The 110149-nt window shown below is 64.1% G+C and carries 116 protein-coding genes, 1 tRNA gene and 1 pseudogene (1 of these 118 cut by a window edge); 56 read left to right on the forward strand and 62 right to left on the reverse strand.

Annotation, left to right across the window (positions count from 1 at the left end; genetic code table 11):
• Positions 1–1019, reverse strand: the 5' portion of a protein-coding gene (gene ggt, locus FIU81_RS04460) for a gamma-glutamyltransferase (protein ID WP_413816234.1). 784 nt of this gene lie to the left of the window's left edge; 1019 of the gene's 1803 nt are visible here — the first part of the coding sequence; the start codon lies at positions 1017–1019; its stop codon lies off the left edge, out of view.
• 178 nt (positions 1020–1197) lie between these two features.
• On the opposite strand from ggt, the gene FIU81_RS04465 reads away from it, so the two are divergent.
• A complete protein-coding gene (locus FIU81_RS04465) occupies positions 1198–2433 on the forward strand; it encodes a glycerophosphodiester phosphodiesterase family protein (protein WP_124112302.1) in 1236 nt (411 codons plus the stop codon).
• Positions 2434–2469: 36 nt separating this feature from the next.
• Here the strand turns inward: FIU81_RS04465 and FIU81_RS16930 are convergent, their stop codons facing one another.
• Positions 2470–2628: an HAD hydrolase-like protein gene (locus FIU81_RS16930; RefSeq protein ID WP_254695994.1), complete on the reverse strand. Its 159-nt coding sequence runs from the start codon at positions 2626–2628 to the stop codon at positions 2470–2472.
• The gene (locus FIU81_RS16935; protein WP_254695995.1) at positions 2628–2816 is read right to left on the reverse strand and encodes a hypothetical protein; all 189 of its coding nucleotides are present in this window, start codon (positions 2814–2816) and stop codon (positions 2628–2630) included. Before FIU81_RS16935 ends, FIU81_RS16930 begins: the two co-directional genes overlap by 1 nt.
• A gap of 79 nt (positions 2817–2895) precedes the next feature.
• Here FIU81_RS16935 and FIU81_RS04475 point away from each other — a divergent pair.
• The 5 genes and pseudogenes from FIU81_RS04475 to FIU81_RS04490 form a co-directional block, all read left to right on the forward strand.
• Positions 2896–3000, forward strand: a pseudogene (locus tag FIU81_RS04475) (IS5/IS1182 family transposase); the annotation flags it as partial.
• The gene (locus FIU81_RS16850; RefSeq protein WP_216644299.1) at positions 2963–3319 is read left to right on the forward strand and encodes a hypothetical protein; all 357 of its coding nucleotides are present in this window, start codon (positions 2963–2965) and stop codon (positions 3317–3319) included. The pseudogene FIU81_RS04475 and the gene FIU81_RS16850, both read left to right, overlap by 38 nt.
• Before the next feature lie 87 nt (positions 3320–3406).
• Positions 3407–3811 (forward strand): DUF2852 domain-containing protein, encoded by a 405-nt coding sequence (locus FIU81_RS04480; protein ID WP_124112303.1) that lies wholly within the window; start codon positions 3407–3409, stop codon positions 3809–3811.
• A gap of 19 nt (positions 3812–3830) precedes the next feature.
• The gene (locus FIU81_RS04485; protein ID WP_320414791.1) at positions 3831–4346 is read left to right on the forward strand and encodes an RDD family protein; all 516 of its coding nucleotides are present in this window, start codon (positions 3831–3833) and stop codon (positions 4344–4346) included.
• 69 nt (positions 4347–4415) lie between these two features.
• Complete coding sequence (locus FIU81_RS04490; protein ID WP_124112304.1) at positions 4416–5249, forward strand: arginyltransferase; 834 nt, start codon at positions 4416–4418, stop codon at positions 5247–5249.
• On the opposite strand, the gene FIU81_RS04495 is transcribed toward FIU81_RS04490, so the two are convergent.
• From FIU81_RS04495 to FIU81_RS04505, 3 genes are read right to left on the reverse strand one after another with little or no spacing between them, the layout of a single operon-like run.
• A complete protein-coding gene (locus FIU81_RS04495; RefSeq protein WP_124112467.1) occupies positions 5250–6032 on the reverse strand; it encodes a substrate-binding domain-containing protein in 783 nt (260 codons plus the stop codon). It lies immediately after the preceding gene.
• Positions 6032–6715 (reverse strand): ATP-binding cassette domain-containing protein, encoded by a 684-nt coding sequence (locus FIU81_RS04500; RefSeq protein WP_124112305.1) that lies wholly within the window; start codon positions 6713–6715, stop codon positions 6032–6034. The genes FIU81_RS04495 and FIU81_RS04500 overlap by 1 nt, the downstream gene beginning before the upstream one ends.
• The gene (locus tag FIU81_RS04505; RefSeq protein WP_124112306.1) at positions 6702–7406 is read right to left on the reverse strand and encodes an ABC transporter permease; all 705 of its coding nucleotides are present in this window, start codon (positions 7404–7406) and stop codon (positions 6702–6704) included. The genes FIU81_RS04500 and FIU81_RS04505 overlap by 14 nt, the downstream gene beginning before the upstream one ends.
• Before the next feature lie 105 nt (positions 7407–7511).
• On the opposite strand from FIU81_RS04505, the gene FIU81_RS04510 reads away from it, so the two are divergent.
• Positions 7512–8711, forward strand: coding sequence for an NAD(P)/FAD-dependent oxidoreductase (locus FIU81_RS04510; RefSeq protein ID WP_124112307.1), 1200 nt, complete (start codon positions 7512–7514; stop codon positions 8709–8711).
• Here the strand turns inward: FIU81_RS04510 and FIU81_RS04515 are convergent.
• The 4 genes from FIU81_RS04515 to FIU81_RS04530 are packed head-to-tail and all read right to left on the reverse strand — an operon-like array spanning position 8708 to position 12856.
• Positions 8708–9637, reverse strand: a complete 930-nt coding sequence (locus FIU81_RS04515) for an NAD(P)H-binding protein (protein ID WP_124112308.1) — start codon at positions 9635–9637, stop codon at positions 8708–8710. The two genes, FIU81_RS04510 and FIU81_RS04515, sit on opposite strands and share 4 nt — an antisense overlap.
• The gene (gene rpe, locus FIU81_RS04520) at positions 9634–10320 is read right to left on the reverse strand and encodes a ribulose-phosphate 3-epimerase (protein WP_124112309.1); all 687 of its coding nucleotides are present in this window, start codon (positions 10318–10320) and stop codon (positions 9634–9636) included. Before rpe ends, FIU81_RS04515 begins: the two co-directional genes overlap by 4 nt.
• A 16-nt stretch (positions 10321–10336) precedes the next feature.
• Positions 10337–11329: an LLM class flavin-dependent oxidoreductase gene (locus FIU81_RS04525; RefSeq protein WP_124112310.1), complete on the reverse strand. Its 993-nt coding sequence runs from the start codon at positions 11327–11329 to the stop codon at positions 10337–10339.
• A gap of 60 nt (positions 11330–11389) precedes the next feature.
• Positions 11390–12856, reverse strand: a complete 1467-nt coding sequence (locus FIU81_RS04530) for a 2-isopropylmalate synthase (protein ID WP_254695996.1) — start codon at positions 12854–12856, stop codon at positions 11390–11392.
• 161 nt (positions 12857–13017) lie between these two features.
• Here FIU81_RS04530 and FIU81_RS04535 point away from each other — a divergent pair, with 161 nt between their 5' ends.
• A complete protein-coding gene (locus tag FIU81_RS04535) occupies positions 13018–14676 on the forward strand; it encodes an NAD+ synthase (protein ID WP_124112312.1) in 1659 nt (552 codons plus the stop codon).
• 55 nt (positions 14677–14731) lie between these two features.
• Here the strand turns inward: FIU81_RS04535 and FIU81_RS04540 are convergent, their stop codons facing one another.
• From FIU81_RS04540 to FIU81_RS04550, 3 genes are all read right to left on the reverse strand, one after another.
• Positions 14732–15931, reverse strand: coding sequence for a PAS domain-containing sensor histidine kinase (locus FIU81_RS04540; RefSeq protein WP_148085642.1), 1200 nt, complete (start codon positions 15929–15931; stop codon positions 14732–14734).
• 25 nt (positions 15932–15956) lie between these two features.
• A complete protein-coding gene (locus FIU81_RS04545; protein ID WP_124112314.1) occupies positions 15957–16700 on the reverse strand; it encodes a Bax inhibitor-1/YccA family protein in 744 nt (247 codons plus the stop codon).
• A gap of 112 nt (positions 16701–16812) precedes the next feature.
• Positions 16813–17016, reverse strand: a complete 204-nt coding sequence (locus tag FIU81_RS04550; protein ID WP_124112315.1) for a DUF1127 domain-containing protein — start codon at positions 17014–17016, stop codon at positions 16813–16815.
• Between the two features lie 89 nt (positions 17017–17105).
• Here FIU81_RS04550 and FIU81_RS04555 point away from each other — a divergent pair, with 89 nt between their 5' ends.
• Positions 17106–18017, forward strand: a complete 912-nt coding sequence (locus FIU81_RS04555; RefSeq protein ID WP_254695997.1) for a LysR family transcriptional regulator — start codon at positions 17106–17108, stop codon at positions 18015–18017.
• A 3-nt stretch (positions 18018–18020) separates the two neighbouring features.
• On the opposite strand, the gene FIU81_RS04560 is transcribed toward FIU81_RS04555, so the two are convergent.
• Together FIU81_RS04560 and FIU81_RS04565 are read right to left on the reverse strand one after the other, a co-directional pair.
• Positions 18021–18890, reverse strand: a complete 870-nt coding sequence (locus FIU81_RS04560; protein ID WP_124112317.1) for a homocysteine S-methyltransferase family protein — start codon at positions 18888–18890, stop codon at positions 18021–18023.
• The gene (locus tag FIU81_RS04565; RefSeq protein WP_124112318.1) at positions 18887–19849 is read right to left on the reverse strand and encodes an NADPH:quinone oxidoreductase family protein; all 963 of its coding nucleotides are present in this window, start codon (positions 19847–19849) and stop codon (positions 18887–18889) included. Before FIU81_RS04565 ends, FIU81_RS04560 begins: the two co-directional genes overlap by 4 nt.
• A gap of 183 nt (positions 19850–20032) precedes the next feature.
• Between FIU81_RS04565 and FIU81_RS04570 the strand changes: the two genes are divergently transcribed.
• The 3 genes from FIU81_RS04570 to FIU81_RS04580 are packed head-to-tail and all read left to right on the forward strand — an operon-like array spanning position 20033 to position 22581.
• On the forward strand, positions 20033–20404 hold the full coding sequence (locus FIU81_RS04570; protein ID WP_124112319.1) for a helix-turn-helix domain-containing protein: 372 nt from the start codon (positions 20033–20035) through the stop codon (positions 20402–20404).
• Between the two features lie 45 nt (positions 20405–20449).
• Complete coding sequence (locus FIU81_RS04575; RefSeq protein WP_124112320.1) at positions 20450–21247, forward strand: inositol monophosphatase family protein; 798 nt, start codon at positions 20450–20452, stop codon at positions 21245–21247.
• Complete coding sequence (locus tag FIU81_RS04580; protein WP_124112321.1) at positions 21244–22581, forward strand: 8-oxoguanine deaminase; 1338 nt, start codon at positions 21244–21246, stop codon at positions 22579–22581. The genes FIU81_RS04575 and FIU81_RS04580 overlap by 4 nt, the downstream gene beginning before the upstream one ends.
• On the opposite strand, the gene guaD is transcribed toward FIU81_RS04580, so the two are convergent.
• Complete coding sequence (gene guaD / locus FIU81_RS04585) at positions 22578–23876, reverse strand: guanine deaminase (protein ID WP_124112322.1); 1299 nt, start codon at positions 23874–23876, stop codon at positions 22578–22580. The two genes, FIU81_RS04580 and guaD, sit on opposite strands and share 4 nt — an antisense overlap.
• A 169-nt stretch (positions 23877–24045) precedes the next feature.
• On the opposite strand from guaD, the gene mgtE reads away from it, so the two are divergent.
• Both mgtE and FIU81_RS04595 read left to right on the forward strand, forming a co-directional pair.
• Positions 24046–25425 carry a magnesium transporter gene (gene mgtE / locus FIU81_RS04590; protein WP_124112323.1) on the forward strand — a complete coding sequence of 460 codons (1380 nt, stop codon included), beginning with the start codon at positions 24046–24048 and terminating at the stop codon, positions 25423–25425.
• Positions 25426–25477: 52 nt separating this feature from the next.
• Positions 25478–26029, forward strand: a complete 552-nt coding sequence (locus FIU81_RS04595; RefSeq protein ID WP_124112324.1) for a 5-formyltetrahydrofolate cyclo-ligase — start codon at positions 25478–25480, stop codon at positions 26027–26029.
• A gap of 6 nt (positions 26030–26035) precedes the next feature.
• Here FIU81_RS04595 and FIU81_RS04600 read toward each other — a convergent pair whose 3' ends face one another.
• On the reverse strand, positions 26036–26530 hold the full coding sequence (locus tag FIU81_RS04600) for a copper chaperone PCu(A)C (protein ID WP_124112325.1): 495 nt from the start codon (positions 26528–26530) through the stop codon (positions 26036–26038).
• A gap of 36 nt (positions 26531–26566) precedes the next feature.
• Complete coding sequence (locus tag FIU81_RS04605; RefSeq protein ID WP_124112326.1) at positions 26567–26899, reverse strand: hypothetical protein; 333 nt, start codon at positions 26897–26899, stop codon at positions 26567–26569.
• Between the two features lie 93 nt (positions 26900–26992).
• Between FIU81_RS04605 and FIU81_RS04610 the strand changes: the two genes are divergently transcribed.
• The 5 genes from FIU81_RS04610 to FIU81_RS04630 all read left to right on the forward strand — a co-directional run bounded on the left by FIU81_RS04610 (position 26993) and on the right by FIU81_RS04630 (position 31691).
• Complete coding sequence (locus FIU81_RS04610) at positions 26993–27799, forward strand: YmdB family metallophosphoesterase (RefSeq protein ID WP_124112327.1); 807 nt, start codon at positions 26993–26995, stop codon at positions 27797–27799.
• Positions 27796–28683, forward strand: coding sequence for a DMT family transporter (locus FIU81_RS04615; RefSeq protein WP_254695998.1), 888 nt, complete (start codon positions 27796–27798; stop codon positions 28681–28683). Before FIU81_RS04610 ends, FIU81_RS04615 begins: the two co-directional genes overlap by 4 nt.
• Before the next feature lie 71 nt (positions 28684–28754).
• A complete protein-coding gene (locus tag FIU81_RS04620; RefSeq protein WP_124112328.1) occupies positions 28755–30533 on the forward strand; it encodes an SLC13 family permease in 1779 nt (592 codons plus the stop codon).
• Positions 30533–30865 carry a hypothetical protein gene (locus FIU81_RS04625; protein ID WP_124112329.1) on the forward strand — a complete coding sequence of 111 codons (333 nt, stop codon included), beginning with the start codon at positions 30533–30535 and terminating at the stop codon, positions 30863–30865. Before FIU81_RS04620 ends, FIU81_RS04625 begins: the two co-directional genes overlap by 1 nt.
• 79 nt (positions 30866–30944) lie before the next feature.
• The gene (locus tag FIU81_RS04630) at positions 30945–31691 is read left to right on the forward strand and encodes a YebC/PmpR family DNA-binding transcriptional regulator (protein WP_124112330.1); all 747 of its coding nucleotides are present in this window, start codon (positions 30945–30947) and stop codon (positions 31689–31691) included.
• A 61-nt stretch (positions 31692–31752) separates the two neighbouring features.
• Here the strand turns inward: FIU81_RS04630 and FIU81_RS04635 are convergent, their stop codons facing one another.
• Positions 31753–32025: a DksA/TraR family C4-type zinc finger protein gene (locus FIU81_RS04635; RefSeq protein WP_124112331.1), complete on the reverse strand. Its 273-nt coding sequence runs from the start codon at positions 32023–32025 to the stop codon at positions 31753–31755.
• A gap of 134 nt (positions 32026–32159) precedes the next feature.
• Here FIU81_RS04635 and FIU81_RS04640 point away from each other — a divergent pair, with 134 nt between their 5' ends.
• Both FIU81_RS04640 and FIU81_RS04645 read left to right on the forward strand, forming a co-directional pair.
• Positions 32160–32756, forward strand: a complete 597-nt coding sequence (locus tag FIU81_RS04640; protein WP_124112332.1) for a LysE/ArgO family amino acid transporter — start codon at positions 32160–32162, stop codon at positions 32754–32756.
• On the forward strand, positions 32753–33637 hold the full coding sequence (locus FIU81_RS04645) for a DMT family transporter (RefSeq protein WP_124112333.1): 885 nt from the start codon (positions 32753–32755) through the stop codon (positions 33635–33637). The genes FIU81_RS04640 and FIU81_RS04645 overlap by 4 nt, the downstream gene beginning before the upstream one ends.
• A 1-nt stretch (position 33638) precedes the next feature.
• Here FIU81_RS04645 and FIU81_RS04650 read toward each other — a convergent pair whose 3' ends face one another.
• The 9 genes from FIU81_RS04650 to FIU81_RS04690 all read right to left on the reverse strand — a co-directional run bounded on the left by FIU81_RS04650 (position 33639) and on the right by FIU81_RS04690 (position 42823).
• On the reverse strand, positions 33639–34193 hold the full coding sequence (locus FIU81_RS04650) for a CvpA family protein (RefSeq protein WP_124112334.1): 555 nt from the start codon (positions 34191–34193) through the stop codon (positions 33639–33641).
• 12 nt (positions 34194–34205) lie between these two features.
• Positions 34206–35570 carry a DNA repair protein RadA gene (radA, locus tag FIU81_RS04655; RefSeq protein WP_124112335.1) on the reverse strand — a complete coding sequence of 455 codons (1365 nt, stop codon included), beginning with the start codon at positions 35568–35570 and terminating at the stop codon, positions 34206–34208.
• Positions 35571–35609: 39 nt separating this feature from the next.
• On the reverse strand, positions 35610–36374 hold the full coding sequence (locus FIU81_RS04660; RefSeq protein ID WP_254696000.1) for a DNA repair protein: 765 nt from the start codon (positions 36372–36374) through the stop codon (positions 35610–35612).
• A 138-nt stretch (positions 36375–36512) separates the two neighbouring features.
• A complete protein-coding gene (alr, locus tag FIU81_RS04665) occupies positions 36513–37559 on the reverse strand; it encodes an alanine racemase (RefSeq protein ID WP_124112336.1) in 1047 nt (348 codons plus the stop codon).
• A 41-nt stretch (positions 37560–37600) separates the two neighbouring features.
• On the reverse strand, positions 37601–39091 hold the full coding sequence (locus FIU81_RS04670; RefSeq protein WP_124112337.1) for a replicative DNA helicase: 1491 nt from the start codon (positions 39089–39091) through the stop codon (positions 37601–37603).
• A 177-nt stretch (positions 39092–39268) separates the two neighbouring features.
• The gene (locus FIU81_RS04675) at positions 39269–39958 is read right to left on the reverse strand and encodes an orotate phosphoribosyltransferase (RefSeq protein WP_124112338.1); all 690 of its coding nucleotides are present in this window, start codon (positions 39956–39958) and stop codon (positions 39269–39271) included.
• Complete coding sequence (gene glpX / locus FIU81_RS04680; protein ID WP_124112339.1) at positions 39955–40938, reverse strand: class II fructose-bisphosphatase; 984 nt, start codon at positions 40936–40938, stop codon at positions 39955–39957. The genes FIU81_RS04675 and glpX overlap by 4 nt, the downstream gene beginning before the upstream one ends.
• Positions 40939–41064: 126 nt before the next feature.
• Positions 41065–42357 (reverse strand): homoserine dehydrogenase, encoded by a 1293-nt coding sequence (locus tag FIU81_RS04685; protein WP_124112340.1) that lies wholly within the window; start codon positions 42355–42357, stop codon positions 41065–41067.
• A gap of 91 nt (positions 42358–42448) precedes the next feature.
• Positions 42449–42823, reverse strand: coding sequence for a hypothetical protein (locus tag FIU81_RS04690; RefSeq protein WP_124112341.1), 375 nt, complete (start codon positions 42821–42823; stop codon positions 42449–42451).
• Between the two features lie 119 nt (positions 42824–42942).
• On the opposite strand from FIU81_RS04690, the gene FIU81_RS04695 reads away from it, so the two are divergent.
• Positions 42943–43398 (forward strand): hypothetical protein, encoded by a 456-nt coding sequence (locus FIU81_RS04695; protein WP_124112342.1) that lies wholly within the window; start codon positions 42943–42945, stop codon positions 43396–43398.
• A 3-nt stretch (positions 43399–43401) separates the two neighbouring features.
• Here FIU81_RS04695 and FIU81_RS04700 read toward each other — a convergent pair whose 3' ends face one another.
• Genes FIU81_RS04700 through FIU81_RS04710 form a run of 3 tightly spaced genes read right to left on the reverse strand, consistent with a single transcriptional unit; the run spans position 43402 to position 46152 of the window.
• Positions 43402–43980 (reverse strand): TadE/TadG family type IV pilus assembly protein, encoded by a 579-nt coding sequence (locus tag FIU81_RS04700; RefSeq protein WP_124112343.1) that lies wholly within the window; start codon positions 43978–43980, stop codon positions 43402–43404.
• Position 43981: 1 nt separating this feature from the next.
• Entirely contained in the window at positions 43982–44506 is a 525-nt protein-coding gene (locus tag FIU81_RS04705; protein WP_124112344.1) for a TadE/TadG family type IV pilus assembly protein, read from the reverse strand.
• An 8-nt stretch (positions 44507–44514) separates the two neighbouring features.
• A complete protein-coding gene (locus tag FIU81_RS04710; protein ID WP_124112345.1) occupies positions 44515–46152 on the reverse strand; it encodes a pilus assembly protein TadG-related protein in 1638 nt (545 codons plus the stop codon).
• Between the two features lie 340 nt (positions 46153–46492).
• Between FIU81_RS04710 and FIU81_RS04715 the strand changes: the two genes are divergently transcribed.
• The 4 genes from FIU81_RS04715 (at position 46493) to FIU81_RS04730 (ending at position 51340) form a co-directional block, all read left to right on the forward strand.
• Positions 46493–46924, forward strand: coding sequence for a hypothetical protein (locus tag FIU81_RS04715; RefSeq protein ID WP_124112346.1), 432 nt, complete (start codon positions 46493–46495; stop codon positions 46922–46924).
• Between the two features lie 68 nt (positions 46925–46992).
• A complete protein-coding gene (dnaG, locus tag FIU81_RS04720; protein WP_124112347.1) occupies positions 46993–48945 on the forward strand; it encodes a DNA primase in 1953 nt (650 codons plus the stop codon).
• A gap of 134 nt (positions 48946–49079) precedes the next feature.
• Positions 49080–51077 (forward strand): RNA polymerase sigma factor RpoD, encoded by a 1998-nt coding sequence (gene rpoD, locus FIU81_RS04725; protein WP_124112348.1) that lies wholly within the window; start codon positions 49080–49082, stop codon positions 51075–51077.
• Entirely contained in the window at positions 51077–51340 is a 264-nt protein-coding gene (locus FIU81_RS04730) for an HlyU family transcriptional regulator (protein WP_124112349.1), read from the forward strand. Before rpoD ends, FIU81_RS04730 begins: the two co-directional genes overlap by 1 nt.
• Here the strand turns inward: FIU81_RS04730 and FIU81_RS04735 are convergent.
• Both FIU81_RS04735 and FIU81_RS04740 read right to left on the reverse strand, forming a co-directional pair.
• Positions 51306–51920 carry a DedA family protein gene (locus tag FIU81_RS04735; RefSeq protein ID WP_124112350.1) on the reverse strand — a complete coding sequence of 205 codons (615 nt, stop codon included), beginning with the start codon at positions 51918–51920 and terminating at the stop codon, positions 51306–51308. The two genes, FIU81_RS04730 and FIU81_RS04735, sit on opposite strands and share 35 nt — an antisense overlap.
• Positions 51921–51989: 69 nt before the next feature.
• The gene (locus FIU81_RS04740) at positions 51990–52175 is read right to left on the reverse strand and encodes a hypothetical protein (protein WP_124112351.1); all 186 of its coding nucleotides are present in this window, start codon (positions 52173–52175) and stop codon (positions 51990–51992) included.
• Positions 52176–52259: 84 nt separating this feature from the next.
• Between FIU81_RS04740 and FIU81_RS04745 the strand changes: the two genes are divergently transcribed.
• Both FIU81_RS04745 and FIU81_RS04750 read left to right on the forward strand, forming a co-directional pair.
• On the forward strand, positions 52260–52628 hold the full coding sequence (locus FIU81_RS04745) for a hypothetical protein (RefSeq protein ID WP_124112352.1): 369 nt from the start codon (positions 52260–52262) through the stop codon (positions 52626–52628).
• Positions 52625–53041 carry a secondary thiamine-phosphate synthase enzyme YjbQ gene (locus tag FIU81_RS04750; RefSeq protein WP_124112353.1) on the forward strand — a complete coding sequence of 139 codons (417 nt, stop codon included), beginning with the start codon at positions 52625–52627 and terminating at the stop codon, positions 53039–53041. The genes FIU81_RS04745 and FIU81_RS04750 overlap by 4 nt, the downstream gene beginning before the upstream one ends.
• Positions 53042–53078: 37 nt before the next feature.
• Here FIU81_RS04750 and FIU81_RS04755 read toward each other — a convergent pair whose 3' ends face one another.
• Both FIU81_RS04755 and FIU81_RS04760 read right to left on the reverse strand, forming a co-directional pair.
• Positions 53079–53297 carry a dodecin family protein gene (locus FIU81_RS04755; protein WP_124112354.1) on the reverse strand — a complete coding sequence of 73 codons (219 nt, stop codon included), beginning with the start codon at positions 53295–53297 and terminating at the stop codon, positions 53079–53081.
• Positions 53298–53360: 63 nt separating this feature from the next.
• Entirely contained in the window at positions 53361–54032 is a 672-nt protein-coding gene (locus FIU81_RS04760; RefSeq protein WP_124112355.1) for an SDR family oxidoreductase, read from the reverse strand.
• A gap of 148 nt (positions 54033–54180) precedes the next feature.
• Between FIU81_RS04760 and nrdR the strand changes: the two genes are divergently transcribed.
• Together nrdR and ribD are read left to right on the forward strand one after the other, a co-directional pair.
• Positions 54181–54648 (forward strand): transcriptional regulator NrdR, encoded by a 468-nt coding sequence (gene nrdR, locus FIU81_RS04765; RefSeq protein ID WP_124112356.1) that lies wholly within the window; start codon positions 54181–54183, stop codon positions 54646–54648.
• Between the two features lie 14 nt (positions 54649–54662).
• The gene (gene ribD / locus FIU81_RS04770; RefSeq protein ID WP_124112469.1) at positions 54663–55736 is read left to right on the forward strand and encodes a bifunctional diaminohydroxyphosphoribosylaminopyrimidine deaminase/5-amino-6-(5-phosphoribosylamino)uracil reductase RibD; all 1074 of its coding nucleotides are present in this window, start codon (positions 54663–54665) and stop codon (positions 55734–55736) included.
• Positions 55737–55804: 68 nt separating this feature from the next.
• Here ribD and FIU81_RS04775 read toward each other — a convergent pair whose 3' ends face one another.
• From FIU81_RS04775 to betC, 16 genes are all read right to left on the reverse strand, one after another.
• Positions 55805–57016, reverse strand: a complete 1212-nt coding sequence (locus FIU81_RS04775) for an acyl-CoA dehydrogenase (RefSeq protein WP_124112357.1) — start codon at positions 57014–57016, stop codon at positions 55805–55807.
• Between the two features lie 13 nt (positions 57017–57029).
• Entirely contained in the window at positions 57030–58529 is a 1500-nt protein-coding gene (locus FIU81_RS04780; RefSeq protein WP_124112358.1) for a class I adenylate-forming enzyme family protein, read from the reverse strand.
• Entirely contained in the window at positions 58526–59311 is a 786-nt protein-coding gene (locus FIU81_RS04785) for an oxepin-CoA hydrolase, alternative type (protein WP_124112359.1), read from the reverse strand. The genes FIU81_RS04780 and FIU81_RS04785 overlap by 4 nt, the downstream gene beginning before the upstream one ends.
• On the reverse strand, positions 59308–59715 hold the full coding sequence (locus FIU81_RS04790; protein ID WP_124112360.1) for a PaaI family thioesterase: 408 nt from the start codon (positions 59713–59715) through the stop codon (positions 59308–59310). The genes FIU81_RS04785 and FIU81_RS04790 overlap by 4 nt, the downstream gene beginning before the upstream one ends.
• Positions 59712–60836, reverse strand: a complete 1125-nt coding sequence (locus FIU81_RS04795) for an acyl-CoA dehydrogenase family protein (RefSeq protein ID WP_124112361.1) — start codon at positions 60834–60836, stop codon at positions 59712–59714. The genes FIU81_RS04790 and FIU81_RS04795 overlap by 4 nt, the downstream gene beginning before the upstream one ends.
• Before the next feature lie 3 nt (positions 60837–60839).
• Positions 60840–62036 (reverse strand): acyl-CoA dehydrogenase family protein, encoded by a 1197-nt coding sequence (locus tag FIU81_RS04800; protein ID WP_124112362.1) that lies wholly within the window; start codon positions 62034–62036, stop codon positions 60840–60842.
• 12 nt (positions 62037–62048) lie between these two features.
• Positions 62049–63227 (reverse strand): acetyl-CoA C-acyltransferase, encoded by a 1179-nt coding sequence (locus FIU81_RS04805; protein ID WP_124112363.1) that lies wholly within the window; start codon positions 63225–63227, stop codon positions 62049–62051.
• A complete protein-coding gene (locus tag FIU81_RS04810) occupies positions 63224–65293 on the reverse strand; it encodes a 3-hydroxyacyl-CoA dehydrogenase NAD-binding domain-containing protein (RefSeq protein ID WP_124112364.1) in 2070 nt (689 codons plus the stop codon). Before FIU81_RS04810 ends, FIU81_RS04805 begins: the two co-directional genes overlap by 4 nt.
• A 7-nt stretch (positions 65294–65300) precedes the next feature.
• The gene (locus tag FIU81_RS04815; RefSeq protein ID WP_124112365.1) at positions 65301–66104 is read right to left on the reverse strand and encodes an IclR family transcriptional regulator; all 804 of its coding nucleotides are present in this window, start codon (positions 66102–66104) and stop codon (positions 65301–65303) included.
• Positions 66104–67441 carry a TRAP transporter large permease gene (locus FIU81_RS04820; RefSeq protein ID WP_124112366.1) on the reverse strand — a complete coding sequence of 446 codons (1338 nt, stop codon included), beginning with the start codon at positions 67439–67441 and terminating at the stop codon, positions 66104–66106. Before FIU81_RS04820 ends, FIU81_RS04815 begins: the two co-directional genes overlap by 1 nt.
• Positions 67441–67953 (reverse strand): TRAP transporter small permease, encoded by a 513-nt coding sequence (locus FIU81_RS04825; protein WP_124112367.1) that lies wholly within the window; start codon positions 67951–67953, stop codon positions 67441–67443. Before FIU81_RS04825 ends, FIU81_RS04820 begins: the two co-directional genes overlap by 1 nt.
• Before the next feature lie 68 nt (positions 67954–68021).
• Positions 68022–69065, reverse strand: a complete 1044-nt coding sequence (locus tag FIU81_RS04830) for a C4-dicarboxylate TRAP transporter substrate-binding protein (protein ID WP_124112368.1) — start codon at positions 69063–69065, stop codon at positions 68022–68024.
• A 121-nt stretch (positions 69066–69186) separates the two neighbouring features.
• Complete coding sequence (gene betA / locus FIU81_RS04835; RefSeq protein WP_124112470.1) at positions 69187–70797, reverse strand: choline dehydrogenase; 1611 nt, start codon at positions 70795–70797, stop codon at positions 69187–69189.
• Positions 70798–70850: 53 nt separating this feature from the next.
• On the reverse strand, positions 70851–72302 hold the full coding sequence (gene betB, locus FIU81_RS04840; RefSeq protein WP_124112369.1) for a betaine-aldehyde dehydrogenase: 1452 nt from the start codon (positions 72300–72302) through the stop codon (positions 70851–70853).
• Between the two features lie 54 nt (positions 72303–72356).
• Positions 72357–73559 carry a BCCT family transporter gene (locus FIU81_RS04845; protein ID WP_216644278.1) on the reverse strand — a complete coding sequence of 401 codons (1203 nt, stop codon included), beginning with the start codon at positions 73557–73559 and terminating at the stop codon, positions 72357–72359.
• Positions 73560–73608: 49 nt separating this feature from the next.
• On the reverse strand, positions 73609–75117 hold the full coding sequence (betC, locus tag FIU81_RS04850) for a choline-sulfatase (RefSeq protein WP_124112370.1): 1509 nt from the start codon (positions 75115–75117) through the stop codon (positions 73609–73611).
• Between the two features lie 118 nt (positions 75118–75235).
• On the opposite strand from betC, the gene FIU81_RS04855 reads away from it, so the two are divergent.
• Together FIU81_RS04855 and FIU81_RS04860 are read left to right on the forward strand one after the other, a co-directional pair.
• The gene (locus FIU81_RS04855; RefSeq protein WP_124112371.1) at positions 75236–76651 is read left to right on the forward strand and encodes an FAD-binding oxidoreductase; all 1416 of its coding nucleotides are present in this window, start codon (positions 75236–75238) and stop codon (positions 76649–76651) included.
• A gap of 96 nt (positions 76652–76747) precedes the next feature.
• Complete coding sequence (locus FIU81_RS04860) at positions 76748–78130, forward strand: GntP family permease (RefSeq protein ID WP_124112372.1); 1383 nt, start codon at positions 76748–76750, stop codon at positions 78128–78130.
• 14 nt (positions 78131–78144) lie between these two features.
• On the opposite strand, the gene FIU81_RS04865 is transcribed toward FIU81_RS04860, so the two are convergent.
• Both FIU81_RS04865 and FIU81_RS04870 read right to left on the reverse strand, forming a co-directional pair.
• A complete protein-coding gene (locus FIU81_RS04865; protein ID WP_254696001.1) occupies positions 78145–79320 on the reverse strand; it encodes an acyl-CoA dehydrogenase family protein in 1176 nt (391 codons plus the stop codon).
• Entirely contained in the window at positions 79317–79781 is a 465-nt protein-coding gene (locus FIU81_RS04870; protein ID WP_124112373.1) for a MaoC family dehydratase, read from the reverse strand. The genes FIU81_RS04865 and FIU81_RS04870 overlap by 4 nt, the downstream gene beginning before the upstream one ends.
• A gap of 67 nt (positions 79782–79848) precedes the next feature.
• Here FIU81_RS04870 and FIU81_RS04875 point away from each other — a divergent pair, with 67 nt between their 5' ends.
• Positions 79849–80982 (forward strand): CaiB/BaiF CoA transferase family protein, encoded by a 1134-nt coding sequence (locus FIU81_RS04875; protein ID WP_124112374.1) that lies wholly within the window; start codon positions 79849–79851, stop codon positions 80980–80982.
• A gap of 68 nt (positions 80983–81050) precedes the next feature.
• On the opposite strand, the gene FIU81_RS04880 is transcribed toward FIU81_RS04875, so the two are convergent.
• Entirely contained in the window at positions 81051–81464 is a 414-nt protein-coding gene (locus tag FIU81_RS04880) for a Fur family transcriptional regulator (protein ID WP_124112375.1), read from the reverse strand.
• A 104-nt stretch (positions 81465–81568) separates the two neighbouring features.
• Here FIU81_RS04880 and FIU81_RS04885 point away from each other — a divergent pair, with 104 nt between their 5' ends.
• From FIU81_RS04885 to fdhF, 7 genes are all read left to right on the forward strand, one after another.
• Positions 81569–82444 carry a metal ABC transporter substrate-binding protein gene (locus tag FIU81_RS04885; RefSeq protein WP_124112376.1) on the forward strand — a complete coding sequence of 292 codons (876 nt, stop codon included), beginning with the start codon at positions 81569–81571 and terminating at the stop codon, positions 82442–82444.
• The gene (locus tag FIU81_RS04890) at positions 82441–83301 is read left to right on the forward strand and encodes a manganese/iron ABC transporter ATP-binding protein (RefSeq protein WP_124112377.1); all 861 of its coding nucleotides are present in this window, start codon (positions 82441–82443) and stop codon (positions 83299–83301) included. The genes FIU81_RS04885 and FIU81_RS04890 overlap by 4 nt, the downstream gene beginning before the upstream one ends.
• Before the next feature lie 55 nt (positions 83302–83356).
• Positions 83357–84202 (forward strand): metal ABC transporter permease, encoded by an 846-nt coding sequence (locus tag FIU81_RS04895; protein WP_124112378.1) that lies wholly within the window; start codon positions 83357–83359, stop codon positions 84200–84202.
• Complete coding sequence (locus tag FIU81_RS04900; protein ID WP_124112379.1) at positions 84199–85050, forward strand: metal ABC transporter permease; 852 nt, start codon at positions 84199–84201, stop codon at positions 85048–85050. Before FIU81_RS04895 ends, FIU81_RS04900 begins: the two co-directional genes overlap by 4 nt.
• 122 nt (positions 85051–85172) lie before the next feature.
• Entirely contained in the window at positions 85173–86066 is an 894-nt protein-coding gene (gene folD / locus FIU81_RS04905) for a bifunctional methylenetetrahydrofolate dehydrogenase/methenyltetrahydrofolate cyclohydrolase FolD (RefSeq protein WP_124112472.1), read from the forward strand.
• Positions 86067–86081: 15 nt separating this feature from the next.
• Positions 86082–87761: an NAD(P)H-dependent oxidoreductase subunit E gene (locus tag FIU81_RS04910; RefSeq protein WP_124112380.1), complete on the forward strand. Its 1680-nt coding sequence runs from the start codon at positions 86082–86084 to the stop codon at positions 87759–87761.
• Positions 87761–90544, forward strand: a complete 2784-nt coding sequence (gene fdhF, locus FIU81_RS04915) for a formate dehydrogenase subunit alpha (protein WP_124112381.1) — start codon at positions 87761–87763, stop codon at positions 90542–90544. Before FIU81_RS04910 ends, fdhF begins: the two co-directional genes overlap by 1 nt.
• A gap of 3 nt (positions 90545–90547) precedes the next feature.
• On the opposite strand, the gene FIU81_RS04920 is transcribed toward fdhF, so the two are convergent.
• The 4 genes from FIU81_RS04920 to FIU81_RS04935 are packed head-to-tail and all read right to left on the reverse strand — an operon-like array spanning position 90548 to position 93750.
• On the reverse strand, positions 90548–91261 hold the full coding sequence (locus FIU81_RS04920; RefSeq protein WP_124112382.1) for an LrgB family protein: 714 nt from the start codon (positions 91259–91261) through the stop codon (positions 90548–90550).
• Positions 91254–91607: a CidA/LrgA family protein gene (locus FIU81_RS04925; RefSeq protein ID WP_124112383.1), complete on the reverse strand. Its 354-nt coding sequence runs from the start codon at positions 91605–91607 to the stop codon at positions 91254–91256. The genes FIU81_RS04920 and FIU81_RS04925 overlap by 8 nt, the downstream gene beginning before the upstream one ends.
• A complete protein-coding gene (locus FIU81_RS04930) occupies positions 91604–92260 on the reverse strand; it encodes a class II aldolase/adducin family protein (protein ID WP_124112384.1) in 657 nt (218 codons plus the stop codon). The genes FIU81_RS04925 and FIU81_RS04930 overlap by 4 nt, the downstream gene beginning before the upstream one ends.
• Entirely contained in the window at positions 92257–93750 is a 1494-nt protein-coding gene (locus FIU81_RS04935) for a malonate--CoA ligase (protein ID WP_124112385.1), read from the reverse strand. The genes FIU81_RS04930 and FIU81_RS04935 overlap by 4 nt, the downstream gene beginning before the upstream one ends.
• Positions 93751–93876: 126 nt before the next feature.
• Between FIU81_RS04935 and FIU81_RS04940 the strand changes: the two genes are divergently transcribed.
• The 12 genes from FIU81_RS04940 (at position 93877) to FIU81_RS04990 (ending at position 103005) form a co-directional block, all read left to right on the forward strand.
• Positions 93877–94674 carry an urease accessory protein UreD gene (locus FIU81_RS04940; RefSeq protein ID WP_124112386.1) on the forward strand — a complete coding sequence of 266 codons (798 nt, stop codon included), beginning with the start codon at positions 93877–93879 and terminating at the stop codon, positions 94672–94674.
• 1 nt (position 94675) lies between these two features.
• Entirely contained in the window at positions 94676–94978 is a 303-nt protein-coding gene (locus FIU81_RS04945) for an urease subunit gamma (protein WP_124112387.1), read from the forward strand.
• A 9-nt stretch (positions 94979–94987) separates the two neighbouring features.
• Complete coding sequence (locus FIU81_RS16660) at positions 94988–95143, forward strand: hypothetical protein (RefSeq protein ID WP_172971400.1); 156 nt, start codon at positions 94988–94990, stop codon at positions 95141–95143.
• Positions 95140–95445 carry an urease subunit beta gene (locus FIU81_RS04950; RefSeq protein WP_124112388.1) on the forward strand — a complete coding sequence of 102 codons (306 nt, stop codon included), beginning with the start codon at positions 95140–95142 and terminating at the stop codon, positions 95443–95445. Before FIU81_RS16660 ends, FIU81_RS04950 begins: the two co-directional genes overlap by 4 nt.
• A 71-nt stretch (positions 95446–95516) precedes the next feature.
• Complete coding sequence (locus tag FIU81_RS04955) at positions 95517–95801, forward strand: antifreeze protein (RefSeq protein WP_254696002.1); 285 nt, start codon at positions 95517–95519, stop codon at positions 95799–95801.
• Positions 95802–95904: 103 nt separating this feature from the next.
• A complete protein-coding gene (gene ureC / locus FIU81_RS04960) occupies positions 95905–97608 on the forward strand; it encodes an urease subunit alpha (RefSeq protein ID WP_124112390.1) in 1704 nt (567 codons plus the stop codon).
• 111 nt (positions 97609–97719) lie between these two features.
• Positions 97720–97941, forward strand: a complete 222-nt coding sequence (locus FIU81_RS04965) for a DUF1127 domain-containing protein (RefSeq protein WP_124112391.1) — start codon at positions 97720–97722, stop codon at positions 97939–97941.
• Positions 97942–97957: 16 nt separating this feature from the next.
• Positions 97958–98431, forward strand: a complete 474-nt coding sequence (locus FIU81_RS04970) for an urease accessory protein UreE (RefSeq protein ID WP_124112392.1) — start codon at positions 97958–97960, stop codon at positions 98429–98431.
• Positions 98424–99047 carry an urease accessory protein UreF gene (locus FIU81_RS04975; RefSeq protein ID WP_124112393.1) on the forward strand — a complete coding sequence of 208 codons (624 nt, stop codon included), beginning with the start codon at positions 98424–98426 and terminating at the stop codon, positions 99045–99047. Before FIU81_RS04970 ends, FIU81_RS04975 begins: the two co-directional genes overlap by 8 nt.
• Entirely contained in the window at positions 99044–99652 is a 609-nt protein-coding gene (gene ureG / locus FIU81_RS04980; RefSeq protein WP_124112394.1) for an urease accessory protein UreG, read from the forward strand. Before FIU81_RS04975 ends, ureG begins: the two co-directional genes overlap by 4 nt.
• 49 nt (positions 99653–99701) lie before the next feature.
• Complete coding sequence (gene deoC, locus FIU81_RS04985; RefSeq protein ID WP_124112395.1) at positions 99702–100670, forward strand: deoxyribose-phosphate aldolase; 969 nt, start codon at positions 99702–99704, stop codon at positions 100668–100670.
• Positions 100671–100677: 7 nt separating this feature from the next.
• Positions 100678–103005, forward strand: a complete 2328-nt coding sequence (locus FIU81_RS04990; RefSeq protein WP_216644288.1) for an aldehyde dehydrogenase family protein — start codon at positions 100678–100680, stop codon at positions 103003–103005.
• 9 nt (positions 103006–103014) lie between these two features.
• Here FIU81_RS04990 and FIU81_RS04995 read toward each other — a convergent pair whose 3' ends face one another.
• Entirely contained in the window at positions 103015–103308 is a 294-nt protein-coding gene (locus FIU81_RS04995) for an ArsR/SmtB family transcription factor (protein ID WP_216644279.1), read from the reverse strand.
• Between the two features lie 72 nt (positions 103309–103380).
• Between FIU81_RS04995 and FIU81_RS05000 the strand changes: the two genes are divergently transcribed.
• The 4 genes from FIU81_RS05000 to FIU81_RS05015 all read left to right on the forward strand — a co-directional run bounded on the left by FIU81_RS05000 (position 103381) and on the right by FIU81_RS05015 (position 106939).
• The gene (locus FIU81_RS05000; protein WP_124112397.1) at positions 103381–103809 is read left to right on the forward strand and encodes a YeeE/YedE family protein; all 429 of its coding nucleotides are present in this window, start codon (positions 103381–103383) and stop codon (positions 103807–103809) included.
• 9 nt (positions 103810–103818) lie between these two features.
• Positions 103819–104250 carry a DUF6691 family protein gene (locus FIU81_RS05005; RefSeq protein ID WP_124112398.1) on the forward strand — a complete coding sequence of 144 codons (432 nt, stop codon included), beginning with the start codon at positions 103819–103821 and terminating at the stop codon, positions 104248–104250.
• Positions 104251–104357: 107 nt separating this feature from the next.
• Positions 104358–105977: an alpha-glucosidase gene (locus FIU81_RS05010; protein ID WP_124112399.1), complete on the forward strand. Its 1620-nt coding sequence runs from the start codon at positions 104358–104360 to the stop codon at positions 105975–105977.
• Positions 105974–106939: a D-2-hydroxyacid dehydrogenase family protein gene (locus tag FIU81_RS05015; RefSeq protein ID WP_254696003.1), complete on the forward strand. Its 966-nt coding sequence runs from the start codon at positions 105974–105976 to the stop codon at positions 106937–106939. The genes FIU81_RS05010 and FIU81_RS05015 overlap by 4 nt, the downstream gene beginning before the upstream one ends.
• Before the next feature lie 25 nt (positions 106940–106964).
• Here the strand turns inward: FIU81_RS05015 and FIU81_RS05020 are convergent.
• From FIU81_RS05020 to pyrC, 3 genes are all read right to left on the reverse strand, one after another.
• Positions 106965–107039, reverse strand: a tRNA-Glu gene (locus tag FIU81_RS05020).
• Positions 107040–107135: 96 nt separating this feature from the next.
• Positions 107136–108902: a single-stranded-DNA-specific exonuclease RecJ gene (gene recJ / locus FIU81_RS05025; RefSeq protein ID WP_124112400.1), complete on the reverse strand. Its 1767-nt coding sequence runs from the start codon at positions 108900–108902 to the stop codon at positions 107136–107138.
• A 142-nt stretch (positions 108903–109044) separates the two neighbouring features.
• On the reverse strand, positions 109045–110085 hold the full coding sequence (gene pyrC / locus FIU81_RS05030) for a dihydroorotase (RefSeq protein ID WP_124112401.1): 1041 nt from the start codon (positions 110083–110085) through the stop codon (positions 109045–109047).
• Positions 110086–110149: the final 64 nt, after the last annotated feature.

Raw genomic sequence — 110149 nt, forward strand, 5'->3', positions numbered from 1 at the left:
TCGGGACCAAGAGCGGCCAGATCATAGTGATCCAGCATCCCCAATATCTGCCCGACGGTCAGTGCGCCGGAGGAGGGCGGCCCCATCCCGCAAACCTCTGTGGCGCGGTAAGGAACGCATACGGGCGCGCGTTCGATGACACGGTAGATCGAAAGGTCAGTGGTGCTGAGGACACCCGGATTGCCTGATGCCGTTGTAACGGTCTCTACTATGTCGGTCGCGATGGGTCCGTTGTAGAACACTTCGGTGCCCTCTGCCGCGATCTGGCGCAGGGTGTCGGCGTAGGCGGCGTTCATGAGCGTGTCGCCTGCTTGCAGCGCCTTACCGCCGGGGAAGAAGTAGTCGGCGGTTGCGGGGAAAGTCTGCAGTCGATCCGCGTCTTCCGCGACAGAGCTGGCCATCCGATCCGACACGGTGAACCCGTTTTCTGCCAAGGCTATGGCATCGTCGAACAAACCAGACCACTCGGACTGCCCCCAGCGGGTGTGCGCCTCTTCCAGCAACTTCGGTGTGCCGGGCGTGCCGACAGACCGGCCGCCGACGACGGCATCGTAAAAGCCCAACGGCTCCCCGTCTTCGGTCTGGAACAGCGTCGGCGTTGCGGCCAGGGGTGCGGTCTCACGGCCATCCAGCGTCGTCAGCTCGCCCGATGCCGCGTCATACCAGACAAGAAACGCTCCGCCGCCCAGCCCCGACGATTGCGGCTCGACCAAGCCCAGAACTGTCTGGACGGCCACCATGGCATCGGCCGCCGTGCCGCCTGCGCGCAAAACCTTCGCCCCGGCCTCGACCGCCAGCGGATTGGCGGCAGCGACCATCCAGTCTTCGGCTTGGGTCGGTGTGCCGGCGGCCTTGGCATCCAGAGCCGCACGAGCGGCTTCCGACACGGTGCCGAAAGCAGAGGCGTCGCGGGTTGTTCGGGTTTCGACTTCTGGCGCGACGGCATCGGCGGCCTGCTGTGCGTTTGCCGACGCCAGAAGACCCGAGGAGATCACCGTCGACCATAGGAATGCGCGTATCACGTGGGAATCCCCTTTGCCTGCCATGCTCTGATGCTGACGGAAGAGCCGAAGAAAGCAATGCTTTTGCGCCTGATGCTGTCCGGTCGGCTTCGAAGCGACTGTTGTGAAACGATCATTTGGGAGGGTGCCGCAGGCGCGTTAGGCTTGCCGGGAAGACCATTCATGGAGTGACACGATGCGATATCCGATCATGCTGGCCTTGGCCGTAGGCGCCCCGCTGGCAGGACACGCCCAAGAGGCCGCCCCGACCGGTCCCGCCATAAGCTACGGCCAGCGGCCCGCCTACCTTGTGGACAAGCTTCCCGATGGAGAGCTGAAGACCACGCTAGAGGCTTGCCTTGACCAGACGCCCCGGCGCACCGACTTCTCCATCGGCCACCGCGGTGCGCCGCTGATGTTCCCCGAGCATACGGTGGAGGCCAATCGCGCCGCAGCTCAGCAAGGGGCGGGCATCTTGGAATGTGACGTGACCTTCACATCCGACAAGGAACTGGTCTGCCGCCACGCGCAGAACGATCTGCACACCACGACGAACATCGTGACGACGGATCTGGCCTCGACCTGTGTTACGCCGTTTACGCCCGCCGGAGATGGTGGCGATGCCACGGCAGAGTGCCGCACGTCCGAGATCACGCTGAAAGAGTTCCGGACGCTTGAGCCGAAGATGGACGCTGCCGACGCGTCCGCCACGACGGCGGAAGAATACCTTGGCGGCGTCGCGCCCTTCCGGACCACGCTCTATTCCGATGGCGCACAGCTGATGACCCACGCCGAATCCATCGCACTGTTCCAAGACCTTGGTGCCAAGTTCACGCCAGAGCTAAAGGCTGCATCGGTCGAGATGCCGTTCGATGGCTTCAGCCAGGAAGACTATGCTCAGAAGCTGGTGGACGAATACATCGCCGCAGGCGTGCCGCCAGAGGACGTTTGGCTGCAAAGCTTCAATCTGAGCGACGTTCAGTATTGGATCGACAGCACTGACTTCGGCGCGCAGGCGGTCTACCTTGATGACCGCTACGAAGCCGAGGACGACGACGAAGGCCTGATCGACCCGATGGATCCGGCGACCTTCAAGCCCACCATGGCCGAGCTGAAGGAGATGGGCGTAAATTACATCGCGCCGCCGATCTGGATGCTGCTGACAGTGAATGACGCGGGCGAGATGGTGCCCTCTCCATACGCGGAAGCCGCGACAGAAGCCGATCTGGAAATCATCGCATGGTCGCTGGAGCGCTCCGGTCCGCTGGCAGGTGGCGGCGGCTGGTACTTCCAATCGGTCAGCGATGTCGTCGACGGAGACGAGGGCTACCTGACCGTGCTCGATGCGTTGGCGCAGGATGTGGGCGTGACCGGTGTGTTCTCTGACTGGCCCGCGACCGTGACATTCTACGCCAATTGCATGGATTTGTGATGCTGCGGCCCGTGGCGGATGCGTTCGCCGCGGGCCTTATAACCGATCGACGATGAAGTCGGGCACGATTCCAGCCTGCTTGATGGCATCATCCACGTTCAGCCCCACCAGCGATCCGAACCCGGTAACCAGCGCCGTCGCGAAGCCCATGTGCCGCCCGCGGCGGATATCGGTGTGCAACGTGTCGCCCACCATCAGAACGTGAATGGATTTGGGATGTGGGGCAGACGGTCCAACGCCAGTCGATAGATATTTGCAAAGGGCGTGCCAGGAAACACAGGCGCGATCCCGGTGAGGTCGGCCAGTTGATGGGCGTAGTGGCCGGGTTCGCACGACAGTCCGTCCTCGAGCGGGTCGACAATACCTGGGTTGCCGACGATCACGGAGCGTATTTCGGTAGGCTCGGGACCCATTGAATGCCGACGTTGGTCATGGTTCAGGCTCCGCGAGGTGACCGCAAGCATGAGCAACCTGTTCTGGCTTACAGAGGCGCAAATGGCGCGTCTTCGTCCGTATTTCCCGAAGAGCCATGGCCGTCCCCGTGTCGATGAGCGCAAGTTCAGATCGACGCGCTCAGATCGTCAGCCAGACTTGCGGTCACGCCTTCCGAGACAGTAGTTTACCAATCCGCTATGATGCTTCGCCACACGTCACCAAAAAGCGATACGATAACAGAGGCATAAAGGACGGTCCGAATTATTCGGGATCACACCGGATTGGTAACATCGCAAAGGTACGTATCCGTGACCTGATCCTGCCTATGCTTTTGATATTAAGCCACTTTACCGGCTTCGGAGGCTTTGGGTCGATAATACTTCAGCTCAGGAAAAATTTCCCCGGCTACAAAAATTCTGCTGAAAATCAGATGGCTGCGCGATTTATGTGAAAGTCTTTCACATTGGATCTTGCGCGGTCCGCATCCGGCTCCCATCTTGATCATGTGAAACACATTAACATCACGAAGGAGATACCGATGACCAGCTATGCCGACGCCCCGATCGTCCAACGCAATCCGCTGCAGAAAGCCGAAGGCTGGCTGGATCAGCGCGGGCGCTTCGCCTGGATCGCCGCCATGGTGGCGGGCTTCATCTTCGTCTGGCCGGTCGGTCTGGCACTGCTGGGCTATATGGTCTGGCAGAACAAGTTCTCGCTGGGCCGCTCTGGCAGCTGCGGGATGCGGAAAAGCGCCATGCGCCAGACGCCGACCGGGAATGCCGCGTTCGATGCCTACCGCGCCGATACCCTCCGCCGGTTGGAAGAGGAGCAGGCCGCGTTCGAGGACTTCCTGAAGCGTCTGCGCGAGGCGCGCGACAAGGCCGAGTTCGACCAGTTCATGGAAGACCGCGACCGCAAGGACAACACGCCCGACGCTGCATAAGCGTCACATCGTCCGCAACATGACCACTACGGGGTCCGTCGCCTTCAAAACGGCGGGCCCATCGCTTATCTTCGAGGACATGATGACCCAGACCGCCCAAACCGCATTGCCAGACCCCTTTGCCCAAGCGGCATTCTACGAGGACACGACCACTAAGCGCGCTGTCGCATGGGTGATCGACGTCGTCATCATCACGGTGCTGTCGGTTCTCTTGACGCCGCTGACGCTGTTCACCTCGATCTTCTACTTCCCCGTGTTCTACATGGTCGTCGGGATCGCCTACCGGACTGCATCCATTGCGCGCCTGTCCGGCACGCCGGGAATGCGCGCCATGTCGGTCGAGCTGCGCGACGCGCAAGGTCAGCGGTTCGATTTCGGCCAAGCCTTGTTGCACACGCTGGGCTACACGACGCAGATCGTGATCTTCCCGCTGCAACTGATGTCCGGTGCGCTGATGATCGGCACCGCGCGGGGGCAGGGGCTGACGGACATGGTGCTGGGGTCTGCGGCAATCAATCGCGCGGCGCTCGACTAGCCTTATCCGGGGGGTTGCGCGCAGGAAAAGGCGCGTTACCGTCCATTAGCTGCTGCCCGCCGGAGACCCATGCGACATACACTGCCCATCGCGCCTCAATTTTATGTAACGGCCCCACAGCCGTGCCCTTATTTGGCCGATCGGGTCGAGCGGAAGCTGTTTACCGCTCTTCAGGGTGACGAGGCGGGCATGTTGAACGACAGCCTGTCGAAGCAGGGCTTCCGCCGCAGCCAGAACGTGCTCTATCGCCCGTCCTGCACGGAATGCGCGGCCTGCATCTCGGCGCGCATCCGCGTGGCCGACTTCACGCCATCGCGCACGCAGCGTCGTATCTTGAAGCGCAGTGCGCAGGTCACGCGCAGCGCCAACGCCCCGTGGGCGACCGAGGCGCAATACGCCCTGTTCCGCGATTACCTGGATTCGCGCCACGCCGATGGCGGCATGGCCGACATGGATATCTTCGAGTTCGCGGCGATGATCGAAGAGACCCCGGTGCGCAGTCGGGTCATCGAATACAACCGCCCCGACCCCGACACGGGGGAAGCCGACCTGGTCGCGGTTTGCCTGACCGACGTGCTCGAAGATGGACTGTCGATGGTCTATTCGTTCTACGATCCGGGCGTGCCGCAACTGTCCCTGGGCACCTACGCGATCCTCGACCACGTCGAAATCGCCCGCGCCGCCGGGCTGCCGTACGTCTACCTCGGCTACTGGGTGCCTGGGTCAGAGAAGATGGGCTACAAAGCCAAGTTCGACTCGGTCGAGATCTTCAAGGGCGGCCAGTGGCAAGACATCGGCGACCCGAAGGACCACGAGTCTGAAATGCACCCGCTGTCCACCGACCCCATCGCCGAGCAGGTCGCAAAGCTGGACCTGCCCGACGTGATGTCCCGCCACGACTAGCTATTCGGCGTTCGGCACGAAAAGCTGCTCGCCTTCTACCGTGAATGCCCCGATGGCCTGCTGCCCGGCGTCGGAAACCAGCCAGTCCGCGAAAACCTGAGCCTCTTCCACGTTGACCGATGGGCAGGCCTCTACGCTGACCGGGATCACCCCGTATTGGTTGAACAGTGCCGGATCTCCCTGCACCAGAACCCCGATGTCGCCCTTGTTGCCGAAGGTCACCCAAGTCGCCCGGTCGGTCAGCGCGTAGGCGCCCATGCCGACGCCGACATTCAGCGTCGCCCCCATGCCCGACCCGGTTTCGCGATACCACGCGCCCTCGGGTTCCATTCCGGCGGCGTCCCACAGCGACAGCTCGGCAGTATGCGTGCCGCTGTTATCTCCGCGTGAAACGAAGGGCGCTTCGGCCTCGGCGATGGCGGTCAGCGCAGCCGAAGCATCTTCTTCACCATTAATCCCGGCAGGATCGGCTTCGGGGCCGACGATAACGAAATCGTTGTACATCACGTCGCGCCGCTCGGTGCCGTAGCCCTCGGCCACGAAGGCCTCCTCCCGCGCTTTGGCGTGGACCAGCAGCACGTCACCGTCGCAATTCATCGCGTTCTTGATCGCCTGCCCAGTACCCACGGCCACGACATTCACGTCGATCCCGGTTTCGTCGGTGAAAATCGGGAGAAGGTGGTCGTATAGACCGGAATTGGCGGTCGACGTCGTGGACTGAACCAGCACATCGGCGTGGACAGGGGCGGCCAGCAGGGCCAGCGCGGACAGGGTGCGTAACATCATAAGGGTAGGTCTCCGGCAAGGAATGCAGCGGCGGGTGAACTTTCGGGCTGCGTGAAGAAATCTGCGGCGTGGCTGTGTTCGGTCAAGCGGCCCTGGTGCAAAAACAGGACATCATCCGCCAACCGCCTTGCCTGTCCGGTGTCGTGGGTGACGAAAATCACCTTGGTGCCAGCGCGCGCGGCCCCTTGCACCAACGTCTCGATCCCGGCGGTCGAAGACGGGTCCAAGCTGGCGGTCGGCTCATCCAAGAACAAGACCTGCGGATCGGTAGCCAGCGCGCGGGCAAAGGCCAGTCGTTGTTGTTCACCTCCCGACAGCGCGCGGGCGGGTTGGCGTGCCCTGTCCGACAAGCCGACACGGTCGAGAAGGGTGTCTCGCTTGCCGCGATCTCGCGTCACGAAATCAAGGTTCGCGGCCACCGAGCGGCGCAGCAGCACCGGATGCTGGAACACCATCGCCTGACGCGGTGGCGGGCCGGGCCATGTCACCGTCCCGGAGCTGGGCACCTGCAATCCGTGCAGGCACTTCAGAAACAACGACTTGCCCGCCCCATTCGGCCCCATGACGACCGTGATGCCGGGTGCGTCAATCGTCGCGTCGATCCCGTTCAGCAGCGACGTGCCGTCCCGCTCTAACCGCAAATCGCGCACGATCAGGGGCAGCACACTATCCACGGGCACGTGCCTCTCCCAACCGCAGCCCTTGCGCGGCGATGTTCACTGCCAGCGCCAGGACCAGAAGGATTAGGCCCAGCGCCAAGGCCAAGGCCAACTCCCCTCGCGATGTCTCCAAAGCGATGGCGGTCGTCATCACCCGCGTCAGGTGGTCGATATTGCCGCCGACGATCATCACCGCGCCGACCTCTGCCACCGCGCGCCCGAACCCGGCTAGAGCGACTGTCACCAAGGCAAATCGAGCGTCCCACAGGCAGGCGCGCAGCACGGCGCTGGGCGGAATGGCGAGGGAGCGGAACGTTTCGGCATATTCGGCGTGAAGGTCCGCGATGACCTGCCGCGCCAATGCCGCGACGATGGGCGTGATCAGGATCGTCTGCGCCACGATCATGGCCGTGGGCGAATAAAGCAGCCCGAGGAATCCCAATGGCCCGGCGCGCGACAGGCCCATGTAGACGATCAGCCCGACGACCACGGGCGGCAGGCCCATCAGCGCATTGACGACACCGGTCGCGGTGCCACGCCCCGGGAATCGCAGAATGGCCAATGCAGCGCCGGAAGGTAGGCCAAGAAGCAAGGCAGCCAGCGTGGCCGTCAGGCTGACGTAGATCGACAGGCCGACGATCTCCAGCAGATCCGCATCGCCGCTGAGGATCAGCGAAAGCGCGAGCGAAAAGGCCGTGCCGAAATCCTGCATTTTTGGGCCCGCCCGGCGTTGAAATCAAAGGTGCAACATGCACTTGAGGCCAGCGGGTGCAAGGGTGCGATTGCCAACCCAGCCACCGCAGGGCTAGCTGCGAGAATGACCGAAAGCTTCGACACCGTAATCATAGGCGGCGCTGCCGTAGGGGCCGCGACGGCCTATTTCCTGACCCGCGACACCGACGCCCGTGTCGCTGTGATCGAACGTGATCCCAGCTACGCGCGGGCCGCGACGACCCTTTCGGCGGGCTCACTGCGGTTGCAGTTCTCTACGGCGCTGAACGTGCGTCTTAGCGCCTTTGGACGGACGTTCCTGGAGGACTTCCCGCGTGCGATGGGCGTGGATGGGCTTGGCCCGGACGTCGGCTTCCGCGCGGGCGGCTACCTGTTCCTCGCCGCGACCGATGCACAGGCGCAGGTCTTGCACGCCAATCACGCCGTTCAGATCGGCGCGGGGGCCGAAACGGCGTTGTGGTCGCCCGATCAGGTCGCGACCGCGTTTCCTCATCTACGTACCGATGACCTGACGCTCGCATCCTACGGTGGCGCGGCAGAGGGGTGGTTCGACGGCGCGACCTTGCTGTCCGGCCTGCGCGTCAAGGCCCGCGCACAGGGCGCGACGTTCCTGCGGGACGAGGTTGTGGCGCTGGATCGGCAGGACGCGCGCGTCACGGGTGTTGCGCTCGCCTCTGGCCGCCGATTGTCCTGCGGCTCGGTCGTGAACGCCGCCGGATGCCGCGCGGCACAGATCGCGGCGATGGCGGGGATCACCCTTCCGGTAGAGCCGCGCAAGCGCACGGTCTTCGCGTTCGATTGCCGGATGTCGCCCGAAGGCAGCGCGACGGTCAATGAAGGGCGCCTGCCGCTGATGATCGACCCCTCCGGCGTCTACTGCCGCCCGGAAGGCACCGGTTTCATTGCGGGTGCGACGCCAACCCCCGATCCGGCGGCGGACCCCGACGATCTGGACCCGCGGCATGACGAGTTCGAGGATATCATCTGGCCGACGCTCGCCGGGCGATCCGAAGCCTTCCAGGCGATCCGCCTGCGATCCATGTGGGCGGGGCAATACGATTGGAACGTGCTGGACCGCAACGCGATCATCGGCGCGCATCCTGACGTGGACAATCTTTTTTTCGCCAACGGTTTTTCGGGCCACGGCTTGCAACATAGCCCGGCAGTCGGGCGGGGATTGTCCGAGTTGATCGGTACCGGTGGCTACCGCACTCTGGACCTATCAGAACTGGGATGGGGCAGGGTGTCGGAACAGCGCACGGTCGTCGAACAGGCGGTGATCTAGAACACCGCGTGATCGCCCCGGTCGTCCGCCGCTTCGCCTGACAGCCGCGCTGCGTAATGGTCGGCCAGTGTGTCGGTGCCGGTTTCCGGCGTAGCATCGGCGTCGTAGCGGCCCGTTTCCGGGTCTCTCACCAGCATGGAGCGCGTGGCGTAAAAGCGACCGATCCGCGCGAGTTCGGCCTTGGCGCGTAGGCGTGGCGACATGGTGCCCGCCATCGATAGCGCGCCGATGATGCCGCCCATCAGGCGCAAAGGCACATGCCGGACCGGCACTTCGCGTCCCAGCAAGCGCGACAGCATCGCCACTTGATCCAACGGCGTGATCGCGGGGCCGGGGCCGCCGATGGGCAAAATGCGGTTGGCACGGGCCGGATCGGTCAGGCAATCGGCAAGGTAGGCGGCCAGATCGCGGTCAGAGATCGGCTTGCAGGCCGTGAGTTGTCCGTCACCGAACACAAGGAACGGCTTGCCTGCCTGCACGCGGCCAATCTGGCCGGACAGGGATTTGAAAAAGGCGGTCGGGCGCACGATGGAATACCGGGCTCCGCTGGCGATCAGGTGCTTCTCGGTCGCCAACTTAGCGTGCTGGAAGGCCAGTGCGGGTTCCTGAACGCAAAGCGCGGAGAGGAGAACCACGTGATCCGCTTGCGCCGCGTCGATGGCTGCGACCGTCGCTGCGTGATCTATGGCCCACGCGTCGGCGGGCGCGCCGGTACGAGAGGCAAGGCAAGAGACCAGCGCCTGCGGGCGAATGGCGGCGATCGCTGCGGGCCACTCAGCCAGTGCCGCGTGGATGCACTCGCATCCTATCGGCGCGGTCGATCCCGGTCGGATCAGCGCCGTGACGCGATGCCCGCGCTCCAAAAGCGCCGCAGCGGTGGCGCGACCGATGGTGCCGGTCGCGCCGAGCAGCAGGACGTGACTCACGCCAGTGTCGCCGTGGCCCCGTCGGCGGCTTTGCGGATCGCGGCGATATTGCGCCCGTAGATATCCGGCGCGTCCACCGATCCGTCCTTGAACACCGCCGACCCGGCGACCAGCACATCGGCACCCGCCTTGGCGACCAGCGGCGCGGTGTCGGTCGTCACGCCGCCGTCGATCTCGATCAATATATCGCGGCCTGCGCACATGGCACGCAGTCGGGCGATCTTGGCGGTCATGTCGATGAAGCTTTGCCCGCCGAAACCAGGGTTCACCGTCATCACGCAGATCAGGTCCGTCAGGTCCAGCACATGCTCCACAGCTTCGGCTGGGGTGCCGGGGTTCAGAGCGACACCGGCTTTCATGCCCGCCGCGCGGATCGCCTGAAGCGTGCGGTGGATGTGGGGGCCGGCCTCGACATGGGCGGTCAGGATATCTGCGCCCGCGTCGGCGTAGGCGCCGATATAGGCGTCCACCGGAGAGATCATCAGGTGAACGTCCATCACCGTTTTCACGTGCGGGCGAAACGCCTTCACCGCCGGAGCGCCGAAGGTCAGGTTCGGAACGAAGTGTCCGTCCATCACGTCGATGTGGACCCAATCCGCCCCCTGATCCTCTATCGCGCGGATCTCAGCCCCGAAATTTGCGAAATCGGCAGACAGGATTGAGGGGGCGATCTTGATGGGCATGGGGTGGTCCGGTTGTTCAGGCGGCAAGCGCGGTCAGGGATTGCACGGCGTCAGCGGCGAGTTCGAAAGAGCGCAGGCGCGCGGTGTGGTCGTGGATGCCACCGGTCAGGATGATCTCATCCGGGTTGTGTGCCTCGATCAGCGCCGCGATCTGGTCGCGCACCTGATCGCGGGTGCCGCAGGCGGTGACGCGCAAGGCTTGGTCGATGGCGCGGGTCATCTGGGTGCCGAGCACGGCCTCGATGTCGTCCACCGGAGCAGGCAGCTTGCCGGGGTTGCCGGATCGCAGGTTGGCAAAAGCTTGCTGCATGGAGCTGCGCAGACGGCGTGCCTCTTGTTCGGTGTCGGCTGCAAAGACGTTGATCGCCAGCATCGCGTGGGGCGTTGCCTGCTGCTTCGACGGTTGGAAGCGGTCGCGGTAGACGGCGAAGGCATCTTCCAGCGCGTCGGGCGCGAAGTGGGAGGCGAAGGCGTAGGGCAGGCCCTGCTGCGCGGCGAATTGCGCACCGTAAAGGGAAGAGCCGAGGATCCACAGCGGCACCTCTGTCGCCTCGCCCGGTATCGCACGCAATGGCGCACCGGGGCGAGTGGGGCCAAGCAAGGCCTGAAGTTGTGCCACATCCGTGGGGAAGTCATCGCGACCGGGGCGATACATCGCACGCATGACGTTCATGTCGCCACCCGGCGCGCGGCCAAGGCCAAGATCAATGCGGTTCGGATACATCGTCGCCAGCGTGCCGAACTGTTCGGCGACGGCCAAAGGCATGTGGTTGCCCAACATGATTCCGCCAGCGCCAACGCGGATCGAGCGCGTCGCGCCCGCGATATGGCCGATCAGGATCGCCGTCGCGGCAGAGGCGATGCCTTCCATATTGTGATGCTCGGCCAGCCAATAGCGGTGATAGCCCCATTGCTCTGCATGGCGGGCCAGATCGACGCTGTTCGCGATGGCATCGGCGGCGGTGCGGCCCTCGGGGACGTTCGACAGATCGAGGATGGAATAACGCATGGCAAAGACTCCTTTCACCACCATATGGGAGCGTTCGGGGGCCATGTCATCCGGCAGGGATCAGTTCGCGTCGGTCGGTTCTTCGACGTTGGCGTCGGCATCAGCGCCGTTTGCCTCAGGCTCGGCCGTCTCCGTGATCTCTGGCTCGGTCAACGCACCAGAGGTCCAGACGCCGGCTTGCTCTTCACCGTCCGCATAGACGATGCGGCCCTGACCCTCGCGCTGTCCGTCCACGAAATTGCCCGTGTAGACATCGCCCGTCGCATAGGTCGCGACACCTTCGCCTTCGATCCGGCCATCGACCCACTCGCCCTCGTAGGTCGACCCATCCGCGTAGGTGATCGTGCCCTGACCGTTGCGCTGGTCGGCGGTGAATCCGCCCTCGTAGACCGCGCCATCGGGAAAGGTCGCCGTGCCCTGACCTTCGCGCGCACCATCAACGAAGTCGCCCTCGTAGGTGGTGCCGTCTGGCAGGGTCAGCGTGCCGGTGCCCTCACGTTCGCCATCGACGAACTGGCCTTCGTAGACGGCGCCGCCGGGATAGGTCGCCTGGCCACTGCCGTCGATCAGCCCTTCGGACCATTCGCCTTCGTAGATCGTGCCGTCGGGGTAGGTGATCGTTCCCTGACCTTCCGGCAAATCAGCGCGGAAGCTGCCTTCATAGACCGCACCGTCGGTGTAGGTGGCCGTGCCTTGACCTTCGATCCGCCCGGCGACCCATTCACCGGTGTAGGTGTAGCCGGAGGGGCGCGTGAAGGTGCCCGTGCCTTCGCGCAGATCGGCGGCGAACTGGCCTTCGTAGACATCGCCGTTCGCGTATTCGACGCGACCCGCACCTTGGCGTTGTCCGGATTCAAACGCGCCGGTGTAGACGTCGCCGTCGGGCAGGGTCAGCGTACCGCTGCCGGTAATCTCATCCCCGCTCCACTGGCCTTCGTAGACTAGGCCGTCGGGCGTTTCCAGCGTGCCGGTGCCGCTGCGCTGATCGTCGGCCATCTCGCCGGTGTAGACCGCGCCGTCGGGGTAGGTGATCGTGCCGGTGCCGTCCTTTTCGCCGCTGGACCACTCGCCGTCATAGACGTAGCCCGCGTCGGTCGTCAGCGTGCCGCGCCCGTGGCGGCGAGCGTTGCGGAAGCTGCCTTCATAGCGCGATCCGTTTTCATAGGTGGCGACGCCTTCGCCTTCGATCACACCCGCCAGCCAGTCGCCTTCATAGGTCGAACCGTCGGGGTAGGTGACGCCCCCGGTGCCGTGGGGTTTGCCGGACAGGAACTCACCCTCGTAGACCGAACCATCGGGGAAACGGGCGGTGCCGGTGCCGCGAATCTCGCCCATGACCCAGTCGCCGGTGTACTCGAAGCCGTTCGGCAGGCGGTAGGTGCCGGTGCCGTCCTGCTTGCCGTCGGTGAAGGTGCCCTCGTAGACGCCGCCGTCCTCATATTGATACGTCCGCACCTCACCGTCCTGCGCATGGGCGGCGGTGGCAAGCGTTACAGTCAGGGCGAGGCCGATGATCGGATGGCGCAAGGGACTCTCCACGTCGTTTTGGGTTGGTTTACGGCAAGTTCCGGGAAAGTAACGAGCGTCCGGGTCACCCGCAACGCTTTTCACCCGCCCCGTGCATCGACGCATGCCCTTCCCATCGCGGCCCGGTCTGATACGTCGCTACCTTATACGAAGGAGCCGCCATGACCGACCGTTTCCGCCTGACGCTTGCACAATTGAATCCCGTTGTCGGCGATATTGCCGGAAACGCCGCGCTGGCCCGCGATGCCTGGGAACAAGGGCGGGAGGCGGGCGCCGATCTTGTGGCGCTGCCAGAGATGTTCATCACCGGCTATCAGATCCAGGACCTTGTGATGAAGCCCGTTTTCGGGACGGCGGCGATGGACGCGGTCGAGGCGCTGGCCCGCGACTGCGCGGACGGCCCCGCCTTGGCGATCGGGGGGCCCTACGCCTACGGCGACATGCTGTATAACGCCTATTTCATCTGTCAGGGTGGGAAGATCACGGCGCGGGTTCTGAAGCATCACCTGCCGAACAAGGCGGTTTTCGACGAAAAGCGCATCTACGACCACGGCCCGATCACCGGCCCCTTCAGCGTGAACGGCGTGCGCATCGGGTCGCCCATCTGCGAGGACGCGTGGCACGAAGACGTGGCCGAGGCGCTGGCCGAAAGCGGGGCAGAGATCCTGCTGGTGCCGAACGGGTCACCCTACCACCGGCATAAGCACGATCTGCGCTTGGGCCATATGGTTGGGCGCGTGGTCGAGACGGGACTGCCGATGGCCTACCTGAACATGGTGGGCGGACAGGACGATCAGGTGTTCGACGGCGCGTCCTTTGTGCTGAACCCCGGCGGCGCTTTGGCGGTACAAATGCCGTTCTGCGACAGTGCGGTGACCCATGTGGACTTCGAGCGTGGCGACGATGGCTGGCGTGCCGTTCCTGGCGATAAGGCCGCCCTGCCGGATGAGTGGGAAAGCGACTACCGCGTCATGGTCGAATCCTTGCGCGACTATTGCGGCAAGGCGGGTTTCTCCAAGGTGTTGCTGGGGCTTTCGGGGGGGATCGACAGCGCCATCGTCGCGGTGATCGCCGCCGACGCACTGGGCCCCGACAACGTGCGCTGCGTGATGCTGCCGTCAGAGTTTACCTCGCAGGCGTCACTCGACGACGCGGCGGCGGTCGCGAAAGCGCTGGGCTGCCGGTTGAACGAAATCAGCATCGAAGGCCCCCGTCAGGCCATGCGCGACGCCTTGGCGCCGCTGTTCGATGGGCTGACAGAGGATGTGACCGAAGAGAACATCCAATCCCGTCTGCGCGGCGTGACGCTCATGGCGCTTTCCAACAAGTTCGGGGAAATGCTCCTGACCACCGGCAACAAGTCAGAGGTCGCGGTGGGCTACGCCACGATCTACGGCGACATGTCAGGCGGCTACAATCCGATCAAGGACATGTATAAAACCCGCGTGTTCGAAACCTGCCGCTGGCGCAACGCCAACCACCGCGACTGGATGATGGGGCCAACGGGCGAGGTGATCGCGCCCGGCATCATCGACAAGCCCCCCACCGCAGAGCTGCGCGCCGATCAGAAGGACGAGGATTCACTGCCGCCGTATTCCGTACTCGACGATATTCTGGAGCGGCTGATCGACCGCGAAGAAAGCGTGGCGGAAGTGGTCGACGCGGGCCATGATCGCGACGAGGTGAAGAAGATCGAGAAACTGATCTACATCAGCGAATACAAGCGGTTCCAGTCGGCCCCCGGTGCGCGCCTGACCCCGCGCGCGTTCTGGCTGGACCGGCGCTATCCCATCGTGAACCGCTGGCGCGACCCGACCTGACGGGCCGCGGTAAAAACAGCTATACACCTTGCCTCGTTCATTGGTGCGGCACGCGTCACGCGGTCTTGCTCATCCGCGTATCTGAAATAATCATTCCCGGCAGATGAATCCGCACAGTCGCGCCCGTCCCGAAGCGCGGTGCGATGGGGCAGAGCGAACCACCGCAACCGCGCAATAATCGGGCGACAGCCTGCATGCCATAACCACGCTTCCCGGTGATCGGCGTCACGCCGTCGATGCTGTGGGTAGGGTCGATACCATCTGGAAACCCCGGGCCGTCATCCGCCACAACGATGTTCAGATGATTGTCGTTCTCCGCTTCGATCGAAATCGCGATGCGACTGCGCGCATAGCGTGCCGCATTGTCCAAGAGGTTGCGCAAGGTGACTTGCAGGATCACGACATCGGTCATCACCGCCGTGTCCGGGTAGGTTATATCTAATCGCTTCATGGGATCGACGATTGCGGCGATCTCTCTGCATGTGCGAGACAGGTCCACCCGATCCAACCTGCGAACTGATGGTGCGGCGCTGCCGACGCGCGACATCAATGCTTCTACCGAGTCGAGCGCTTTGACCGCCACGATCTTGCAACTGCGCAGAATATCCGCGCGGCCGTCGCCCAGATCTTGAAAGCCCTCCAGTACGATTTCGATCAGGGAGACCACATTGGCCAACGGCGCGCGGGTGTCATGCGCCGTCAGGGCGGCGACGGTGCCGAGTTCGTCCAGACGTTCATGGCTGTCGGCCAGCCTACGGGTCAGCGATTCTCCGCGTGCTTCCAGATCCGTGATATTCACGGCAGAGCCGATCACCCGGTCATGGTCCGCCGGATCGCGGGTCAATGTGGTGCGCCACCACCCTTGCTTTCCAGCGATGGCCAAGAGTTCATCAACGACGATCGGCGCGGGGGAATTCAGCGCATCAGTGCAGTTGCGCCGCAAGCTGTCTGCAAGTCGGGCAGGGAATACCTCTGCTACGGGGCCCAGCATGGCGTTTGCCTGCTCGCCGACGATGTCGCGGTAGGATGCGTTCAGGTGGATCATATGGTCCGCCCCATTTACATCGCGCCGGATCACAAAGACCGGGTTTCCGACTGCGTCGAGGGCGCGGAAATCGCAGGCTGTCGCCAATTTCACTGTCATCGCTGCACTCCCGATGTCGTTGGGTGCAGTATGGCGAAGAATGCTTACCGTAGCGTTAGCGCCTGCACGTTGAATACGAAAAACCCGCCGGATTTCGCCGGCGGGTTGCATCGCATTCAACGTAGTTTCGGTCGGATTATTCGCGTTGACCCATGAAGGACAGCAGGAACATGAACAGGTTGATGAAGTCGAGATAGAGGTTCAGCGCCCCCATGATCGCCGACTTCGCCAGCCATTCCTGATCCATCGACTGCGCGTGCTGAATGTAGTCCGTCTTGATCTTCTGGGTGTCATAGGCTGTCAGACCCGCGAAGATCAGCACACCCAGAACCGATACCGCGAAGGCAATCGCTGGCGAGCCCAAGAAGATGTTGACGATGGACGCCACGATCAGACCGATCACACCCATGATCAGGAAGGTGCCCCAGCCCGAAATGTCCTTCTTCGTGGTGTATCCCCAAAGAGACAGGCCCGCGAAGGCGACAGCCGTCACCAAGAAGGTCTGCGCGATGGAGTAGCCGGTGAACACCAGGAAAATGGATGAGATCGACAGGCCCATCAGCACTGCGAAGACGTAGAAGAAGGTCTGTGCGCCGGCGGCAGAGATACGGTTGATGGCGGCGCCGAAGGCGAACACCATGATCAGCGGCGCGAACATCACCAACCATTTCAGCGGCGAGGCGTAGAGCGCCGTGCCGAGCTGGGTCAGATTACCCGAGTCGTCGACCGCAAGACCAGAGATCGCCCAAGCTGCGGCAAAGGTCATCAGCATGCCTACGGACATGATGCCGTAGACCTTGTTCATATGGGCGCGAAGCCCCTCATCGATCTGCGCGGTGCGCGTGCCCGCGCCCGCACGGATCGTCTGTTGTTCAGCCATTGAAGCCTCCAGATGTTGATCCGCGGGCTTCCGTCCCTGGAAACCCTCGGATGGTATATTGGCAGCTAATGGCCTCTGTTCAAGATGGCGAAACGCCTGAATTGGCGGCTTTTCACCGGCTCCAGTGATCGGGCGCATCCCAGACCGGGCGGGTGGCTTCGGTACGGGCCGCGGTGGCGTCGATACCTATGTCGCGCAGGGCAGTGGCGTCCAGCCCGGCAAGCTGCGCACGCTCCCGATATAGCTGCCAGTAGCGCAGCAGGCCGACGCGGTCGCGGCGGCGAGATTGGATATGGCTTTGGGCTAGGGTCGTCATCTGATTTCTCCGTCGTTCTGTGATGCAAACTTCGGATCGCATCAATTTCGATGATGGGTATTGCAAAGCGAATAGCATTTGTGAAACGAATGTTTCTGACGGTGATCATCACGGATTCTGATGCAATGAGAAATCTGGACCTGACGGCTCTGCGCTCTTTCGTGACCGTTGCCGAAGTCGGCGGCGTGACGCGCGCGGCGGGGCATCTGAACCTGACGCAATCGGCCGTTTCCATGCAGCTCAAGCGGCTGGAGGAGTCGCTGGGCGTGGCGCTTCTGGATCGCTCTGCGCGCACCGTTGCGCTGACCCCCACAGGCGATCAGCTGCTCAGTTACGCGCGCCGGATGCTGGTGCTGAACGACGAGGCCGTCGCCCGCATGACTGATGATGCGTTCGAGGGAGAGATCGTGTTGGGCGTGCCGCACGACATCCTGTATCCGGCGATTCCGCCGTTTCTTGCGGCCTTCGCACAGCGCTATCCGCGCCTGCGCGTGCGGCTTCTCTCCCTGCCCACGCGCACGCTGAAGGATATGTTCCGGCGCGGTGAATGTGATGCGATCCTGACCACCGAAGAGACGCTGGATGACGGGGCCGAGACCTTGCTGACGCTGCCGCTGGTCTGGGCGGGCGCGCAGAACGGCACGGCGCACCGCACCCGACCGCTTAGCTTCGCCTTCTGTCGCAACTGTATTTTCAGCCCTATCGCCAAATCGCGGCTGGATGGGGCAGGGATCGACTGGCATTCGGTCGTCGATTCGGCGTCCGACCGCGCGGCAGAGGTTGCGGTGATGGCCGACCTGGCTGTCTACGTGATTCTCGACCAGACGCTGCCGCGCGGGATCGCCAAGGTGCCGGACACCTGTGATCTGCCGGCCTTGCCGGACCAGAACATCAACCTTTACCGCTCATCTCGGCTGCAAAGTCAGGTGTCGGATGCGCTGGCCACGCTGCTGCGGGACAACTACGCGCGGTTGGCGCGCGTGCCGATGGCGGCAGAGTAGGGATCAGGCGAAGCGGCGGGAGAGTTCGGCGATGTGGTCCGGGCCAATTTCGCAGCAACCACCGATGATCGTGGCACCGGTGTCACGCCACGCCTGCGCGTGCTCGGCGTAGGCGACCGGGTCCAGATCGCGGCGGGCTTCTAGCAGATCGACGGTCGCGCCGACCCGATCGAATCCTTCGGCGATTCGTGTGAAGCCGTTGGCATAGGCGCCGCAGGGCACGCCCAAGGGGGCGAGCACTTTCAGACCGTCGCCAATCGCTTCGGGCCAGGAGCAGTTCAGCAAAACGGCTTGGGGCTTAAACTCTTGCAGCAAGGGAGCGATGTCCGCCAACGGCTCGCCAGAGCGGAGCCGGGTGCCGTCATCATCCATCAATGTCAGCGCGACCCAAACCGGCTTTCCCGTCACGCCCATGCCCATCAGCGCGCCGCGTGCTTCGTCGACCGAACCCATCGTCTCGGCCAAGTGCAGGTCCACATAGGGTGCGTGAAGGCGCGCAAGACGGGCGTAGGTCTCTGCGGCCTCATCAGGGGGCGGCGCCAGATCGGGGCGATACGAGAACCCGAGCGGGCCCAGACCACCGGCCACCAAGCCGGAACCGTGGGCATCGCGCGACGCGACCGCGACCTCGCAGGCGACACGCGCAAGGTCTTCCAGACGATCCTCCAGCCCCTGCGGTTCCAACCGCGACGGCAGGACGGAATAGGTGTCGGTCGTGGCGATGTCGGCACCGGCGGCGAAAAAATCATCGTGCACGGCGCGCACGATTTCCGGCGCATCCAGAAGCGCCTGCGTCGACCACAAGGGCGTCGCGCGGCCTGCGCGGCGCACCAGTTCCTGGCCCATGCCACCATCTAGGATCGTTATGCTCATTCCATCGTCACCACGACTTTGCCGGTCGATTTGCGGGATTTCAGAAAATCCATCGCATCGCCCGCCTGTTCCAGGGGGAAGGTTTTGCTGACATGCGGGGTCAGCCGTCCTTCAGAATACCATTGCAACAGCTCTGACAAGCTGTCCGACAGCACCTGCGGCGCAAAGGCGCGGTAGGCCCCCCAGTAGTAGCCGATCACGTCAATATTCTTCACCAGCAGGTGGTTCGCAGCGATCTTGGGCAGGTCGCCACTGGCGAAGCCGATGATCAGAACGCGCGCCTCCGGGTTGCAGGCGCGGATGGCGGCCACAGTCAAGTCGCCGCCGACCGGATCGTAGACAACATCCGCGCCGCCCAGCTCCTTTAAAGCTTCCCGCAGATCGGTGGTCTCGCTGTCGATCAGATGGTGCGCCCCGGCGTCTTTCGCGACCGCCAGCTTGTCGGCGCCGCGCGCGACGGCGACGACTTCCGCCCCTAGCGCAGCACCTATTTCCACCGCCGTCAGCCCGACACCGCCTGCGGCCCCCAGCACAACCAGTCGCTCGCCTTTCTGCAACCGTGCGCGCCGGGTCAGGCCCAGATGCGATGTGCCGTAGGCGACCATGAAGGCAGCGGCGTCGGTGAAGGGCATGGCATCGGGCAGCGGAACGGTTGTGTCCACTACGAAGGCCCCAAATTCTGCCAGCCCGCCATGACCTGCGTTGACGGCCACGCGGTCGCCCACTGCGCGAGTGGTCACGCCCTCGCCCAACGACACGACCTCGCCCGCCAACTCCATTCCAAGTGTTGCGGGCAGGGGGGGGATGTCTTGGTACGTCCCCTTTGCCACAAGTATATCTGCAAAGTTCAATCCGCACGCGTGGACGCGGACCAGTACCTCACCCGGGTTGGGATGGGGGTCTGGAACATCTTGCAAAGACGGGGCGATAGCGTGGTCTGTGACTTGAAAGGCGCGCAATTTCAGGTCTCCTTCAACGGTGTCCGACTCACAGGCTATGGCAACGACGCAAGAACCGAAACGCCCCATCGACTTCGGGATGGTCTGTCACGTTCTCTGGCTTACCTGTCCCGATAGGCAGGTTGTCGCATAACGTGTTTTGACAGACCAAAGCACAACTGAAGAGGTTGCGGGAGAACGAGAGTGAAACATCCGGTCGATGTGCATGTGGGCACGCGTATCCGTCAGCGCCGTTGGATGACTGGGATGACCCAGCAGCAACTGGCCGAGAAAGTTGGTATCAAGTTCCAGCAGATTCAGAAATACGAGACCGGGATGAACCGCGTCAGCGCCTCCCGTCTTTGGGACATCGGTGAAGCGTTGGATGTGGCGGTTGAGTTCTTTTTCGACGGCCTGCAGGCGGAGACAGAGTCCGAGGGTACCGTAAACGGTGTACCCGCTGACCTGATGGCCGATCGCGAAGCGATGGAGCTTGTGCGGTCTTACTACGCGATCCCCGAGTTGCAGCGGCGCCGCCTGTTCGAGCTGGCGCGCGTGCTGTCGTCCGCCGCGTAAGCACAGCCGCTTGACCGGGCCGGGCCGAGTGCCTAGCCCGGTTTCATGACGTTCCGCCAAGATACCGATTTGATCGCCAGCATTGCGGCCTGCGCGCACGCTTTGGCCGACGCCGCGCGCCCTGCGACGCTGGCGCATTTCCGCGCCGATGTCGATGTTGCCTCTAAGGAAGACGGGGGCTTCGATCCCGTCACCGAAGGCGACCGCGCCGCCGAACGGGCGATGCGCGCCGTGCTGGCCAAGCTTCGCCCGGATGATGGCATTCTGGGCGAGGAATTTGGCACGCTGGACGGCTCTACCGGTCTGACCTGGGTGCTCGATCCGATAGACGGCACGCGCGCCTACATTTCGGGCGCGCCCACATGGGGCGTTCTGGTGGCGGTGTCCGACGCCGACGGCCCGATTCTTGGCCTGATCGACCAACCCCACATAGGTGAGCGCTTTTTCGGTGGTCCGAACGGTGCACACGTGTCCGGACCGGGGGGTGAGCGGTCCATGCGCACCCGCGCCGCGCGGCCACTCTCCGATGCGACCCTGATGACCACTTTCCCCGAGGTCGGCACCGCAGAGGAAGGCGCGGCTTTCGCGCGCGTCGCCGCGCAGGCGAAGCTGACGCGCTACGGGCTGGATTGCTACGCATATGCCCTGCTGGCGCTGGGCCAGATCGACTTGGTGATAGAAGCGCAACTGCAACCCTACGATATCGGGGGGCCCATGGCGGTCGTGCAGGCGGCAGGCGGGATCGTCACCGACTGGACGGGCGGCCCCGCGCAGCACGGCGGGCGCGTGATCGCCGCGGCCAATGCGGACATCCACGCCGAGGCGCTGGCGTTGCTGGCATGAGTGACATCCTGATCCGGGGCGCCGATCTGGTGCTGACGATGGATGACGCCGAGACCGAACTGAAGAGGCACGACATTCGCCTGTCGGGCGGCGTGATCGCAGAGATCGGGACCGCGCTGGGCGCCGCGGGGGCAGAGGTGGTTCTGGCCGATGGCTGCTTGGTGACGCCCGGCCTCGTGAACACGCACCACCACCTTTACCAATCCATGACCCGCGCAGTCCCCGGCGCGCAGGACGCGCTACTGTTCGGGTGGCTACAGATGCTCTACCCGATCTGGGCGCGCATGGGGCCGGAACATATGCGGGTGTCGGCGCTGACCGGGCTGGCGGAACTGGCGCTGTCGGGCTGCACGCTGTCGTCCGATCACCTGTACCTGTTCCCAAACGGCGCGCGGCTAGAGGATACGATCCACGCGGCGGCAGAGGTCGGTTTGCGCTTCCACCCCACGCGCGGTGCCATGTCCATAGGGGAAAGCGACGGCGGGCTGCCGCCCGATGCGCTGGTGGAAGCCGAGGACGCGATCCTGAATGACTGCATCCGCGTCGTGGATGCGTTTCACGACGCGGCCCCCGGATCCATGTGCCGCGTCGGCATTGCACCCTGTTCTCCCTTCTCCGTCAGCCGTGAGCTGATGCGTGACGCGGCCCTTTTGGCCCGCGACAAGGGTGTCATGCTGCACACCCATCTGGCCGAGAACGACGAAGATGTGGCCTATTCGCTAGAGCGGTTCGGCTGCCGTCCGGGGCAATACGCACAGGATCTGGGTTGGACCGGCGAAGACGTCTGGCACGCGCATTGCGTCAAGCTGGACGGGTCAGAGATCGACCTGTTCGCGCGCACCCGCACCGGCGTGGCGCATTGTCCGTGCTCGAACTGTCGCCTTGGCTCGGGGATCGCACCAGTGCGGGCAATGCTGGACGCAGGCGTGCGCGTCGGGCTGGGCGTGGACGGTAGTGCGTCGAACGACAGCGGTGATCTGGTGTCCGAAGCACGGCAGGCGATGTTGTTGCAGCGTGTGGCCGGCGGGGCCGATGCCATGTCGGCCCGCGCGGCGCTGCGGTTGGCCACGCGTGGCGGGGCGGAAGTTCTGGGCCGCGACGACTGCGGGCAGGTGGCCGTTGGCAAGCGCGCCGATCTGGCGATCTGGGACATGCGCGGTGTCGAGGCGGCAGGATCCTGGGACGCGGGCGCACTGCTGCTGGCGGGCCCGCGAAAGGTGCGCGACCTCTTCGTCGAAGGCCGTCGGGTGGTGCGCGACGGGCAGATGGCGACGATTGATCTTGGCGCGGTGCTGGAACGCCAGCGCACCTTGGCGCTTGAGTTGGCGGGCTAATTGCCCTCAGGCGTGCGCGCAACCCGTTCGCCCGCGACCCAAACATCCGCGATGGCACGGTCATCGCCCATCATGATCGTTGGGAAAATCGCTTCCCATATGTTCTCCGCCCGCCCACTGCGCTGGGCGATGGCGGGGGTAGAGGACAGGTCGAGCGCGATGATGTCCGCGTCCGAACCGGGTGCGAGCGTGCCGGTCCTGTCCTGCATCCTCAGCGCGCGGGCAGAACCTTCGGTGGCGAGCCACAGCAGTTGCGCGGGGTGCAGGGCGGTGCCGGACAACTGGCCGATCTCGTAGGCGGCGGCCATGGTGCGCAGCATGGAAAAGGACGATCCACCGCCGGTGTCGGTTGCCAGCCCGGTGGTGATCCCGTCGGTAATCGTGCGCGCGGCGTCGAACAGGCCTGACCCAATGAAGGTGTTGGAGGTCGGGCAATGGACTACCGCCGATCCTGTTTCCCGCAGAAGGTCCCGCTCTCGCGGCTCCAGGTGGATCGCGTGGCCGAACAGGGCTCCGGGGCCGATCAGACCGTGCTGCTCGTAGGTCTGCAGGTAGTCACTGGCTTCGGGATGCAGGTCGCGGACCCATGCGATCTCATCTCTCTGTTCGGACAGATGCGTCTGCATCGCGCAGCTGGGATTGGCGGCCCAGAGCGCGCCAAGCGCTTCAAGCTGGTCCGGCGTCGAGGTCGGTGTGAATCGCGGCGTGATGGCGTAGCGCGCGCGGCCCGTGCCGTGCCACTTGGCCAGCAGGGCCGCGCTGTCGTCGTAGGCGGATTGTGGCGTATCGCGCAGACCATCGGGCGCGTTGCGGTCCATGCACGTCTTGCCCGCGACGGTGGCCATGTTGCGCGCGGCCGCGGCTTCGAACCATGCGTCGACGCTGGCGGGATGGATCGTGCAAAAGCTGGTCAGCGTGGTGGTGCCGTGCGCCAGCGCCAGGTCGAGCGTCAAATCGGCCTGCTTGCGCGCATAAGTCGGATCGCCGAAGCGCATCTCTTCAGGGAAGGTGTAGGTGTTCAGCCAGTCGATCAGGCGCTTGCCCCACGCCGCGATGATCCCGGTCTGGGGATAATGCATGTGAGCGTCGACGAAGCCGGGGATCAGAAGGCGATCGCCAAGGTCAATGTGCTCGGCATCGGTGCGGTCGACCGTGTCGACGGGGCCAGCCGCAGCGATGCGACCGTCCTCGATGCGTATCGCGCCATGCGTGTCGTGAACCACCGCCGCCTTGATGGGCGCGGTGAACGGGTCGGCGACGAAGCGCAGGAGGTGTCCGGTAAGAAGCTGGGCCATGACCGGGAGCTAACGCGAAAGCAGGACCTTTTGCGAGGGGCAGATTGCGAAGTCATACCAGTGCGGATCGCGATAGAAGCTTTACCTTGCGCGCTTGTCTTCGCTTTCCCCAAGCGCGCGCCCGGCCTACATCACGTGCCAAAGACGGACCCGACAGAAGGACAACGCAATGGCGGAGATTGAAGAAGCGGTCGAGCAGGAAGACGACGCCTACGCGCTGGATCGTGAGACGATCCGAGAGGTGCGGGATGCCGTCGACGCCGAGGACCGCGACCGCTTGATGGCCGCGATGGAGCCGATGCACCCGGCCGACATCGCCGACCTTCTGGAACAGTTGGACGAAAGCCCGCGCCACCGTTTGATCCACATGCTGGGTCACGATTTCGACGGGGCGGTGCTGTCCGAACTGGATGAGGGCCTGCGGGAAGACATCATCCGGACGCTATCGCCAGAGGTGTTGACGGGCGCGGTGCGCGGGCTTGAGTCGGACGATGTGGTCGACCTGCTGGAGGACCTTGAAGAACCGCAGCAGGAAGCCATCCTGGAGGCTCTCGAACGACCCGACCGGATCGCCATCGAGCGCGCCCTGTCGTTCCCGGACGGGTCCGCTGGCCGCTTGATGCAGCGAGAGGTGGTGACCGCGCCCGAGCATTGGACAGTGGGCGATGCCATCGACTTCATGCGCGCCTCGCTCGATCTGCCGGAGCAGTTCTATCACATTGTGCTGGTCGATCCGCGCTTTCGGCCTGTCGGGCAGGTGACGCTGGGCAAGGTCATGTCATCGGATCGCGTCACGCCGCTGAAAGAATTGCTAGAGCCGAGCTATCGTACCATTCCGGCCACGCAGGACGAGGAGGACGTCGCCTACGCGTTCAACCAGTATCACCTGATCTCTGCTCCTGTCGTCGATGAAGACGAGCGGTTGGTCGGCGTCATCACCATCGACGACGCGATGACGGTGCTGTCCGAAGAGAACGAGGAAGACTTGCTGCTCCTGGCCGGTGTCGGTGACGAAAGCATCGCGGACCGCACTCTGCAGATCGCCAAGGTGCGGTTTCCATGGCTTTTGGTGAACTTGGGAACCGCGATCCTGGCGTCACTGGTCATCGCGCAGTTCGAAGATGTGTTGGCCGCCGTCGTCGCTTTGGCGGTTCTGATGCCCATCGTGGCGTCCATGGGCGGCAACGCGGGCACACAGTCGATGACCGTGGCCGTGCGCGCCATCGCCACGCGCGATCTGACCGGATCGAACGGCTGGCGGGTCGTACGACGTGAGGTGATGGCGGGTTTTCTGAACGGGCTGGCCTTCGCGGTCATCATCGGGATCGTCAGTGTGATCTGGTTTGGCAGCCCGATGCTGGGCGTGGTGATCGCCGCGGCGATGGTCATCAACTTGATCGTGGCCGGGCTCGCCGGAGTTCTGGTGCCGATCTGCATGGACAAGGCAGGCGTGGACCCGGCGTTGGCGTCTGGGACGTTCGTGACAACGGTGACCGATGTGGTCGGGTTCTTCGCATTCCTTGGATTGGCCGGGCTGGTGCTGCTTTAGGCCGTGCGCGGTTGGTGAGGATGGATTTGGGTATTTGTGAAAGCAAAGACGGATGAGTCTGGCTGCGGATAAGGCACTGGCGCGAAAGGCGGCTTTGGCGCGGCGCAAGGTGGCGCACGCGGCGGCCGGGCCGGGTTGCGCGGATCGCTTGATCGAGGTGCTGCAAGGGCATCGGGGCCGCGCGGTTGCCGGGTATGCTCCGATCGGGACAGAGATCGACCCGACGCCAGCGATGGCGGCGCATGACGGGCCGGTCTGCCTGCCGGTGATCGACGGCGACGGCCTGCCGTTGCGATTTCGGAAATGGTCGCCCGGTTGCGCCATGCAAGCGGGCGCCTTCGGGGCGATGGTGCCCGCGTCGGGGGCATGGCTGGTGCCGGACGTGCTGATCGTGCCGCTGGTGGCGTTCGATCGGTCCGGCGGACGGCTGGGGTATGGCGGCGGGTTCTACGACCGGACGTTGGCGGAATTGCGCGCGGCTGGCCCCGTCACCGCCATCGGCTTTGCCTATGCTGCGCAAGAGGCTGACGCCTTGGTGCAGGAGGCAACGGATGCCCCGCTCGATCAGATCGTGACCGAGCGGGAGGTGATCGTTCCCGGCTAAGGGTGTTCAGTTGGTGGCGGGCATGTTGCCGTGATCCATGCCCTCGTGATCCATCGCCGTGCCATCGCGGGGTTCGACGTTGAAGGTCACGTCAACGTCTCCAGCGGTCTCGAAGACAAGCGTGGCGTTCAGCGTGTCGCCATCCTTCAGGGGCGTTCCGTCCAGTCCCATGAACATCACGTGGCGTCCGGCGGGCTGGAAGATGATGCTTTCGCCTGCGCCGATCTCGACGGCTTCCAGATGCATCATCTTGGCGATGTCGCCCTCCATGACGGTCTCATGGATCATGGTGGTCGGCACGCCTTCGGCCCGGGCCGCGATCAGCCGGTCCGGCGTGTCGCCTGCGTTGGTGACGGTCATGTAGCCCGCCGCGGTGCGGGCCATTCCGGCGCTTTCGGCGATGTAGGGGTGGTTAATGGTGATTTTGCCAACGCTGTAGTCGTGTGCGGAAAGGGCGGTCGCGCAGAGGGCCGCTGCGACGGTCGATAGGAGCAGTTTCATGGGATGGGTCCTGTTCTGTCTGATGGAAAGTTTGGATCAGGCAGACAGGGGTGGCGCGCGGGCCGGGTTCAGATCGACGGCGTCCGTGGCGAAGGGGGGCAGGGTCATCCATGCGCTGGTGAACGACGTCCCAATCTGTGTCGGCGGTGCGCTACGCACGCTGGCATCAAGCGTTGGCGCGATCAGGCAGTCGTGGTCGCTTGCGGCGACGGTCTCGACCGGCATGCCGTCGGCGTCGAGCGTGACGCGCACGCGTTCGGACCCGATGCACAGCACCACCGACTGAGCGCCCGCCAGCACAGCAAGCGCGCCGCCGAAAGCGGGCAGCAGCAGCGATACGGACATCACGAGGGCGAGTAGGCGGGTCATGGCGCGGGGGATACGACAGCGCGCGCGCCACGACCAGCGCGTTCGCGTCGCACCGGACTTGCCAGCGCGCGGTTCGGGATAGATACGACGCCTATGAACATTCTCTTTCTTGGCGATGTGATGGGCCGGTCCGGCCGGACCGCGATCACCGAACGGTTGGCCGCGCTGAAGGCAGAGCTGGCCGTCGATTTCTGTGTGGTGAACGGCGAGAACGCGACGAACGGCGCGGGGCTGTCGGCGGCCCACGCGCGGCTGTTGCTAGAAGCAGGGGCCGATGCGGTGACGCTGGGCGATCATGCCTTCGATCAGAAGGACATGTTGCAGTTTTGCGAGACAGAGCCGCGCATCGTGCGGCCGCTGAACTACTCCAAGGCCGCGCCGGGCCGTGGCGCGCGCGTGTTCGAGGTGCCGGGCGGACGGCGCATCCTTGTGGCGCAGGCGCTGGGGCAGGTCTTTATGAAGCGGCCCTTCGACGATCCGTTTTCCGCCATAGAGCCTGTGCTGAGGAACGCCACCTTGGGGGCCGCGGTGCAGGCGACGTTGGTGGATATCCACTGCGAAGCAACATCCGAGAAGATGGCCATGGGCCATTTCTGCGATGGTCGCGCGTCGGTCGTGGTGGGCACGCACACCCATGTGCCGACCGCCGACGCCACGATCCTGTCACGAGGGACGGCGTTCCAGACGGATGCAGGCATGTGCGGTGATTACGACAGCGTCATCGGCATGGACAAGGAAGAGCCCCTGCGCCGTTTCCTGACCGGGATGCCCAAGGGCCGGTTCGAGCCTGCGGGCGGCGAGGCGACGCTGTCGGGTCTGTTCGTGAAGACCGACGACGCGACGGGCAAAGCCGTTGAGGTGCAGATGATCCGGCGCGGCGGTCGGCTGCAAGTGGCGTGAGCCAGCTTCGACTGACCGCGCTTCTGATCTTGCTGGGATCGGGGTGGGGCCTGTCGCAGCCGCTGACCAAGATCGCCGTGTCGGGCGGTGCCGCGCCGATGGGTCTGGTGTTCTGGCAGCTTTTGATTGGCGGGCTTTTCCTGTCGCTTATCGTGATCCGGCGGGGTGTGCCGCACGTCACGCGCGCGCGGCTGCGCGTCTGGATCGTGATCGCTCTGATCGGGAACGTCCTGCCCAGCATCGCGACCTACTCTGCCGCGCGTGATCTGCCTGCTGGGCTGATGGCGATCCTTCTGTCCACTGTTCCGCTGTTCGGGTTCGTCTACGCCCTGATCCTGTCGTTGGAGCGGTTTCGCCTGCGGCGTGCCGTGGGTCTGCTGATCGGCTTATCGGGCGTTCTGCTGCTGATCGTGCCAGAGGCGAGCTTGCCCGACCGCGCCATGGTGGCCGTCATCCCTATCGCGTTGATCGGGTCGCTGTTCTACGGCGCGGAAAGCAACGTGATCGCGAAATGGGGTGTTGCAGGCATGGCACCGGTAGAGGTGTTGGCGGGTGCCACCCTGATCGGTGCTTTGATGTTGCTGCCGGTGACGGTGGCCACGGGGCAGATGGCGGTACCAATAAGCTGGGGCGCGCCAGAGACGGCGCTGGTGTTGTCTGCCATCGTCCACGCCTGCGTCTACACCGGGTTCGTTTGGCTGGTGGGGCAGGCGGGGCCGGTGTTCGCGGTGCAGATTTCCTACGTCGTGACGCTGACGGGGATCGGCTGGGCGATGCTACTGCTGGGCGAAAGCTACTCTGGCTGGATTTGGGGCGCGCTGGCGCTGATGTTGGGCGGTATGGCGCTTGTACAACCTCGGCCCGCTTTACCGCAAGCGGTGTAGAGTGCGGCCCCTTGCGCAGTCTCGCCGGGCATCGCTAGGGTCGCGCGACCTTATCGGCGGTGACCCTAGCGATGATCCAAGCTCAGCTTGACCCGACACTCATGGCGATCCTGGCCTTCGCCACCGTCATCGTCATGTTCGTGTTGTTCGCGCGCGAGGCTTACCCGACAGAGGTCGTGGCCATCGGCGGTGCGGCCTTCCTGTTCGCCACCGGCATCCTGCCATACGCCGCCGCGCTGGAGGTTCTGTCGAACCCCGCCCCCTGGACCATCGCCGCGATGTTCCTGATCATGGGCGGGCTGGTGCGCACCGGTGCGCTGCAATGGCTGACAGAGCTTGCCGACAGCCGCGCGGAACTGCGCCCCAAACGGACGCTGGTGCTGATGCTGGGGGCCGTGGCCGTGGGATCGGCCTTCATGAACAACACGCCGGTCGTCGTCGTGATGATCCCGGTCTTCGTGCAGCTGGCCAAGCGGCTAGGCGTTTCACCGTCCAAGGTGCTGATCCCGCTGAGCTATGCCGCGATTATGGGCGGCACGCTGACGCTGATAGGCACCTCGACGAACCTGCTGGTGGACGGCGTCGCCCGTGCGCGGGGGCTGGAGCCGTTTTCGATTTTCGAGATCATGCCGCTGGGGATTATCCAGATCACGGTCGGCGCGACTTATCTGGCCTTTGTCGGGCGTAAACTGCTGCCGGAACGCGACTCGCTGTCGTCGCTGATCTCGGAACGCCGAAAGATGAAGTATTTTACAGAGGTCGCGATTCCTGAAGGCTCTTCCCTCGTGGGCGATCCAGTGCAGGACGTGGACATCTTCAAGCGCGAAGGCGGGCGCGTGATCGACGTTCTGCGCGGCGATGCCTCGTTGCGGCGGGATATGGCCTCTGTCGTGCTTGAAGCGGGCGACCGTGTGGTGCTGCGCACCGAGATGGCCGAGTTGATGAGCCTGAAGGAAAACCCAGATCTGAAGTCCGTGGACCGCCTGTCCTCGGTCGAAACACAGACGGTCGAGGTTCTGATCACGCCCGGTTGCCGCATGGTCGGGCGCAGCCTGGGCGCGATGCGCCTGCGCCGTCGCTACGGTGTCTATCCGCTGGCCGTGCATCGCAGAAATCAGAACACGGGGCGGCAGCTGGATGAGGTCGTCGTGCGCGTGGGCGACACCCTGCTGTTGGAAGGCGCGATGGGCGATATACAGCGGCTTGCGACGGATATGGACCTTGTAGATATCGCGCAGCCGACTGCGCAGGGCTATCGCCGCTCCAAGGCCCCGGTGGCCATCGGGGCCTTGGCGGGCGTGGTGATCCTGTCGGCGCTGGGCGTCGCGCCGATCCTTGGGCTGGCAGTGGTGGCGACCGCGATCATCCTGCTGGCCCGATGCATCGACAGCGACGAGGCGTTTTCCTTCGTCGACGGCCCTTTGCTCGCGCTGATCTTCGCCATGTTGGCCGTTGGTGCGGGGCTAGAGGCTTCGGGGGCCATCGAATTGCTGGTGGGCTGGCTGTCGCCCGTGCTGGCGGATCTGCCGCCCTGGGCCGTTGTTATGGTGATCTACCTGATTGCCACGACGCTGACGGAAATGGTGTCGAACAACGCCGTGGGTGTGATCCTGACGCCCATCGCGATCCAGCTGGGCGTCAGTCTCGGCTACGATCCGCGCGCGCTGGTCGTGGCAGTGATGTTCGCGGCATCCTCTGCCTTCTCGACACCCATCGGCTACCAGACAAACATGCTGGTCTTTGGTCCCGGTGGCTACAAGTTCACCGACTTCATGCGCGTAGGTATTCCGATGAACCTTCTACTGGCAGTGTCCGCGTCCTTCGCGATCCCCCTGATTTGGCCGCTGTGATGTGGCGGCTGGCTTCCATCCTGTTGCTGGCCGCCTGCGCCACCGCGCCCGATGCGCCGCGCGTGTCCAGCGGATCGGTTAGCCCCCGTGCGGTCACGCTGTTCGCGGACAACGTGACGGCACGGATGTCGGATGGCGCGCTGTGTACCGCCGTGCGGGAAGGGCGGTCGGGACCGTGGAGCGCGACGCTTTCTGGCTGCCCGCACCGCTGGCCCGTCGCCGTGCTGCGCCCCAGCTCGCGCCCGCGCCTGCCACTTGTGCGCAGCGACGCCGACCCTTGGGTGACGCTTGGCGCGCCGACCGGGCCGCTGGGATTTGCACCGCCCCGCTGACACCGGCGCATACTGGGGTTGCGGCACCGGGGGCACGCGGCCTATATCCGGCGCGGTTCTTGAAAGATCGGAGACGCACATGGCCGGCCATTCCAAATGGGCGAACATCCAGCATCGCAAGGGGCGGCAGGACGCCGCGCGTTCGAAGCTGTTTTCCAAGCTGGCGAAGGAAATCACCGTCGCCGCCAAGATGGGCGACCCCGATCCCGACAAGAACCCCCGCCTGCGTCTGGCCGTGAAAGAGGCGAAGTCCCAATCCGTGCCGAAAGACGTGATCGACCGTGCGATCAAGAAGTCCCAAGGTGGCGACTCCGAGAACTACGAGGAAATCCGGTACGAAGGATACGGCCCTTCCGGCGTTGCGATCATCGTCGAGGCGATGACGGACAACCGCAACCGGACGGCATCTACCGTGCGCTCGACCTTCTCGAAGAACGGAGGCAATCTGGGAGAAACCGGCAGCGTGTCGTTCATGTTCGACCGCAAGGGGCAGGTCATCTACCCCGTGTCGGTCGGTGACGCCGACGACGTGATGATGGCCGCAATCGAAGCCGGGGCAGAGGACGTGGAAAGCTCCGATGACGGGCATGTCGTCTGGTGCGCGAACACCGATCTGAACGAAGTCTCTTCGAAGCTGGAGGAACAACTGGGCGAGTCTGAGACGACCAAGCTGGTCTGGCGTCCGCAGACGACGACCGAGCTGGATCTGGAAGGCATGCAGAAGCTGATGAAGCTGATGGACGCGCTGGACGACGATGACGACGTGCAGAACGTGACCGCCAACTTCGAGACCTCGGACGAGGTCATGGCGCAGCTGGACGGGTAGGGAACGAGGGGCGCTGCCCCTCGCGCTCCCCGAGGTATTTCAAGAACGATGAAGAGGCAGCCTATTTCAGCTGGCTGTCCTTCGACCCACGGCGATTGAAGCCACCGCGCGCTTGCTTCGTGCTGTCGCGCCCGGACTGACATTCGACGCATAGCTGTACACCCGGCAGGGCCTCGCGCCGACGCTCCGGGATCGGCTCGTCGCATTCGGCGCAAAACGCGGCGGACGGCAGGTCCGACACCCGCCGCGACGCCTTCAGCCGCGCCAGCTCGTCGCTGATCGAGGCTTCGATCTGTTCGCTTACTGCGCCATCGCGCGCCCATCCACCGGCCATGATACTCTCCTTGCTTGGATGAAAGATCGGGTCGGGTAGGGCTTCGGTCAAGGGCGTGATACGTCATGCAAGTTGATGATCGCGCCGAGAAAACAGCAGTTTCCAAGGCGATCCCCGGCGCTTAGCACTGGTGCATGACCTCGCTGATCTCTGGCTTCGCACTCGGCTTTTCCCTGATCCTCGCCATCGGTGCGCAAAATGCGTTCGTGCTGCGCCAAGGTCTGCGGCGATCCCACGTGTTCGCGGTCTCGCTGACCTGCGCGCTGTCCGACGCCATCCTGATCGCCGCAGGCGTCGCGGGCTTTGGTTGGCTGGTCGAAGCAGCGCCATGGATCGCGCCGGTGTTCACTTATGGCGGTGCGGCGTTCCTGCTGGTCTACGGCGCGATGGCACTGCGCTCGGCTTGGCGCGGCGGGCAAGCGTTGGAAGCCGCGGACGAACGCGCGGGCGGGATGCGCCGCGCGGTGCTGACCTGCCTCGCGCTGACGTGGCTGAACCCGCATGTCTATCTGGATACCGTCGTGCTGCTGGGATCGGTCTCCAGCCAAGCGGAAAGCGCGCTGCGCTTTGGCATTGGCGCGGTCACGGCGTCATTCGTCTTTTTCTTCGCGCTGGGCTACGGCGCGCGGCTGCTGTCGCCCGTTTTCGCGCAGCCCCGTGCGTGGCGGGTGCTGGACGTCGTCGTCGGCCTGACCATGTGGGCGCTGGCCTTGAAGCTGGTGCTGGGATGAGCGCGCCGTCGCGGCCCGTGGCCGGAGTGCTGTGGATGGTCCTGACGGGCCTGCTGTTCGTCGGTGTCACTGCGACCGTCAAGCATCTGGGCGACCGTGTGCCCGCGCCGCAGGCCGCCTTCCTGCGTTACGTATTGGGGCTGTTCTTCCTGCTGCCGCTTTGGCGCCAGATCGCTGGCGCGCCCTTCGATGCGCGCCACCTGCGGCTATATGCGGGGCGGGGCGTCCTGCACGCCATTGGGGTGTCCATGTGGTTCTACGCGATGACCCGCATCCCCATCGCAGAGGTGACGGCGCTGAATTACCTCTCGCCGATCTATATCACCATCGGTGCGGCGCTGTTCTTGGGAGAGCGGTTCAGCTGGCCGCGCATGGTTGCGATCCTAGCGGCATTGGTCGGTGTCGCGCTGATCCTGCGGCCCGGTTTTCGTGCGGTCGATCTTGGGCATTTGGCGATGCTGGGCACCGCGCTTTTGTTCGCGGGGTCCTACCTGATCGCCAAGGTCCTGTCGGACGAGGTGAAGCCGTCCATCGTCGTCGCGATGCTGTCGATCTGGACGACCGTGGGACTGGCCCCGATGGCGCTGGCGGTATGGGTCTGGCCTAGCTGGGATGAGTTGGGGTGGCTGTTCCTTGTCGCCAGTCTGGCGACGACCGGACATTTCACCATGACGCTGGCATTCCAGTCAGCACCGATCAGCGTGACGCAGCCGATCACCTTCCTGCAACTGGTCTGGGCAACATTGGTGGGCTGGTGGGTCTTCAGCGAAGGCATCGACGCCTTCGTCGTCGCAGGCGGCGCGATCATCGTGGGATCGGTCGTCGTCATCTCAATCCGGGAGGCGCGGCAGAAGCGCCGCACGCCACCCGTCGCGCTATGATTTAGGCTTCGCAGACGTTCACAAGGCTTTCGTAGCGGCGCACGATCCAACCGGGGGCGTCGTCGGGCAGCGACTCGTCGATGGTGGATTCGGATCGGGCGAAGATGTTGGCGGTGCGCGAGTTTTCCACCACGTCCATCGTTTCTGTTACGGCGACGCGGTCGTAGACCACGAAGGCGACCGCCACCAGAACGACACCGCGCGCGACACCGAAGAGGAACCCAAGCCCCCGATCAATCGGGCCAAGCGCCGACTCTTGTACGGCACCCGATAGGATCGGGGTAAAGATCGACACGACCACCAACATTACGGCGAAGACCGCTGCGAACGCAAAGATGATCGACAGCTCGCAGCTGTCGCCCAGATAACGGTCGAGCACGGGAATCTGCCGGACGAGCGGCTGGGCAGAGGCTGCAAGCGCGAAGGCGACGATGCCTGATACGATCCAGCCGGCGATGGCCATGCCTTCCCGCACGAACCCACGCGAATAGGCTAGGATCGCCGAGACCACGATGATGAAGCCGACGACACCGTCGATGATCGTGAAACCGTCCATGTATGGCTCTCCTTAGCCTGCGCCGAAAATGTCGCCTACCAGCGCTGCAAGATCGGGGAAGGGGCGCACGGCCATACCCTCGATCTTCAGCGACCGGGACTGCGTCGGCGCGATCGCGCTGGAGAAACCAAGTTTGGCGGCTTCTTTCAACCTGTTTTCCGCTTGGGCGGCGGGGCGCAGCGCACCCGACAGGCTTATTTCACCGAAGATGACCGTTTTCGGGGGCAATGCCACGTCTTCACGGGCCGAAAGCAGGGCAGCAGCGACGGCCAGATCGGCGGCGGGTTCACGCACGCGCAGGCCGCCCGCGACGTTCAGATAGACGTCGAGGCCCGAAAACGGGATCGCACAGCGTGATTCCAGCACCGCCAGGATCATCGCCAATCGCCCGCCATCCCACCCGACGGTGGAGCGTCGCGGCTGACTGTGGGGGGTGGGCGCGACCAGCGCCTGTATCTCACACAGCACGGGGCGAGACCCTTCGATGCCTGCGAAGACGGCCATGCCGGGTTGGGGCGTTTCATGCTCGCCCAGGAACAGGGCAGAGGGGTTGGACACTTCCGCCAGCCCACTGCCGGTCATCTCGAACACGCCGATCTCATCCGCGGGGCCGAAACGGTTCTTCACGGCGCGCAAGATGCGGTAGGGGTGGCCGCGCTCGCCTTCGAAATACAGGACCGTATCGACCATATGCTCGACCACGCGGGGACCGGCGATCTGGCCTTCCTTGGTGACGTGGCCGACCAGAACGACGGCGATGCCGTGGCGCTTGGCGAAGGTCGTCAGTTCATGTGCGGCAGCGCGGACCTGACTGACCGATCCTGGGGCGCTGTCGACATTGTCGGCCCACATCGTCTGGATCGAATCGATGATGGCCAGGTCGGGCTTTTCCTTTTCCAGCGTGGTCAGGATGTTGCGCAGGTTCGTTTCTGCCGCCAACCGCACGGGCGCGTCCGACAGGCCAAGACGACCCGCGCGCATCCGCACCTGTGCCGTCGCTTCCTCACCGCTGACGTAGATGCAGGACACGCCCGACCGCGCGAAGCTGGCGGCGGCCTGCAGAAGCAGCGTGGATTTGCCGATGCCCGGATCGCCGCCGACAAGGATCGCGGACGCAGGCACCAGACCGCCGCCCAGCACGCGGTCCAGCTCGGCGATGCCAGAGGTTTCGCGTGGCGGCGGTGTTTCCGAACCGGCCAGATCGTTCAGCACCATGCCTTTGCCGCGCTTGGTCCCAAGGGATTTGGCGGCGGGGCCAGAGGACAGGGGCACTTCTTCGACGATGGAGTTCCAAGCGCCGCACGCATCGCAACGGCCCGACCACTTGGAGTGTGCCGCGCCGCAGGATTGGCAGATGTAAGAGGGAGTTTTCGCCATGCCGCCTTTTGCCCCCGTAACGCGGGGGCGGCAAGCGGGTTACTCGGCGGCGGTGGCGTGGGGCAGGGCGATGACGTTTCCACCCTTCATCGGGCGCACGAAACCCAGCGTCGACAGCAGGTCGCCGTATTCGTCTTCCAACTGCGCCAGACGGCTTTCCATTGCGGCTTCTTCGATCTCGACGTCCTGTGTAAGGCGGCGCAACTCGCGGCTGACGGTTAACGCATGTTCGATCCGCTCTTCGAACAGGCCGATCTCCTCGACGCGGTGGGCCAGAAAACCACGGGCGCGGGCGACGTTCTCGTCCGAGTAAATTTGGGCGATATCGCGTGAGGCGTAGGACATTTCTGCCGCGGCCTCGAGCACTTCCGGCTCTAGCTCTGCCAGATCGGGGTGATAGCGCAGGTAGTTCATACGCTCTTTGACGGAGTCGTATTCGGACGACAGCTTGAACGTATCAGCACGGTCGGCCTGATGGCAGAAGTGATAAGCCTCTGCCACATCCGACATTGAGATTGCGAAATCTCGGTGGCTGCGTTCCAGTCGCAGAACGCGGAAGCCCGATGGCATCGCCGACAGGATGGTCAGAAGCAGCAACACAACTGCGAATTGGACGACCAGACCGGCCTGGGGATACACGACGTCGCCGAACTGCAAAGGCAGCGTCAGATAGGGAAGGTAGCCAAATGCCGCAGCAAGCGTTGCGCCAGCCACCGCCGCCGTGGCAGTGAACAGGATTGCGGTTGCAACCCACTGAAAATATGCCGAAATCGGCTGGTTCCGCTTTGCCGTTGTGCGATACATGGCGATTCCCCCAAGAACATCGTCGGCGATAAGCCGCTCATGGGTCAATTGCTTTACGTGCAGGATTGTTCCGGAAAGATATGCGCAACCGCCAGTTGACCATTAGTCAACTGATTTTCCACAAGAAACCATTTAGGATTATACGGCTGGCGAATCCTGTCGGTGATAGCGCACGCCAAGGCTGGTCAGGATCTCGTATCCGATGGTGCCTGCGGCCTCTGCCAGATCGTCGACGCTTTGCTCGGCGCAGAGAATATCCAGCGATTCTGGTATGCTATCAAGGTGGCTGACATCAGCCGTCAGCAGGTCCATGGACACGCGCCCGACCAATGGACAGGGCGTGCCATTCGCGAACAGCACCGCTTCGTTGCCCATCGCGCGGATCAAACCGTCGGCGTATCCCGCCGACAGGGTGGCGACGCGCGTCGGCTCGTCCGCCATCCAGGAACCGCCGTAGCCCACGATCTCTCCGCCCGCGACTTCGCGCGTCTGTATGATCGGCAATGACAGGCGCACGACGGGCGTTGCATCGGCAAACGGCTGCCCGCCGTAAAGACCGATGCCGGGGCGGGTCATGTCGAAATGGTAGTCTTCGCCCAAAAGGATACCGCCTGTCGCAGCGAGAGACCGCGGCGCGGCGATCCCGTCTGTCATCTTGCGGAATTGCCCTAGCTGGCGCGCGTTCATAGGATCGTCGGGCGCGTCGGCACAGGCGAGATGGCTCATCACAAGGATCGGTGCGCGTTCCAGCACGATCGCGCGGGCGGCGTCCCATTCCACAGGCTCCAGCCCCATGCGGTTCATGCCGGTGTCCAGCTGTACACCGAAGGGATGGTCGGGCAGCCGCTCGAAATGACGGGTCAGCTGCTCGATGGAGTTCAGCATCGGGATCAGGTGCAGATCGCGCAGGGCGGCGGTGTCCGTCTCCATGTGGCCGGAGAAGACGCAGATCTCAGCATCTGGCCCCAAGGCCGCGCGGATCGCCGCGCCCTCTTCGGCCACCGCGATGAAGAAACGGCGCGCGCCCGCGTGCCAAAGAGTTTTCGCAACCCGTTCAACGCCCAGTCCGTAGCCGTCGGCCTTCACCGTCGCCGCCGTCAGGCAGTCCGAACCGGACATGGCATCCAGCGCTCGCCAGTTGGCGGCCAGCGCGTTGAGATCAATATGAAGTGTTCCGGTTCCCATGGGGCTTCGTCCAACAGGCTTGAGGGCGCGTCAAGCCGCCATTACATCCGGTCGTCCGACCCCTGCTGCCACGGCTGCACAAGGTTGCCGAAGCGCGTGAACTGGCCTTCGAACGCCAGATCGACCGAGCCGATGGGGCCGTGGCGCTGCTTGCCGATGATGACCTCGGCCTTGCCATGCAGGCGAGACATCTCGTCCTGCCAGCTGGCCATCTTTTCGAGCTCGTGATCGCCCGGCTTTTCGCGTTCCTTATAGTATTCCTCGCGGAACACGAACATCACGACGTCCGCGTCCTGCTCGATCGAGCCGGACTCCCGCAGGTCGGACAGCTGTGGGCGCTTGTCTTCGCGGCTCTCGACCTGACGCGACAGCTGCGACAACGCGACGACAGGGATGTCCAACTCCTTGGCGATGGCCTTCAGACCCTGACTGATCTCGGAGATTTCGTTCACGCGGTTCTCGGATCGGCCTGTGCCCTTCACGAGCTGCAGGTAGTCCACGAACAGCGCGTCCAGCCCGTGTTGACGCTTCAGGCGGCGCGCGCGGGCGGCAAGTTGGCTGATCGGCAGGGCAGGCGTGTCGTCGATATACAGGGGGCAAGCTTCCAGCGACTTCGCAGCCTCGACGAAGCGGCGGAATTCGACCTCGTTCATATCACCGCGGCGAATCTGCTCAGATGGCACCTGCGCGGCTTCGGACAGAATACGCGCGGCCAGTTGTTCGGCGCTCATTTCCAGGGAATAGAAGCCCACGACGCCACCATCCACCGCACCCTCGGTCCCGTCGGGCCTGATGCCCTTCTTGTAGGCCTTCGCGATGTTGAAGGCGACGTTCGTGGCCAGTGAGGTCTTACCCATGGACGGCCGGCCGGCCAGGATCAGCAGGTCAGACTTGTGCAGGCCACCCAGCTTCTTGTCCAAATCGATCAGGCCCGTGGATACGCCAGACAGGTTCCCGTCGCGCTGGTAGGCGGCGTTGGCGACGTTCACCGCATCGGTGACAGCGCGCAGGAATGACTGAAAGCCCTGGTTCACCGCGCCTTGCTCGCCCAACTCATACAGGCGCTGCTCGGCATCCACGATCTGTTGACGCGGCTCGCTGTCGACCTCGACTTTACGGGCTTTGGCGGAAATCTCTTGGCCCAGGTCCATCAGCTTCCGCCGAATCGCCATATCGTAGATCATCTGGGCGTAATCACGCGCCGCATAGCTGCTGATCGCCGCCCCGGCGAGGCGCACAAGATAGGACGCGCCACCCAACTCCTGCAGGCCGGGATCGTCCTCTAAAAACGCCTTCAGCGTCACCGGAGAGGCCAGCGCTCCCTTGGCGATTCGCGCGACGGCGGCCTCATAGATGCGGCTGTGGACCGGATCGTAAAAGTGCGAGCCGTCGATGATCGGAGAAACGCGGTCGTAGATGTCGTTGTTGGTCAGAATCGCGCCCAGAAGCTGCTGTTCGGCCTCGACGTTATGGGGCTGTAGCTCGGCGGGCGTGTCGCCTGCGTCCGGTGTGATCGTGGTGATGCTGTTCATGGTCTGACCCCTGTCCGCTACTGTCCCCGTCGCGGTCGATAGCCCCATTTGGGGGGCGCAGGCAAATCCACCGCAATCGCGCGCCGCCTACCGCATGTCGCGATGGGGACGAACCAACCTACCATATTCGCGGGCTGGGGCACAAAACTTCTGCACATGCTCACAGGCGGTGGAGAACTATTTTTTCGCCTCTGGCATCCGTGCCGCCTGCCAACCGCGTGGGTCGTTCAGGAATACCTCGACACCGTCCATCGTGCTTGCGTCGAAGCTGCCCGACGCCTTCGCCTCGGCCAGGACGTCCCACCACGTGCTGAGCGCATGCAGCGTTACGCCGTGGTCTCCAAGGGTCTTCGTGATCTCGGGGAAGATACCGTAAGAGAACAGGACGGCAGTGTGTTCGCAGGTGGCCCCGGTTTCGCGAATCGCGTCCACGAAGGACAGTTTCGATCCGCCGTCGGTCGTCATGTCCTCGACCAGCAGGACGCGCTGGCCTTCGGTCATCACGCCTTCGATCCGGGCGTTGCGGCCGTAGCCTTTGGGCTTCTTGCGCACGTAGGTCATCGGCAGCGCCAGCCGTTCGGCCATCAGCGCGCCGAAGGGGATGCCCGCCGTTTCGCCGCCCGCGACATTGTCGAACGCTTCGAACCCGGCGTCGCGCATGACGGTGACGGCCAGGAAGTCCATCAGGGTCGAACGGATGCGCGGGTAAGAGATCAGCTTGCGGCAGTCGATATAGGTGGGCGAGGGCAGGCCGCTGGCCAGAGTGAACGGATCATCGGGGCGAAAATGCACCGCCTCGATTTCCAGCAGCATCCGCGCGGTCAGGCGCGCGATCTCGGCGCGGTCTGGGAAGCCGGTGGGGATCACGCGCGCGCTCCGGTGGGCGAGCGGTCGATGGGGTTGCGGTAGATCATGCGGCGGACAGAGCCCGTCTTAGAGCGCATAAGCACCGTTTCGGTCGTGAAGTAGCCGGGTTCGCGCTGGATCCCTTGCACGACAGAGCCATCGGTCACGCCGGTAGCGGCGAAGATCACATCATCGCTGACCAGGTCGTCGCGCGTATAGACGCGGTCGAAGTTCGTGACGCCCGCCTTCGTGGCGCGATCCCGCTCGTCATCGTTGCGGAACAGCAGCTTGGCGAACATCTGTCCGCCCATGCAGCGCAGCGCGGCGGCTGCCAACACGCCTTCTGGCGCGCCGCCCGATCCCATGTACATGTCAATTCCGGTGCGCGGTTCGGCGCAGTGGATGATGCCGGCAACGTCGCCGTCGGTGATCAGGCGCACGGCACAATCGGTGCTGCGCAGGGCTTCGATCATATCCTCGTGGCGCTCACGCTCCAGCACGCAGACCGTGATATCATGGGTGGAAACACCCTTCGCGGCGGCGAGCGCCGAGACCCGTTCGGACGGGCTCATGTCCATCGTCACGGTGCCGGGCTTGAAGCCGGGGCCGATGGCGAGCTTTTCCATATAGACGTCGGGCGCATGCAGCATCGAGCCGCGCTGCCCCATGGCGATCACGGTCAGTGCGTTGGGCATGTCCTTGGCTGTCAGCGTGGTGCCTTCCAGCGGGTCGAGCGCGATGTCGACCTCGGGGCCGTTCCCGGTGCCGACTTCTTCGCCGATATACAGCATCGGCGCTTCGTCGCGCTCGCCTTCGCCGATGACCACGGTGCCCGCGATGTCCAGCTTGTTCAGCTGTTCGCGCATGGCCGTGACGGCGGCCTGATCGGCGGCCTTCTCGTCACCACGGCCGATCCAGCGACCTGATGCGAGGGCGGCGGCCTCTGACACGCGCGCCAAGCCCAGTGAGAGCATCCGGTCGTTAAAATCCTGATCGGCCATCGCGTCGCTCTCCTGTTTTTCAGCGTTGCCAGTGGTCTAGCGCGGGGCGGAAGTGCGGGGCAAGACTGTTAGGGCCTAACAACGCTGCTCGGCGTGCCGCCGGGCGAAAGCTCTACTCCTTGGAGCCTAAGCGCCCAACTCTTCGATTCGCAGCGCCACGGGAGCGCCGATCAAAACGCCGGTGGCCTCCATCGCAGAGATCGCCGCGTCCAGATCGGGGCGACCGGCCTTGTGCGTGACCACGATCACCGGAGCGGTTGCGTCCTCGTGGTCGTATTGGCGCATCCGGTCGATGCTGATGCCCGCGTCGCCCAGACAGGCGGCGATCTTCGCCAGCGCACCAGGTTTATCCACCAGATCCATGCGCAGATAGTAGGGCGCGGGGCTGCCGGAATGGGCGCGCGTGACCTTCTTCAACGTGCTGGCGGGCTGGCCGAAGGTCGGCAGGCGGGTGCCGCGCGCGATGTCGATCACGTCGGCCATCACGGCACTGGCCGTGGGGCCTTCGCCCGCGCCCGCGCCGCGCATGACGATCTGGCCCACCGCATCGCCTTCCAGCACGACCATGTTCGTAGCACCATTCAACTGACCCAACGGCGAGCGGGCGGGCACCAGGCAAGGCGACATGCGCATTTCCAGGCCCCGTCCGGTCATCTGTGCGACGCCCAACAGCTTGATCTTGAAGCCCATGTCGTTGGCGTGGCGGATATCCTCGATCGAGACGCGCTCGATCCCCTCCAACTGCACACCGCCGAAGTCGACGCGCGTGCCGTAAGCGACCGAGGCAAGAAGACACAGCTTGTGGCCCGCGTCGATGCCACCCACGTCCAGCGTGGGATCGGCTTCCAGATAGCCAAGTGCGTGGGCCTCTGCGAAGACGGTATCGTAGGGCAGGCCCGCATCTTCCATGCGGGTCAGGATGTAGTTGCAGGTGCCGTTCATGACGCCCATCACGCGCTCGACCCGGTTGCCCGCAAGGCCTTCTGTCAGAGCCTTCACACAAGGGATGCCACCCGCGACGGCAGCCTCGAACCTTAGAGCGATCTGCGCGTCTTCTGCCGCTTCGGCCAGCGCCTGACCGTGGTGGGCCAGCAGCGCCTTGTTGGCCGTGACGACGTGTTTGCCGTTGGCGATCGCCGCCTCGACCAGATCCTTGGCGGGGCCTGCATCGCCACCGACAAGCTCGACGACCACATCCACGTCATCGCGGGCGGCCAAGGCGGTCGCATCGTCCTCCCAAGCGAAGCCCGACAGGTCCACGCCGCGATCCTTGGCCCGGTCCCGTGCGGAGACGGCGGTGACGATGATGGCGCGGCCCGCCCGTGCGGCCAGAAGGTCGGCGCGCTGTTGGACGATGCGCACGACGCCAGTGCCCACGGTCCCCAGACCGGCGATACCTAGACGCAAGGATTCGGACATGGGGCTGCTCCTGTACTTGGAAAAGCGCGTGCGGTGCGCCGGATCGCGACAGCCCTTAGCCCGTTTGCCGGGCGGGTTCAAAGGGGCTTGGTCAGCCTTCTGCGGCGCGGGTGCGCAACTGCTGCAAACGCAGGCGCAAGGCGTCGCGCTCGGCTTCTGTCAGGGCAGGGCCGCGCATGGCAGCGGCGCGGGCACGCAGGTTGTTCGCGCGGACGGCGGGCGAAACGCCGGGTTGCTGCCGTGCTGCAATCCCCGCCGCGCGGGTGCGCAGGCCCGCAGCCTCGGCGCTAAGCGCGGAGGCTGCGACCGTCACGCGGGCGGTGTCTCGCGGGACCTGCGAAAGGATGCGCTGCGTGGGGATCAGTTCCGGGTAGGCCGCGCGCGCCAGATCGGGGGCGTTGAGTGCAGCGATATCCGGTGTCGAACAGGCGGCCAGCAAAAGGGGTAGGGCAAGGATGGGGCGCATTTGTGGCTCCTGTCGCGGTCGTCCGCAGCTTAGCCGCCCAAGGGATCGGCGAGCAATGTCTTTCCTCTGTCGTGCCCGCGGGATAAGTCGCAGCAATGGACCACGCAGAAACACACGTCATGGCCCGGTTGACCGCCGCCACCCCCCGCCGGGTGATCGCGGTGGGCATCCTGTTCCTTCTGGCTGCGATGCTGGTGTGGATCGCAGGCACGACCCCGGCGGACCTGATATGGAAGTTCGTGCTCTTCGCAGTCGGACTGGTAACGGGTTGGGCCGCGTTGGCGATGTGGCAGGCGACCGGCGTGAACCTTCTGCTGACGAAAGATGGTATCGTGCAGTCGAATGGGCGCGTCGTCGTCGCGATGGATCAGATCGTGGACGTGGACCGGGGCGTTTTCGCGTGGAAGCCGTCGAACGGCTTTTCCGTGCGCCTTGCCTCACGCCACTCTGTCGCTTGGGCACCGGGCCTGTGGTGGCGTTACGGGCGCAGGCTTGGCGTTGGCGGCGTCACGGGTGCTGGCGCCGCGAAGGCCATGGCCGATATTCTGGCGATGCATCTGGCCGACCCGCGATAGGCGTCAGGTCGAAATGTCGGAATGCTCAATTTTCGTCCAGCGGGGGGCGACGGCCACATCATTGTCGAAGCGACGCGGTTCCAGCCCAAGGGTGAACGGCGGCTCGTAGTCCAGCCACGTTTCCACGAAGATGATCGAGTCGCCTTCCGCCAGAATCGGGATCTGGTCTTCGATCAGGTTGAAGTTCGCCTGCGAGATGATCGGCGGCGGCGCTTTGCCGGACGTGGTCCGCGCCACGTCGGACCACATGATCACATGCTCGGCGTTCGTTGCATCCCAATAGACAGATGTAACCCGTAGGTAGGTATCGTGATCCGAAGGCGCGAGGAATTCGTAAACTCGGCCAAGCCCATCGATAAACGCCGAGTCGATCGGTTTCTCGAGCCGCGAGATCTGGTCTGCCAAGGAGTAGGTGATCCGCAGGTTCATCGTCTGGGTCCGGTAGGCGTCGATCGAGGCCAACGAGATCATCATCCCCCACACCAGAAGAGGCAGGGCAAGGATGAATTCCACGGTGAAAGAGCCGGTCTCTTCGCGCCGAAACCGATGCAGCAGGCTGTGAAGGTGATTTGTCAGACGCATGTCAGGGCTCGTTCACAAAGAATGTCGAAGACACCATGGCGACGCCGCCGCCCGGTTGGCGATCCATGCCTGCACCGATGCCGACACCGGGCAGAAGCGGATCGTAGAGGATGCAGAAGCGCATCATCATCATCTGGTTCATAGAGCCGCGCTTGAAACTCTCGACATCCGGCACGTTTACGTTCTGGCTGCGGTCCACGCATTTCGTCTCTTGTGTCGGGGCCTGAAAGGTCGACACGTCAATCGGCTTCATTTCCAGCATCAGATCGCGCTTGCAGTAGGGGATGATGAGAGCCTCTTCACACACGGCATTCTTGATGTCGGTGAACGTCGGCGCGCCCATCTTGCCCAGTCTGATCTCGCGCGCCGTCACATCGATGGCGCGTTCGAACATGATGCGCTGCATCTGCATGAGACCGGCTTCCATGGTCGTGAAGAACGGCCAGGTGATCAGCGGGAACAGGATCACCACCTCTGCGATGGCGGCCCCGCCCTGACGACGCAGAAAGCTGCGAAAGAAGGACATGACGTTCATTATTGAATCAACTGCAGGCTGTTGAGAGAGGTCGCGATGGACGTGAAGGCGTAGTTCAGCTCATTTCCCGACACGCGATAGTGCAGGTTCTCATTCGATGCGCAGGACTTGAGAAGCGCGGCCTCTGCCTCGGAAATTTCGAACGCGATGGAGAAGATCAAAACGCCCTGTGCCTTGATGGCGTTGCACATCGCAGCGGTGTCCCTGTCCTTCTGGGTCTTTCCGATTTCGATGACAGGGCGGTGCATCCAGTCGTTGTAAACATCTGTCTTGTTGCGCCGGTCGTCCCGCGTCCCGGCCTGTTCGGCGCGGGCATACCAAGCGTGCCACTTCAAATTGACGCGGCCGAAAACATCCTGCCAGGTCAGGCGATCCGCATTGGCACCACCGTGAACGTTGTAGCCCCAGCTATCGTAGACCGGGTAGTAGCCGGGTTCGTTGTAGTTGTAGTCCCCGTCGACGTTGCCGCGCTCACGGTCGGCGACCGTGAAATAATAGCGACCGTTGCTGCGGAAGGCCCAAGTATCGCTGAGGCTGTCGCCTTCGTAACCCTCGGCAAACGTGTTGTGCACGGTGTTCTGGCCATCAGACATCACCACGATGACCTTCAGAGTATTGGTCCGATTGAAGTCGTAAGGGCGCTCGCTGAAGCTGGAGCCGACGTTCGGATGAGAGGCGAGCATCGACCGGGCCGACGGATCGAGCAGCCCCGCGCCGACCTTCAGGCCGAATTCGGTCGAGGTGTTGCCGGCGGCGAAAAGCGCGTCGATGCGGGCCTCCAAGGTGCCGATATCGTCTTCCATCAGCGTGACACGACGGCTGGACCAGGTCGGACAGTCCAAATAGGACTCCTCGATCGCCTGATCGTAGTCGTAGTTTACATTGCTGTGACGGTCGACGTGTGCGTGCTGGCGAATGTCGCCGATGCCCGTCAGGGAGGTCGTTTCGAACTGGTCGCCGCGGAACTCCAGACAGTTTGAATAGTCGTGCTTTTGCGACACCGACAGCTTGGACAGAATATGATCGTCCAAAGTGACCTGAGCGGCATAGGGCACGATGTTGATCGAGATCTTTCCGGTGACAGCATTTCCTTCACGGTCACGCAGCATGGCGTTCACGAATTTCTTGGCAGCGACTTTCAATTGCGTCAGCCGCGCGCCCTCCATCGAACCGGACACGTCCAGCACCAACGAGATTTCCACGTCTTGCACTTCCTCAAGCGCGATGCCGGAGGAACGCGCTTTCAGGGACTTCACGCCGGCCAGACGCATGAACCACGTCTTCATTTCCACTTCGGCGTTCACAAGAACGCTGCGGCGATTCACTTGGGACGGTGCCACTTTGACGGGCTTCAACGACTGGCGGATCCCCGCGGCGTCGAAGTAACTTTTCACGACCGTGTCGGCGTCAAGCGTCTGGTCAAGATCGGTCGCGGCAAGCGCGGCGGCGTCTGCCGTGTTCTGCATCCGCACTCGGGCGTAATCATGGCGCAGGATGTCCACGCCGATGCCGCCGACCAGGATGATCGCAAGGAAGAGGAACAGGGACATGATGATGAACGAACCATCCTCGGCATCTCGGAAGCCTGCGACGCGTGGTTGGGTCTTTCTGATCCTGCGACTGATGCTCAGTGTCATCGTCTTTCCCTTCTCAAGTCCATCGTGCGTCCCGGCCGACCCACGGCGTTTACCGTTGTGTCGGACCTTGGGCGCACTGCGTCTTTTGACCCGGTAGCTTGGCTGAATTGAGGCAAGACCGTGGTACGAACGGGATTTGATCTCGGCCCGTGACTAATGCGGGGTTACGGTGTGCATTGTTCCGGCTCGGGCCTCGGATTCCGGGCAGTTCCCGTGCTGCACACATCCACTAGGCCAGGCGCGAATCACCTTTATCGTGTGGAACGATGCCGCTCAGGGTAGCGTTTGCACCCCATCGCCGTTTGTATCATCCTGACGGCAACCAATCAGGAGACCACCCATGCCGCGTCGCCCCCTTCGCCTTGTCATCGCTACCGCACTCGTCCTTGGCTCTGCCGCCACGGCGCAGACCGTCGACCCGAATGCAGCCGCGCGCGCCGTCGCTCAGCCGCCGTCGCCCGCCGCCGTCGCGCAGGCCCTGGACGGGATGCGCGGTCAGCAATTCGCGCAGCTCCGCGACTCTGGTCTGACGGTGCGCGGAGCGCAGGCGCAAGGTGATCAACTGGTTCTGTCGCTGCGGGATTCCAAGCGCGCCTCTGAATACGGGCCTGCCGCGCGCGAAGGGTATGCCATCGTCGCCGACCGCAACATCCGCGCCCCGCTCTGCGCGGACCCGGTGCTAAGCGCCTTTGTCGCGCGCTACGGCATCACGACGGTCATCACCACACGTGACAACCAGCCCCTCGCGAACGTCGCGATCGACCGCTGCTAGGACGAACCGGCCCGTTCAAACGGACGATCAACTGGACTCTGGGCGGCACCGTTACGATATAGTGTGGCATGAGCCTGCCCCCCGGATTCCTGGACGAATTGCGCACGCGCGTCAGCCTGTCTCAGGTCGTCGGGCGCAAGGTGATGTGGGACATGCGCAAGTCCCAGCAGGGCAAGGGCGATATGTGGTCGCCTTGTCCGTTCCACCAGGAAAAGACGGCCAGCTTCCACGTCGATGACCGCAAGGGCTTCTACTATTGCTTCGGCTGCCACGCGAAGGGCGACGCGATCACCTTCGTGATCGAGACAGAGAACGTCCCCTTCATAGAGGCGGTGAAGATCCTGGCCGACGAGGCCGGGATGCAGATGCCCGAACGCGATCCACAGGCGCAGCAGAAAGCCGACCGGCGCACTCAGCTATCTGACGTGATGGAAGAGGCGGTGAAGTTCTACCGCCTGCAATTGCAAACGGGCGCAGGGGCAGAGGCACGGCGCTATCTGGACGGACGCGGACTGGACGCAGAGGCGCAGGCGCGGTGGGAGCTGGGCTTTGCGCCCGACGACTGGCGCCGCCTCGGTGCGCACCTGCGTGAGAAGGGCATCGCGCCCGATCTGATCGCAGCCGCCGGGTTGGAGAAGACGAGCAGCAAGGGCGGCGAACCCTATGACGTGTTCCGCAACCGCATCATGTTCCCGATCCGCGACGCGCGCGGACGCGCCATCGCCTTCGGTGGCCGCGCAATGGACCCGAACGACAACGCCAAATATCTGAACTCGCCGGAGACAGAGCTCTTCGATAAGGGCCGTCAGCTTTACAACATAGGCAACGCAAGGTCGGCGGCTGGCCGTGATGCACAGCTTATCGTGGCCGAAGGCTACATGGATGTGATCGCCTTGGCCGAAGCCGGGTTCGCCGCGACAGTTGCCCCATTGGGCACCGCGATCACCGAGGAACAGTTACGCCTGATGTGGCGCATCCACCCCGAACCCGTCATCGCGCTGGACGGCGACACCGCCGGTCAACGCGCCGCCTTGCGCGCCATGGATCTTGCCCTGCCGCTACTGGAAGCGGGCCAGTCGCTGCGCTTTTGCCTGATGCCCGAAGGGCAGGACCCCGACGATCTGCTTAAAGCCAAGGGGGCAGGGGCGATGCAGGCCCTGTTGGCGCAGGCACGCCCCATGGTCGATCTGCTGTGGCAACGAGAGACCGAGGGCAAAGCGCTCGATAGCCCCGAACGCCGCGCTGCGCTCGACAAGGCGCTGCGCGCGGCATTGGAGCGGATCAAGGACGGCTCTATCCGCAGCCATTACGCCGAAGCCATAAAGGAGCGGCGCTATCAGTTGTTCCATCCGCGCAAGCCATGGGTGCCGCGTGGCAAAGCGCGCCCGCTGGATGGTTCTCGCGCCAGCACGCGCGGCTCGGAGCTGGCCACCGGGGCCGCCGGAGCAGGGGTCCTGCATGAAACGGTGATGCTGGCGCTGCTGCTGCGCCACCCCCGCATGATAGAGGTGTTCGAGCCCGCACTGGCCCGCGCCGAATGCGAGGACCCACGCAATGCGGCCCTTCTGCGCGCCATGCTGACGACCGAGCCTGCCGATCCTGACGCGTGGTCCGAGCAATTGGAGTCACTCTGCGGGGCTGAGGCCCTTGAAAAGCTGCGCACGGCCCGCCACCTCGACGTGGTGCCCGCATTGCGTTCGGATGACCCGGACATGGCGCGGGACTGCCTTGCAGAGACCCTTTCCAAACTGGCTGCCCGTCGCGGGGCCGCGCGCGAAATCCAAGAGGCGCTGGATGATATCTCTGCTGTTCAGGACGAGGCACTGACATGGCGGCTGGCCCAGGCCGCCGCTGCCTTGGACCAGTCGGACAAGGCGCAGAACGAAGATAAAGGACGATTCGAGTTGGCACCGAACGGCGTCCAACTAGATCGTGACGAGAGAGATCACTTCAAGGCGCTGCTCGATAGTATGGGTTTCTCGGACGGGCAGGACGGAAAGGGTGGTGCAGGCTCTGGGTAACATCGTCGGAGTTTGCTAAACGAATCAGGCTAAACGATATGCGAATCAGTGATTCGGTCTATGATTCGCAAAACGGGGACGATGCGCGGGGCAAAAGTTCGCAGCGTCGCCGATCCGAAGAAGGGGAAAGCCGCATGGCTGCCAAGGATACGAACGAAGAGCGTAAGGACGATCAGGACGGCGAGGTCATGCTCGACATGAGCCAGACCGCCGTGAAGAAGATGATCGCGGACGCCCGTGAACGCGGATACATTACCTACGACCAGTTGAACGCGGTTCTCCCGCCCGAGCAGGTCAGCTCGGAGCAGATCGAGGACGTGATGTCGATGCTGTCCGAAATGGGCATCAACGTCATCGAAGACGACGAGGTCGAGGAAGAAGAGAAGAAGTCGACCGACGTCGCCACGCGCAACGACGCGCGTGATGTCGCTGTTTCCACTGCCGAATCCGAAAAGCTGGATCGTACCGACGATCCCGTCCGCATGTACCTGCGTGAGATGGGATCGGTCGAGTTGCTAAGCCGCGAGGGCGAGATCGCCATCGCCAAGCGGATCGAGGCCGGTCGCAACACGATGATCGCGGGCCTATGCGAAAGCCCGCTGACCTTCCAGGCGATCACGATCTGGCGCGACGAACTTCTGTCCGAAGACATCCTGCTGCGCGACGTCATCGATCTGGAAACCACCTTCGGCCGCTCGATGGGCGAAGAGGGCGAGGAGCCTGTGGTATCCGAACTCGGCTCGACCCCGCAGGGCGTTGCCCCACCGCAAAAGGCCCCCGCACCGAAAGAAGACGTCGACGCCGACGGCAATGCTCTGTCCGAAGGCGAAGATGAGGACGACGACGAGGACGAGCAGGCCAACCTGTCGCTTGCCGCGATGGAGGCCGCTCTGAAGCCGCGCGTGCTGGAAATGCTCGACGCCATTGCGGACGACTATGCGCAACTGGCCGAGATGCAGGATCTGCGCATGTCCGCCACGCTGAACGAGGACGGCTCGTTCACCAAGGGCGCGGAAGAGAAATACCAAAAGCTGCGGTCCGAGATCGTCGTGCTGGTGAAAGAACTTCACCTGCACAACAACCGTATCGAAGCGCTGATCGACCAGCTTTACGGCATCAATCGCAAGATCATGTCCATCGATTCCGCGATGGTGAAGCTGGCCGACCAGGCCCGCATCAACCGTCGTGAATTCGTCGAGGCCTATCGCGGCTACGAGCTCGATCCTGGCTGGATGGAGCGCATTGCCGAGAAGCCCGGTCGTGGCTGGCAGTCGCTGCTGGAACGTTCCACCGACAAGATAGAGGAACTGCGCGGAGAGATGGCGCAGGTCGGCCAGTACGTCGGCGTCGATATTTCTGAATTCCGCCGAATCGTGCAGCAGGTCCAGAAGGGCGAGAAAGAAGCCCGTCAGGCCAAGAAGGAAATGGTCGAAGCAAACCTGCGTCTCGTCATCTCCATCGCCAAGAAATACACGAACCGCGGTCTGCAATTCCTTGATCTCATTCAGGAAGGCAACATCGGTCTGATGAAGGCCGTCGATAAATTCGAATACCGCCGCGGCTACAAGTTCAGCACCTATGCGACGTGGTGGATCCGTCAGGCGATCACCCGCTCGATTGCCGACCAAGCCCGCACGATCCGCATCCCGGTCCACATGATCGAGACAATCAACAAGCTGGTCCGCACCGGTCGCCAGATGCTGCACGAAATCGGTCGTGAGCCGACGCCGGAAGAGATGGCCGACAAGCTGCAGATGCCGCTTGAGAAGGTTCGCAAGGTGATGAAGATCGCCAAGGAGCCGATCAGTCTTGAGACGCCCATCGGCGATGAGGAAGACAGCCAGCTTGGCGACTTCATCGAGGACAAGAATGCCGTCCTGCCGCTGGACTCGGCCATTCAGGAGAACCTGAAGGAAACGACGACACGGGTTCTGGCTTCTCTGACTCCGCGTGAGGAACGCGTGCTGCGCATGCGCTTCGGCATCGGCATGAACACCGACCACACGCTGGAGGAGGTCGGCCAGCAGTTCAGCGTGACCCGCGAGCGCATCCGTCAGATCGAGGCGAAAGCGTTGCGCAAGCTCAAGCATCCGTCGCGTTCCCGCAAGCTGCGCTCGTTCCTGGATCAGTAATGTCGATCTTCGGCAAACTCTTCGGCGGCAAAAGCAAAACGCCGCAGGACCTTCCGGGTGAGGAGCACAAGGGCTACACGATCCGCCCTGCGCCCGTCGCGGCAGAGGGCGGATACCGTATCGCCGCTGACATCGAGAAGGACGGTCGCACTCACCATATGGTGCGCGCCGACGTGGTGATGGGAGAGGGCGAGGCGCGCTCTGCCTCTGTCGCCAAGGCGCGTCAGGTCATCGATCAGCTGGGTGAGGATATCTTTCGCTAGATCCGACGTCCCGGTCGGCACGCGCGGTCCTGCGTTTGCGCCAAAGGGACCGGGTGATCAGCAGCGACAGAATCAGAGTGGCGCCCCCGGCGATAACCCACCCCATCGGCATGTAACCGAACACGGCATTCATCAGGTTGCCGATCTCGTGCCCGACTCCGATCAAGACCAAGGCCCAGCACGTGCAGGCCAGTGCCATCAGGCCTGCATAGGCTGGCGCTGATATCGCATTGGCGGCACCGATGCTGACCGGGATGACCGTTCGCGATCCGGGAATGAACCGGGACGCGAAGGCCAATACGTAGGGGCGGGCGAACACACGCCGCTGGATGCCTTGGGTCCGCCGGTCGGACAGGATGCGCCGCACGAACCGTGTGCGATTGCCCAGACGCCCGATGGTGTAGACCATCATGTCGGCGCAGAAACCGCCCAGCGCAGCAGCGGCGACAACGGGCCAGAACCGGAAGACACCCCGGTGTTCCAGCACACCGGCCCCCAATGCCACGGCGTCGCCTTCGATGAAGGTGCCGAGCGTCACGAACCAAAGCCCGTGTTCCTGCAAGAGCGCATCTATATTCATTGCGGTGGTCGCGTTCGGGTCGGGGGATCTCCCTGCGATCCCATGTTTCGCGGCGCCGGTCCAGACGCTCTAGGTGCGATTGGCCTGGTTCGGGTCGCTGGTGCTGCCTGGTCCTGTGTTCGGATCGTCGGGATCGCTATGATCTGGCTTCCGTTTAGGCGTCACCGGCTCTTTTTCAGGCAAGCCGGTGCGCGTCGCTTGATTGGGATCATCGGTGCTGCCCGGCCCACTCGTCGCATCATCGTTATCAGACATGGTTTCTCCTTTCGGCGTTTCGGCGCTACCTTCGACGAAATAGCCGCCGAACGGGCGGTGACGCCGGACAAAAGGACACATGCCATGCTCCGCTCCCTGTTGATCGTTGCTGCCTTTGCGGCGGCTTCCCCCGCCGCTGCCTTCCGGGCAGAGAACGGCCTGACCGTCGAGCCGGTGGACAATGCGACCTTCTACATCCCGTGGCGCGGCCAGTCCGGTGCCCGCCATTTCTGGTGCGCTGCCGGAGATTACGTGATCCGCGAACTCGGTCTGCCGACCAGCACCGACATCTACCGCTACGATGCGCCGGTCCGTCAGCAGGGCGAGGGTATCCGCTTCGGCTTCGACCCCAATCGCGCGACGGCCACAGGTTTGCTGCGCGTACAGGGCGGCAAGAGCCTGAACGCCGCCTACGCCCGCACGTTCTGCAACGAGCGGCTGTTCGACCGGTGACCAGCACCGTCTTGCATATCGCGACCAACGGTCCGGGCCTCTACGAGATTACGGATCAGGTCGCCGGGCAGCTATCGGGCGATGATGGCATTCTGACACTGTTCGTGCGGCACACGTCCTGTTCGTTGTTGATCCAAGAAAACGCCGATCCCGACGTTCAGCGCGATCTGATGGCGTGGATCGAGCGGCTGGTGCCGCGCGCCGATGAGCCGGACATGCGCTACCTGCGCCACCGTTCCGAAGGGCCGGATGACATGCCGGCCCACATCAAGGCCGCGCATCTGCCGGTATCACTGTCGATCCCTGTGGTGGGAGGTCGGATGCAGTTAGGCACGTGGCAGGGCATCTACCTGTGGGAACACCGCGACGCGCCCCATGATCGGACAGTCGCCGCGATGTTCATCCCGGCCTAGCGCCAGGCCCCGCACATGGGGCCGCGGGGCGTTCGGATCAGGCGAGGTTCGCGTCGTCGTCCAGAATGAAGGTCACCATCAGGTTCACCTGATACTGTGCGACCTTTCCGTTCTCGACGGTCACGCTCTGCTCTTTGACCCAAGCGCTTTTGACATTGCGCAGGGTCTTGGCGGACCGTTCGATGCCCTTTGCGACGGCATCGTCGAAGCTGGTCTCGGAGACGGCAGAGATTTCGGTAACGCGGGCGATGGTCATGGTTACGTCCTTGGGTTGGTGGCCACGGGGGTGTGACACCTTGTCCAACGGCCCCGAGCCGCTCTAGTTCTGCGGCATCAGGAAGATTTCGCGCACCGCCGCGCGTGGATCGGCTTGGATCGCGTGCATAACGGCGTCCGCCACATCCTCGGGCTGCAACTTGTCGGGCTTGCCTTCGTCGAAGAACGCGGTGTCCACCATCCCCGGCGCGATCACGGTGCAGCGTCCGCCCCATTCGCGCATCTCATCGGCCATATTGCCTGCGTAGCCGTGTACGAACCACTTTGTCGCGCCGTAGATCGACCCGCTGATATGCATGCGCCCCGCCGCCGATCCGGTCAGCACCAAGGTGCCCTTGGTCTTCTTCAGCTCCGGCAGAACGGTGCGCGCTGTCCAGAGCAGGCCGGTCACGTTCAGCGCGATCATGCCTTCGATGTCGGCCTCGTCGCCCTCCACCGTGCCCGCCTTCGACATACCGCGCCCTGCGTTGGCGAAGGCGGCATCTATCCCGCCGAACTGGCTGGCGGCTTGGGCCACCGCGTGCTCCAACTCGCCCAGATTGGTGGCGTCACCGGGCAGGGCCATCGCCTGTGACCCGATATCGGCCGCCAGTGCCTCCAGCTTGTCGGCAGAGCGCGCGAACAGCGCCACGTTCCAGCCCGCCTTGGCGGCGGCGCGCGCGGTCGCCGCTCCGATGCCGGAACTCGCGCCGGTGATGAAAAGCGTCTTTGGCATGGGTCATCTCCTGTGATTTCGCAGCCCAACGTGGTGCGGCTGCATCGGTTCACCCCGTATCTTGGGGCAGGGCTTTTCGTGCTACCCATCGCTGGGGCCGGTCGCTATGGTCAGAGCGTCATCCACCAGACTGACCGAGGACCGACCGATGCGCTGCCCGTTTTGCGGAAACGTGGACACCCAGGTGAAGGACTCGCGTCCCGCCGAAGATCACGTCGCGATCCGACGGCGGCGCCTGTGCCCGGCCTGCGGCGGTCGCTTCACCACCTATGAGCGTGTGCAACTGCGCGATCTGGTCGTCGTGAAGACCAACGGACGGCGCGAGGATTTCGACCGCGACAAGCTGGAACGCTCGGTCCGCATCTCAATGCAGAAGCGTCCGGTAGAGCCCGAGCGCGTCGATCAGATGGTCTCGGGCATCATCCGGCGGTTGGAATCGATGGGAGAGACCGACATTCAGTCGAAGGTCATCGGTGAGATCGTCATGGAAAGCCTCGCCCGGATCGACACGGTCGCCTTCGTGCGCTTTGCCAGTGTCTACAAGAACTTCCAGGCCGCCGACGATTTTGACAAGTTCGTCAGCGAGTTGCGCCCGACCGCCAAGCCCGAAGGGTGAGTGACGCGGGCCACATGGCCCACGCGCTGGCACTGGGACGGCGCGGCCAGGGCGCAACCTGGCCAAACCCTGCTGTTGGCTGCGTGATCACCCGCGATGGTCGCGTCGTTGGCCGGGGCTGGACCCAACCCGGAGGCCGCCCGCACGCTGAAGTCGTTGCCATTGCACAGGCTGGAAGCGCCGCAAGGGGGGCGACCGCCTACGTCAGCCTTGAACCCTGCGCCCACCACGGTCGAACGCCTCCTTGCGCCGAAGCGCTCATCGCCGCTGGTGTCGTCCGCGTGGTCACCGCGCTTGAAGACCCGGACCCCCGCGTCGCCGGTCGCGGTCACGCGATGTTGCGCGCGGCCGGGGTAGAAGTGGTCGAAGGCGTCGGCAGTGCAGAGGCGGGTCATGACCAAATTGGTTTCCTGACGCGGGTTACACGAAACCGGCCCATGGTGACGCTGAAACTGGCCACGTCGCTCGACGGACGCATCGCCACCGCCAGCGGCGAAAGCCAGTGGATCACCGGGCCGGACGCGCGTCGCGCGGTGCATGGCATGCGGCTGACCCATGACGCCGTGCTGGTCGGCGGCGGCACCGCGCGCGCCGACGATCCGCGCCTGACGGTGCGCGACTTCGGCCCGGTGCGCCAACCCATCCGCATCATCGCGGCCCGCAAGCTCGACTTGCCGATGGATGGTGCGCTGTGGGTCTCCGTTCCCGATGCTCCCTTGTGGCTGTTGCACGGGTCAGAGGCCGACCCAACCCGCATCGCGGCATGGACCGAACAAGGCGCACGCTGCATCCCGATCCCGGTCATCAAGGGCCACCTCGACCCTGCATCCATGCTTGCAACCCTCGGTGAAGAGGGCATGACGCGAATCTTCTGCGAAGGCGGCGGCAGCCTGGCCGGGTCACTCATGCACGCAGACCTCGTGGATCGGCTCGTCACATTTCAGGCTGGCGTGATGCTCGGGGCCGAAGGCCAACCCGCGATCGCCGCCCTTGGCATCGACGCACTGAACCAGGCGCAACGCTTCGAGCTACACGACACTCGACGGATCGGGGCGGACATCGTCTCACACTGGTCGCGCCGCCCCTGACTTCATCGTTCCCCAAATACCTCGGGGGAGCCGCGCAGCGGCGGGGGCAGCGCCCCACCAACCACAGCTTAAAAGAACGCCTGCAGCCCCGTTTGCGACCGGCCCAGGATCAGGGCGTGCACGTCGTGCGTGCCCTCATAGGTGTTCACCGTCTCCAGATTGATCATGTGGCGCATCACCGGATATTCCTCGGAAATCCCGTTGCCGCCGTGCATGTCACGCGAGACGCGAGCGATGTCCAAGGCCTTGCCGCAGTTGTTGCGCTTCATCAGGCTGATCAGCTCGGGCGCAGCGGTGCCGTCGTCGATCATGCGACCAAGGCGCAAAGACCCGTTCAGCCCCAGCGTAATCTCGGTCTGCATGTCCGCCAGCTTTTTCTGGAACAGCTGCGTTCCGGCCAGCGGCTTGTCGAACTGCTTACGCTCCAACCCGTAGGACCGCGCGGCGTGCCAGCAGGCTTCAGCCGCGCCCATCGCACCCCAGGAAATGCCGTAGCGCGCGCGGTTCAGGCAGCCGAACGGACCCTTCAGGCCCTGCACGTTCGGCAGCAGCGCGTCTTCACCGACGTGAACGTCCTTCATCACGATCTCGCCCGTGGTCGAAGCGCGCAAGGACAGCTTACCGCCGATCTTCGGCGCGCTTAGCCCGTCCATCCCCTTTTCCAGCACGAAGCCCCGAATCTTGTTGTCATGCGCTTCGGACTTCGCCCACACCACGAAAACATCGGCGAAGGGCGAGTTCGAAATCCACATCTTCGCGCCGTTGATCACGTAGCCATCGACAGTCTTCTTCGCGACGGTCTTCATGCCAGCGGGATCGGACCCGGCGTCGGGTTCGGTCAGGCCGAAGCAGCCGATCAACTCACCACTGGCAAGGCCGGGCAGATATTTCTGCTTCTGCTCTTCCGACCCATAGGCGTGGATCGGATACATCACGAGGCTCGACTGCACCGACATCATCGAGCGGTAGCCCGAATCCACGCGCTCGACCTCGCGCGCGACAAGTCCATACGTCACGTAGTTCGCGCCCAGCCCGCCGTATTCCTCTGGCACGGTCACGCCCAGCAGGCCCGCTTCGCCCATCATCGGGAACAGCTCTGGCGCTGCGGTCTCGTTGCTGTAGGCCTCACGGACGCGCGGTTGCAGAACGTCCTGCGCAAACTGGCGTGCGGCGTCGCGCAGCATACGCTCGTCTTCCGTCAGCTGGGTTTCCAGCAGCATCGGGTCGGCCCAGTCAAAGCTTCCAAGCTCGGGTCCGTGTCCCTGGGTGTCCTTGGGCATGTCAGTCTCCTTATCAGGCGGTTTTGGCGTCATGCGCCGCGATCTTGTCGGCGAAGGCCGTCAGTATCTTGTGCTTCAGTATCTTGCCCGTGGCGGCGGCGGGCAGGGCATCCACCACGAAGATGGCTGTCGGCCTTTTATATGCAGACAACGTGGCTGCCGTGAAATCGGTCAAATCGCGCGGATCGACGCCAGCTGCGGTGGGCACGACGAACGCCAGCACATCTTCGTTGCCGTTGCGCATCCGGCCCACGACGGCGGATTGTACGACGTTGGGATGATCGTTCAAGGCGGCCTCGACCTCTGGCGGGTAGACGTTGAAGCCGGATCGGATGATCAGTTCTTTCTTGCGCCCCACCACATGCAAGCGGCTTTGCGCGTCGATCTGGCCAAGATCGCCGGTGGACAGCCATCCGTCCGCGTCCAGCGTCTCTGCGGTCTGGTCCGGTGCGCGGTAGTAGCCCTTCATTACATGCGGGCCCCGTGTCTGGATTTCGCCCACACCGGCGGCGTCGGGCCCGTCGATACGGATTTCGACCCCCGGCAAGGGCGGCCCGACGCTGGTGTCCGGGTCGCCGATGGCGTTCTGCGTCGCGCAGACTCCGGCGGTGGATTCCGTCATGCCGTAGCCGTTCTGCAGGGGAAGGCCGTAGAACGCCTCTGCCTTGCGCTTCCATGCCGGATCGAGCGGGGCGGCACCGCTGGAAACGTAGCGCAGGGGCGCATCTTGCAGCGTGTCGATCCCCTGTTCGGCGGTGTGCGCCATCAGCACAGCGTGCATCTGCGGCACCGCCGGCAGGATCGTCGCGCCACCTTGCAAGGCGGCGAGCAGCTTTGCGGGCGAGAACCGCGCTTCCAGTTCCACTTCTGCGCCCGCGACCGCGCCGGCGGTCAGCATAGAGGCCATGCCGAACACATGCGTCAGCGGCAGCGCGCCATATAGACGTTCTGACGGGCCCATGGCGCGCAGGGTGGCAGAGGCGTCACCGGCGAAGTTCAGGTTGCCGTGCGTCAGCATGACGCCCTTCGGATCGCCCGTGGTGCCGGTGGTGTAGAGGATCAGCGCGACGTCGCTGGCCTCTTCGCGGCGGGCATTCGGATCCGTGGCCAGCATGACGGTGCCGAAGCCGGTGGTCAGCGTCTTGGCGCCCGCCGCTTCGCCATGTTTCCCCGCATCGGGTGACGCGTCGGTGGTGTAGATCGTGACGCGTGGGGATGCGTGTGCGGCGATGCGCTCCAGCTCCGGTCCGGACATCCGCGCGTTGACGGGCACGGTGATCGCACCGATGCGACTTGCGGCGAAGTGCACGGCTGCAATCGCGGCGCAATTCTCTGCGACCAGCATGATCCGGTCGCCGGGGCCTGCGCCGTTGCTTTCCAGGAGTTCGGCAGCCTCCAACGTCGCATCTTGGTAGGCGGCCCAATCCCACGTGATCCCGTTCGAATCCCGCAGGGCAGGGGCATCGGGACGCTCCTTCGCGTGGCGGTCGATATGGTCATGGATGGGGGTCATGCGCGCAGACCTCCGAACTTGGGGGTGCGTTTCTCCATGAAGGCAGAGATACCCTCTACCGCTTCCGGCCCGCCTTGCGCGCGGGCCATGGCATCACGCTCTGCGTCGAGTTGATCGTCGAGCGTTGCGTCGCGGGCGGATTGGGCCAGCCGTTTGATCCGCACCTGCGCCTCACGTGGGCCGTGGCCCAACGCGTGCGCCATCTTGCGGGACTCGGACACGGCGTCGCCCGGTGCGCACAGCTGGCTGACAGCGCCCAGCGCGAACAGGCGTTCGGCGGTGATGGGTGCTCCGGTCAGAAGCAGGGGCATAAGTGTGGCCACTGGCAGGGCGCGGGCGAGCGCGTGGGTCAGACCGCCGTCGGGCACAAGGCCCGCCTTCACGTAAGCCGCCGAAAACGTAGTTCCTTCGGCGGCGATCAGCACGTCGCAGGCGGCGGCCAGCGACCAACCAGCGCCCGCCGCGCCGCCTTCGACGGCGGCGATCACGGGGCAGGGGCAGTCGCGGATGGCGCGGATCACGTCGTGCAGGGCATCAATCTTCGCGGCCCGCTCGCGCTTGGGCAATTCGGCGCGGGTGGCCAGCGTATTCAGGTCGCCGCCCGCGCAGAAGAAGTCGCCTTCGCCCGCAAGGATCACCGCGCCGACGGTGCCGTCCGCATTGGCCGCGGCGCAGGCCTCTATCACCGCCGCGTAGTATTCGGGCGTCAGCGCGTTGCGCTTGGCGGCATTGCAGTTCCACACGATCACCGCATGGTCGCCGGTGTCGATCCGGGCGCTCATCGCTTCGACCTTGGTTTGAACACGCCCGTGCCGGTGGCGATGATCGTCCCGTCCGAACGCGTGATGCGACCGTCGATGAATTTCGTCTTGTAGCCACCGCCGGTCAGCCAACCCTCGGCGACCAACTCGTCGCCCGGCTCGGCAGAAGCCAGGAATTGCGTCGTCAGCGACAGCGTCACCATCGGATGAAGGCCGCTGTCATCGACCGACAGCGACCCCGTCGCCCCCATCGCATTGTCCAGCATCACCGCCGCCAAGCCGCCATGGAACGCGCCGTGGCGGTTGGTGTGCCGCTCGTCCAGTGTCAGGCGGCAACGCGCGCGCCCGTCGCCGCCCGACACGTCGAGCACGTAGCCCAACGTGCGCTGGGTGCCGGTCTCGTCGATGATCACGCCATCACTCATGCCGCCCCGCGCAGCCGGGAGAAACGGCCAAGGTGATACAGAGCGTCGCCCAAGCGATGCTCTGTCATCGTGGCGCGGCGGGCGAAGTGGCCAAGGTCGTATTCCATGGTCATGCCGATGCCGCCGTGCATCTGTATCGACTCTTCCACCACCATCTTCACCGTCTGCCCGACCAGCTGCTTGGTGGCCGAGACGTGGATTTCGCGGTCCTTGCGGTCGTCATCCAGATGGCCGGCAAGGTTGATGACGGCAGAGCGTGCCTGCTCGACCTCGACGATCATGTCAGCCATGCGGAACTGCAACGCCTGAAAACGGCCGATGGGCTGGCCGAACTGGTTGCGCTGGCCAAGATAATCCATTGTCAGCTTCTTCGCCGTTTCCATCAACCCCAGCGCTTCGGCACAGAGCGCGCAGGTGGCACGGGCGTTGGCGGTCTCGATGGCCTCAAACGCTTTGCCTTCTTCCCCCAGCAGGGCATCGGCGGGAAGCGTCACGTCCGTCATCTCGATCTCTGCGCCGCGTCCGCCACCGGCGAGCGGATAGTCTCGGAGGTCCAAGCCATCGGTGCCCTTCGGCACGAGGAACAAAGAGATACCGTCGGTATCCCCGACCTCGCCGCTGGTGCGCGCCGAAACGACCAGCAGGTCGGCTTCCGCACCATTCGTGACGACCGACTTGCGGCCCGAGAGTTTCCAGCCGTCGTCCGTCTTTTCAGCTTGGGTGGACACCCGCGCCAGATCGTAGCGCGATCCCGGCTCGCCGTGGGCAAAGGCGACCTGCGTGGTGCCCGCGATGATCGCCTCAATGGCCTCTTTCTGGCTGTCGGCACCAAGGGCGGCGATCAAACCGCCGGCCAGCACGACCTCCAGCAACGGTTCGGGCGCACCGGCGCGACCCATTTCTTCGAACGTCACCATCAGGTCGAAGCCCGCGCCGCCGAAGCCGCCGTCCTCTTCGCTGAACAGCGCGCCGATCACGCCCATTTCGGCCAGTTTTTCCCACGCATCCGTGGACCAGCCGTAGTCGCCGCGCGCCAAAGCCTTCAGGTCGGTCACATCGCCCAACAGGCGACGCAGACCGTCGGACAGCATGGTCCGTTCTTCGGTATGTTCAAAGTTCATGGCTCAGACCTCCAGCATCGTCTTGGCGATGATCTGCCGCTGCACTTCGTTCGATCCGCCGTAGATCGAGAGTTTGCGGTTGTTGAAATACTCCGCCGTCGACGGCATCGCGTAGTCGGGGCCGACCGTGTCGATGTTCGATCCCGGTTCCAGCGCTTCCGACACGAAGGGCATCGCGTAGGGGCCGCAGGCGGCGCGGGTCAGGTTGTTGATCTCTTGCCGGATCTGGGTGCCCTTGATCTTGAGCATCGATGATTCCACCCCCGGCGCCTGACCTTCCGCGGCGGCAGAGACTACGCGCAGGTTCGTCGTGGCCATGGCCATCAGCGCGATCTCCAGCTTGGCGATCTCTGCGGCGAAGAGCGCGTCCTCGATCAGCGGCTTGCCGTCTTGCATCTCCAGCCCCGCGATGCGGCGCAGGTTGGATAGCGCCTCTGACGCGAAACCGACGCCCGCGATATTGGTGCGCTCATGGGTCAGCAGGTATTTCGCGATGGTCCAGCCCTTGTTTTCCTCGCCCACAAGGTTCTCGACCGGCACCTTCACATCGGTGAACCAGACCTCGTTCACCTCGGCTTCGCCGTCGATCAAGACGATGGGTTTCACCTCGACGCCCGGATCGTTCATGTCGATGAGCAAAAAGCTGATGCCTTCCTGTCGCTTGCCCTCTTTCGAGGTGCGCACAAGGCAGAAGATGTGATCGGCGTACTGCGCCAAGGTCGTCCAAGTCTTCTGGCCGTTGACGATGTAGTGGTCGCCCTCGCGCTTGGCCTCGCACTTCAGTGACGCAAGGTCGGACCCGGCTCCCGGCTCGGAGTAGCCCTGGCACCACCAATCCTCGCCCGACAGGATGCGCGGCATCCAGTAGGCCTTCTGTTCGTCATTGCCGAAGGCCATGAGCACGGGCCCCAGCATCGCAACGCCGAAGGGCACGATGCGGGGGGCGTGGGCTTTGGTGGTTTCTTCCTCGAAGATATGGCGCTGCACGGCATCCCAGCCCGCGCCGCCGTGCTCCTTGGGCCAGTGCCCCGCGTGCCAATTCTTTTCCTGTAGGATCGCGTGCCACTGTTCGTGGTCTTCCTTGATCAGCCGCTTGCCCAGCCGCACTTTGTCGGCCAGCGTTTTGGGCAAGCGCTCGTCCAGAAACGTGCGCAGTTCGGTGCGGAATGCTTCGTGGTCGTCGGAATAGCTCAGGTCCATCTTCTCAACTCCCTAGTAGATTTCAAGCAGGCCGGCGGCACCCTGGCCGCCGCCGATACACATGGTGACGACGCCCAGCTTGGCGCCGCGACGACGGCCTTCGTGCAGGATATGGCCGGTCATCCGCGCGCCGGTCATGCCGAAGGGATGGCCCACGGCGATAGAGCCGCCGTCGACGTTCAGGATATCGTTGTCGATGCCCAGGGTGTCGCGGCAGTAGATCAGCTGCGAGGCGAAGGCCTCGTTCAGCTCCCACAGGTCGATGTCGGACACCTTTAGACCCGCGCGCTCCAGCAGGCGCGGCACTGCGTAGACAGGGCCGATACCCATCTCATCCGGTTCGCACCCGCCGACGGCAAAGCCCCGGAATGCGCCCAGCGGTTCAAGCCCGGCCTTCTCGGCTTCTTTGCGGGACATCATCACGAGTGCGGCGGCGCCATCCGACAGCTGGCTGGCGTTGCCGGCGGTGATGAACTTGCCCTCGCCCCGCACGGGTTGCAGCCCTTGCAGCGCCTCCAGCGTTGTGGAGGGACGGTTGCATTCGTCCATCTCCAGCGTGACTTCTTGGTGGGTGACCTCGCCGGTCTCCTTGTCCTTCACGGCCTTCGTCGTCTTGATCCCGGCCAGTTCGGCGTCGAAACGGCCTGCCTTCTGGCCCTCGGCGGTGCGCATCTGGGACTGGTAGCCCAGCTCGTCCTGCGCCTCCCGGCTGATGCCGTAACGCTCGGCCACAATGTCGGCGGTGTCGATCATCGGCAGATACAGGTCCGGCTTATGCTCCATGATCCAGTCGTTGGGGCTTTCGTCGGGGGGCGGCTGCACGGTCGAGATCGACTCGACGCCGCCCACCAGAACCGCCTTCGCGCCTTCCTGACCGATCATGTGCCCGCCCATCGCGATGGCCTGCAATCCGCTCGCGCAAAAGCGGTTCACGGTGGTGCCTGCGATGCTGACCGGCAGTCCGGCCCGGATTACGGCCTGCCGCGCGATGTTGCGCCCCGTCGAGCCTTGCGGATAGCCACAGCCCCAGATCGAGTCCTCTATCAGGGCAGGGTCGATGCCCGCGCGCTCGACCGCGTGGTGTGTCGCGTGGCCCGCCAGATCGACGCCATGCGTGGCGTTGAACGCCCCGCGATGGGCCTTGCCGATCGGCGTGCGGGCGACGGATACGATGACGGCGTCGTCACTCATTGGTTCAGCTCCTCGAATTTACCGTCGCGGTCGGCTAGCGTGTCCAGCATTGGCGCGACGCTCCAGAATGTGGGGTTGTCTTTGGCATAGCGGGTGATCCGGTCGCGGATCGTCGATAGGCCCACCTGATCGGCGTATTTCATCGGCCCGCCGCGATAGCGGGGAAAGCCGTAGCCGAAAAGTTTCACCGCATCCACGTCGAGCGGACGCTGGGCGATGCCTTCGTCCACGATGCGCGCCCCTTCGTTGATCATCGCGGCCATGTAACGCTCGACGATCTCGGTGTCGGTGAAGTCGCGCGCGGTAATGCCCGCCTTCTCACGAGCGGCGTCGATGTGGGCTTGCACGTCCGGGTTCTCGGCCATGTCGTCGCCGTAGACGTAGAAGCCCTTACCGGTCTTGCGGCCCTTGTCGCCATTCTCGACCAGCGCGTCGGCCCAGTCGGGGTTCACGATGCCGGGCAGGTCGCGGCCCTTGCGGTCACGGGTCATGCTTCCGATGTCGAGGCCCGCCAGATCGGCGACTTTGCTCGGTCCCATGGCAAAACCGAACCGTTCCAGCGCCGCGTCGATCTGGTAGGGAGAGGCCCCCTGCAAGATCATCTCATCCGCCGCCGAGCGGTAGTGAGACAGCATCCGGTTGCCGATGAATCCGTCGCAGACGCCAGAGCGTACGGCGGTCTTGCCCAACGTCTTCGCCAGCCTGAACGCGGTGGCGGTCACCTCTGGGGCAGTGCGTTCGGGCACCACGACCTCCAGCAGCTTCATCACATGTGCGGGCGAGAAGAAGTGCAGACCGATCACGTCTTGGGGTCGTTTGGTGGCCCCTGCAATCTTTGTCACGTCCAGATAACTTGTGTTCGTCGCCAGCACCGCGCCGTCTTTCATCACGCGGTCCAACTGGTCGAAGACCTGATGTTTGACGTCCATGGACTCGAACACCGCTTCGATCACGACGTCGGCCTCACTCAGCGCTTCGTAATCGGTGGTCGTCGTCAGGTCGGCGGCAGCGCGCTTGGCCTCGGTCATCTTGCCGCGCTTCACGGCCCCGTCGAGGTTCTTGGCGATGGTCGCGTCGGCCTTGGATGCGGCCTCTACGCTCGTTTCGACAAGTGTCACCGGCAGGCCCGCCAGCAAGGCGGCGGTCGCTATGCCCGACCCCATGGTGCCGCCGCCGATAACGCCGATGGCCTTTATGGGGCGCGGCTCGACGCCCTGCAGCTCGGGCAGGTTCGACACCTTCCGCTCTAGGAAAAACGCGTGGATCAGACCGTCACGCTGGGGTGTCTCCATCAGTTCCATGAACAGCCGCCGCTCTTCCTTGCGACCTTCGGCGAATGGCAACTGCGTGGCCGCGCGCACCGCCTTCGCGGCGTGGCGCTGGGCGACCTGACCGGGAAACTTCCGCTCCAGATCGGCGTCGCGCGCCTCCCAGTCCAGTTCGCTGCTGGGCACGTCCATGTCCGAGACAGGCCGCGCGGTCGCGCCCATTTCCAGAAGTTCGCCCGCGTAGGCGAGACCGGCGATCCTGGCATCGTCCCCTTCGACCATCCGGTCCACAAGACCGATAACCTGCGCGCGCGTCGCGTCCACCGGCTTGCCGCTGACGATCAGGTCCAGCGCGTCTTCCACTCCCGTCAGGCGCGGCGTGCGTTGCGTGCCGCCCGCGCCCGGCAGAATGCCAAGGCCCACTTCCGGCAGCCCGATCTTCGCGCCTTTCAGTGCAACGCGGTAGTGGCAGCCCAGAGCGACCTCTAGCCCGCCACCAAGCGCAGCACCGTGGATGGCGGCGACGACGGGCTTTTCCAGCGCTTCGATCCGGTCGATCACATCGGGCAGGATCGGGTCCTGCGGGGTCTTGCCGAACTCTGAGATATCCGCGCCGCCCAGAAACAGTCGCCCCGCGCCGACGATCACGGCGATCTGCGCGGCGTCATCCCCGGCAAAGCGGTTGGCGGCGTCCATCAGGCCCTGCCGCACGGCGTGTCCCAGCGCGTTCACCGGCGGGTTGTTCACCGTGATGACGGCGATCTGGCCTTCGGTCTCGTATCGAACGGGATTGGTCATCTTTACCTCAACGTCTGATCGGGGTGGGCGATTGGCCCAGCGTGGTTTCGAGTGTCGCGACAGCCGCGCGCAGGGCAGGGCCAACTTCGGCGACCATCCGGCTTTCGGGCAGGTCGGCAGGCAGCGCGCCGCAGGTGAAGACCACCGGCTCTGCCATGTCGCGGGGGTGGAATGGCGACGATACGGCATGGATATTAGCCGCGAAGTAGTCGGCAGGTGGGCAGATCGCGAAGCCGCGCTTGGTGAGTTGGGCGTAGCCATCGGCGCGGATACGGTCGGCGTGGGCTTTCGTCAGGTCGCGGTCGCGCCCCGCGTCGACCACCACGCCGGGCAGGGCGGCATCGTCGAGCGCGGCAAGGAAACAGGTGCCCGACGAGGATCCCCGGAACGGCACCCGCGCGCCGACGTCCAGCCAGATCGAGGACACGCCCGTGGGACGCCATACCTTCGTCAGCAACAGCCGGTCCCGGTCGCGGACTGCCAACAACGCCAGCGTCCGCGTCTCGTCCGCCAGCCGCTGCATGATCGGCCCGGCGACTTCCGTGAACCCGATGGACGCCGATGCCACGTTACCCAGCGCCAACAGCGCGGGGCCGGGGCGATAGCGGTCGCCGAAGCGCGCATGCGTCAGGTAGCCCAGGCTGTGCAGCGTATAGGTCAGACGCGACACGGTGCTTTTCGGCAGGCCCGTGCGCTCTGCGATCTCTGCGTTGCCAAGCCCATCATCGGACGGCCGGAACGCGCGCAGGACTGAAAGCCCCCGTGCAAGGGTCGTGGCGAAGCGCCGGTCATTTGGGCTCAGGTCGTTCATCACATCGAATACGGTATGAGAAGCGACAGCGCGGGCACCGCCATGATAATTATCAGCACGATCACGTCGATGGACAGGAAGCGGATCAGACCGGAAAAGATGCGGTCGATTGGCACGTCCTTGCCCACCACGGAACTGATGACGAAGACATTTAGCCCCACCGGCGGCGTGATCAGTCCGATCTCCAGCAGCTTGATGACCACGACGCCGAACCAGATCAGGTCCAGCCCGTAGCTTTCCACCAAGGGTACCATCAGCGGCAGGGTCAGCACCATGATCCCGATGGGGTCCAGAAACATGCCGAGCGCCAGGTAGATCAACGCGATGGCGGCCATCAGCACGATGACGTTCGGCTCTGCATTCGTGACCGCGTTCACGATATCTGGCGCCACGCCGGTCAGGGCGATGAAGGCCACGAAAATCTTGGCGGCGGCAGCGATGAAGAAGATCGAGGTCGTCTGGATCGCGGTCTCTCGCAGCGCGGCCCAGAAGGACGCCAGAGTCAGCTTGCCTTGTGCGAAACCGGTCAGTGTGACCAAAGCGACGGAAATCGCCGCGGCCTCTGTCGCGGTGAAGAAGCCACCGTAGATGCCGCCGACGATCACGACGAACAGCGCAGCGGCAGGCCAGGCGGCGACAGCGGCGTTCAGCTTGTCGCGGCGGGTGATCTCGCCGGTGTAGGCCGGAGCGTCGCCAGGCTTCTGACGGACCCAGATCCAAATCACTAGAATGAAACCCATCAGCGACAGGATGCCCGGCAGGATGCCCGCGAGGAACAGCGCCGAAATCGAGGTTTCGGTGAAGATGCCATAGATAATGAACAGCACCGATGGCGGGATCAGCGACCCCAATGTGCCGCCCGCGGCGACGGATGCGGTCGCCAGGCGTTTGTCGTAGCCCATCGACAGCATTTCGGGCGAGCAGATCCGACCCATGGTGGACGCGCAGGCGATGGACGAGCCGGAGATGGCCGAGAACCCGCCGCAGCCGACGACCGATGCCATGGCAACGCCACCGGGGATCTTCGCCAGCCACACACGGGCGGCGTGGTAGATCGCGGTTGTAATCTCTGCCCGGTAGGCGATGTGACCAAGCGCGACGAACAGCGGGATCATCGACAGGTCGTAGCTGTGGATTAGGTCGAAGGAATTGGAGAATACCAGCGAGGATGTCGGCCGATAGGCGCGCTCGGGCGCGAAGGCCCCGGTGCGGAAGGCGAAGACGACGAAGGCCCCCACGGTCGCCACGCCCGCCAAGGCGAAGGCGATGGGAACGCGGATCGCAAGCAGCCCGATGACGGACAGGAATGCGACAATGCCGATGATCGTGCCGTCCATCAGACTTCTTCCATCGCTTGATTTTCCGTTTCGATGTGTGCGCCGCTTGAAACCGTGCGGATGTCTTCAACGACCTGCACCGCGAGCCGCACCCAGCACAGCACGACGCCAATCAGGAACAGAACGCGGCCTGGCCATTTCGGCAGGTTCAACTGCCCGAAGAAAAAGCTGCCGCTTTCGATGGCGGTGACGGCCTCTTTCCAGCCCGCCCAGATCAGCGGGATCAAGGCCAGCAGGCCGATGATGCCGCCAAGGATCACGAGCAGGTCCTGCACGCGCATCGGGAAGTGTTGACTCAGCACCTCGACCACGATGTTGGCGCGCGCGGCGACGGTGGCGGCCAATGGCAGAAGGATTGCGGCGACCATGAGTTCGGCGACCATGACCACAGTGTCCGGGATTCCCGAGTTTACCGTGATCCGCAGCACGACGCTGACGGTAATCAGCAGGCCCAGTGCCACGATGGCCGCAGCGGCAAGGTCCAGTAGCAAACGTTCGATCCGACGCAGCATCGCGCGACTCCGGTCAGGTCAGGAAGGGGAAAAAAGGATCCGCGCGATGAGGCGCGGACCCGGATCGCTTAACGCTCCCAGGGGTAGCCCTGTTCGTCACGCTCGGCGGTGTATTGGTCGATCAGGCCGCGATACTCGGTCAGCAGCGCCTCACCGTCGAGGCCGATACCGTTGGCGGTCTCTTTCCACGCGTCGATGTAGGTCGCGCCGGTCTCGACCAGCTTCGCGCGCTCTTCTTCGGGCAGTTCGATGATTTCGATACCCTGCTCGCGCATCATCTCAACGGCGGCGTCATTGTCGGTGGACAGGATGCGGCCCAGCTCATCGGGAACGCTTTCACCGGCCTGCATCAGTACGTTCTGCTGCTCTTCGGAAAGGCTGTCGAACATGTCCTTGTTCATGAAGACGCCCAGCGCGCCGACCTGACCCCAGTTCATAAGAGTGTAGCTGTCGATCACCTCCTGCCACTGTAGCGCGGGAACCACGTAGCTGTAGCCTTGCGTGCAGTCGATCAGACCTGAGTCCAGGCCCTGATAGGCATCGTAGATCGACATGGACACGAGGTTGGCGCCGCTATCGGCGAAGGCCTTGCCGTAGGCGCCTACGCCACGCACCTTCTTGCCCGCGATATCCGCGACGGACGCGATGGACGTGCCCTTGCAACCGATATGCACGGCAGAGGTCGTGAACGTGCCAATGTAGACAAGGTTCTGATCCGCAAGGTTCTGCTGGATCGCTTCGTTGTTGCGCATCAGTTCGTCGGTGGCTTTCATGCCAACCCAAGGATCGGGGTTGTCGATGGGCAGGTCTGCGATGCCGTAGGCGGCCATCTCTTGCGGGAAATAGACGCCGATGATGGTGCCCGCGTCCGCGATGCCGTCGGCGATGCCGCTGCGGGCCGCTCCGGCCTTGAACAGCGCGCCGCCCCACTGGACGTCGAATGTCAGGTCGCCACCAGAGATCTCATCGACCTGATCGACGAAATACTGGATTGCCTCGGCGCGCGCGCCTCGGTTCGGGCCGGCCTCTCCGAAGAAAAGCGTGGTCTGTGCGAAAGCCGCGCCTGCGCCAAGCGTCAAGGACAGGGCTGCCGTGGTGAGCAGATGTTTCATGTCGTTCCTCCCAATCGGTTGCAATTCTGCTATGTGGAATTGCATTTCGATAAGTGGAACGTAACGGAGATGTGCGTGTTGGCAACCTCGTTCTTCGACTTGCACGTAAAACGTGATCGCCTCAGCGTTGTTCCGCTTGCCAATCCGAGTGCATCCACGGGGCGGAGTCGTCACGGGGCAGGGGGCGGCGGCCCAGGATATGGTCCGACAGCTTCTCGCCCACCATGATCGACGGTGCGTTCAGGTTGCCGTTTGTGATCTGCGGAAAGATCGAGCTGTCGCAGACGCGTAGCCCTTCCACACCGATCACGCGCCCTTCGGGATCGACGACGGCATCGGGATCATCCGCTGCGCCCATCCGGCAGGTACCGCAGGGGTGGTAGGCGCTTTCGGCATGTTCGGCGACGAAGGCGTCGATCTGCGCATCGCTCTGCATATCCGCGCCCGGCTGGATTTCGTGCCGCACGTAGTCGTCGAAGACCTTCGCGCCGAAGACCTCGCGCGTGTGGCGGATCGCGGCGCGGAACTCTGTCCAGTCGTCGGGGTGGCTCATGTAGTTGAAGCGGATATCGGGCGCGTCCGACGGATCACTCGATGACAGTCTCACCGTGCCGCGCGACTTGCTGCGCATGGGGCCGACGTGGGCCTGAAATCCGTGCCCCTCGGATGCGGCGCGCCCGTCGTAGCGCACGGCGATGGGCAGGAAATGCATCTGGATATCGGGATAATCGATACCGGGGGCAGACCGGATGAAGGCGCAGCTTTCGAACTGGTTGGACGCGCCGGGGCCGGTTCCGGTCAGCAACCAGCGCGCGCCCACGTAGGCTTTGCCCAGCAGATTCCAGTAGCGATACAGCGTGATGGGCTTGCTGGACGCCATCTGAACGTAGACTTCCAGATGGTCCTGCAGGTTCGCCCCAACGCCGGGACGGTCGGCGATCGGTTTGATTCCATGGGCAGTCAGATGATCCGCAGGCCCGATCCCCGACAGCATCAGCAGCTTGGGGGAATTGATCGAGGACGCCGCCAGCAGCACCTCCTTGCCCGCGCGAATCACCTCCGTCTTGCCTTTGCGTGAAACCTCGACCCCCACCGCGCGCCCGTCTTCCATCACCACACGCTGCGCGAGTGCGTTCACCAACGTGCAGTTGGCACGTTTCAATGCGGGCCGCAGGTAGGCGTTCGCGGCGGACCAGCGGCGGCCCTTCCAGATCGTCGCCTCCATCGGGCCGAAGCCCTCTTGCTGCGCGCCGTTGTAGTCGAGCGTTTCGGGGTAGCCCGCTTCCACGCCCGCGCGCACGAAGGTATCGACCAACGGGTTCTCACGCGTCGCCCGGCTGACGTGCAGTGGGCCGCCGTTACCCCGCCACGCGGGGTCGCCGCCGTGGCCGCCGGAGTGCCAGTTTTCCATCCGCTTGTAGTAGGGCAGCACGTCGGCAAAGCTCCAGCCGGTCGCCCCCATTTTTTCCCAGGTATCGAAATCGCGAGCGTGGCCGCGCACGTAGACCATCCCGTTGATAGAGGACGATCCCCCGATCACCTTGCCGCGCGGCACGGCCATGGTGCGGCCCTGCATGTGATGTTCCGGCTGGCTGGAAAAACCCCAGTCATAGCGCTTCATGTTCATCGGAAAGCTCAGCGCGCCGGGCATCTGGATGAACGGTCCCATGTCGGTGCCGCCATGCTCGATGACAGTCACGGACGCGCCCGCCTCTGACAGGCGGTAGGCCATCGCGCACCCGGCGGAGCCTGCGCCGACGATGACGTAATCGGATACCGGCGCGCTCAAAACGGAGCCTCCACGGTACCCGCGCCGACGTAGACGGATTTGACCTGGGACCAATGCGCGATGGCCTCTCGGCTGTTCTCGCGGCCAAGGCCGGACATCTTCACGCCGCCGAACGGCATCTCTACCGGCGTCAGGTTGTAGGTGTTGATCCAACAGGTGCCCGCCTGCAAAGTCCCGGCGATCCGGTGTCCGCGCGCCAGATCGCGGGTGAACACGCCCGCAGACAGGCCGAACGCGGTGTCGTTGGCGCGGGCGATGGCTTCCTCTTCCGTCTTGAAGGACAGGACGGACATGACGGGGCCAAAGATCTCTTCGCGGGCGATGGTCATGTCGTCGGTGACATCGGCAAAAACCGTCGGCTCGATGAACCAGCCGTCGCGGTCGGCGCGCTTGCCGCCGGTGACAAGCCGCGCGCCTTCGGCCTGCGCTGTCTCGATATAGTCCAGAACGATCTGCATCTGGCGTCCCGTGGTCATGGGGCCGAAGTTCGTCGCCTCATCCATCGGGTCGCCCATGACGACGCCGCCAAGGCGTTCGGTCAGGCGGTCAAGGAACGGCTCTTTCATGTCCGTCTGCACGAAGACCCGCGTGCCGTTCGAGCAGATCTGGCCAGAGGAATAGAAGTTGCCGTTGATCGCTCCGCCCACGGCAGCCTCCAGATCGGCGTCGTCGAAGATCAGGATAGGGGACTTGCCGCCCAGCTCCATCGTCACGTGCCGCATCCCTTCGGCGGCGCTGGCATAGACCTTGCGGCCCGTCGGCACCGAACCCGTCAGCGAGACCTTGGCGACGCGCGGGTCTTCGATCAGCGCTGCGCCGACCGATCCGCGCCCCTGTACCACGTTGAACAAGCCCGGCGGTGCGCCCGCTTCGGTCAGGATTTCCGCCAGTTTCAGCGCCGACAGGGGCGTCCTCTCGGACGGTTTGAACACCATCGCGTTGCCGCAGGCCAAGGCGGGCGCGGCCTTCCAGCAGGCGATCTGGATAGGGTAGTTCCAGGCACCGATACCGACGCAGACGCCCAAGGGCTCGCGGCGCGTGTAGAAGAAGTCGTCGCCCAGTTGCACGTGCTCGCCGCCGATGCTGGACGCGATGCCGCCGAAATACTCCAGCGCGTCCGCTCCACTGGCGGCATCCGCGACCAGCGTTTCCTGCAGGGGCTTGCCGGTGTCGTAGGTCTCCAGCTCCGACAGCTCACGGTTTTGCGCGCGCAAGATGTCGGCGGCCCGGCGCAGTACGCGTCCGCGCTCGACGCCCGGAAGGGCCGCCCATTCCATCTGCGTCCGCGCGGCCGCCGCGATGGCCGCGTCGATGATTGCCGGCGTGGCGTCGTGCAGCGTGGCGATGGGCGCGCCAGTGTAGGGATAGAGGCTGTCGAAGGCGGCACCTTCGCTATCGTCAGCATAGGCGCCGTCGATGTAGTGGCTGGCCGTCGGTTGGGTCTGCATTTGTATTGTCCCGAAAGATAATGCCCTGCCCGAACGCTCGGACAGGGTATCGGTTCACTCGGCGGGCATGGATTGACCGCGGGGCATGTCGTCGATTTCGGCCACCGTGCGGCGATGGCGGGCCAGAATATACAGCACCGCCGCAGCCATGATCCCCACGACGATCGCGCCGATCCAGTCGATCTTCAGCCAGCCTGAGCTGAACGCGTAGGTCAGCACCGACAGCATCCCGACGTTCAGCGCCAGATAGGGCAGAAGGCCCAGACGGTCGGTCGTGAGGTTCAGGTTGTCGGTGTACAGCCGGATCAGCGAGTCGAACGAGTTGACCACGAAGATCACGCCCACGGTGATCATCGCCCAGTTCATCAGCGGACCCAACGGGATCGATTCCACGTAGAAGTGGTACAGAACCGAGAACCAGATCGCGAGCGGGATGGACGGGATCACCAGCAGCGCCAGCAGGAAGTGCTGGGTCTTCAGGCCGCCCACGAAGCGCGACGTGAACTGGCCGATCATGATCGACCAAGCGAACCACCAGAACAGGAAGAAGGCGTGGTAGCCCGCGCCGTCCCCCATGGGCAGCACGAAGTGGTGGATGTTGGTGAAGTAGCCGCCGATCAGCGACAGATTGCCAAGGAAGCCACCGACTCCCGCGCCGCTGACCAGCCATGCCAGCAGGATCAAAGCGACGAACAGCCCCGACGACGCGACCGACAGCATCTTCACGAACTTGATGTTCGTCGAGCTGTAGGCCGCCGCGCAGATGATCAAGAAGGTGATCACGTAGAACAGCGGGATGATGCTTTCGCCGTCGCCGACCATGGGCATGTAGAACGGTAGGTATTGCAGGAACAAGGAGCCGGTGAAGGCGCAGGTCGCGATGATGACGATGTTGTTGACGGTTTTCACGACCGGGATCTCGAAGAAGCGCACGCGCGGCTCTATCACGCAGAAATAAAAGCCCGTCAGGAAGTAGAAGGCCCAGATCAGGAACCCCCACATCCCGAATTCGATCGCCAACGGGTTGGTGAAGGCGAAAGTCGGATAGGTTTCCGTATCGGCATACAGCGGGAAATCGAAGGCGACCGGGAACATGACAAGGCCCACGTCCAGCCCGGATGTGAACAGGATCGAAATGAACACCAGCAGCGACACCGGATCGGTCCCGGTCAGCCGCAGGTTCCACCATTTGATGGTGATGAAGATCACCAGCCCGAAGGCCATGATGATCCCGAAGGAAAGAATCGTCGTTAGCATCTGTATCGTCCTGAAGTAGGGCCGCCCGAAAGGGCGCTGGGATCACGGGTTATTCCCCACGGGGGAATCGCTGATTTTCTTCTAGCACGTTCAAATCCATATGATTGCGCATATACCGCTCCGAGGCACGCTGAAGAGGCTGGAAATCCCACGGGTAGTAGCCGCCCTTGCGTAGTGCTTCATAGACGACCCAGCGGCGTGCCTGACTTTCGCGCACGTCGGCGTCGAAACGATCAAGATCCCAAGTCGTATCGGCAAGATTGCGGAAATGGGTCAGAGCCTCGGCATGGGCGGGATCGGTCGCGAGGTTCGTCAACTCGTGCGGATCGGCGACCAGGTCGAACAGCTGTTCGGGGTCCAGCGCGCAGCGTGTGAACTTGTAGCGCCCCTGCCGCAGGCAGACGAGCGGCGCGTCAGAGGCTTCGGCCGCGTATTCGATCCGCACCGGAGCCTCGCGCGGTTCGCCTTTCGCCGTGGGCAGCAGGCTTTGCCCGTCGGTCCACGGCATGATCTCTTCCATCGACACGCCCGCCAGGTCGCACAGTGTCGGCGTCACGTCGATGGTGGACACCGGTGTCTCGATCCGCCTCGGCTCTAGCCCCGGTGCGCAAAGCATCATCGGCACCCGGGCGGAGCCTTCGAGGAAGCTCATCTTGAACCACAGGCCCCGCTCGCCCAGCATGTCGCCGTGATCCGACACGAACAGGATGATCGCTTCCTGCCGCGTGGCGTCCAACGTGTGCAACAGCTCTCCGATCTTGTCGTCGAGGTAGGAGAGGTTGGCGAAATAGGCCCGGCGTGAGCGTCGGATGTCTTCTTCCGTGATGTCGAAGGACCGCCAGTCGTTCGCGTCGAAGATGCGCTTTGAGTGGGCGTCGTGGTCCTCGTAATCCATCGCCGGGACGTCGGGCAGCAGGTGTTCGCAATCCTCGTAGAGGTCCCAGTATTTCTTGCGTGCGACATATGGATCGTGCGGATGCGTGAAGCTGACGGTCAGGCACCAGGGCCTGTCATCATGGCCGCGCGCGTAGTCGTAGAGCTTTCGGTTGGCGTGATAGGCGACCTCGTCGTCGTACTCCAACTGGTTGGTGATCTCTGCCACGCCGGCACCCGTGACAGAGCCCATATTGTGATACCACCAGTCGATCCGCTCGCCCGGCTTGCGGTAGTCGGGCGTCCAGCCGAAATCGGCGGGGTAGACGTCGGTGGTCAGCCGTTCCTCGAACCCGTGCAACTGATCCGGGCCGACGAAGTGCATCTTGCCCGACAGGCAGGTCTGGTAGCCCGCGCGGCGCAGGAAGTGGGCGTATGTGGGCAAACTGGACCGGAACTCTGCCGCGTTGTCGTAGACGCCGGTGCGAGAGGGCAGGGCGCCCGACATGAAGGCCGCGCGGGCGGGCGCGCACAGGGGCGAGCCGGTGTAACTGTTTGCGAAGCGCACGGACTTCGCGGCCAATCGCTTCAGGTTCGGCAGGTGCAGGAAATCGGCAGGACCGTCCGGGAACAGCGTGCCGTTCAGCTGGTCGACCATCAGGATCAGGATGTTGGGCTGCGTCATTGGGACCTCTGGGTTCTCTGCGTCGCTTCGGTGTGCCCTGTGATGTGTCGGTCGTCCAGCGCGCGCGGCCTCTGGCACCTCGCGGCGCGCTCTGGTTCTGTAGGCGGTGGAGGTGGCGATGACCCAGAACCTGAACCCGGCAAGCGGCGCGTTCGTGGACCGGCTGGCGGCGATGTTGCCGGACGGCACAGTCTCGGTGGCCGAAGACTTCCACCGCGGCGAGCTGCGCAAGCAGATCCGCGGCACGGCAGAGGCGGTGGCGGCCCCCGCAACGGTGTCAGAGGTGCAGACGATCATCCGCGCCTGTGCCGAGGCGCGTGTTCCCGTGATCCCCTTCGGTGGCTGGACCGGGCTTGTCGGCGGCCAGTTGTCGCCCGATGTGCCCGCGCTGGCCCTGTCGACCCACCGCCTGCGGGCCGTGCGCGGCGTTTGGCCGGAAGAGGGCGTGGCAACAGTGGAGGCAGGCGTGATCCTGTCGGAACTGCACGATCTGGCGCAGAACGCTGGTCTGATGTTCCCGCTGTCGCTGGGCGCGAAAGGCTCGGCGCGGATCGGCGGCCTGCTGTCCACCAATGCCGGCGGCACCGGTGTGCTGCGCTACGGCGCGATGCGCGATCTGACGCTGGGGATCGAAGCTGTGCTGCCCGATAGCAGCTTGATGAACACCGCGCATCGTCTACGGAAGTCGAACATGGGGTATGACCTGCGCAACCTGATGATCGGGGCAGAGGGCACGCTGGGCATCATCACAGCTGCCTCTCTGCGCCTGTTTCCGATTCCGCGCGTGGTCGCCGCTGCCGTTCTGGCGATCCGCGATCCCGAAGCGGCATTGACCCTGCTGGCACGATTGCGCGACCGGGTCGGCGATCAGGTCACGGGCTGCGAGTTGATGGACGGCACCGGTCTGCGTTGGCTGGCCGCCAGCCACCCCGCCGTGCGTCAACCCTTCGCCGCGCCGCCAGATTGGTCGGTGTTGGTCGAGGTCGGCGGCGCATCCGACGACCTGCACGCCACGCTGGAAGAGGTCGCGGCAGGGTCGATGGAGGACGGACTGGTGACCGATGGCGTATTCGCCCAGTCCGAAGCGCAGCGCGATGCGTTTTGGGAGATGCGCGAAAGCATTCCCGAAGCGAACCGCGCGGTCGGGGCCATTGCCTCGCACGATGTGTCTGTGCCGCTGTCTGAGCTGGCTCGGTTGATCGAACTCGGCCGCCCCGCGCTGCGCAAGATCGCGCCGGACCTGCGGTTCAACATTTTCGGCCACGTGGGCGACGGCAACCTGCACTACAACCTTTTCCCCGCCAAGGGGCGGGACCGATCTGAATACGCCGCGCTGAAGGACGACCTGAGCGCCCGCCTGCACGATCTGGTGACCGACATGGGCGGCGCGATCAGTGCGGAACATGGCATCGGACGGTTGCGCGCGGCAGAGTTCGCGCGGCTGGGCGACCCCGCCTCCATCGCCGCGATGCGGGCGGTAAAACGGGCGCTCGACCCATATGGCATCATGAACCCCGGCGCGATCTTGGGCTAGGCGATCCCAAGCGGCGATAGGTGTTGCCGCTCCCCGTTTTCGTCATAGGTCCATCACAACCGGGGGCTGTGTCATGCTCCGACATCGGAGTTTTCCATGGGTCTTATCGGCATCTTTCTGTCCCTCGGCCTGTTGATGTATCTGGCCTACCGCGGGATCAACGTGCTGATCCTCGCCCCTGTCATGGCGCTTCTGGCGACGCTTTTCGCCGGGTGGCTGCCGCTGCTGGCGACCTATACGCAGGTTTTCATGCCCGCGCTGGGCAACTACCTGTTGCAGTTCTTCCCGCTGTTTCTGCTGGGCGCGATCTTCGGCAAGTTGATGGCCGACTCCGGCTCTGCCCGCACTATTGCAGAATGGTTCACTGACAAGATGGGCGCCTCGCAATCCATCGCCGCCGTCGTCGCGGCCTGCGGGGTGCTGACATACGGCGGCGTGTCGCTCTTCGTCGTGGCCTTCGCGGTCTATCCCATCGCCAACGCGCTGTTTCAGAAATCCGACACGCCAAAACGGCTGCTGCCCGCTGCCCTTGCGCTGGGGTCGTTCACATTCACCATGACGGCCTTTCCCGGCACGCCTGCAATCCAGAATGCGATCCCGATGCCCTATTTCGGCACCACGCCCTTCGCCGCACCGATCTACGGCACGCTGGCTGGTCTGGGCATGCTGATCGGCGGAACATTCTGGCTGAACCGTCGTCGCGATGCGGCCAACGCCAAGGGCGAAGGCTATGGCGACCACCCCGCCACCGATGCCGATGCGAACGAGCCCGACGACGCCGCACCCGGTTTCCTGATTGCGATTCTGCCTGTGGTGGCCGTCATCGTGCTGAACGCCGCATTCACCTACCTGATCATTCCGGCGATGGAGACGGGCTATCTCGCCGACGATCAATACGGCAATGCCTCTATAGATGACGTCAAGGGCATCTGGGCGATCATTGCATCTCTCGTTATCGCGATCCTGCTGTGCACCGCCCTGAACTGGAGCCGGTTCAAGGATCTGCTGGAAAGCTACAACAAGGGCACGATGGGCTCGCTTCTGCCCGTCTTCAACACCGCGTCAGAGGTCGGATACGGCGCCGTCATTGCGTCATTGCCGGCCTTCGTCGTGGTCCGCGATGCGGTGCTTGGGCTGTCGTCGAACCCGTTGATCTCGTCAGCCGTGGCGACGAACGTGCTGGCGGGCATCACCGGATCGGCGTCGGGCGGCATGTCCATCGCGCTGGAAACGCTGGGCGACCGTTTTGCCGAACAGGCCCAGGCGGCGGGCATCGATCCCGAGATCATGCACCGTGTCGTTGCCCTGTCGTCCGGCGGCTTTGACGCACTGCCGCACAACGGCGCGGTCATCACATTGCTGGCGATTACGGGGCTGACCCACAAGACAAGCTATGGCGACATCTTCGTGGTCGCAGTGTTGATCCCGTTCTCGATCACCGTCGCGGTGGTGCTGTCGGCTTCTGTGCTGCTGGTCTAGGGCAGGGCGGGCGGTTACATCCGCTTGGCGACTTCCTCCAGCATAACCTCGGTGGCACCCCCGCCAATGGCCTGTACGCGCGCGTCGCGGCTCATGCGTTCGATGGTGCTTTCACGCATGAAGCCCATGCCGCCGTGGAACTGGACGCAATCGTACATCACCTCGTTCACCAACTCACCCGCCAGCGCCTTGATCATCGACACGTCGCGCACGACGTCCTCGCCCCCGGCCGCCCGCGCGGCGGTGGCGTAGACCATTTGACGGCACGCCTCGACCCGCGCGGCCAACATCGCCAGCCGCTGCCGGATGCCCTGCTTTTCCCACAGGCTCTCGCCGAAGGCCTTGCGTTCTTTCAGGTAGGCGACCGTTAGTTCCAAAGCTGCTTGAGCCTCTCCCATCGCCATCGCACCGATCACAAGCCGTTCGTTCTGGAAGTTCTTCATGATCTCGTAGAACCCGCGCCCTTCGGCCCCCAACACGTTGGCCGCCGGCACGCGCGCGTCCTGAAACGACAGCTCTGCCGTGTCCGACGAGCGCCAGCCGTGCTTGTCCAGCGCGCGGCTGACGGTGAAGCCGGGTGTGCCCTTTTCAACAAGGAACATCGTCACCGACTGCGAAGGCCGCGCGTCGGGATCGGTCTTCGCCGCGACGCAATAGACATCCGCGTGGACGCCATTGGTGATGTACAGCTTCGACCCGTTCAGCACCCAATCGTCACCATCGCGTCGGGCGCGGGTGGTCATGCCCTTCACGTCCGACCCCGCGCCGGGCTCTGTCACGGCGACCGCGCTGATCGCCTCGCCCGAGATGCAGCGCGGGATCCACTGTTCGATCTGCTCCGGTGTGCCTGCGTTGAAGATATGGACCGACGCCATGTCCGTATGCACCAGCGCCGTGATCGCGACGCCGGAAAAGGTGGACCGGCCGAGTTCTTCGGCCCAGACCACGGTCGCGCGTTCGTCCATGGCGGACCCGCCCAGGTTCTCGGGGTAGCGGATGCCGAAGAACCCCAGCTCTCCCATCTTGCGTAGCACGGCGCGGGGGACCATGCCATCCTGTTCCCACTGCAGGGCGTGGGGCTTAATTTCCGTCTCGACGAAGCGACGCACCTGGTCGCGCAGCATCCGGTGCGTTTCATCAAAGAACGTCGGGCTGTCGTTTGCGGCGGCGAAGCCAGAGGCCATGTTCATGTCGTCTCTCCCTGTGGGCGTTTCTTCATCAGGCCCGCGCGCTCGCAGGACCCGCACAGAACGTCGTCTTGGTTGAAGCACTCGTGGCGGAAGGTCACGATCCCCGCTTCCGGCCGCTTGGCGCTTTCGCGTTTTCGCAGGACGGTTGTGCGCACGTGGATCGTGTCGCCCTCGAACAGTGGATGGGGAAAGATCACGTCGGTCATGCCAAGGTTGGCGACAGTGGTGCGAAAGGTCGTGTCGTTGACGCTCATCCCGACCATCAGGCCAAGGGTGAACAAAGAGTTCACCAGCGGCCGTTTGAATTCCGTGTTTGCCGCGTAATGCGCGTCGATATGAAGGGGCTGCGTATTCATCGTCAGAAGCGAGAACCAGCGGTTGTCAGCCTCGGTGATCGTCCGTGTCCATTCATGATCGAAAACCTGACCGTCCTCGAAATCCTCGTAATACAGTCCCGGCATTGCTCGCCCTCCCTTTGGGCAGTGAACGGGGGTGCGCGCCCCGGCGCAAGGGGCTAGCGTCACACTTATGACCAACACACCGCGCCAAGGCCCCCTGACCGGCACTCGCATCGTAGAGATGACCGGCATCGGCCCCGTGCCCTACGCTACCATGCTGATGGCCGACATGGGTGCGCAGGTGATCCGCATCGACCGGCGCGGCGGCTATCCCGCACCGGACCCCGACCTGGACTTTGGCGCGCTGGACGCCGCCGCCATATTTTACCGTTCGCGTCCCGTGGTAGAGGTGAACTTGAAGACCGACGCGGGCCGTGCGTTGGTTCACCGCCTCATTGCCCAGTCCGACGCGCTGATCGAAGGCTACCGGCCGGGTGCAATGGAGCGCCTCGGCCTCGGCCCCCAAGACGCCTTGCGTCTGAAGCCCGCGCTCACTTACACGCGCGTCACCGGCTGGGGCCAGACCGGCCCGCGGGCGCAGACTGCGGGGCACGACCTCAACTACATTGCCCTGTCCGGTGCGCTGTCGCTCTTCGCCCGCGACGGCACACCGCCACAGGGCCTTCCGCCCCTGATCGGTGACATGGCCGGCGGCGCGCTCTTCGCCGTCATCGGCACCCTCGCGTCGATCCTCAATGCCCGCGCGACGGGGCAGGGGCAGGTGGTGGACGCCAACATGGTGGACGGCACCGCCTCTCTCTATACCCTGATCCAGGCGCTCGCCGCCGCCGGAATGCACCGTTGGCCTGGCGGCAACGTCTTGGACGGCGGTCGCTGGTATTATCGCACCTACGCTTGCGCCGAAGGCCACGTCGCGGTCGGTGCGATAGAGCCTGCTTTTCGCAAGATCCTGATTGATACGCTGGGCGTCTCCGACAATCCCCGCCTCGACACCGACCCTGAAGCCCTCCTGTCCGAGGTCTTCGCCACCAAACCCGCGACCCATTGGGATGCGCTTTTCCGCGAGACCGACGGCTGCGTCACCATGATCCGCACCCCGGATCAGGCCGCGAATTATACCGATAGCTTCACCACCATCGACGGCATCCCCCAGGCCAATCCCGCACCCTGGTTCGACGCCACACCCGGCGCGATCACCACGCCTCCGGCACAGGCGATCCACCCCAACACGGATGCCCTGTTGGACTGGGGCCTGACCCGCGACGAGATTTCCCGACACATAGCCGACGGCACGCTTACCTAACGCCGACCTTCCATTTCATTGTTCCGGAAGTACCTCGGGGGAGCCGCGCAGCGGCGGGGGCAGCGCCCCTAAACCCGCTTCCCCCGGATCACGGTGCGATGCTCGACAATGTCGTATCCATGCTCTGCCGCGATCTGCCGCCGCAGCGCAGCCAATGCGTCGCTCTGAATCTCGATCACCTCGCCTGTGTCCACATCCACCAAATGATCGTGCTGGATGCGCGGCGCCATTTCGAACCGCGCGGGCTCGCCCCCGAAGGATAGACGATGCACCAGCCCAGCCGCCTCCAGCGCCCCCAATGTTCTGTAGATCGTCGCGGTCGAAACGGTCTCGTCTGCACTGCGCACACGGGCCAGCAGGTCCTCTGCAACCGGGTGATCCTCTGCCTCTTCCAACGCAGCAAGAATCGCCAGCCGCTGCTGCGTCACGCGCAATCCGGCTTCGCGCAACAGGCGGGCAGGGCGGTCGGTGGGATCATCCATGTCTCTGCCTACCGCGCCCGCGTTTGCATGTAAATGAGAATGAGTTGCATTTCCATTGAACCGCGCCGCGCCGCATCCTATGTCCTGTGCAGAAGGAGACCCCGATGCACCGCCTGATCCTTGCCACCGTCCTGTCCACCCTCGCCACATCGGCTATCGCACAGGACAAGCTGAAGGTCGTGACCACCTTCACGGTCCTCGCAGATATGGCGCAGAACGTGGCGGGAGACGCGGCAGAGGTCGTGTCGATCACCAAGCCCGGTGCGGAGATCCACGGCTATTCCCCGACCCCGCGCGATATTGTCGGCGCGCAGGACGCTGATCTTATCCTGTGGAATGGTCTCAATCTGGAAATCTGGTTCGAACAGTTCCTGTCGAACTTGCGCGACGTGCCCTCCGCCACCCTGTCCGACGGGATCGACCCGATTCCGATCGCAGAGGGCAGCTATGAAGGGCAATCCAATCCGCATGCGTGGATGGGCCTCGATAACGCGCTGATCTACGTCGACAATATCGCCGCGGCGCTTTCCGACACCGATCCGGCGAATGCCGAGACATATTCGGCCAACGCCGCCGCCTACAAAGCGCAAATCGAAGACACCATCGCTCCCCTGCGTCAGCAAATCGCCGATCTACCGGGCGAGAACTGGCTGGTCACCTGCGAGGGCGCCTTCAGCTATCTTGCGCGCGACTTCGGACTGAACGAGCTATACCTCTGGCCCATGAACGCTGACCAGACGGGCACGCCCCAGCAGGTGCGCGCGGTCATCGACGGCGTGCGCGAGCATGACGTGCCGGCGGTCTTCTGTGAATCCACCGTGAACACATCCCCCGCCGAACAGGTCGCCCGAGAGACGGGCGCGACCTACGGCGGGGTGCTCTACGTCGACTCCCTGTCGCAGCCCGAAGGCCCGGTGCCCAGCTACCTCGACCTGCTGCGCGTCACATCGCAAACGATTGCGGACGGTCTCACGCAATGACCTCACCGGGGCTCGAGGTGCGCGATCTGACGGTGACCTACCGCAACGGTCACACCGCGCTGAACGACGCCAGCTTCGAGATCCCACGCGGCACGATCACCGCACTCGTAGGCGTCAATGGCGCGGGCAAGTCCACGCTGTTCAAGGCGATCATGGGCTTCGTCCCCGCGGCGCGCGGCGACATCCGGGTGCTGGGCCGCACCGTCCGGGAGGCGCTGAAATCCAACACCATCGCCTACGTCCCGCAGGCGGAAGAAGTCGATTGGACCTTTCCCGTCTTGGTCGAAGACGTGGTGATGATGGGGCGCTACGGGCACATGGGCTTCCTGCGCCGCGCCTCTGCCGCCGACCACGCCGCCGTCGATACCGCGCTGGATCGCGTGAACATGGCCGACTTCCGTTACCGCCAGATCGGAGAGCTGTCCGGCGGCCAACGCAAGCGCGTGTTCCTCGCACGCGCTCTGGCGCAGGACGGTCAGGTGATTCTGCTGGACGAGCCGTTCACCGGCGTCGACGTGCAGACCGAAGAGCAGATCACGACGCTCCTACGAGAGTTGCGAGACGAGGGGCGCGTGATGCTCGTCTCGACCCACAACCTCGGGTCCGTGCCCGAGTTCTGCGACCGCACCGTTCTGGTCAAAGGCACCGTCCTTGCTCACGGCCCGACGGAAACGACGTTCACGCGTGCCAACCTCGAACAGGCCTTCGGCGGCGTCCTGCGCCACTTCACCCTTGGCGGCCCGGACCTGCATGACGATCACCACGACGACGAGCGCGAGATCTCTATCTTCACGGATGACGAGCGCCCGCTCGTCCACTACGGCGACAAGGCCCACAAACTGGGCACGCGCGAATGACCCTTCTTTGTTTTCCCAAATACTCATCCGCACCCTCTAGCCGCAGACCATCCGCATGATCCTTCTGGAACCCTTCACCTACGGCTACATGACCGATGCCATGTGGGTGTCGGCCACGGTCGGCGGTCTCTGCGCCTTCCTGTCGTGCTTTTTGATGCTGAAAGGGTGGAGCCTGATCGGCGACGCCCTGTCCCACTCTGTCGTGCCCGGCGTGGCGGGCGCCTACATCCTGGGTCTTCCCTTCGCGCTGGGCGCCTTCCTTGCCGGGGGTCTGGCGGCGGGGGCGATGTTGGTGCTGTCGGATCGGTCCGGGCTGAAGGTCGATGTGGTGATCGGCATCATCTTCACATCGTTCTTCGGGCTGGGCTTGTTCATGGCATCGATCAGCCCCGTGTCGGTGGACCTGCAAGCCATCACCATGGGCAATATCCTTGCCATCACGCCCGAAGACACTCTGCAACTGGCGATCATCGGGGGCGTGTCGCTGACCGTGCTACTTCTGAAGTGGAAGGACCTGATGGTGACCTTCTTTGATGAAAACCACGCCCGTTCCATCGGCCTGCCGACACAAGCCCTGAAGGCGACGTTCTTCGTGTTGCTCTCCGCCGCCGTCGTCGCCGCGATGCAGACGGTGGGCGCGTTCCTTGTGATCGCCATGGTCGTCACACCCGGCGCCACCGCCTATCTGCTGGCTGACCGTTTCCCGCGACTTATCGCTGTGGCCGTGGCGATCGGGGCAGGGACCGGCTTTTTCGGGGCCTACGCCAGCTACTTTCTCGATGGGGCCACGGGCGGCGTGATCGTCACGCTGCAAACGGTGATCTTCCTGCTCACCTTCATCTTCGCACCAAAGCACGGGCGGTTGGCCGCGCGGGCCAAGGGACGGGCGGCGCTGCAATGATCGAGACCGTCCTGCTGCCGTTCCAGTTCCCCTTCATGCAGAACGCCTTTCTGATCGGCCTTCTGGTGGCGGTGCCCACGGCCCTGCTGTCCTGCTTTCTGGTTTTGAAGGGCTGGGCGCTGATGGGCGATGCGGTGAGCCACGCGGTTCTTCCGGGCATCGTTCTGGCCTGGATCACCGGCCTGCCGCTGATCCTTGGGGCCTTCGCCGCCGGAATGGGCTGCGCGGTGCTGACCGGCTACCTGTCCGACAATTCGCGCGTCAAGCAGGACACCGTCATGGGGATCGTCTTCTCGGGCATGTTCGCGGTGGGGATCATCCTCTACACCTCTATCGACACGAACCAGCACCTTGATCACATCCTCTTCGGCAACATGCTGGGCGTCGGCCCTGCTGACCTTGTGACTGCCGCCGGGATCGGCATCCCCGTCGCTGCGATCCTGCTGCTGAAGTGGCGCGATCTTCTGCTGTTCAGCTTCGATCCCGCGCAGGCACAGGCCAGCGGTTTGCGCACCGGTTGGCTGCACTATGGCCTGCTGTCGATCCTGTCGCTGACCATCGTGGCGACGCTGACCGCCACCGGTCTGATCCTGGCCATCGGTTTGCTGATCGCCCCCGGAGCCATCGCCTTCCTGCTGACCCGGCGTTTCGCGCAGATGCTGATCGTTGCCACCGCCGTCTGCATCATCGCCATGGCGCTTGGCACCTACGCCAGCTTCTGGATCGACAGCGCGCCCGCGCCGACGATCATTCTGGTGCTGACGGCGATCTTCTGCGTGGCTTTGGCGCGCCGCCTTATCAGTCAAAGCCGACGCACGACGGCGCAACCCGTGTCCGATCCGTCGTAAATCCGTTGCCGCCCCCCGGCAGGGCATGGCATGGCTGCGCACAAACGTGATGGCCCGCGCCTGGACAGCACTGGCGCATTCATCGACTTATACAGCCTAGGACTTTTGCCATGACCGATAGCATGACCAGCGCCAAGATCATCGACGGGAAGGCCTTTGCCGCGACCATCCGCGCGCGCGTGTCCGACCACGTCACCCGCCTGCGCGAAGAGCACGACCTGACCCCCGGTCTGGCCGTCGTTCTAGTCGGAGAGGACCCCGCCAGCCAAGTCTACGTGCGCATGAAGGGCAAGCAAACGCTTGAAGTCGGGATGGCCAGTTTCGAACATCGGCTGGACGCCAGCACATCGCAGGAAGACCTTCTGGCGCTGGTGCATCAACTGAACGCCGACCCGAAGGTTCACGGCATCCTCGTGCAGCTTCCACTGCCGGACCACGTGGATTCCAACACCGTCATCAACGCCATTGCGCCCGAAAAAGACGTGGACGGGTTCCATATCTCCAACGCGGGACTGCTCGCGACGGGGCAGAACGCGATGGTGCCCTGCACGCCGCTGGGCTCTCTGATGATGCTGCGCGATCAGCTTGGGTCGCTGTCTGGCTTGGATGCCGTCGTGGTGGGCCGCTCGAACATCGTCGGCAAGCCCATGGCGCAGCTGCTTCTGGGCGAAAGCTGTACAGTGACGATTGCCCATTCCCGAACGAAGAATCTGGCAGAGGTCGTACGCCGCGCCGACATCGTCGTGGCCGCGGTGGGCCGCCGCAAGATGATCCCCGGCGATTGGATCAAGCCGGGCGCCACCGTCATCGACGTGGGCATCAACCGCATTCCGAACGGCGACAAGACCCGCCTTGTCGGTGACGTCGATTTCGACAGCGCAGTTCAGGTCGCGGGGGCGATTACGCCCGTGCCCGGCGGTGTCGGCCCCATGACCATCGCCTGCCTGCTGGCCAACACCGTGACGGCCTGCTGCCGCATCCATGGCCTGCGCCCGCCCGAAGGTCTGACCGCCTGATACCGGAGACGAGACATGAACGAGATGCCCCCCTCTCTGACCGGCCCGCGCCGATCCGTCGCCAAGACAAAGGGCCGCCCGCTGAATGATAACGCGGTTGCCGAAGTGCAGGCCCTGATCGGCAGCGACCTGAAGCGCGACATGCTGATCGAGTATCTTCATGCGATTCAGGACTCGCACGGCCATATCTCCGCCGCGCATCTTCGGGCGCTCGCGCATCTGATGGGCATCGGGCAGGCAGAGGTCTATGAGGTCGCGTCATTCTACGACCATTTCGATCTGGTGAAAGAGGGGGAGACACCGCCCCCCGCGCTGACCATCCGCATCTGTGACGGCATCGCCTGCATGATGGCCGGTGCCGAGAAGCTGATCGAAGAGATGCGCGCAGGCACCGACCCTTCCGATATCCGCATCGAACGCGCGCCCTGCATGGGTGGCTGCGACGTGGCCCCCGCAGCGCGGGTGGGCGACCGCGAGGTCGGGCTGGCCGATGCGCAAAAACTGCAGATGCTGGTCGCGACCGGCGACACCAAGACCTTGATTCCAAATTATATCGATCTTCCGGCCTACCGCGAGAAAGATGGATATCTGCAAATCCAGCGTCTGCGCGATGGTGAGTTGACCATCGAACAGGTGATCGACGAGTTGCAGGACAGCTGCCTGAAAGGCCTTGGTGGCGCGGGCTTCGTGACAGGAAAGAAATGGGAGCTTGTCCGCAAGAACCCCGGTCCGCGCCTGATGACGATCAACGCCGACGAGGGCGAGCCCGGTACCTTCAAGGACCGCTACCACATGGAGCGGAACCCCCACGCGATGCTGGAAGGCGCGTTGATCGGGGCGCACTGCGTCGAAGCCGAACGCATCTACCTGTACATGCGCGCCGAATACCCCGCCGCGATCGAGATCATGCGCCGCGAGATCGCTGCCATCGAAGAGGCGGGCATCGTCCAGAAAGGCTTCATCGAAATGCGTCGCGGGGCAGGCGCCTACATCTGCGGCGAGGAATCCGCGATGGTCGAAAGCATCGAAGGCAAGCGCGGCCTGCCGCGTCTGCGCCCTCCGGTCATCGGGCAGGTCGGCCTGTTCGGGAGACCGACGCTGAACAACAATGTCGAAACGCTATATTGGGTGCCGCAAATCCTGGGCAAAGGGATCGAGTGGTTCCGCGACAAGGGCAAGCCGGACCACCCCGGCCAGCGGTCCTGGTCCGTTTCCGGCCGCGTCAAACGCCCCGGCATCGTGCAGGCCCCCGCCGGATCGACCGCGCACGAGCTGATCGAAGCTTGCGGTGGCATGGCCGAGGGGCACGAGTTCAAGGCCTATCTTCCCGGCGGCGCATCCGGCGGAATCCTGCCCGCATCGAAGGGCGATGTGCCGCTCGATTTCGGGGGTGAGCTAGCTGATCTTGGCGCTTTCGTCGGCAGCCACGCCGTCGTCATCTTCAGCCAAACCGACAACATGAAGGACGTCGCTCTGAATCTGATCGACTTTTTCACCCACGAATCCTGCGGTCAGTGCACTCCCTGTCGCGGCGGGACCGAAAAGCTGGCGCAATTGCTGCGCCGCGACAGCTTGGACGAAGATGCGATCGGCGATCTGGAAGACGTCATGCGCGACGCCTCGATCTGCGGTCTGGGGCAGGCGGCCCCGAATCCGGTGCGCCACCTGCTGACCTATTTCCGGGAGGATCTGTGATGAGTGATGACGTGAAGATCACCCTAGACGGCATTGAAATCGAAGCGAAATCGGACGAGACGATCTGGCAGGTCGCCAAGCGGGCGGGCACCACGATCCCGCACCTGTGCTGGCGCGACGAGCCGGGCTACCGCGCCGATGGCAACTGCCGCTCTTGCATGGTCGAGGTAGACGGAGAGGGCAAACTCGCCGCCTCCTGCCATCGGAAAGTGACAGACGGCATGGTGGTGAAGACCGCGTCCGAGCGCGCCACCAAGGCCCGCGCCATGGTGTTCGAGATGCTCGGCGCAGACATGGCCGACCCGGCCTCCAGCGCCGACGGCGATGCGCCGTTCTGGGAATGGTCGCGCACGATGGGGATCGCAGACCGTGTATCCGGGGACCGTTTGCCTTCAAAGTTCGGGACGCATGAGCAGCCGGAGCACGACGCGACGAACCCGGCCATCGCGGTGAACCTGTCAGCCTGCATCGCCTGCAACCTATGCGTTCGCGCCTGCCGCGAAGTGCAGGTGAACGACGTGATGGGCATGGCGGACCGCGGTCATCACACGATCCCGGTCTTCGACCAGCACGACCCCATGGGCCACTCCACCTGCGTGACCTGTGGCGAATGCGTCCAAGCCTGCCCCACGGGTGCGCTGATGGAAAAGACCCTGCTGGACGACGCCAACCGCACCCGCGCCGTGCCCGAACAGGCCATCGAGACCATCAACAGCGTCTGCCCCTACTGCGGTGTCGGTTGCCAGACAGAAGTTTCGGTCGCCGATGGTAAGATCGTGCGCGTCGACGGTGCCGATGGCCCCGCGAACGAGAACCGGCTCTGCGTGAAGGGTCGGTTCGGCTACGACTACGCAATGTCACCCAAGCGGCTGACCACACCGCTGATCCGCCGCGACGACGCGCCGAAGGTGGACGCGCCGGACTTCAGCGGCGACTGGCGAGAGGTGTTCCGAGAAGCCACGTGGGACGAGGCGATGGAGCGCGCCGCCACGGGCCTGACCACTGCGCGGGACACCCACGGCGGCGGGTCCATCGCGGGGTTCGGGTCGGCCAAGGGATCGAACGAGGAAGCGTACCTGTTCCAGAAACTGATCCGCGCTGGTTTCGGCACGAACAACGTCGATCACTGCACGCGACTGTGTCACGCGTCATCCGTCGCCGCCCTGTTGGAAGGCGTCGGATCGGGTGCTGTCAGCGCACCCTTCATGGATGCGCACAAGGCAAATTGCGTCATCATCATCGGCGCGCGGCCCACTGTGAACCACCCCGTCGCCGCCACCTATTTCAAGCGCGCCGCCAAACGCGGCACGAAGATCGTCGTCATCGACCCGCGCGGTCAGGATATGATGACCCACGCGGAACATTCCTTGCGCTTCACCCCCGGCACGGATGTGGCGCTTCTGAACGCCATGCTGCATGTGATTGTTGAAGAAAACCTTTACGATCAGCAGTATATTCAGGCCCATGTGTCCGAGTTCGACGCGCTGAAGGCCAAGGTGGCTGACTTTTCGCCTGAAGCGATGGCCGAGACCTGCGGGATCGATGCGAAGACCATCCGCGACGTAGCCCGGCTGTATGCAAGCTCGGAACGGTCGATGATCTTCTGGGGCATGGGCATCAGCCAGCATGTCCACGGCACCGACAACTCGCGCGGGCTAATCGCCTTGGCGCTGATCACCGGTCACATCGGGCGCGAGGGGACCGGCTTGCACCCGTTACGGGGACAGAATAACGTGCAGGGCGCCTCTGACGCTGGCCTGATCCCCGCCAGCTATCCCGATTACGCGCAGGTCGATAATCCTGACGCCCGCGCGAAGTTCGAAGATGCCTGGGGCCGATCGCTCGATCCCGAAAAGGGCCTGACGGTGGTAGAGGTCGTGGACGCCATCCACGATGGTGACGTGCGCGCGATGTATGTGATGGGTGAAAATCCCGCCATGTCGGACCCTGACCAGAACCACGCCCGTGCAGCCTTCGCCAAGCTCGATCACCTTGTGGTGCAGGACATTTTCCTGACCGAAACCGCTTGGTTCGCCGATGTCATCCTGCCCGCCAGCGCGCACGCCGAAAAGCGCGGAACCTTCACCAATACCAACCGTCAGGTTCAGATGGGCCGCCCCGCGATCCAGCTGCCGGGACAGGCGCGACAGGATCTGGAGATCATCATCGATCTTGGCCAGCGCTGCGGAATGAACTGGGCTTACGATGGTCCGGCAGAGGTCTATGCCGAGATGGCAGGTCTGATGCCCTCGCTCGATGGGATCAGCTGGGACATGATCGAGACGCAGAACAGCGTGACCTATCCGCTGAAGGGCGACAGCCAGGAATGGGTGATCTTCAAGGACGGTTTCCCGACCCAGGACGGCCGCGCCAAGCTGGTGCCTGTCGATCTGCTGCCGCCGGACGAGCGCCCGGATGCGGACTACCCGCTCGTTTTGACGACCGGCCGCCTGCTGGAGCATTGGCACACCGGCGCGATGACCCGGAACGCGGATGTTCTGGACGCGCTGGAGCCGGAAGGCATCGCCGCGATGAACAAGCGAACAATGGAAGCGATGGGGCTGACAGCGGGACAGGTGGTCACGGTGGAAACCCGTCGTGGCACGGTTTCGGCAGTTCTGCGCATGGACCGAGAGGTCGCGGACGACATGGTGTTCATGCCGTTCTGCTTCGTGGAGTCGGCGGCGAACATGCTGACGAACCCGCAACTGGATCCCTACGGCAAGATCCCCGAGTTCAAGTTCTGCGCGGCGCGCGTTTCGGTGCCGGTCGCGGCAGAGTAGGGGCTAGAACAACAGCGCGACGATCAGCGGGCACAGGATCGCGGTCGTCAGCGCGCCCAATCCCATGCCGATGCCAGCGAAGGTGCCCGCGGTCGAGTTGACGCGGAAGGCATGCGCCGTGCCGATCCCGTGCGCCGCCAGCCCGACCGCGAAGCCGCGCGCGCGCCAGTCGGTGAAACCCAAGGCGTTCAGCATCGGAGTCGCGATTACCGCGCCGGAAATACCGGTGAGGACCACCAGAACCGCCGTCAAAGATGGCAGCGCGCCGATCTGTTCGGCGACGCCCAGCGCCACGGGGGCCGTCGCGGATTTGGGTGCGACGGACAGAAGTGTCTCGCCTCTGACGCCCAAAGCCCAAGCGACCCCCAGTGCCGAAAGAATGGCCGTCGTGGTGCCAGCCAGGACCGCGAGCACCATCGGCAGCACCGCGCGGCGCAGCTTTTGCGCGTTCTCGAACAGGGGAAGGGCCAATGCTACGGTCGCGGGGCCAAGCATGAAGTGAACGAACTGCGCGCCCTCGAAATAGCGGGCGTAGGGAATATCAGTCGCGACCAGCACGGCACCGACTAAAATGACGGCGATCAGAACCGGGTTCGCCAACGGATGTTTCGCCCATCCTGCGATCCGATCCGCGATCAGATAGGCCACGAGCGTCAGAGTCAGCCACAGCAAAGGCTCTTGCGCGAGGTAGGACCAAAGCGATGCGGCGTCAGTCATCGTCGGCGCCCGTGAGTTTTGCGACGGCGCGGAACACGACGACCGCGACAAGGATCGACGCGGCAGTGCTGACGATTAGCGCGACCATCAAGGCGGGGCCTTGCCGACCGAACGTGTCCAGATGCGCGACGACGCCGACGCCTGCGGGCACGAACAGTAGCGACAGATGGGACAGTAGCGCGTGCGCCGTGTCCTCGACCATCGCGCGCAGGGGCGACCAGACCATCAGGGCGACGAACAGGAACGTCAGACCTAGAACCGGGCCCGGCAACGGCAGGCCAGTGCCCCGAGCCAAGCTTTCCCCGGCCAGTTGGAACACCAACAGAATGGCGATAGCGCGAATCATGGCAGGCGCTTCAATCCGTAGTCCTCGAATGCAGCGAGCGTTTCGTCGATCTCCGCGCGGCTTAGGATATGCGCTGCGTCACCGACCAACAGGTACGCCTTCGCCAAGGCCTCCAACTCCTCCATCCGCCATAGCGCGCGGGGCAGGCTCTCGCCCGTAACGACCGCGCCATGGTTCGCCATCAGGCAGCCTTGCCGGCCCTCCATCGCCGCGACGACCGCGTCCGAGAGCGCAGGCGTGCCAAACAAGGCATACTCCGCAACCCGCACATCATCCCCGCCGAAGGCCGCGATCATGTAGGTGCATGCCGGAATCGGCTTGCGGGTCATCGCCTGTGCGGTGGCATGCGTCGGGTGGGCATGAACGACCGCGTGAACGCCCGGTTTCGCGTGGTAGAGCGCACGGTGGAAATGCCACTCTGTCGATGGTTTATGCGGCCCCGAAGCGGTGCCGTCTTGTAGCTTGATCGTCGCGACCATTTCGGGGCGCATCTGGTCGTATGCGATCCCGGACGGCGTGATGAGCATCGTGTCGTCGACCCGAACCGAGACATTGCCCGAACTGCCGTGGTTCAAGCCCTTCATCGCCATCGAAAGACATGCGTCGATCACGGCCTGTCGAACGGCTGTCGTGTCCTTATATGGCGGCGTCATGCGAACACGTCAGCGTAGGTTGCCCGCAATGCGGCCTTCTGAACCTTCCCCATCGTGTTGCGCGGCAGTTCATCGATGACGATGTAGTGTTTCGGCCGCTTATAGTCCGCCAGCGACTCTGCCGCTGCTGCGCGCACAGCATCCAGATCCAACGCCTCCCGATAGGAAAGCACCGCCACGACGCCTTCCCCAAAGTCCGTATGCGGCACGCCGATCACAGCGCTTTCCACGACGCCCGGCAGCCTATCCAGAACGTCTTCGACCTCCTTCGGATAAACATTGTACCCGCCAGAGATGACCAAATCCTTACCGCGCCCGACGATCGTGACATATCCATCAGAGTCGATAGTCCCCAAGTCGCCGGTGATGAACCAGCCGTCCGGGCGCAGCTCTTCCGCGGTCTTCTCGGGCATCTGCCAATAGCCCTTGAAAACATGCGGTCCACGCACTTCGATGGTGCCGATCTTGCCCTTTTCGACGGGGGCATCTCCATCCATCACGCGCAGCTCTGTACCGGGCAGCGGATGGCCTACGGTGCCCGCCCGCCGCTCGCCTTCGTATGGGTTGGATGTGTTCATCCCGGTTTCCGTCATCCCGTATCGCTCAAGAATTCGGTGACCGGTGCGATCTTCGAACCGGACGTGCGTTTCCGCTAGAAGCGGCGCAGAGCCGGAGATGAAAAGGCGCATGTGCGCGGCGGTGTCTATTCCAAAGCGCTCGTCCGCCAGAAGGCGGGTGTAGAAGGTCGGCACGCCCATCATCGTCGTCGCGTCTGGAAGCGCGCCTAGAACAGCTTCCAGATCGAACTTCGGAAGGAAGATCAGGCTGTTGCCGGACAGAAGTGATGTGTTGATGGCAACGAACAGGCCATGGGCATGGAAGATGGGCAGCGCGTGCAACAGCACGTCGTCGGACGTGATCTGCCAAGTTTCGACTAGCGCCTGCGCGTTAGACAGCAGATTGCCGTGCGTCAGCATCGCGCCCTTGGACCGTCCCGTCGTGCCGGACGTGTATAGAAAGGCTGCCAAATCACCCGTTTCGCGCGGTCGTGGCGCCGGTATACCATTGGCAACGTGATCCGGCATTGCCTCTGTGAAGCTGCCTTTCCCAGCCGCGTCCAATGTCAAAAGCGGTGCGCCGAGTGCGTTGGTATCAGATGCGCGCGCGGGATCGACGATGACCATCGACGGCGCGGCGTCAGAGATGAAGTAGGCCATCTCCGGTGGGGTGTAGGCGGTGTTGAGGGGCACGAAGACAACGCCGCGCGCGATGCAGGCGGCGTAGATCGCCAAGGCGTCCAGCGATTTCTCGACCTGCAGGACCAGCCGGTCGCCCATCTTCAGCCCGTGCGAGTCCAGAACGGCGGCGGCGCGCGCAGAAAGTTGCAGGAAGTCCGCGTAGTTGAGTTTGCGTCCGTCGGGTTCGGACGCGAACGGCGCAGTGCTGCCGCGATGCGGCGCGAAAAGGGCGTCGAAGAGCGGGTTGGTCATCAAGGCGGCTCTGGTTTGCTGAATATTTGGGCGAAGTGCCCGGCGCATGCTGGATCAGCTTAGGCCAGTCTGTCCCGAAGCGTAAGACGCCTTGCCCTTGATGGTAGGCGATGGCTTGATGCCTCCATGCTGGACGCCCAACCTTCATCGTTGCAACCCCGCGCCTTTGGGTCCGTACGCGTTCACGTGGGCACGCGCGGTCTAGCTGGATTGCGTCAGTCTGGTGCGATGAAGCTGCTGTTCCCGCGTCGCGCCACGACCGAGGCTGTGATGGTCAACACCGCGGGCGGGATCACCGGGGGTGATCGCTTCGATATCGAGGCGCATGTCGATGCCGAGACCGCTCTGACGCTCACAACGCAGGCCTGTGAGCGAGCGTATGCGGCGCAGCCTGGCCCCGCTGGAGTATTATCGGTGCGGCTTCGCGTGGACGGAACGCTGAACTGGCTGCCGCAGGAAACGTTATTGTTCGATAAGTGCAATTTTGCGCGTGTTATGACAGTTGATCTGGCTCCGAATGCACGGTTTCTGCTAGGCGAGTCGATTTGCTTCGGACGGCTTGCGCGTGGCGAACGGCTGCTGGATGCCCGCTTTCGGGATCGGGTAGTGATCCGGCGCGCGGGGCATCTGATTTATCGGGACGGTGTCGATCTTTCTGGCAACGTGAATGCCATTCTCGACCGGCCTGCGGTGGCCAACGGGGCGCGGGCGATGGCGTCCGTGGTGCTGGCAGCACCGGGGGCGGGGGCAGTTGTCCAAAACCTGCGGGCTATGCTGCCCGATCGCGCTGGCGCCTCGACGCTTGGCCCCGATCTTCTGGTTCTGCGCCTTCTGGCCCCAGATGGGTTCGACTTGCGCAAGACGCTGATTCCGGTTCTGAAATATCTGGCGGGACAGGATCTTCCCGCTGTCTGGAGGCTCTGACATGCAACTGACACCCCGCGAAAAGGACAAGCTGCTGGTTGCACTGGCGGCCATCGTCGCGCGCAAACGGCTGGAGCGTGGCGTCAAGCTGAACCACCCCGAGGCCATCGCCCTCATAACCGATGCGGTCGTCGAAGGTGCGCGCGACGGACGTTCCGTCGCCGACATGATGGAAGCCGGCGCAGAGGTTGTGACCCGCGAGATGTGCATGGAGGGCCTGCCCGAAATGATCCACGACGTTCAAGTCGAAGCGACCTTTCCCGATGGTACCAAGCTGGTGACCGTCCATAATCCGATCCGATAGGAGACACCCATGCGCACCATGTTCTTCCTGCTGCTCGCCAGTCCCGCCGCCGCCCATACCGGCGCGCACCTACATCCGCACGATGGCGGCTCCTGGGTTGCCGCCGTCATCGCCCTGTGCGCGACCGGGGTGGCCGCGATGCTGGCTTTTGGGCGCAACCGATGATCCCCGGAGAGTTGATGCCAGCGGCGGGCGAGATCACGTTGAATGCCGACGCCGAGGCTGTGATTCTGATGGTGGCGAATACGGGCGACCGGCCGGTTCAAATTGGGAGCCACTATCACTTTGCCGAGGCCAATCCGGCGCTGGACTTCGACCGGGATGCTGCGCGGGGCAAGCGGCTGGATATCGCTGCCGGCACGGCCGTTCGGTTCGAGCCAGGCCAGCGGCGAGAGGTCTCGCTTATCCCCTTTGGCGGGGCGCGGCGGGTCGTCGGCTTTCGCGGCGATGTCATGGGCGCGCTTTAACGGAACATTCACCCCGTTCGTCTATTGTGCATCTGCAGCAAGTTGATGCTGCGCCTGCAAGGATGCCTGCGATGAACGGATACATGACGACCTCTTTCGCCTTTTGGCGCATGATGACAGAGGCGCAGACCGTGATCGCCTATCGGACATTCGGGATGATGGGCCTTTGGGCGGTTTCTCCGTCCGAAAACGATCGAATGGTTTCCGAAAAGATGCCTGCCTTCCTGGCGGCCTCTCAAGCGGCGACGATGGCAGCTATGACGGGAAAGTCGCCGGACAAGATCGCGGCGGCTTGGCTGCGCCCCATCGGCGGCAAGACGCGCGCCAATCAAAAGCGTCTATCGAAGATGCGCTAGGCTTTTGCCTCAAATTTGGGCGCCACCCCGCAGGAAAGGCCTCAAACTCTTGTGACCTGCGGCCCCGCGCTCTTTCATGGCGACGAAGCACCCGAGGATCGCCATGCCCGCCACCATCACACGCCGCGACTATGCCGAGATGTTCGGCCCCACCACCGGCGACCGCGTTCGTCTTGCCGACACCGATCTGGTGATAGAAGTCGAACGCGACTTCACCACCTACGGCGAAGAGGTGAAGTTCGGCGGCGGCAAGGTCATCCGCGATGGGATGGGGCAATCGCAAGCGACTCGAGCCGAGGGGGCGGTCGATACCGTCATCACCAACGCGCTGATCGTGGATCATTGGGGGATCGTGAAAGCTGACGTTGGCCTGCGCGATGGCCGGATCGCCAAGATCGGCAAGGCGGGCAACCCGGATACGCAGTCCGGCGTGGATATCATCGTCGGGCCGGGGACAGAAGTGATCGCCGCCGAGGGCCGCATCCTGACGGCGGGCGGTTTCGACAGCCACATTCACTGGATTTGCCCTCAGCAGATAGATGACGCGTTGCACTCCGGCGTGACCACGATGCTTGGCGGCGGCACGGGTCCGGCGCATGGGACGCTCGCCACGACCGCGACGCCGGGGCCGTGGCACATAGGGCGGATGCTGCTGGCGATGGATCAGGTGCCGATGAATGTTGCGCTATCCGGGAAGGGTAATGCGTCCATGCCCGGCCCGTTGCGCGAGCAGGTGAGTGCGGGAGCCGCCGCGTTGAAACTGCACGAAGACTGGGGCACGACGCCCGCCGCCATCGACTGCTGCCTGAGGGTCGCAGATGAAATGGACGTGCAGGTGATGATCCACACCGACACGCTGAACGAGAGCGGCTTTGTCGAGTCGACCATCGACGCCATCGGTGACCGCACGATCCATGCGTTTCACACCGAAGGCGCGGGCGGCGGCCATGCGCCGGACATCATCCGCATGTGCGGGCTGCCAAACGTGATCCCATCGTCAACCAACCCCACGCGGCCTTTCACGGTGAACACGCTGGAAGAGCATCTGGATATGCTGATGGTCTGCCATCATCTATCGAAGTCGATCCCGGAGGACATCGCCTTCGCCGAATCCCGCATTCGTCGTGAGACCATCGCCGCCGAAGATATCCTGCACGACATGGGCGCGTTCTCGATCATTGCCTCCGACTCCCAAGCCATGGGTCGGGTGGGTGAGGTTCTGATCCGCACGTGGCAAACTGCCGACAAGATGAAGAAGCAGCGCGGGCGGTTGGCCGAGGAAACAGGCGACAACGACAACCTGCGCGTTCGCCGCTACATCGCCAAATACACGATCAATCCCGCGATCGCGCATGGGATATCCAAACACATCGGGTCGATCGAGGAAGGCAAACGCGCCGATCTGTGCCTGTGGAACCCGGCGTTTTTCGGCGTGAAGCCTGAAATGGTGCTGCTGGGCGGCATGATCGCAGTTGCGCAGATGGGTGATCCGAATGCCTCTATCCCCACGCCGCAACCAGTCTATTCGCGGCCGATGTTCGGCGCGATGGGACAAGCGGTCGAACGCTCTGCCGTCACATTCGTGTCGGGTGCCGGGGTCGAAAACGCGCAGGCGCTGGGTCTGCGCAAAGAGATCGCCGCGGTGCAGAACACCCGTGGGATCGGCAAGCACGATATGGTTCTGAACGACGCGCTGCCGGTGGTCGAGGTGAACCCCGAAACCTACGAAGTCAGGGCGGATGGGGAACTTCTGACCTGCGAACCGGCGGAGGTTTTGCCGATGGCCCAGCGTTATTTCCTGTTTTGAGAGGGTTGCAGATTATGCAAGGCGGGGTTCCGGTGATGTCTGTAGTGCTGCGATGCAGCGAAGCTTACCTTCCGTGTCAAGGGAAGAGACCAGACACCCAAAGGACACGACATGGCTTCGATTTCAGACTTCTTTCACACCCCGCAACGCGGCTCTGGCGTGCGTCGCTTTTTCACCGGCTTGGGCAATGGCATGGCCGCCTACATGGAGCGCAATGCCCGAACCGATCAAATTCGATTCTACCAACAGATGAGCGACGCGGATCTTGCCGCCCGTGGCATGCAGCGCGAAGATATCGTGCGCCACGTCTATCGCGACCGTTTCTTCCTGTAACGCAGGGATGCCCGGCATGACCGGGCCGGTGCCGCGCGCGACGCGGATCGTTCAAGGGACCGGCGCAGACAGCGTAACGCTGGACTACGCCGGTCGCTTCTTGCGCCGCAAACGACTTGTGAGTGACGGCGGGCGGGCGTTCGTGGTGGACCTGCCGCACACGGTCTCGCTGGATGACGGTGACGCCTTTGCGCTCGAAAACGACACGCTAATCGCGGTGCGCTGCGCCGAAGAGGCGTTGCTTCGTATTTCGGGTGATCTGGCTCGCGCCGCGTGGCACATCGGCAATCGCCATGCGCCATGCCAGATGACCAGCGATCACCTGTTGATCCAACGCGATCCGATCATCGAAGATATGCTGACGCGGCTGGGCTTGACGGTCGCGCACGTCACCGCTCCGTTCCGACCAGAGCGCGGGGCCTACGGGCACGGTCGCACCCACGGTCACGACCATTCCCACGCTCACAGCCACGACCATACCCATGGATGATGTCCTGACACTGGCGCAGTGGCTGTCGCCCGCCTATCCGGTCGGCGCGTTCGCCTACGCGCACGGGTTGGAACAGGCGGTCGCGGATGGTTTTGTCTCCGACGCCGCGACTTTGGAAGCTTGGCTGCGCGACGTGCTCGAACACGGCGGTGGCTGGTCCGATGCCGTTCTGTTGGCCGCCGCGTGGCGCGGGGATGCGCAGGCCTACGAAGTCGCACGCGCATTCGCATCCGGCGAGGGCCGCTTGATCGAAACGCTGGAGCAGGGCACCGCCTTCGCCCGCGTCACCGGCGCGGTCTGGGGCACGGATGATGCGCAGCTACCGATGCCGGTCGCCCTAGGCCAAGCGGCGGCAGCACGGGCGATCCCGCTCGATCTGACGCTGGCGATGTATCTGCAATCCATGCTGACGAACCTGGTCTCAGCTGCCCAGCGCCTTGCGCCCGTCGGCCAAACAGAGGCGCAGGGCATCGTGCGGCGACTTACATCGGTGGCCCGCGACGTGGCCGAACGCGCTGAGGACAGCACGCTAGAGGATCTGTCCTCTGTCGCGTGGCTTTCCGATATCGCCGCGATGCGCCATGAGATGAAATCGGTAAAGGTCTTTCGCACATGAGCACCAATGGCCCCCTGCGCATAGGCATCGGCGGACCCGTCGGTGCGGGCAAGACGACGCTGACCGCCGGATTGGCCCGCCACTGGCATCCCGCGCGCTCGATTGCCGTCATCACCAACGATATCTACACACAGGAAGACGCCGAGGCGCTGATGCGGATGCAGGTGTTGCCGGGCGATCGCGTAGAGGGCGTGCAGACGGGTGGCTGCCCGCACACCGCGATCCGTGAAGATGCCTCGATCAACCTGGCCGCTGTGGACCGGATGAGCCGCGCGCATCCGGATTTGGAGGCCGTGCTGATCGAATCCGGCGGCGACAACCTGTCGGCTACCTTCAGTCCTGAACTGGCGGATGTGACCGTCTATGTGATCGACGTGGCCGCCGGAGAGGAAATCCCGCGCAAGGGTGGCCCGGCGATCACCCGGTCGGACATTCTGGTCATCAACAAGACCGACCTGGCGCCCCACGTCGGCGCCTCGCTAGAGGTCATGGCCCGCGACGCCGCCCGGATGCGCGGCGACCTGCCGGTGATCTTCGCGCAGCTCAAGCACCGTGAGGGTGTCGCACAGGTGGCCGCGCTGCTGGAGGAGCTGGGCGGCCTCTGACCTTGCGTCGCTGGTGGACAGTCGCGCCGGGATAACGCAGCATCGGCCCATGTCAGACGCATCTCATTTCCACGTCCGCAATGCCGGGACTGCCTTCGATCCCGCCATGTGGGAGGGCGTGTCGGTCAATCGATCCGCCGCCGAACGCCGCGCCGCTGATTTCGGCACGCGCCGCTCGGTAAAGAAGCTGCACCAGGCCGCTTGGCTGGTGAACGCGATCCGGTTGACCGACCTGACGACATTGGCGGGCGACGACACGGCGGCGCGGGTGCGAAGGCTGTGCGCCAAGGCGCGCCAACCGCTGTCGCCGCAGGTGATCGACGCGCTGGGCTTGGGCGATATGGATCTGCGCACAGGGGCCGTTTGCGTCTACCCCACGATGGTGCCGCACGCGGTGGCGGCGCTCGACGGCTCCGGTATCCCGGTCGCGTCGGTCGCGACGGGCTTCCCCGCAGGCCTTATGCCCTTGCATCTGCGACTGGCCGAAATCGAATGGGCCGTCGAGCAAGGTGCCACGGAAATCGACATCGTGATCACCCGCGAACACGCGCTGACCGGCAATTGGCAGGCCCTGTATGATGAGGTGAAGGCCATGCGCGCGGCCTGCGGTGACGCGCATCTGAAAGCGATCCTCGCGACCGGAGAGTTGGGGCGGCTAACGAATGTCTACGCCGCGTCGATGGTCGCGATGCAGGCAGGCGCGGACTTCATCAAGACCTCGACCGGCAAGGAATCGGTGAATGCAACACTTCCGGTGTCGCTGACCATGGTGCGGGCGCTGCGCGACTATGGTGCGGCCACCGGCGCGCGGGTCGGTTTCAAACCAGCGGGTGGGATCAGCACTGCGAAAGCCTGCATCCAGTGGCAGGTTCTGATGAAGGAAGAGCTTGGCCGCGACTGGCTGGAGCCGGATCTGTTCCGCTTTGGTGCCTCCTCGCTATTGGGTGACATCGAACGCCAGCTCGACCACCACCTGACCGGGCGCTACGCCGCCGCCCACCGCCATGCCACGTCGTGAGGGGCACATGCAGATTTCGGATATTCTAGCCACCATGGACTATGGAACCGCCCCCGAGGACAGCACGATCGCCGTGAACTGGCTGGCCGGTCATGCGGACGGGTTTGGCCATTTCATCGACGGTGCGTTCACCGCGCCGGATGCGCTGTTCGAGGTGTCGAACCCCGCAACGGGCAAGGTGATCGCGCAGGTCTCGCAGGGCACGCAGGCCGATGTGGACAAGGCCGTCGCTGCTGCGCGCAAGGCGCAGAAAGGCTGGGCCGCGCTGTCGGGGCACGAGCGCGCGCGTCACCTTTTTGCGCTGGCCCGCCACGTCCAGCAGCACGCGCGACTGCTGGCGGTGCTGGAAACGATGGACAACGGCAAACCCATCCGCGAAAGCCGCGACATCGACGTGCCGCTGGTCGCGCGGCATTTCTATCACCACGCGGGCTGGGCCGAACTGGCCGAGGATGAGTTGCCGGGCACCCAACCTTGGGGTGTCTGCGGGCAGGTCATCCCGTGGAATTTCCCGCTTTTGATGCTGGCCTGGAAGGTCGCGCCTGCCTTGGCAGCGGGGAACACGGTGGTGCTGAAGCCTGCCGAATACACCCCGCTGACCGCGCTGGCCTTCGCCGAAATCGCCGCCGAATGCGGGTTGCCGAAGGGCGTATTGAACATCGTCACCGGCGATGGCGACACCGGGGCCGCGCTGGTCGGGCATGAGAGCGTGGACAAGGTGGCCTTCACCGGCTCGACCGAGGTAGGAAAGACCATCCGTCGCCAGACCGCGGGGTCCGGCAAGGGGCTGACGCTGGAGCTGGGCGGCAAGTCGCCCTTCATGGTGTTCGAGGACGCCGATCTGGACGCCGCCGTCGAAGGCGTCGTCGATGCCATCTGGTTCAACCAGGGGCAGGTCTGCTGTGCAGGCGCGCGCGTGCTCGTGGCAGAGGCGGTGCATGACCGCTTCGTTGCGCTTTTGCAGGCGCGGATGGAAAAGCTGGTCGTCGGTGATCCACTGGACAAGAACACTGATATGGGCGCCATCGTGCATCCGTCGCAGCTGGATCGTATCCGCGCGTTGATGGCGCAGGGCGAGGCAGAGAATGTACGATATGTGCAAGGAACTGCGCCCGAGGGGTGCTTCTACCCCCCGACGATTGCCTTGGATGTGCAACCGGCGAGCGTTCTGTCCATAGAAGAGATCTTTGGCCCCGTCGTCACCATCACGCCGTTCCGCACACCCGACGATGGCGTCGCGCTGGCGAACAACACCCGCTACGGGCTGGCGGCCTCTGTCTGGTCCGAAAACGTGAACCTGACGATGGATTTGGCGTCCCAGATCAAGGCCGGGATCGTCTGGATCAACTGCACGAACGTGTTCGACGCGGGCGCGGGCTTCGGTGGCTACCGCGAAAGCGGGTTCGGTCGGGAAGGCGGGCGCGAGGGGATGATGGCCTATCGGCGCACGCCCGCGCGCAGCGGCAAAGCCAGCAACCTGCCGCAGATCGACGCGACACCGGGCGAGGCTTCGGGTGCCGCCATCGACCGCACCGCCAAGTTGTATATCGGTGGCAAACAGGCGCGGCCCGACAGCGGCTACGTGTATCAAGTGCCCGGCGGGCTGGCCGGTTTGGGCAACCGCAAGGACATCCGCAACGCGGTGGAAGCGGCCTCGAAAGCCAGCGGATGGGGCGGTGCTACGGGCCATAACCGCGCGCAGGTGCTGTATTATCTGGGTGAGAACCTGTCGGCCCGCTCGGATGAGTTCGCCGCGCGCCTTCAGAAATCCGGCACGTCCAAGAAGGCCGCCGAGGCAGAGGTTCAGACCGCCATCCGGCGCTGCTTCTGGTATGCCGCTCAGGCCGACAAGTTCGACGGCGCGGTCCACGCCACCAAGCCGGCCCATGTGACGCTGGCCATGCATGAGCCGCTTGGCGTCATGGGGCTGGTCTGCCCGACGGATGCGCCTTTGGCTGGCCTGATCTCGATGGTGTTGCCTGCCATTGCGATGGGCAATCGCGTTGTCGCGGTCGCGTCGCAGGTCGCACCCTTGGCCGCGACGGACTTCTATCAGGTGTTGGAAACCAGCGATGTGCCGGGCGGCGTGGTGAATATCGTGACAGGCCCGCGTGATGAATTGGCGAAGACGCTGGCGGGCCATGATGGGGTCGACGGCATGTGGTACGTCGGCGGCGCCAGCGCGATGGTAGAGTCTGAGAGCGCGGGCAACCTGAAACAGACGTGGATCGAGGGTGACGGCGCGCGTGACTGGGCCGGGCCGGAGGGGCAGGGACGTGACTTCCTGCACCGCGCAACGCAGGTGAAGAACATCTGGGCGCCCTACGGCGCTTAGCGGTCGCGGCTAGGCGCAGAACACGTCGTACAGCGCGCGCATCAGGGCCACGGTATCGGGGTCGTCGATGCGGTAGTGAATCGTCTGTCGCTCTCGTCTGGTTGCGACCATCCCGGCTGTGCGCAACTTGGCCAGATGCTGCGACAAAGCGGATTGCGATAGATCGAGTGCTGCGCACAAAGCACCGACCGATTGTTCGCCCTCGGCCAGTTTACACAGGATCATCAGCCGGTTGGGGTTCGCCAACAGCGCCAGCCGCTGCGCGACGTTATCGGCCTTGTCCGCGATCTCTGTGGCATCCATTGTATCCATCGCCCATTGCTAAATTAGAAATTACTAATATAGATACCGCACGCATCAGGCAAGGAGCGACCGATGGATCTTGGAACCGTAACACCCTTCACACCGTGGGCCTCGTTGTTCGGCGGCATCCTGATCGGACTGTCGGCGGTCATGGTCATGGCGCTGTTCGGCCGAATCGCGGGGATCGTTGGGATCACCGGTGGCGTGATGGGGCGGGCTGACGACAGCGACTGGCGCTGGGCCTTTTTGGCCGGTCTGATCGTGGCCCCCTTGGTCTACGCGCTGGTGGCCGGCTGGCCGCCGCAGACAGTGCCATCATCGCTGCCGGCAATGGGTATCGCGGGGCTCTTGGTGGGCGTGGGTACCGCGCTGGGATCGGGCTGCACCTCTGGCCACGGGGTCTGTGGATTGGCGCGCCTGTCAGGGCGGTCATTGGTGGCTGTCGTGACCTTCATGGCCTTCGCAGTCGCGACGGTCTTCGTTCTGCGGCATGTGGTCTAGGAGGTGAAGATGCGCACATTCATGGGATTTCTATCAGGACTGGTGTTCGGAGTCGGTTTGTTGATGTCCGGCATGGCCAACCCGGCCAAGGTTCTGAACTTCCTCGATGTCTTCGGCACGTGGGATCCAAGTCTTGCCTTCGTGATGGGCGGTGCCAGCGTGGTGGCGTTCATTGGCTACCGGCTGGTCTGGCAACGCGCCACGCCACTTCTGGATGTGCGTTTTGAACTGCCGACCCGCACCGACATCGACCCCGCGCTACTGACCGGATCGGCGATCTTCGGGATCGGCTGGGGGATCGGTGGCTTCTGCCCTGGACCGGCCTTCACTGCCATCGCCTTCAGTGCGCCCGGCACGTTCGTCTTCGTGGCGGCGATGCTGGCGGGCATTCTTGCAGGGCAGCGCGCGAAGACGGGGATGAGCAAAGCGCCGACGGCTTAAGGCTAAGGGGCTGACGCACGTATCTGCCCGAAGATTCCGCGCAACACGTCTTACAGGGGGTTTCCGCCGCGCCGCGCGCCGTTAGGTGGCAGCGAAAGGAGACCCCTATGACCGATCCATGGTGGAAACACGCCGTCGGCTATCAGATCTGGCCCCGCTCGTTTCAGGACAGCGTCGGGGATGGGATAGGCGATATTCCCGGCATCATCTCACGCCTCGATCATTTGGCGGACCTCGGCATCGGCTTCATCTGGCTGTCGCCGGTCTACGCCTCGCCCCAGCGGGACATGGGTTACGACATTGCGGACTACCGCGCCATCGCACCCGAATACGGCACGATGGACGATATGGACCGCCTGATCGCAGAGGCAGACGAGCGCGGCATCCGCATCGTCATGGATCTTGTCGTCAACCATACCTCGGACCAGCACCACTGGTTCCGCCGCGCGGTGAGCGATCCGAACAGCCCCGAACGCGACTACTATATCTGGCGGGACCAGCGGCCTTCCAACCTGCGCGCCTGCTTTGGCGGGCCTGCATGGGTCTGGAACGAGGCGGCTGGGCAACATTACCTTGGCTATTTCTCCGCCCATCAGCCCGACCTGAATTGGCAGAACCCGGCCCTTCGCGAAGAAATCTGGGACATGATGCGCTGGTGGTTCGACCGCGGCATCGGTGGATTTCGGATGGATGTGATCAGTCTGATCGGCAAGGACGTGGACGCCGAAGTGTTCGAGGAAGGCCCCGACCTGCACCCCTTCCTGCAGGAAATGCACCGCGAGGTTCTGGCGGGCCGCGATGTGGTCTCCATCGGCGAAAGCTGGTCCGTCAGCCCCGAGACTGCGCCATTGTATTGCGGCAAGGGCAGAGACGAGCTGTCGATGGTCTTTCAATTCAACCACATCAAGGCAGGCTGGGACGACATTCACGGCAAATGGAAACCCAAGCCCCGTGACGTGGCCAGTTTGGTGTCAGAACTGTTCACTTGGCAGAAGGCACTGGCCGACGACGGCTGGAACTCGCTCTTCCTGTCGAACCACGATTTGCCGCGACAGGTCTCCAAATACGGCGACGGCGGTGCGTATCGCGCGCGTTCAGCCAAGGCGCTGGCTACTGTGGTTCATCTGATGAAGGGCACGCCGTTCGTTTACCAGGGCGAAGAGATCGGCATGACCAACGTGCGATTCGACCGGCTGGAGCAGTTCCGCGATCTGGAAACGCTGGGGCACTGGGACGAAGAGCGCACGCGCGGTGTCGATTGGGCCGCCTTCCTGAGCGGCGCGAATGAGAACGGCCGTGATAACGCCCGCACGCCGGTGCAGTGGTCCGACGCGCCGGGGGCGGGTTTCACCGACGGGACGCCGTGGATCGAGATCAACCCCAATGCGCGCGATGTGAACGTCGCCGACGATAGCGCCGACCCAGACGGCGTGATGGCCACTTACCGCAGCTTGATCGCACTGCGTCGTGACATGGCAGTGGTGCGGGAGGGTAGGTTCGATGGCATCACGCCCGGCAAAGATGGCGTGGTTGCCTACACCCGAACCCTTGGAGATCAGCGCCTGTCGGTTCTTGCGAATCTGTCGGGAGAGAGTGTCGGATACGATGTGCCCAGTGATCTGGCCGTGAACGGTCGCTGCGTGTTGCACAATGCTGGCGCGCGACGCACGCTGACGGATCACTTCACGTTGCTGCCGTGGGAGGCGGTGGCGATCATCGAGGAATGACACCAATGAAGGTCGCGGTTCTGGACGACTGGTCGGGCACGGCCCGGCAGATGGCGGATTGGTCAAATGCGGGGGATGTCACCTTTTTCGGTGAGCCGATCCCAGCGGTCGCATTGCCTCAAAAGCTGGCGCCGTTCGATGCTATCTGCCTGATGCGCGAACGCACAGCCGTGACCGCCGACTTGATCGCGGCGCTTCCGAACCTGAAGCTGATCGTCACCACAGGGCCACGAAACGCGTCCATCGACATCAAAGCCGCACAGGCCCGCGGGATCACCGTCTGCGGAACGCAATCGCGCAAGACGACGACGTCGGAGCTGACCCTCGGGATGATCCTGACGCAATGCAGGGGTTTGGTGGCAGAATCGGCCCGCATCGAAGCGGGCGGTTTCCAAGGGCCACCGGGCCGCGATCTGGCGGACCTTCGCGTGGGCCTCGTCGGTCTGGGGAATGTCGGACAGCAGGTCGCCACACTGGCCAAGGCGTTCGGCTCGACCGTCAGCGCATGGTCTCCAAACCTGACGCAAGATCGCGCGGCGGCCGCTGGGGTCGGATACGCACAGGCGCTGACCGAACTGGCGGCGCAATCGGACGTCCTGTCCATCCACATGGTAATGGCAGAGGCGACTCGCGATCTGATCGGCCGCGCCGCGCTGGCCGCGCTTCCGAGGGGCGCAATCGTGGTGAACACCTCTCGCGCGGGTCTACTTGACCGCGCCGCACTGTTCGACTGGCTGGCGGACGATCCGACCGCCCAAGCGGCAATCGACGTGTTCGAGGCCGAACCCCTGGCGCCGGACGACCCGTGGCGCAAGGCGCGCACGCGTTTCGGCACGCGTCTCCTGCTGACGCCACACTTGGGCTACGCGACCGAAGCCACTTGGCGTCTGTTCTACACGCAGACGGTCGAAGCTATCGGAGCCTACCGCGCAGGCAGCCCAATTCGGGTCATCGAGGGCTAAAAGTGTTTGGAGACACGCGTAGAAGTGGCAGCCCGTAGGGGAATCGAACCCCTCTTTCCAGGTTGAAAACCTGGCGTCCTAACCGATAGACGAACGGGCCACGTTTGGCGTGGGGTGTGATTAGGCAAAGCGGCGCGGGGGCGCAAGGGGATTTTCGACCGTTTTCGCAGGGAAAATTATGACGCTGAGTAAGGGCCTATCCTGAGGCTCTTGCCGCATCCTCCAGCCTGAGCTGCACACGCGCTCGGCCCTGCCAGTGATTGATCTCCAGCCGCCCGGCAAAGTGAAAGCGCGCGCCGCCGTGGCCTTCGAGCGCATCGCCCAGATCGGTGTCGAACGCGCCAAAGGCGATGGCATCCAGTCGCGGGCCCATCCCATCGGTGAAGGCGATCTTCAGGTGGCTTTCACCGACGCGCCGCGCGCTGGCGATGCGGCAATTGGCGAAAGCGAATCGCGGGGCAGGGGCGCCTTGCCCAAAGGGGCCGGCGCGGTCGATCTCTTCGATCAGCTCGGTCGTGGCGGCGCCGGGCATAAGAAGGCCGGTGATGTTCAGCGCGCGGGCCTCTCCAGCGGCGGCGCCCTGTCGCGCGAGCAGCTCGGATAAGCGCGCCATCGCGTCTTCGATCCGGTCTTCGGCCACCGTCAGACCGGCCGCCATGCGGTGCCCCCCACCCTTGATCAGCAGACCTTCGCCAGCAAGCCGTTGGATTGCCGCACCCAGATCGACGCCGTGTATCGAGCGGGCCGAGCCCTTGCCGATGCCGTCCTCGATTCCGATCACGATAGCCGGGCGGCGTGTCGCCTCTTTCAGTCGCGCGGCAACGATGCCGACGACTCCGGGATGCCAGCCGTCGCCCGCGGCCCAGACCAGCGGACCTTCGGTGTCGCGGGTCTGGGCCTGCAGTAAAGCGGCGTCGCGGACCTGGCCTTCGACTTCGCGCCGGTCGGTGTTGAATTCGTCCAGGCGCTCTGCCAGCGATCGCGCTTCATGCGGATCTGTTGTGGACAGCAGGCGCGCGCCCAGATCGGCGCGGCCCACGCGTCCGCCCGCATTGATCCGGGGGCCAAGGACGTAGCCCAGATGATAGGCGGCGGGTGGCACATCCAGCCGTGCGACATCGGCCAAAGCGGCCAGGCCGGGACGGGCGCGCGTGCGCATCACCTCCAGCCCGCGCCGCACAAAGGCGCGGTTCACGCCGATCAAGGGGGCAACATCGGCGACCGTCGCCAGCGCCACCAGATCGAGCGGGCCCATCAGGTCCGGCCCGCGCTGCCCACGCTCGCGCAGGCGGCGGTTGACCTCGACAAGCAGCAGGAAGACCACGGCGGCAGCGCATAGATGCGCAAGCGCGCCGTCCTCGTCCTGCCTATTTGGGTTCACGACGGCGACGGCATGCGGCAGCGTTTCACCACCCAAGTGATGGTCCAGCACGATGACGTCCGCACCCTGCGCGGCTGCGATAGGCCCATGCGAGAGCGTGCCGCAATCGACCGTGACGATCAGGTCGTGATCGCGGGCAAGGCCGGCCATGGCGGCGTCGTTCGGGCCGTAGCCTTCGTCGATCCGGTCGGGAATATACAGCGTCACGGCGTGGCCCATGTCGCGCAACCAGTTGATCAATAAAGCGGAAGAGCATGCGCCATCCACATCGTAATCCCCGAAAACCGCGATGCGCTGGCCCGCGTCCATCGCTGCGATCAGGCGCACGGCGGCGGGGGCCATGTCCCGCAGGGACAGTGGATCGGGCAGCAGGTCCTTGATGGCGGGGGCAAGGTAGGCGTCGGCGTCCTCTGGCAAGACATTTGCGCGCGATAGCACGCGGGCGACCGGATCGGCCAAGCCGGTTTGCTGAGCGATGGCTTCGGACAGGCGGTCGTCTTCGACACTGGGTCCAAGCCAGTTCCGCCCCGTCAGCGAGTGCGTGACATCCAAGAATGCGCGGGGGGCGTCGTCACGGGGCATGGCTATATATCGTTTGTTCGGGGCATGAGGCCACCATATCGCGGGGGTGCCGTGCTGCAATGGGGGCTGCGCACAAAGCTGGGGATAGCGCGGGAATTCGCCCGGCGCGCCATGGGTATTTCAGAAAAGCAAAGAGAGGCGGTCAGTCTTCGATCACGCGCCAGTGCAGGGGCATACCGGGGTCGAAGACTGTGACCGGACCGTCATCCGTATCGATCTTGGCCGGGTAGGAGACGGGTTCACCTTTTCTTAGGGTGATCGTGTCATCGTTGGCCGGCAGGCGGTAGAAAGCGGGGCCATTCAGTGATGTGAAGTTCTCAAGACGGTCCAGCGCGCCATGCTGTTCAAAGACTTCTGTCAGGATCGACAGGGTGTTCGGCGCGGTGAAGCAGCCCGCGCAGCCGCAGGGTTGCAGCTTGGCGGTATCGGTGTGGGGCGCGCTATCGGTGCCAAGGAAAAAGGCCGTGTCCGTGCCGGTGGCGGCGGCGACCAGCGCGCGGCGGTGGGTCTCGCGTTTGGCAACGGGCAGGCAATAGTAATGGGGACGAATGCCGCCCGCGAGGATGTGGTTGCGATTGATGACAAGGTGATGCGTGGTGATCGTCGCGGCAAGATCGGGCCCGCCTGCGCGCACGTAGTCCACGGCGTCCGACGTGGTGACATGCTCCATCACGACGCGCAGGCCGGGGATGTCGCGGCGGATCGGGTCCAGCACGCGGTCGATGAACACGGCCTCTCGGTCGAAGATGTCGATATCGGGGTCGGTCACTTCACCGTGGACCAAAAGCGGCAAACCGATCTGGGCCATGTTCTCCAGCACGCGCTTCACCTTGGTGAAGTCTTTCACGCCGCTGGCCGAGTTGGTCGTCGCCCCGGCGGGATAGAGTTTGACGGCGGTGATCAGCCCGATCTCGGCTGCGGCGCGCAGGTCGCCAACCTGCGTTTCCTCGGTCAGATAGAGCGTCATCAGCGGCTGAAACTTCGATCCGCGCGGCTTCGCGGACAGGATGCGGTCGCGGTAGTCGGCGGCATCTGCGCCGGTGACGACGGGCGGCACCAAGTTCGGCATGATGATCGCGCGGGCGAAGTGGCGCGTGGTTTCGGGCAGGACGGCGCGCATCATGGCGCCGTCGCGCAGGTGCAGGTGCCAATCGTCGGGGCGGCGTATCGTCAGTGTGTCCATAGGGTCACGTCCTAAGCCTGTTCCCGCGCAGGGTCGAGAGCGGATGACCCCGAACTTGCCGCGA

It is taken from the genome of Palleronia sp. THAF1 (assembly GCF_009363795.1).
In the GTDB taxonomy this organism is placed as follows: domain Bacteria; phylum Pseudomonadota; class Alphaproteobacteria; order Rhodobacterales; family Rhodobacteraceae; genus Palleronia.

What these genes read in the sequence shown, in the direction of transcription:
- FIU81_RS04465 (WP_124112302.1), top strand. Translation starts at nt 1,198, where the DNA reads ATGCGATATCCGATCATGCTGGCCTTGGCCGTAGGCGCCCCGCTGGCA.
- FIU81_RS16930 (WP_254695994.1), bottom strand. Translation starts at nt 2,628, where the DNA reads ATGGTGGGCGACACGTTGCACACCGATATCCGCCGCGGGCGGCACATG.
- FIU81_RS16850 (WP_216644299.1), top strand. Translation starts at nt 2,963, where the DNA reads ATGGCCGTCCCCGTGTCGATGAGCGCAAGTTCAGATCGACGCGCTCAG.
- FIU81_RS04480 (WP_124112303.1), top strand. Translation starts at nt 3,407, where the DNA reads ATGACCAGCTATGCCGACGCCCCGATCGTCCAACGCAATCCGCTGCAG.
- FIU81_RS04485 (WP_320414791.1), top strand. Translation starts at nt 3,831, where the DNA reads ATGACCACTACGGGGTCCGTCGCCTTCAAAACGGCGGGCCCATCGCTT.
- FIU81_RS04490 (WP_124112304.1), top strand. Translation starts at nt 4,416, where the DNA reads ATGCGACATACACTGCCCATCGCGCCTCAATTTTATGTAACGGCCCCA.
- FIU81_RS04495 (WP_124112467.1), bottom strand. Translation starts at nt 6,032, where the DNA reads ATGTTACGCACCCTGTCCGCGCTGGCCCTGCTGGCCGCCCCTGTCCAC.
- FIU81_RS04505 (WP_124112306.1), bottom strand. Translation starts at nt 7,406, where the DNA reads ATGCAGGATTTCGGCACGGCCTTTTCGCTCGCGCTTTCGCTGATCCTC.
- FIU81_RS04510 (WP_124112307.1), top strand. Translation starts at nt 7,512, where the DNA reads ATGACCGAAAGCTTCGACACCGTAATCATAGGCGGCGCTGCCGTAGGG.
- rpe (WP_124112309.1), bottom strand. Translation starts at nt 10,320, where the DNA reads ATGCCCATCAAGATCGCCCCCTCAATCCTGTCTGCCGATTTCGCAAAT.
- FIU81_RS04525 (WP_124112310.1), bottom strand. Translation starts at nt 11,329, where the DNA reads ATGCGTTATTCCATCCTCGATCTGTCGAACGTCCCCGAGGGCCGCACC.
- FIU81_RS04535 (WP_124112312.1), top strand. Translation starts at nt 13,018, where the DNA reads ATGACCGACCGTTTCCGCCTGACGCTTGCACAATTGAATCCCGTTGTC.
- FIU81_RS04540 (WP_148085642.1), bottom strand. Translation starts at nt 15,931, where the DNA reads ATGCAACCCGCCGGCGAAATCCGGCGGGTTTTTCGTATTCAACGTGCA.
- FIU81_RS04545 (WP_124112314.1), bottom strand. Translation starts at nt 16,700, where the DNA reads ATGGCTGAACAACAGACGATCCGTGCGGGCGCGGGCACGCGCACCGCG.
- FIU81_RS04550 (WP_124112315.1), bottom strand. Translation starts at nt 17,016, where the DNA reads ATGACGACCCTAGCCCAAAGCCATATCCAATCTCGCCGCCGCGACCGC.
- FIU81_RS04555 (WP_254695997.1), top strand. Translation starts at nt 17,106, where the DNA reads ATGTTTCTGACGGTGATCATCACGGATTCTGATGCAATGAGAAATCTG.
- FIU81_RS04560 (WP_124112317.1), bottom strand. Translation starts at nt 18,890, where the DNA reads ATGAGCATAACGATCCTAGATGGTGGCATGGGCCAGGAACTGGTGCGC.
- FIU81_RS04575 (WP_124112320.1), top strand. Translation starts at nt 20,450, where the DNA reads ATGACGTTCCGCCAAGATACCGATTTGATCGCCAGCATTGCGGCCTGC.
- FIU81_RS04580 (WP_124112321.1), top strand. Translation starts at nt 21,244, where the DNA reads ATGAGTGACATCCTGATCCGGGGCGCCGATCTGGTGCTGACGATGGAT.
- guaD (WP_124112322.1), bottom strand. Translation starts at nt 23,876, where the DNA reads ATGGCCCAGCTTCTTACCGGACACCTCCTGCGCTTCGTCGCCGACCCG.
- mgtE (WP_124112323.1), top strand. Translation starts at nt 24,046, where the DNA reads ATGGCGGAGATTGAAGAAGCGGTCGAGCAGGAAGACGACGCCTACGCG.
- FIU81_RS04595 (WP_124112324.1), top strand. Translation starts at nt 25,478, where the DNA reads ATGAGTCTGGCTGCGGATAAGGCACTGGCGCGAAAGGCGGCTTTGGCG.
- FIU81_RS04600 (WP_124112325.1), bottom strand. Translation starts at nt 26,530, where the DNA reads ATGAAACTGCTCCTATCGACCGTCGCAGCGGCCCTCTGCGCGACCGCC.
- FIU81_RS04605 (WP_124112326.1), bottom strand. Translation starts at nt 26,899, where the DNA reads ATGACCCGCCTACTCGCCCTCGTGATGTCCGTATCGCTGCTGCTGCCC.
- FIU81_RS04610 (WP_124112327.1), top strand. Translation starts at nt 26,993, where the DNA reads ATGAACATTCTCTTTCTTGGCGATGTGATGGGCCGGTCCGGCCGGACC.
- FIU81_RS04620 (WP_124112328.1), top strand. Translation starts at nt 28,755, where the DNA reads ATGATCCAAGCTCAGCTTGACCCGACACTCATGGCGATCCTGGCCTTC.
- FIU81_RS04625 (WP_124112329.1), top strand. Translation starts at nt 30,533, where the DNA reads ATGTGGCGGCTGGCTTCCATCCTGTTGCTGGCCGCCTGCGCCACCGCG.
- FIU81_RS04630 (WP_124112330.1), top strand. Translation starts at nt 30,945, where the DNA reads ATGGCCGGCCATTCCAAATGGGCGAACATCCAGCATCGCAAGGGGCGG.
- FIU81_RS04635 (WP_124112331.1), bottom strand. Translation starts at nt 32,025, where the DNA reads ATGGCCGGTGGATGGGCGCGCGATGGCGCAGTAAGCGAACAGATCGAA.
- FIU81_RS04640 (WP_124112332.1), top strand. Translation starts at nt 32,160, where the DNA reads ATGACCTCGCTGATCTCTGGCTTCGCACTCGGCTTTTCCCTGATCCTC.
- FIU81_RS04645 (WP_124112333.1), top strand. Translation starts at nt 32,753, where the DNA reads ATGAGCGCGCCGTCGCGGCCCGTGGCCGGAGTGCTGTGGATGGTCCTG.
- FIU81_RS04650 (WP_124112334.1), bottom strand. Translation starts at nt 34,193, where the DNA reads ATGGACGGTTTCACGATCATCGACGGTGTCGTCGGCTTCATCATCGTG.
- radA (WP_124112335.1), bottom strand. Translation starts at nt 35,570, where the DNA reads ATGGCGAAAACTCCCTCTTACATCTGCCAATCCTGCGGCGCGGCACAC.
- FIU81_RS04660 (WP_254696000.1), bottom strand. Translation starts at nt 36,374, where the DNA reads ATGTATCGCACAACGGCAAAGCGGAACCAGCCGATTTCGGCATATTTT.
- alr (WP_124112336.1), bottom strand. Translation starts at nt 37,559, where the DNA reads ATGGGAACCGGAACACTTCATATTGATCTCAACGCGCTGGCCGCCAAC.
- FIU81_RS04670 (WP_124112337.1), bottom strand. Translation starts at nt 39,091, where the DNA reads ATGAACAGCATCACCACGATCACACCGGACGCAGGCGACACGCCCGCC.
- glpX (WP_124112339.1), bottom strand. Translation starts at nt 40,938, where the DNA reads ATGGCCGATCAGGATTTTAACGACCGGATGCTCTCACTGGGCTTGGCG.
- FIU81_RS04685 (WP_124112340.1), bottom strand. Translation starts at nt 42,357, where the DNA reads ATGTCCGAATCCTTGCGTCTAGGTATCGCCGGTCTGGGGACCGTGGGC.
- FIU81_RS04690 (WP_124112341.1), bottom strand. Translation starts at nt 42,823, where the DNA reads ATGCGCCCCATCCTTGCCCTACCCCTTTTGCTGGCCGCCTGTTCGACA.
- FIU81_RS04695 (WP_124112342.1), top strand. Translation starts at nt 42,943, where the DNA reads ATGGCCCGGTTGACCGCCGCCACCCCCCGCCGGGTGATCGCGGTGGGC.
- FIU81_RS04700 (WP_124112343.1), bottom strand. Translation starts at nt 43,980, where the DNA reads ATGCGTCTGACAAATCACCTTCACAGCCTGCTGCATCGGTTTCGGCGC.
- FIU81_RS04705 (WP_124112344.1), bottom strand. Translation starts at nt 44,506, where the DNA reads ATGTCCTTCTTTCGCAGCTTTCTGCGTCGTCAGGGCGGGGCCGCCATC.
- FIU81_RS04710 (WP_124112345.1), bottom strand. Translation starts at nt 46,152, where the DNA reads ATGACACTGAGCATCAGTCGCAGGATCAGAAAGACCCAACCACGCGTC.
- FIU81_RS04715 (WP_124112346.1), top strand. Translation starts at nt 46,493, where the DNA reads ATGCCGCGTCGCCCCCTTCGCCTTGTCATCGCTACCGCACTCGTCCTT.
- dnaG (WP_124112347.1), top strand. Translation starts at nt 46,993, where the DNA reads ATGAGCCTGCCCCCCGGATTCCTGGACGAATTGCGCACGCGCGTCAGC.
- rpoD (WP_124112348.1), top strand. Translation starts at nt 49,080, where the DNA reads ATGGCTGCCAAGGATACGAACGAAGAGCGTAAGGACGATCAGGACGGC.
- FIU81_RS04730 (WP_124112349.1), top strand. Translation starts at nt 51,077, where the DNA reads ATGTCGATCTTCGGCAAACTCTTCGGCGGCAAAAGCAAAACGCCGCAG.
- FIU81_RS04735 (WP_124112350.1), bottom strand. Translation starts at nt 51,920, where the DNA reads ATGAATATAGATGCGCTCTTGCAGGAACACGGGCTTTGGTTCGTGACG.
- FIU81_RS04740 (WP_124112351.1), bottom strand. Translation starts at nt 52,175, where the DNA reads ATGTCTGATAACGATGATGCGACGAGTGGGCCGGGCAGCACCGATGAT.
- FIU81_RS04745 (WP_124112352.1), top strand. Translation starts at nt 52,260, where the DNA reads ATGCTCCGCTCCCTGTTGATCGTTGCTGCCTTTGCGGCGGCTTCCCCC.
- FIU81_RS04755 (WP_124112354.1), bottom strand. Translation starts at nt 53,297, where the DNA reads ATGACCATCGCCCGCGTTACCGAAATCTCTGCCGTCTCCGAGACCAGC.
- FIU81_RS04760 (WP_124112355.1), bottom strand. Translation starts at nt 54,032, where the DNA reads ATGCCAAAGACGCTTTTCATCACCGGCGCGAGTTCCGGCATCGGAGCG.
- nrdR (WP_124112356.1), top strand. Translation starts at nt 54,181, where the DNA reads ATGCGCTGCCCGTTTTGCGGAAACGTGGACACCCAGGTGAAGGACTCG.
- ribD (WP_124112469.1), top strand. Translation starts at nt 54,663, where the DNA reads ATGGCCCACGCGCTGGCACTGGGACGGCGCGGCCAGGGCGCAACCTGG.
- FIU81_RS04775 (WP_124112357.1), bottom strand. Translation starts at nt 57,016, where the DNA reads ATGCCCAAGGACACCCAGGGACACGGACCCGAGCTTGGAAGCTTTGAC.
- FIU81_RS04780 (WP_124112358.1), bottom strand. Translation starts at nt 58,529, where the DNA reads ATGACCCCCATCCATGACCATATCGACCGCCACGCGAAGGAGCGTCCC.
- FIU81_RS04785 (WP_124112359.1), bottom strand. Translation starts at nt 59,311, where the DNA reads ATGAGCGCCCGGATCGACACCGGCGACCATGCGGTGATCGTGTGGAAC.
- FIU81_RS04790 (WP_124112360.1), bottom strand. Translation starts at nt 59,715, where the DNA reads ATGAGTGATGGCGTGATCATCGACGAGACCGGCACCCAGCGCACGTTG.
- FIU81_RS04795 (WP_124112361.1), bottom strand. Translation starts at nt 60,836, where the DNA reads ATGAACTTTGAACATACCGAAGAACGGACCATGCTGTCCGACGGTCTG.
- FIU81_RS04800 (WP_124112362.1), bottom strand. Translation starts at nt 62,036, where the DNA reads ATGGACCTGAGCTATTCCGACGACCACGAAGCATTCCGCACCGAACTG.
- FIU81_RS04805 (WP_124112363.1), bottom strand. Translation starts at nt 63,227, where the DNA reads ATGAGTGACGACGCCGTCATCGTATCCGTCGCCCGCACGCCGATCGGC.
- FIU81_RS04810 (WP_124112364.1), bottom strand. Translation starts at nt 65,293, where the DNA reads ATGACCAATCCCGTTCGATACGAGACCGAAGGCCAGATCGCCGTCATC.
- FIU81_RS04815 (WP_124112365.1), bottom strand. Translation starts at nt 66,104, where the DNA reads ATGAACGACCTGAGCCCAAATGACCGGCGCTTCGCCACGACCCTTGCA.
- FIU81_RS04820 (WP_124112366.1), bottom strand. Translation starts at nt 67,441, where the DNA reads ATGGACGGCACGATCATCGGCATTGTCGCATTCCTGTCCGTCATCGGG.
- FIU81_RS04825 (WP_124112367.1), bottom strand. Translation starts at nt 67,953, where the DNA reads ATGCTGCGTCGGATCGAACGTTTGCTACTGGACCTTGCCGCTGCGGCC.
- FIU81_RS04830 (WP_124112368.1), bottom strand. Translation starts at nt 69,065, where the DNA reads ATGAAACATCTGCTCACCACGGCAGCCCTGTCCTTGACGCTTGGCGCA.
- betA (WP_124112470.1), bottom strand. Translation starts at nt 70,797, where the DNA reads ATGGCCTACCGCCTGTCAGAGGCGGGCGCGTCCGTGACTGTCATCGAG.
- betB (WP_124112369.1), bottom strand. Translation starts at nt 72,302, where the DNA reads ATGCAGACCCAACCGACGGCCAGCCACTACATCGACGGCGCCTATGCT.
- FIU81_RS04845 (WP_216644278.1), bottom strand. Translation starts at nt 73,559, where the DNA reads ATGCTAACGACGATTCTTTCCTTCGGGATCATCATGGCCTTCGGGCTG.
- betC (WP_124112370.1), bottom strand. Translation starts at nt 75,117, where the DNA reads ATGACGCAGCCCAACATCCTGATCCTGATGGTCGACCAGCTGAACGGC.
- FIU81_RS04855 (WP_124112371.1), top strand. Translation starts at nt 75,236, where the DNA reads ATGACCCAGAACCTGAACCCGGCAAGCGGCGCGTTCGTGGACCGGCTG.
- FIU81_RS04860 (WP_124112372.1), top strand. Translation starts at nt 76,748, where the DNA reads ATGGGTCTTATCGGCATCTTTCTGTCCCTCGGCCTGTTGATGTATCTG.
- FIU81_RS04865 (WP_254696001.1), bottom strand. Translation starts at nt 79,320, where the DNA reads ATGAACATGGCCTCTGGCTTCGCCGCCGCAAACGACAGCCCGACGTTC.
- FIU81_RS04870 (WP_124112373.1), bottom strand. Translation starts at nt 79,781, where the DNA reads ATGCCGGGACTGTATTACGAGGATTTCGAGGACGGTCAGGTTTTCGAT.
- FIU81_RS04875 (WP_124112374.1), top strand. Translation starts at nt 79,849, where the DNA reads ATGACCAACACACCGCGCCAAGGCCCCCTGACCGGCACTCGCATCGTA.
- FIU81_RS04880 (WP_124112375.1), bottom strand. Translation starts at nt 81,464, where the DNA reads ATGGATGATCCCACCGACCGCCCTGCCCGCCTGTTGCGCGAAGCCGGA.
- FIU81_RS04885 (WP_124112376.1), top strand. Translation starts at nt 81,569, where the DNA reads ATGCACCGCCTGATCCTTGCCACCGTCCTGTCCACCCTCGCCACATCG.
- FIU81_RS04890 (WP_124112377.1), top strand. Translation starts at nt 82,441, where the DNA reads ATGACCTCACCGGGGCTCGAGGTGCGCGATCTGACGGTGACCTACCGC.
- FIU81_RS04895 (WP_124112378.1), top strand. Translation starts at nt 83,357, where the DNA reads ATGATCCTTCTGGAACCCTTCACCTACGGCTACATGACCGATGCCATG.
- FIU81_RS04900 (WP_124112379.1), top strand. Translation starts at nt 84,199, where the DNA reads ATGATCGAGACCGTCCTGCTGCCGTTCCAGTTCCCCTTCATGCAGAAC.
- folD (WP_124112472.1), top strand. Translation starts at nt 85,173, where the DNA reads ATGACCAGCGCCAAGATCATCGACGGGAAGGCCTTTGCCGCGACCATC.
- FIU81_RS04910 (WP_124112380.1), top strand. Translation starts at nt 86,082, where the DNA reads ATGAACGAGATGCCCCCCTCTCTGACCGGCCCGCGCCGATCCGTCGCC.
- fdhF (WP_124112381.1), top strand. Translation starts at nt 87,761, where the DNA reads ATGAGTGATGACGTGAAGATCACCCTAGACGGCATTGAAATCGAAGCG.
- FIU81_RS04920 (WP_124112382.1), bottom strand. Translation starts at nt 91,261, where the DNA reads ATGACTGACGCCGCATCGCTTTGGTCCTACCTCGCGCAAGAGCCTTTG.
- FIU81_RS04925 (WP_124112383.1), bottom strand. Translation starts at nt 91,607, where the DNA reads ATGATTCGCGCTATCGCCATTCTGTTGGTGTTCCAACTGGCCGGGGAA.
- FIU81_RS04930 (WP_124112384.1), bottom strand. Translation starts at nt 92,260, where the DNA reads ATGACGCCGCCATATAAGGACACGACAGCCGTTCGACAGGCCGTGATC.
- FIU81_RS04935 (WP_124112385.1), bottom strand. Translation starts at nt 93,750, where the DNA reads ATGACCAACCCGCTCTTCGACGCCCTTTTCGCGCCGCATCGCGGCAGC.
- FIU81_RS04940 (WP_124112386.1), top strand. Translation starts at nt 93,877, where the DNA reads ATGCTGGACGCCCAACCTTCATCGTTGCAACCCCGCGCCTTTGGGTCC.
- FIU81_RS04945 (WP_124112387.1), top strand. Translation starts at nt 94,676, where the DNA reads ATGCAACTGACACCCCGCGAAAAGGACAAGCTGCTGGTTGCACTGGCG.
- FIU81_RS16660 (WP_172971400.1), top strand. Translation starts at nt 94,988, where the DNA reads ATGCGCACCATGTTCTTCCTGCTGCTCGCCAGTCCCGCCGCCGCCCAT.
- FIU81_RS04950 (WP_124112388.1), top strand. Translation starts at nt 95,140, where the DNA reads ATGATCCCCGGAGAGTTGATGCCAGCGGCGGGCGAGATCACGTTGAAT.
- FIU81_RS04955 (WP_254696002.1), top strand. Translation starts at nt 95,517, where the DNA reads ATGAACGGATACATGACGACCTCTTTCGCCTTTTGGCGCATGATGACA.
- ureC (WP_124112390.1), top strand. Translation starts at nt 95,905, where the DNA reads ATGCCCGCCACCATCACACGCCGCGACTATGCCGAGATGTTCGGCCCC.
- FIU81_RS04965 (WP_124112391.1), top strand. Translation starts at nt 97,720, where the DNA reads ATGGCTTCGATTTCAGACTTCTTTCACACCCCGCAACGCGGCTCTGGC.
- FIU81_RS04970 (WP_124112392.1), top strand. Translation starts at nt 97,958, where the DNA reads ATGACCGGGCCGGTGCCGCGCGCGACGCGGATCGTTCAAGGGACCGGC.
- FIU81_RS04975 (WP_124112393.1), top strand. Translation starts at nt 98,424, where the DNA reads ATGGATGATGTCCTGACACTGGCGCAGTGGCTGTCGCCCGCCTATCCG.
- ureG (WP_124112394.1), top strand. Translation starts at nt 99,044, where the DNA reads ATGAGCACCAATGGCCCCCTGCGCATAGGCATCGGCGGACCCGTCGGT.
- deoC (WP_124112395.1), top strand. Translation starts at nt 99,702, where the DNA reads ATGTCAGACGCATCTCATTTCCACGTCCGCAATGCCGGGACTGCCTTC.
- FIU81_RS04990 (WP_216644288.1), top strand. Translation starts at nt 100,678, where the DNA reads ATGCAGATTTCGGATATTCTAGCCACCATGGACTATGGAACCGCCCCC.
- FIU81_RS04995 (WP_216644279.1), bottom strand. Translation starts at nt 103,308, where the DNA reads ATGGATGCCACAGAGATCGCGGACAAGGCCGATAACGTCGCGCAGCGG.
- FIU81_RS05000 (WP_124112397.1), top strand. Translation starts at nt 103,381, where the DNA reads ATGGATCTTGGAACCGTAACACCCTTCACACCGTGGGCCTCGTTGTTC.
- FIU81_RS05005 (WP_124112398.1), top strand. Translation starts at nt 103,819, where the DNA reads ATGCGCACATTCATGGGATTTCTATCAGGACTGGTGTTCGGAGTCGGT.
- FIU81_RS05010 (WP_124112399.1), top strand. Translation starts at nt 104,358, where the DNA reads ATGACCGATCCATGGTGGAAACACGCCGTCGGCTATCAGATCTGGCCC.
- FIU81_RS05015 (WP_254696003.1), top strand. Translation starts at nt 105,974, where the DNA reads ATGACACCAATGAAGGTCGCGGTTCTGGACGACTGGTCGGGCACGGCC.
- recJ (WP_124112400.1), bottom strand. Translation starts at nt 108,902, where the DNA reads ATGCCCCGTGACGACGCCCCCCGCGCATTCTTGGATGTCACGCACTCG.
- pyrC (WP_124112401.1), bottom strand. Translation starts at nt 110,085, where the DNA reads ATGGACACACTGACGATACGCCGCCCCGACGATTGGCACCTGCACCTG.